Source organism: Cyanobium usitatum str. Tous, assembly GCF_963920485.1.
Classification (GTDB): Bacteria; Cyanobacteriota; Cyanobacteriia; order PCC-6307; family Cyanobiaceae; genus Cyanobium_A; species Cyanobium_A usitatum_A.
The window spans coordinates 1,938,293-2,047,570 of the sequence record NZ_OY986431.1; the positions used below are offsets into that span (position 1 = coordinate 1,938,293).

A 109,278-nucleotide genomic window follows, 5' to 3' on the forward strand; every position below is an offset into this window, starting at 1 on the left:
AAAGATCGGCCACCAGGGTGCGGTAGCTGGCCTTATCCACCACCCCCTTAAGGAAGCAGCTCACGAAGCCGGTGTTCTCCGCCATCGTGTGGGCCTTTTTGGTGCCTTCACGCAGTTGGGAGGCGAGCGCAACAGCCATAGGTGCCGGTCTGAGGAACAGGTATATCGGCAGCAACTTAGAGGGGGCACCCTGGATTGGTTTGCCCCTTTGCGAAGAGTTCACGTCAGGGGTAATGGCCAGCAATGAGCGTTAGTACTGCGGCTGGCTCTCACTTATTAAGGGCCGGGCACTGGCAACATCACTTGGAGCCCGCGTCTCGCGACAGCACCCATGGCCGACGACGACGCCAGCCCCCCCCAGGCAGGCGAACCCATTAGTGAGCAGGAAGCCCTGCGCCGGCTCCGCCAGAGCGAAGACTCCTCCCAGCAGTACTACGGAGCCTGGTGGCTGGGCCGAATGCGCAGCCAGCACCCAGAGGCAGTGCCCCTATTGCAACAAGCCCTGCGTCGACGCCGGCCCAGGGATAGCGGGGCCGGCGTCGAGGAGAACGCAGTAGCCCGCAATGCCGCCCGCGCCCTCGGCAAACTGGCTCCAGCAGCACAAGCGGCCATCCCCGACCTGCTCGACACCCTGCAGGACGGCGACGACGGACTACGGGAAGCGGCAGCCCGGGCCCTGGGCCAACTCGGGGCCAGCGAAGCCATTGAGGCCCTCTGCGAGAGGCTAGCCAGCGGCCCCGCCGTGGCTGGCGTCCAGCAGGCCAACAGCCACCGCCTGATGGAACCCTGCGAAGCTCTGCTGGAGGCCTTGGGCGACATCGGTGTCAACGAGCCGCGGGTGCTGGCCGTGGTGAAACCCTTCCTCGGCCACGAGAGCCCCCTGATCCGCAGCGCTGCTGCCCGCACCCTGCTGCAACTGAGCGGTGAGGCGCGCTGGGGGGAACTGCTTGTGGACCTACTTGACCATCCCCAGCTGCAGGTGCGTCATGCAGCCCTGATGGATCTAGGTGCCGCCGGCTGGCGGCCCGGATTTAAAGCCATTGCCGCCACCCTTGCCGAGAACAGTCTGAAATTGATTGCCCTGCGGGGGCTGGTGGAACAGGGCAGCGGCGACCCCGGCGACGAGGCCCTGCTGGCCTACATGGACACCTTGCTATGAGCCAGGTTTCACTGGTGGCAGCCCGGATTGCAGCCCTGCAACAGGCCGGCAGTGCCCTCGCCCTGCTGCAAGCCACCCAGGAGCTGGCCAGCTGCGCCGATGCCAGCGCCGCTCCGGTGCTGGTGGAGGTGTTGGGCTTCAACAACCCCGGTGCGGCGGTAGCCGCCGTGAAGGGGCTGATCAGCCTGGGGCCAGCGGCCGTGGAAGCCCTGTTGCAGCTCGACCCAGTGAATTACGGGGCTAGGGCCTGGGCCGTGCGCGCCCTCGCCGGCATCGGTGATGTGCGTGGGCTAGAGCTGCTGCTCGATGCCCTCGGCAGCGACGTAGCTGCCAGCGTGCGCCGGGCTGCCGCAAAGGGGCTCGGCCAACTGCAACTGGACGAGCTCCCCCCTGACCAACAGCAAGCTGTGCGGCGTCAGTGCCTAGGAGCCCTGCTGGCCGCCACTAGCGACGGCGAGTGGGTGGTGCGCTACGCGGTGGCAGTGGGGTTGGAGTTGCTGGCAGCTGGCCTGCCCGCGGCAGGACCGGAGAGGCAGCTGGCCCAACAGGGCCTGCTCACACTCCAGGAAGCGGCTGATGGCAGTCCTCCGGTGGTGCAGAGGCGCGCCAAGTTGGCCCTTTCACGGCTGGGGCTGCAATGAAGAAACGGGTGCTGTTTGTCTGCCTGGGCAACATCTGCCGCTCCCCAGCCGCTGAAGGGGTGTTTTTGCACCTGCTGGAGCAATCTCAGGCTGGTGAGCGCTTTGTGGTTGATTCGGCTGGCACCGGGGGCTGGCATGTGGGCAAGGCTGCCGATGCCCGCATGCGCGCAGCGGCCAGCCGCCGCGGCATCCACCTAGCGAGCAAGGCGCGCCAGTTGGAGCTGGCCGACCTCAACCGCTTCAACCACATCCTCACCATGGACGCCAGCAACCTGAGCCAGGTGCAGGCCCTAGTCCAGGAGGCTGGCGGCAGCAGCGTCGCCCGCATCGAGCCCCTGCTCAGCTATCGCAGCCGGTTTGATCTCAGCGAAGTGCCGGATCCCTACTACGGGGGAGACGAGGGGTTTGAGCACGTGCTCGACCTGCTGGAAGACGCCTGCAGCGGCCTGCTGCAGGCCTTAGACGATTAGTTCTCACCAGCGCCCGGCCAGGCCTCCTCCGGAACCCTCTGGCGGAACAGGTCCACCAGAGCCTGAATCACAGCCTCAATGGCCATACCGTCCGTAACCAGCTCCACCGCATCCTCTGCCTGGCACAGCGGCGCCACCTCCCGGCTGGAGTCCTGCTGATCACGGGCAGTTATCTGGGCCTCCAGCTCAGCCAGCGGAGGCACCGCAAAGCCCCGGCTCTCGAGGTCTTGGGCGCGGCGGCGGGCCCGCTCCGCCGCCGTGGCCGTGAGAAAAACCTTGAGCTCAGCGTCGGGGAAAACGGCGGTGCCGATGTCGCGGCCCTCGGCCACCAGCCCCCCCTTGAGCCCCATGGCCTGCTGCTGGGCCGTGAGGGCCTGGCGCACACAGCCGTGGGCAGCCACCAGGGAGACCTGGGCCGTTACCTCCGGGCTGCGAATCGCCTCGGTCACGTCGAAGCCATTGATGCTCACCAGCTGCTCGCCGGCGCCGCCAGCACTGAGCTGCAGATCCAGGCCCAGCAGAAGGGGTTCCACAGCCGCCGCAGCGGCAGGGTCGGCTCCCTGGCGCAGCACCCACCAGGTGAGGGCCCGGTACATGGCGCCGGTGTCTAGATAAACCAGGCCCATCTGGCGGGCAAAGGCACGGGTGACGGTGCTCTTGCCCGCTCCCGCTGGTCCATCAATGGCAACGATCGGCAGACGAGACATCAGAAAACAATGGTCGATCAGGCGGCTTGAACCGCAGTGCACCGCAGCGGCGAGCAGGGCCAGGCCTTGCACTTGCTGCAATGGCTCCAAGCTATGGGGAGCCACAAGCTCCACATAATCCACCCTCAGGCCCGCCGCTTCCAGCTGCTGGGCCAGCTGGGAGGTCAGCGCTGGGGCCTGGAAGAGGCCACCACGCACTTGGGCAGCCGCAGCCGCCAAAGCAGCGGGCAGCGCCGCGGCCTGCTGGCGCTGGGAGGGGGAAAGGCGACGGTTGCGGGAGCTGCAGGCGAGCCCATCGGCCTCTCGCACTGTGGGACAGCCCTTAATGCGCAGAGGCAAGCCCAGATCCGCCACCACCCGCCTCAGGATCACCAGCTGCTGCCAATCCTTTTCGCCAAGCAGCAGGAGATCAGGGCGCACCAGGGTTAACAGGCGAATCACCACGGTGGCCACCCCCTCAAAGTGCTGGGGCCGGTGGCGGCCACAGAGCCCCTGGCGCAAAAGCAAAGGCGGCGCCACCCGGGTCAAGCCCGCCTCGCCCCGGGGGTAGATCTCCGCCACGCTGGGAGCAAACAGGGCCGTGGCACCGGCGGCGGCGGCTAGATCAATGTCGGAGCGGAGGTCCCGGGGATAGGACTCGAGATCTTCCCCAGGACCGAACTGGAGGGGATTGACAAACACACTCAGCAACACGGAGGGGAGCTGGCCTGACCCTTGCCTCAGTGCCGCTGCCCGGCGAATCAGCTGCTGATGACCCTCGTGCAGGGCCCCCATCGTGGGCACGAAATGCAGGGGGCCCTGCTGCTGCTGCCGCCAGGCGGCTAGGTCTTGGCAAGTTTCGAGCAGGTCCAAGGAAAGAGCGGCGGCAGCCAACAAAAAACCCACCCGCCAGATTGGCGGATGGGCTGATCAAGGGAGCAGGCTGGGCTCAGCTCACTGGAGCACTTCGAGGCGCACTTGAGCTACGCCACTGGCGGTGAGGCCTAGGGATTGGGCAGCTCCATGGGCAATGTCAATGACGCGATTGCCGTGGAAAGGGCCCCGGTCGTTGATGCGCACAACGGCGGTGCGGCCGTTCCCAAGATTGGTCACACGAACCTTGGTGCCGAAAGGCAGGGTGCGGTGGGCCGCCGTGAGGGTGCCAGGACGAAAGACTTCGCCATTGGCCGTGCGGTTTCCAAAGAAGCCGGGGCCGTACCAACTGGCCTCACCCTTGGAGCTGTGCACCACACGGGGCGCTGGCTTGGGGGCAGGAGCGATACGGGTCGGAGGGGCCTGCTTGATCTGGGTGTCAATTGGTGACAGCTCCAAATCGACCTCGCGGATGGCGACTGCAGGCGTTGGGCCTTGGGGCTCAGGGCTGGAAACAGCCATCGCTACAGCATCATTGCTGGTTGCGGCGAGGCTGGACTCGGCGATGGCGGGAACCAAAGCACTGCCGGAGAGAAGCAGGGCGAGGGCCCCAAGGGAGAAGGTGCTGCGCATAACAAACGAAACTCGCCGCTATTGCGGCAATCACCAGCCAGAGGCAATTAGTGATTCGTCAGCGTTGGATTCGCTCTCAAACTGAATGGAGTTGAGATACGAATTCGCCTTCGGGGTTCCTATCGGGAATTGACGACAGGGCAAAGTTAACTGCTTCAGCTGGCCGTTTCGGTCAAAAACGACACCTACAAGATTGATCAGCAATTGTCATCCAAGCGGCCAGGGCAGGCGCCTACAGGGCTGAGCGGGGGTCGGCAAGGCCAGCAGGGATCAGCGACCCGAATGACAATCATCAGCGCAGCTAATCACCTGAGGCGCCAATCTGGCAATTGGCCCCGAATTTGGGCAGGTGGCATCAGAGGATCGGAGCTGCAGATGGGTTCGCACGGGATGGACTACCGCACAGCCGGGGTGGATGTGGTCGCAGGCCGGGAGTTTGTGGAGCGGATCCGATCCAGTGTTGAAGCCACCCGGCGCCCTGAGGTTGTGGGCGGGCTCGGAGGCTTCGGGGGCCTATGCCGACTGCCCGCCGGGCTGCGGGATCCCCTGCTGGTCTCCGGCACCGACGGGGTTGGCACCAAGCTTGAGCTGGCTCAGGCCTACGGCCGCCACCACGATGTGGGCATCGACTTGGTGGCGATGTGCGTCAACGACGTCATCACCAGCGGGGCGGAGCCGCTTTTCTTCCTTGACTACATCGCCACAGGCAAGCTCAGCCCGGAGGCCATGGCTGAGGTGGTGGAGGGCATCGCCGACGGCTGCCGCCAAAGCGGCTGCGCCCTGCTTGGCGGCGAAACGGCCGAAATGCCTGGCTTCTATGCCCCGGGCCGCTACGACCTGGCCGGTTTCTGCGTGGCCGTGGTCGAGGCAAGCGCCCTGATCGATGGACGGGCGGTTAGCGCAGGGGATCGCATCCTGGCGGTGGCCAGCAGTGGGGTCCATAGCAATGGCTTCAGCCTGGTGCGCCGCATTCTTGAGAGCCAGGCGGTCGATGAACTCACGACCCTGCCCAACAGCAACCAAAACCTGATAGACGCCCTGCTCGCCCCAACCCGTCTCTATGGAACCTTGGTTAAAGCCTTGCTTGCCAGCAAGGTGCCCATAAACGGCATGGCCCACATCACTGGCGGCGGCCTGCCTGAAAACCTGCCCCGCTGCCTGCCCTCTGGAGTGCACGGCGTGATCGACCCAACTAGCTGGCAGCGTCCAGCTCTGTTCCACTGGCTGCAGCAAGCCGGCGAGGTGCCGGAGGCCGATCTCTGGAACACCTTCAATTTGGGGGTGGGTTACTGCCTGGTGGTGCCAGCAGCTGCAGCGGATCAAGCTCTCGCAATCTGCCAAGACACTGGCTACGAGGCCTGGGAGCTGGGCGCGGTGGCCAATGGCAGTGCTGGCGAGCAACCGCTGGCAGGACTTCCCTTCAAGGCTTGATCAGCCCGGCTGCCAATGGCCAATTGCATCAGAGTGGGCTGCTGGCCCGGTCGGAAGCCGCTCTCCTGCCTAGGGTGCTGACCTCGAAGTTGATCAACACCTATCGCCCCGGTTCCTGAGCCAGGGCGATGTTCGAGCCATACGTAGTTGTATTAGGAGTGGCGTCATGACGCAATCAATAGGTTCAACTCAGCGAATAGCGGCCCCAAGCCCCTTGGGCACCTCCGCTGCACCTCCCCTCGGCAGCGGTCAACGCATCACCCGCCGCCGCAGCTCGGCCGGCCCCGTAGCCCCAACCCGGCCGCAGCGCCCCAGAGAGCTTCAGGCAGCGCCCCAGCGGGGGGGAGTGAGGCCCACCTTCCTCACCCTGCGAGATCACGGCAAGGTCTATGTAGCCGACCTGCCCCGACTCTCAGACGGCCAACTGGCCCACGTGACCAAGGAAGCGCGGGAGGTGCTTGAAAGCCTGGGCCGCCGGCTTGAAGAGCTTGAGGCTCAGCCTTTCCTATCCCAGGCCGAACAGGACACCAGGATCCGGGCTTCTACCAAGCGGGATGTCACGGAGCGCTTCCTGCGCTCAATTGATGACGAGCTGCAGCTTCGCCATAACAACCCCGCCCTGAGGGCAGCGGCTGGTGAGTCTCTGGCTCGAGCCTTCCTGGAGCTGGCACGCCACCGGCTGCCTGGAGCCACCTTCGATTCCCTGCTGCAGGAAGCCCTGGCAGCCTGCGGCCCCGAAGCGGCCGCCGAAGCTGAAAGCCTCGGCGACCACGGTCCCAGCCCTGTGGTGCCCCTGGTACGCCACCAGGCCATGCCGGTGGTGCTCACCCTCGATCCAGCCCCCCAGGCCGGCTAGTCGCTCAGGAAGGGATTGGCAGGCATGCCCACCTGCAATCCCAGCGCCAGATCATCTAAACGGCGGCGCTCCTGCTCAGACAGGTTCCAGGCCAGGGCCGCCGCGGCCTGCTCCACCTGCTCCGGACGGCGCAAGCCGGGAATCGGCAAAGCGCCGTGGGCCCGGCACCAGTTGAGGGCCACCGCCGCCAGGCTGGCGTCGCGATTGGCGCCGATTCGGGCCATCTCAGCCTGGAGCTCAACCAAGGCGGGGGCTAGCCGGCGGAACAAAGCCCCCCTTGGCCCCCTCGGCAAAGGCCCAGCCGCCATTGATCTGGCCAGCAGCCCCAGGGCCAGGGGGCTGTAGGCGATCAAACGGATACCCAGCTCACGGCAGACCTCCGCCACACCGCCCGGCTGGATCGGATCGGGTGCCAGCAGCGATAGCTGTACCTGGAGGCTGCTGAGCTCCAGTCCCCGCTCGGCCAAGCGCCGGTGCACCGCCCGCAGGCGACGGGGCCCCATATTTGAAACGCCAAGGGCCGCCACCTCCCCCTGCTGCACCAGATCAGCCAGACCCTCCAGGAGGGGCCCCTCCTGCCAGGGGGCGTAGCGAGACGTGCTCCAGTGCAACTGCACCAAATCAATTCGACCGGCAAGGCGCCGTTTCGAAGCCGCAAAAGCCCGTTCATAGCCGCGGCGCCCCAGTCGCCAGGGGAAGGGGGCGAGCTTGGTAGCCACCAGCAGCTGGTCGCGCTGGGCCGCCGGTAGGGCCGCCGCAAAGCTGCCCAAAAGGGCCTCACTGCGGCCGTTAAACCTGCCAGTGCCGTAGGAATCCGCCGTATCAAAGGTGTGCAGGCCGCAGGCCACAGCCCGCCGGAAGGTGGCTTCAAGCACCGGATCCTGGCTCGGGTCGTAGCCCCAAAGAAATTGATTTCCCCAGGCCCAAGTGCCAACGCCGATGCCGGGCTGACCCACTGGATGCGCCATCGTGGAGTTAGGTGCCAAAGCGGATACCTCCCAAAATGCCCGATTCCCCCCCAACCGGCTGCGCCAGCTTGCCTAAGGCAGCCAGCTTGGCTAAGAACACCAGCGAGCCGCAGCCCCCCCTCGAGCCGGTTCTTTGCCAACACTGCGGACGCACCGCCAGCAATGGCATCAGCTGCCAGGGCAGCTGCGTTGCCGACTCGGGCTACTGAGCGCTCCTATGGCGCGAATGTTCAGCCTGGGGCTGATGCTGCTGGCCTGGGCCAGCGCCGCCCAAGCAGGGGGTTTCGGCCGCTGGGAGATCGGGCTAAGGGGCTGCTCCCTGAGCCAGGGCCAGATGGGGCAACCCCAGCTATTGCGCGAACTGGAGCAGAACTGCGTCCGGTTGCGGCTTGAACAAAACATGGAGGGGCTGCTGAGTGTGCGCCTGATCACTCCCTCCGCCAACCAACTATTCGGCAGCAGAAGCCTGGTCTTCGCCGGTGTGCTCGCCCCCGGGCAAAAGCCGATGCGCTGCGGCGCCGATGGCGAATGCAAACCGCAATGGCCTATCCGGCTGGATGTGTCCACCGTCGCCACCAACGTGGAATTAGACGGATCTGCAGCGCCCACCTTGCCCCGGGCCCTGCTGGCCAAGGGAAGATGCCTGCTGGAACGCCATCGCCTGAGGTGCGAGGCCAGTGATTCCAGCGGCCAGCTATGGGAAGCTCAGGCCCGCCTTTGAAATGAGGCGAAGCTTCAAGCCGAAGCTGTTAATAAAGGCGGCACCCAGATTCGAACTGGGGGTAAAGGATTTGCAATCCTCTGCCTTACCACTTGGCCATGCCGCCGGCCAGGGAGCAAACTCCCTGCAGCGGATCGTATCAGCCACGGCATGTCCTCCCGTCTGCTGGTTCTGAGCAACGGCCACGGTGAGGATCTGATCGCCCAACGGGTTCTGCAGGCCCTCCGGGCACGGCGGCCCAACCTGGAAATCCAGGTGCTGCCCCTGGTGGGGCTCGGCGAGGCCTTCAGCGCCGACGTTGCTGCCGGTCACCTGCAGCGGATCGGCCCCCAGCTGCAGCTGCCTAGTGGTGGCTTCAGCAACCAGAGCTTGCGCGGCCTGGCCCGCGACCTCGGGGCGGGCCTGCCCCTGCTGAGCTGGCGCCAACTGCAACTGGTGCGCCACTGGGCCCGTCAAGGCAGCCCGGTGCTGGCAATTGGCGACCTGCTGCCCCTACTGCTTGCCTGGAGCGGCGGCGGCAGCTTCGGCTTCATCGGCACCCCTAAAAGCGACCACACCTGGGCCTCGCCAGCACCAGCGGGCTGGGCGGCCACACCGCTCGCTGATGCTTACCACCGCTGCAAGGGCAGCGAATGGGATCCGTGGGAATGGGCGTTGATGGGCAGCCGGCGCTGCCGGCTCGTGGCCGTGCGCGACCAGCTCACCGCCCAAGGGCTGCGGCGCCACAAGGTGGCAGCCCTGGCTCCTGGCAACCCAATGATGGATGGCTTCCGCCACACCCCTCTGCCGGCCGGGCTGGCAAGCCAGCGGCGCCTAATCCTGCTGGCCGGCAGCCGCCTGCCCGAAGCCCTCGGCAATGCCCGCCGGCTGCTGGGCTGCCTCAGCCTGCAGCAGCCGCGGCAGCCAACCACCGTGCTGGTGGCCTCTGGATCGGCGCCTACGGCCGCCGCCTGGGCCGAGTTGTTGGAGCAAGCGGGCTTTACGCCCCTAGCGCCTGCGGCAGCTAGCGCCGCCAGCGGAGCAATTAGCAGCTGGCAGCTGGGCCGCTGGACCCTGCTGCTTGGCCAAAACCGCTTCGCCACCTGGGCCGGCTGGGCCGAGCTGGGCCTGGCCACTGCGGGCACTGCCACGGAGCAACTAGCGGGGCTAGGGGTGCCCTGCCTGTCGCTGCCGGGCCCGGGGCCCCAGTTCAAGCCAAGCTTTGCTCGCCGCCAGAGCCGGCTGCTGGGGGGAGCCGTGGTGCCCTGCCATTCCCAACAAGAGCTAGCCCTAAAACTGCACCAACTCCTCGCCGATCCCAGCGAATGCGCCCGGCGGGGCGCCCTGGGCCGGGGGCGGATGGGGCCCGCCGGTGGCAGCGCCCAGCTAGCCGAGCTGGTGGAGCAACAGCTGCTGGGATGATGCGGCCACCCCCGCAGCTACGTCGCCCATGGCCGGCATCCCCGATCGGGCCTACAACGCCGCCTGCGGCATGTTGGCCAGCCAATTGAGCATCAGCCTGGCGGCCGCCCGGCGCAAGGTCGACGTGCGCAGCTCCCAGGAGGGACTGAAAGAAACCGCAGCCAAGCTCGCCCTGGCCCAGCAGATGCTTGCTGAAGCCCAGGCCAGCGGTGAAAACCACCATGAGTTGCTCAGCTCCCAGCTGGAGGCCGTCGGCAGCGACGAGAACTTCATGGTGGAGGACTGAGCTGGCCGGGGCCCTTCAGCGGTTGCCGCCGGTGGAGTGCTCAAAGAGCAGGTGAAAGCGCTGGCGATCCAGATCGGCCAACACCGGGATGCAGCCAAAGCAACGCTCAGCCAGCTGCCAGCGCTCCTCCCGCTTCAGCATGGTTTCCAACCGATCGCGAGCGGGAAGCAGATAGCGCACATCGCCGGCGGCGTAGGCCAGCTGGACCTCAGAGAGATCTTCCACCCGGCCCCAATCGGAACTCTGGGCCTGCTTGTCGAGCTCAATGCCCACCAGCTCCTGCACCACTTCCTTGAGGCCGTGGCGGGGGCTGTAGGTGCGGCCCAGCCGGCTGGCCACCTTGGTGCAAAAGATCGGATCGACCGCAATTGCCAAGTTTTCAGCCAGGGCCGCCACGTCAAAGCGGGCGAAGTGGAAAACTTTTTCAATCGCCGGGTTTTCCATCAAGACCTGGAGCCGGGGTGCCGAGCTCTGGCCGCGGTGGAGGCGGATGCAGCAAACGTTGTCGTGGTCGTCGCAGATCTGCACCAGGCAGAGCCGGTCGCGGCCGTGAATCAGACCCATCGCCTCGGTATCCACCGCCAGCGCCCTAGCCCCGGCGTAAAGGGCTGCCCACTCGGCATCAAGATCACCGTCAAACACGGCGAAGCGGGCAGGAGCCGGCAGATTGCTGGGAGCAGGCGAAGCGGTCACACGGAAAGGGCGAATGCCTTGCCATGCTGACAAGCCATGCCCCCAAGGGGCGGCGTCACAATGGGATGGATGGCCAACCTCAGCTCCACCCTGCTGCTCACCCTGCTGCTGGCCGTAGGCCTGGTTTTTTTCTTGCGCGCCGCCAGCAAGGACCGCACCACCACAGTCGAGGTGCGCTCATCGCGCCCGCCTCTGGAGGTATTGAGCCAGCTGAGCGAATGGCTGCTGCAACGCGGTTGGCGCGCCGAATCCACTGACCCCGAGCGCCGCCACCTCTGCTTCCGCGCCGAGGTGGCGGCAAGTCCCTGGTTGGCGGTGCTGCTCTCGGTGCTCGGAGCGGTGGGGGCCGCCTGCCTGGGGCTGGTGCTGCGCCAGCTGCTGCCCCAGCTGGGCTGGTGGCCCCTGCTGCTGGCCTTGCTGGGGCCGGCGGCTGGGCTGATTTATCGCAATCGGGCGATGCGGGCCGAAACCCTGGAGCTGCGCCTGATCAGCCATGACAGCGCCACGGGCAGCGCCTTGCGGCTGCGGGCCCACCGCGATGAGCTAATCGCGCTCGAATTGGAAATGGGTCCCAAGCTGGGCCTATTCAGCGACGGCAAGCTGCTCAGCTCCCCCATCTGACCCTCGCCTGGCAGTCATGCAACGATTCCCGCCCCTGGCTTTCGTCTTGACCGCAGTGCTTGCCATAGCTGGGGGCGCTGCAGCCCAAGCGCCGCCGCTGGCCAACTTCGATCCGCTCACAGGGCCCCGCAGCCGGCTGAGCAAAAACTGGCGAGGCCTGGCTGAGCTGCCCAGCAGCACCGAAATCCTGGTGCTAGCGGGTCATGCCGATTCCCAGGGGATTGGCGGGGCCGGCACGGGGGGAGCGGCCGTCGATCTCGGCGCAGCCGCGCCGATGCAGCCGGGCATGCGCGACGAGCTCTATTGGAACCTGCTCACCGCCCAGGCGGTGGTGGCCCTGGGCCAGCAGCGGGGTCTGGCCATCCGCTTCTATGACCCACCGCTGCGCAGCATTGCTGACGGCGACGATCCCCGCACCAATTGGAGCGTGGGCAAAGCCCATGCCCAAGCCGGTGGATATGCCCTGGAAATCCACTACGACGCCTATGGACCGGATGGTGTTGGTTCGGGCCTGATTCCACCCCTACATCGCCCCCCAACCCGCCTAGACGAAAGCCTGGCGCTGGCCTTTGGCCCCTATCCCCTGCTCTTCCGCGACGGCCTGGGCGCCCCCAAGCGTGGCATCGCCATTCTTGAGATCGGCAAACTCGAGGGCCAGCTAGAGGCATCCCTGCGGGATCCCCGCAGCCGCAATGGCGCTATCGAAGCGATCGCTGAGCGGGTGGTTTCAGCTTTGCAACGGGGTCTGGAGCAAGGCTTGAAAGCAGCCCCAGCAATTCCTGGACTGGCCGCCACCCCACCAGCGACCAGCAACCCATCACCTAATTCACCGCCTGATGGGGGGCGCAGCGGTCCGCAAGCGAACCGTCCGCAAGCCAATCCTGGGGACGAGTAAACAGGTCTGTGAGCAGGGCCTCGCGGCTGCCAGCCTCCGGCTGATAGCCGTATTCCCAGCGCACCAAGGGCGGCAGAGACATCAGGATCGACTCGGTGCGTCCGTTGGTCTGCAAGCCGAAAATCGTGCCCCTGTCAAACACCAAATTGAACTCCACATAGCGGCCCCGCCTGTAGAGCTGAAACTGGCGCTCCCGCTCGCCATAGGGGGTGTGCTGTCGCTTCTCAGCGATCGGCAAGTAGCTGGGCAGGAAGGCGTTGCCGCAGGCACTGGCTAGGGCAAACAGCTGCTCCCAACTCTGCGGCACCGGGGCTAGTCGGTTGCTCACAGCCGCCGCAGGCCCATCGGGGTCCTGGCCCTTGTAAAGCACACCGCGGGGATCCTGGTAGTCGTAAAAGATGCCGCCCACGCCGCGGGTCTCGTCCCTGTGCTTGAGGAAGAAGTACTCGTCGCACCAGGGTTTAAACACCTGATAAAAAGCGGGATTAACGCTGTCGCAGGCTCCTTTGAGCGTGCGGTGGAAATGCTGGGCGTCTTGCAGGAACGGGTAATAGGGAGTGAGATCGGCGCCGCCGCCAAACCACCACACCGGGCCCGCTTCGAAGTAGCGGTAGTTGAGGTGAACGGTGGGGATGTAGGGGTTGCGGGGGTGCAGCACCATCGAGGTGCCGGTGGCAAACCAGCGGTGCCCCTTGGCTTCCGGCCGCTGGCTGAGGATCGAGGGGGGCAGCTCCGAGCCCTCTACCTCTGAGAAATTGACGCCGCCCTGCTCGAAGACACGGCCGCCCTTCATCACCCGGGAGCGACCGCCGCCGCCCTCCGGACGCTCCCAGCTCTCCTCGGCGAAGCAACCTTCGGCATCAAATTCTTCTAAACCGGCGCAAATGGAGTCCTGCAAGCCCATTAGCAGGGCCTTAGCCCTGGAGCGGGAGTCGGCCGGTGGAGCTTCCAGCAGGGCCTTAGGCATCGACGCTGCGCCACATGGACGCTGGAAAGGTCTAACCATTTCAGCCCAGCCTCCCCCCAGACAAGTAATCGAGAGGGTCTGTCACGGCCATGGTGACGGTCAAAGGCAGCGGCAGGGCCCCTAGGATCGCAGTCTCTGATTGGATTTCCGATGGCCTCTGTGGAGCAGGCTCAGGCCGCCCTCAACGCCGTTCAGGATGCCGGCAGCGGGCGCAGCCTGATCGAGCTGGGCTGGATCCAGCAGACGCGACTGGTGGACGATCGGGCCGTATTTCGGCTTGCCCTACCTGGCTTTGCCCAGAGCCAGCGGGATCGCATCGCCGCCGAAGCCAAGGCGGCCCTGCTCTCCCTTGAAGGCATCAACGACGTTCAAATTGAATTGGACCAGCCCAGCGGCGGCGCTCCAATCGGTGCCGCAGGTCATGGTCAAGGGCCGGAACGGGGTCAACTGCCAGAGCGCCAGCCCATCCCTGGGGTGCGCCAGGTCATCGCCGTCAGCAGTGGCAAGGGCGGAGTCGGCAAGAGCACGGTTGCGGTGAACCTGGCCTGTGCCCTGGCGGCTTCAGGCCTGAAGGTGGGCTTGCTCGATGCGGACATCTACGGGCCGAATGCCCCCACCATGCTGGGAGTGGCTGATCGCACGCCTGAAGTGAGCGGCGAAGGCGCCCAGCAAGTGATGAAACCGATCGAAACCTGTGGCATCGCCATGGTGTCGATGGGCCTGCTGATCCAGGAAAACCAGCCCGTGATCTGGCGGGGGCCGATGCTCAACGGCATCATTCGCCAGTTTCTTTACCAAGTCGACTGGGGCGAAAGGGATGTGCTGATCGTCGACCTGCCTCCTGGCACCGGTGATGCCCAGCTCACCATCGCCCAGGCGGTACCGATGGCCGGGGCGATCATCGTCACCACTCCCCAGCTGGTTTCCCTAGCTGATGCCCGCCGGGGCCTGGCGATGTTTCTGCAGATGGGGGTGGACGTGCTGGGTGTGGTGGAAAACATGAGCGTCTTCATTCCCCCTGATGCTCCAGACAAGCGTTATGCCCTATTCGGCAGCGGCGGCGGCTCTCGCCTGGCTGAAGAGGCCGGAGTGCCCCTACTAGCCGAACTCCCCCTGGAGATGCCCGTGCGGGAGGGAGGGGATGCCGGACGCCCCGTAGTGCTCAGCCACCCCGATTCGATCAGCGCCCGGGGCTTTTTGGCTTTGGCCCGCCAGCTCAGCGCCGCCCATCTGGTGCCAGCCTGAAGCCCATGCTGAGCCAGTTGGGGCGGCGAAACCCGCGATTTTTTAGTGGCCGCAGCAGCCGGCGCAGCCCCCTGGCCGACGTGGACCTGATCCTCTGGGGGGTACCGCTGGCAATGGTGGCGATCGCCGGGATCCTGATTGCCAGCACCCAGCGCCAAGCGAATTACGCCGATTGGTACCAGCACTGGGTAACGGCGGCGGTGGGCATGGTGGTGGCCCTACTGCTGGCGCGAATGCCATTGGATCGGCTGATCCCATTTAAGTGGCCGATTTACATCGCCATGGTCGCCAGCCTGGTGGCCGTACGAGTTGTCGGCACCAGCGCCCTAGGGGCCCAGAGCTGGATCAACATTGGCGGCTTTTATGTGCAGCCCTCGGAATTCGCCAAGGTGGGCGCCATCTTGCTGCTCGCTGGGGTTCTAGCCAGACACCCGGTTGATCGTCCTGTTGACCTGATCCGTCCAGTGGGCCTGATCGCCCTGCCCTGGCTGCTGGTTTTTGTGCAACCCGACCTAGGCAGCTCGCTTGTGTTTGGCGCCGTACTGCTGGTGATGCTGTTTTGGGCTGGCATGCCTGGGGCCTGGGTGGTGCTGCTGCTCTCCCCTCTTGTGGCGGCGATCGTGGCAGGCACCCTGCCCTGGCTGCTACTGGGCTGGGTGCCCCTGATGGGCTGGCTGGCCTGGAAGAGCCTGCCCTGGAAGCGGGTGGCCCTGGCGATCAGCCTTGCGGTGCAGGGGATTTTCGCAATAGCCACCCCCTGGCTCTGGGAGCACGGCCTGCGCCCCCACCAGCGCGACAGGCTCACCCTGTTTCTTGATCCCGCCCAGGATCCCCTCGGCGGCGGCTACCACCTGCTGCAGAGCACTGTGGGCATCGGCTCGGGGCAGATCTGGGGCACCGGCTTGATGCAAGGCTCCCTCACGAAGCTGCGGTTTATCCCCGAGCAACACACCGACTTCATCTTCAGCGCCCTTGGCGAGGAAACCGGTTTTCTCGGCTCGGTGCTGGTGGTAGCCGGCTTCGCCCTGCTGATGGCGCGCCTACTGCAGATCGCAGGACGGGCCCGCAGCGACTACGAGGCCCTGGTGGTGGTGGGAATTGGGGCGATGCTGATGTTCCAGGTGGTGGTGAACATCAACATGACCATTGGACTCGGTCCCATCACCGGCATCCCCTTGCCCTGGCTCAGTTATGGAAGATCAGCCATGTTGGTGAACTTCATCTCCCTTGGGCTGTGCGCCTCAGCCGCCCGCCGGGGCCGCACGAGCCAGGGCCGCTGGTGAGCCTGGCCGACCTGCGACGTTGTTTGGCTGAAGGGGTGCCAACCGGAGTTGGCAACGAGGACTGCGCGCGGCGGCAGTGGTGGGCAGCCCTGGCCACCCTGCAAGAGGATTTCCTGCTGCCCCGCCAACCCCTCCAGGGCCTATGGCTGGCCGCGCCACTGCCCGCCCTCTATGAACCCGCCCTGTTGCAGCAGCTGCAGGGCTGGGTGTGGGCCCCAAGCGATCTAGATGGCCTGCTGCCCAGCCCGGCACCCCTGCTGCCAGGAGCCGGCAAGCCAGCTCCATGCGGCAGCTTTCAGCGGCTAGCCCTGGCGGAGGAGGACGGCACCGACCCCCTCCTGATGGTGATCACTCCCCAGCTACAGGTAGCCCTTTGCCTCGATGGCCCGGCTGAAGCCCGGCGCCTGATTGTGCGCTTTGACCCAGAGGCCCTGTCCGAGGCCTTAGGCCTTATTCATGGCCGCCTACTGAGCCAGGATCCCGCTGCCTCGGCAGACCTGCGCAGCGCCCTAGAGCGACTGGGGCCCCTGCGCAGCGACGACCAACTGGGCTTGCGCTTCTGGCCGCGGCTGGGGGAACGGCTAGCCGCCATGGCCCCCAGCCTCACCCTGCAGCCCCTGGTGCATGGCGGCAGCGTTCGCCCAGCCCAGGCCCAGGAGCGCCAGGCCGGCGACACCCCCCGAGCGGTGAGCAGCGAACTAGCCCTGCTCGAGGCCCTCACCCACGAGGTCCGCACACCGTTGGCCACGATCCGCACCCTGATCCGCTCCTTGCTGCGGCGCAGCGACCTGCCGCCGGTAGTGCGCCAGCGCCTCGAGCAGATCGACGGCGAATGCAGTGAGCAAATCGATCGCTTCGGCCTGATCTTCCTGGCGGCCGAGCTGCAACGCCAACCAGGCTGCGAACAGCCCCTTGAAAGCCACGACCTGGCCCGCACCGACCTCAGCGCGGTGCTGCACCAGCAGCAAGAGCTGTGGCAGCGGCAACTGGCGCGCCGCGGCCTGGAACTGGAGCTGGCGGTAGCCGCTGGCTTGTCGCCGGTGCTGAGCGATCCGGCCCGGCTCGAAACCATGCTGGGCGGACTGATCGACCGCTTCAGCCGCGGCCTGCCCAGCGGCAGCCGCGTGACCGTGAGCCTGCTGCCGGCCGGCAGCAGGCTGAAGCTGCAGCTCAACAGCGAGGGCCACGACCCCAGCGAGAACGATGGGATGGGGAACGGCGAGCAGCGGGAGCTGGTGGGGCCAGTGCTGAGCTGGAACCCCACCACCGGCAGCCTGCAGCTGAGCCGTCAAGCCACCCAGCGGCTGTTCCATCGCCTCGGCGGCCGCCTCACCGAGCGCAACGGCAGCGGCTTGACCGTGTTTTTCCCGGTTTGCTGAAGGGCCGGTTTGTTGACGGGTGTGAAGAGTGCGGCAGAAGCCCCGATCCGGTCAAAAACACGGTGCTAGTTTCCGGCTGAAACGTTCCAAAGCCATGGCAGCGACGGTGCTCAGCGGTCAACTCCCGAAGTACATCGGCAGCACCGGCGGCCTGCTGAACTCTGCTGAAACTGAAGAGAAATACGCCATTACCTGGAGCAGCCCGAAAGAGCAAGTCTTCGAGCTGCCCACCGGTGGCGCCGCCCACATGAATGCGGGCGAAAATCTGATGTACTTCGCCCGCAAGGAGCAGTGCCTCGCCCTAGGCACCCAGCTGCGCACCAAGTTCAAGCCCCGGATCGAGGACTACAAGATCTACCGCATCTTCCCTGGCGGTGACACCGAGTTCCTGCACCCCAAGGACGGCGTTTTCCCCGAGAAGGTCAACGAGGGACGCCCCATGGTTGGTCACAACCCCCGCCGCATCGGCGCCAACCAGAACCCCGCCAATCTCAAGTTCACTGGCAAGAACACCTTCGACGCCTAACTAGTCCCACTGATCAACGCACTCCTGCAACGCATCAAAATTGGCCGGGTAGGGCTCATGCCTCCCCGGCCTTTGCATGGCAGACATGGCCTGGCGATCGCCTTGGTGGTGCGCAATGAGGAGCGTCACATCGGGGAATGGGCCCGCTTTCATCGGCTCGCCGGTGTGCGCCACTTGTTCGCCTATGACGACGCCAGCAGCGACAGCACGGTGGCGGAGCTTAGGCGCCACATGCCAGCGGAGCGGCTCACCGTGATTCCGTGGGGACAGCGGCTAAGCGACCGCAGCCTCGGCCGCCCGATCCACAACCAGGTGCTGGCTTACGCCCATGCCGCCGCTAACTTCGGCGGTGCTTTCCGCTGGCTGGCCTGCATTGACGCAGACGAGTTTTTGGTACCTGTCCAGGCAAGCAGCATCGACACAGCCCTGGAGCACCTAGGGCCCGAAGTAGTGAATGTGTCCCTGCCCTGGCACATGTTCGGCCGCTGCGGCCACCAGGATTCCCCTGCCGGGGGTGTGGTGACCAACTACCTGCAAAGAGCACGGAACCCTATGCAGGCGGTCAATTTCAAGTGCATTGTTGACCCTTGCCAGCTCAGGGGTGTGCGCGTTCACACCATGGACACCGGCCGACCCGCGCTCACCTGGAATGACCGTGGCGAGGCTTTCCCCGTAAAGCAACGGCACAAGTCTGTGTTCTATTCAGCCGAGCACCTGCAACTCAATCACTACTACACGCGCTCAAAGGAAGAGCTGGAGCAGAAAATTAGTCGCGGTCCCAACCTCGAGGCGAAGCGGCAGGATTATCGCCGCAAGGTGATGCGGACAGCAACCCGGATCGAAGCTCACATCCGGGAGGACCGGCAGGCGATCAATTTCCTGGAGCGAGCGGCGGCTATGAACTCAGTTCAAAACTGATAACCGAACTGGTCGATCTCGGAAGCATAGAGGCGTCCAATTAGAACTTCTAGCTCTGGTGTGTAGTGGTTCCGGTATCCCCCGGGGGCACCAGCCGGTCGATGCCCTCCCTTGGAGCGGGGCAGCCAACCGTCCCAATCCAGCCCAGCATCCTGAAAAAATAACTGCAGATCCTGCTGGAGCTGCTCAAAGCGCACCACCCGATCAGCCACCACCTGATCGTTAATGGTGTACATCGGCCAGTTGTCGTGGAAGGCAAGGGGCACGATGCCGCCGAGGTCATGGCCAGCGGCCAAGGCCTCCACATAGGCGGCAAAACTGGGAGGAGTCCTTTGACGCTGAATGCGCCAGTAGTAGTCAGACACCGTTTTGTCCCAGGGGTTGCGAATGATCGCCAACTTGCGAAAGCTGGCCCACTCCTGCGGGAGGTCGCCGCAACGCAAGCAGCGGGGGCATGGGGAGGCTTGCGGCCGAGCAGGGGCCTGTAGGCATGATCCACAGCGCGTGTGAGGGCTCGGCGATAGACACGGGGTCCGAGCAGGCGAAACAGGGGGAGCAGTCCGCGACTCTGACGCCAAGCGATGCGGCGCACCCGTTGGCTGAGCGGGATGCCCAGGGCCATGGTTTCGGCCAAGGCACTGATCTGCAGATCTTCAGGTCCAAGCAATCGGGCCAACGAGACACACAGCGAGCTGCCCGCCGCTTTGCGGCAGTGCAACACGATCAGCTGGTGGCGCTTACTAATAATCATCAGACTTCAGCGCTGGGCCCGTGGGCGGTGGTGGGCCAACCAACTTTTGGCAGCTTGCAGCCAGGTAGGCAGTTGGCGGCCTCGGCTGCGGCCGATATCGCCGTAGTGCTCAGGGCGCAGGCCATAGGCGGGAAAGCGGGCGATCAAGGCCTCAATCGGATCACTATCAATGTTGAATTCCACCAGCTGCTCCGGCCGATCCCCCATAAAGCTGCGTACCGCAGCCAGGTGGGCATCCCACTCAGCGCGCCAAGCATCCAACAGCTCTCTTTGGCTAACAAGTTTCCGCACCTTTTGTTCGCGCATGGCAAACTCACCGTGGCCATGTAGCAAGCGAGATCTTATCCAATCCTCACGATCTCTGAAGTTGAGCAGCAAAATTGTATTGGGGTAGTCGCGCAGGATTTCCCGAAACAAGCAATTGGCATCGAAGCTGCCGGTATAACTGCTATCAATCAGATCGCCGTAGAAAATAAATTGTTCTATTCCGGCGAATACGGGCATGCCTGCCTCGACATTGGCCCTCATGATGCCGCCAATCTTGCGGCGACGACGCAAGCGACTTGGCAACTTTTGGTGAACTGCGGGATGACCCGAGAGAGCGAACAACTGGGAGATACTGCGAGTTGCACACTTATTGAAGCCGATTGCCACAACCCTTGGGAGAGATAGTGGCTGGATAACAAGCCCTGCCAGAATATTTCAGCAACTCCCTCAATAGTACTTGATATTTCTCGCAAGCACCAGCACAGTTTCTAGGATTGTCTTGCCCAATTGGCCGGAACCATGCCCGGGATGGGGCTACTTAGATCCAGCAGCCATATTGGCATCAGGCTATTTTCAAGCTTGATCCTCGGGGTGCCTATTCGCCGCTTGAGCCATTTTTTTACAACCGTGTACCTAAAGCGGCGAACACCTCCATAACCCAAACCTTCTTCACCCACAGTGCCTATAGCCCTCGACTGGCCCGACGTGATAATCCAAAATACAAGTTCCAAAGACCCATCTTTCTCTCTATAAATCAAGCACACAAGCTCGAACACGAAGCTTTTAAATTCACTTTTGTACGCAATTCCTATAGCCGAGCTAGCCAGCCAGCTTTCTGGGATTTTGCCGCTATCTCGATTCAGGCGGACTTTTTTTGGACATGCACTGGGCTCCACAAGTAGAGATTCTTTGCTTACCACTCGAATGCTTTGATTTTATTGGGCGAATAGAATCAATCGATCGAGATCTCAACCAAGTTCTACAGAGGGTCTTCAAGGTGCAATTGGAAAGCCCACTACCGCAAACAGGCCGACATCACACACAAGCCAATCAAAAGCTCAAAGAGGCCTATGGGATGGAGGAACGGCAAATTGTTAATCGTCTCTATGTCACTGACTTCTTAAAGCTTGGCTACCCCCAAGACTTATAAAGGCTTCATCGCACCACAGGTTCGATGTCCAAATCCGAGGATCAGGCCTTCCGCGACCAAGTGGCAGCCGGCCACAACTTCATCCCCCTCTGGAAGCGCTGGCCTGCTGATCTGGAAACCCCGCTCACCGCCTGGCTGAAGGCCGGAGCGGCCAGCAGTCATGGCGTGCTGCTGGAGTCTGTGGAGGGTGGTGAGCGCATCGGCCGCTGGAGCTTTGTGGTGTCTGATCCGCTCTGGACCCTCACCAGCCGCGGCGACCAAAGTGTGCGCCAATGGCGAACCGGCTCCGAGGAGCGGCTGCAGGGCAACCCCTTCGAGCTGCTGCGCCATTGCCTAGAGCCCCTATCCAGCCCGCCGATCCCCGGTCTGCCACCGGTGGGCCAGCTGTTTGGTTTCTGGGGCTACGAGCTGATCCGCTGGATCGAACCCAGCGTGCCGGTGCATCCGGCCGCCGAGGGTGCTCCTCCTGATGGCTGCTGGATGCTGGCCGACAGCCTGCTGGTGTTCGACCAGGTGAAGCGCCAGATCACCGCGGTGGCCTACGCCGATTTGAGTGGCGGCCAGGATCCGCAGGCTGCCTACGCCGCGGCCGCAGCCCGCATCCAGGCCCTGGAGAAGCGCATGCACGGCCCCCTGCCCGGAGCCGGCTCCCCCCTGAACTGGCACGACGCCACTGCCGCTGACATCGCTGCCAATTTGCGGACCACCAGCAACGTCGGACAGGAGGCCTTCGAGACCGCCGTGAGCCGCGGAGAAGGGCACATCGAAGCTGGCGACGTGTTCCAGCTGGTGCTCAGCCAGCGGCTGGAAACCCGCATCGATCGCGATCCCTTCGAGCTTTACCGCAGCCTGCGGATGGTGAATCCTTCGCCCTACATGGCGTTTTTCAACTTCGGCGGCTGGTATCTGATCGGCTCCAGTCCGGAGGTGATGGTGAAGGCAGAGCCCACGGCCGCAGGGGGAATTAAGGCTTCCTTGCGGCCAATCGCAGGCACGCGCCCCCGGGGCGCCGATGAGGCTGAAGACCTGGCTCTGGAGGCGGAGCTGCTGGCTGATCCCAAGGAGCGGGCCGAGCACGTGATGCTGGTGGATCTGGGCCGCAACGACCTGGGCCGCGTCTGCCAGCCGGGCACCGTCAAGGTGAGCGAGCTGATGGTGATCGAGCGCTACTCCCACGTGATGCACATCGTGAGCCAGGTGGAGGGTCTGCTGGCCGAGGGCCAAACGGTGTGGGACCTGCTGATGGCCTCCTTCCCCGCCGGTACGGTCAGTGGCGCTCCCAAGATTCGGGCTATGCAGCTGATCCACGCCCTGGAGCCCGACGCCCGAGGCCCATACTCCGGGGTGTACGGCGGGGTCGACCTGGCCGGCGCACTCAACACCGCCATCACCATCCGCACGATGGTGGTGCTGCCCCACGCCGAAGGGGGCTGGCGCGTGCAGGTTCAAGCCGGCGCTGGAGTAGTAGCCGACTCCAAGCCCGAGCTCGAATACCAGGAAACCTTGAACAAAGCCCGCGGCATGCTCAAAGCCCTGGCCTGTCTGCTGCCGGCCCAGCCATGAGCGCCCCTCTGTTGCTTAAGGGTTTTGAGGTGGAGCTCTACACCGGCCGTGCCGATGGCACGGTGGTGGGCTGCAGCGCCGAGGCTGCGGCCGCCCTCGATGGGTTCGTAACCGAGCCTGATTGCCGCAACCTCGAATACATCACTCCCCCAGATGCCGACTACTCCCGGCAACTGCAACTGCTGCTCGAGCCCCGCCAGCGGCTGCGCCGCTGGCTCGCTAACCGCAATCTCACCCTGCTGCCCGGCAGCACCCTGAGCCTGGGGGACAGCCAGCGTTTTGAGCGCTCAGATCCGGCCAATCCGTATCACGGCTACATCGAGGCCACCTACGGCACCAAGGTGGTTACAGCCAGCGTGCACATCAATCTGGGGCTCACCGCAGACCACGGCCTCGAGCCAATGACCAGCCTGTTTGCAGGCCTGCGCCTGATGCGCTGCGAAGCGTCCCTGCTCCTGGCCCTCAGCGCCAGCTCGCCCTTTCTCGATGGGCTTGTAACCGCTGCCCATTCCCAACGCTGGCTGCAGTTTCCCCTGACGCCAGCGGAGGTGCCCCTATTCCTGGATCACCAGCACTACATCAGCTGGATGGGCGAGCAACTGGCCTTGGGCACCATGCAAAACGTGCGCCATCTCTGGACATCGGTGCGGCCCAATGGCGACAACCGGCCCCACGACCTCAACCGACTAGAGATTCGCATCTGCGATCTGGTCACCGATCCACTCGTGCTCTTGGCGATTACGGCCTTCGCCGAGTTGCGCCTGCAACAGTTGCTGCGAGAACCGGAGCGCTACGACCCCCTCCACGCCAGCAGCCTGAGCCCATCCCAGCTAGCCACCCTCGCCGATGCCAACGACCGGGCCGCAGCCCGCTCCAGCCTGGATGCCACCGTGATGCACTGGCGCAATGGGGCCCCGATCCTGGTCCGAGACTGGCTGGCTCAGGAGCTGGCCGATCTGGCTCCACTTGCCGAAGAGCTGGGGCTGAGCCGGGTGCTGGCCCCCCTGCAGGGCGTCCTTGACCAGGGCAACCAGGCCATGGGCTGGCTAGCCGGTCACCAGGCTGGCCTGTCGATCCCAACCCTGCTCAACCAGACCGTCGAGGCGATGGCTAGCCAGGAGGCGGAGCTACTTGAGGCAATCGCCACAGACGGGGTGCCTGGCCCTTTGGGATGATCGAAAATCACTCCGCCGCCAATTCAGCTCCCATGCGGCAGTCCATGCCCACTCCCGCTACAGCCATCGAGGCCATACCGGCTTCCCAGCGGGTCACCCGGCTGCTGGGCGAGCGTCTCGAATTGGTCGAGGATCTCTGGGAGACGGTGCTGCGCAGCGAGTGCCCCCCCGAGCAGGCCGAGCGGCTGCTGCGCCTTAAGCAGCTGAGTGACCCAAACGAGGCTGATGTCGCTGAGGCGATCGTGCAGCTAATCCGCGAGATGGATCTAGCCGAGGCAATCGCCGCGGCCCGGGCCTTCTCGCTTTATTTCCAGCTGGTCAACATCCTTGAGCAACACATCGAGGAGGACAGCTACCTCAACAGCCTCAAAAACCAGGAAAACGGCCCCAGCGATCCCTTCCTGCCGGCCCTGGCCAACCAGACCGACCCTGCCACCTTTCGCCAGCTGTTCGCCCGCCTGCGCAGCCTGAATGTGCCCCCAGCCCAGCTGGAGAAGTTGCTGCGCACCCTCGATCTGCGGCTGGTGTTCACCGCCCACCCCACCGAAATTGTGCGCCACACGGTGCGGCACAAGCAGCGGCGTGTGGCCACCTTGATCCAGAAACTGGAGCAGGGCAGCGGCCTCAATGGCCTTGAGCGCCAAGGCCTGCGACTCCAGCTGGAGGAGGAGATCCGGCTGTGGTGGCGCACCGACGAGCTGCACCAGTTCAAGCCGACGGTGCTCGACGAGGTCGACTACGCCCTGCACTACTTCCAGCAGGTGCTCTTCGACGCCATGCCCCAGCTGCGCGATCGCATTCGCGCCGCCCTGAAGCTGAGCTATCCAGACGTGGAGCCGCCACGGGATTCGTTCTGCACCTTCGGCTCCTGGGTGGGCTCAGACCGGGACGGCAACCCTTCGGTGACACCGGACATCACCTGGCGCACCGCCTGCTACCAACGCCAGCTGATGCTGGAGCGCTATCTGAAGGCGGTGACGGAGCTCAGTGACCAGCTCAGCATCTCGATGCAGTGGAGCCAGGTAAGCCCGGCCCTACTGGAATCGCTGGAAATGGACCGGCTGCGCTTCCCCGAGATCTACGAGGAGCGGGCTGCCCGCTACCGCCTCGAGCCCTACCGGCTCAAGCTCTGTTACACCATGGAGCGGCTGCGGCTCACCCACCAACGCAACCAGCAACTAGCCGATGCCGGCTGGGAGTCTCCCTGCGATGGCAGCGCTCCACCACCGCCGATGGGGGGCAGCCTGGCCCCCGCTCCCACCCAGGAGTTGCACTACAGCACGGTTGATGAATTCCGCTACGACCTGGAGCTGATCCAAGACAGCCTCGAGCGCACTGGCCTTAGCTGCGAATCGCTGCAGCACCTGATCAGCCAGGCCCAGATCTTCGCCTTCTGCCTGGCCAGCCTGGACATCCGCCAGGAGAGCACCCGCCACAGCGATGCCCTCGACGAACTCAGCCGCTACCTACAGCTAGCCGTGCCCTACGGCGAGATGGATGAGGCCCAGCGGGTCGAGTGGCTGCTCAGCGAAATCCAAACCCGCCGGCCCCTGCTGCCGCCCACGGCCAAATGGAGCGCCGCCACAGCCGAAACCTTTGCCGTGTTCCGGATGCTGCAGCGGCTGCAGCAGGAATTCGGATCGCGCATCTGCCGCACCTACGTGATCTCCATGAGTCACACGGTCTCCGATTTGCTGGAGGTGCTGCTGCTGGCCAAGGAGGCCGGGCTGGTAGACCCAATTGCCCAGCGCGCCGGCCTGCTGGTGGTGCCGCTGTTTGAAACGGTGGAGGACCTCCAGGGGGCGCCAGCGGTGATGGGCACCCTGTTCCGCCATCCCTTCTACCTAGCCCTGCTGGGCAGTGATGGTGGCCAGCCGCTCCAGGAAGTGATGCTGGGCTACTCCGACAGCAACAAAGACTCCGGCTTTCTCTCCAGCAACTGGGAAATCCACAAGGCCCAGATTGCCCTGCAGCGGCTGGCCATCGAACACGGCATCGCCCTGCGCATCTTCCACGGCCGGGGCGGCTCGGTGGGCCGCGGCGGTGGTCCCGCTTATCAGGCGATCCTGGCCCAGCCCAGCGGCACCCTCAGCGGCCGCATCAAGATCACCGAGCAGGGGGAGGTGCTGGCCTCCAAATACTCCCTGCCGGAGTTAGCGCTCTACAACCTGGAAACGGTCACCACCGCCGTGCTGCAGAACAGCCTGGTGAGCAGCCCCGTCGACGAAACCCCCAGCTGGAACGAGCTGATAGGCCGGCTGGCGGCCCGCTCCCGCGACCACTACCGGGCCCTGGTGCACGACAACCCCGACCTGGTGGCCTTCTTCCAGCAGGTGACCCCGATCGAAGAGATCAGCAAGCTGCAGATCTCCAGCCGCCCGGCCCGCCGCAAGAGTGGCGCCAAGGACCTCTCAAGCCTGCGGGCCATCCCCTGGGTGTTCGGCTGGACCCAGAGCCGCTTCCTGTTGCCCAGCTGGTTTGGGGTGGGAGCTGCCCTGCAGGAGGAGCTCGACCAGGATCCTGGCCAGCTGGAGCTACTGCGCCTGCTCTACCAGCGCTGGCCGTTCTTCCGCATGCTGATTTCCAAGGTGGAGATGACCCTCTCCAAGGTGGATCTCGACCTGGCCCACCACTACGTCCAGGCCCTGGGCCGCAGCGAAAACCGCGAGGCCTTTGAAGCAATCTTCCAGTCGATCGCTGCCGAATTTGGCCTTACCCGCGATCTGGTGCTGGCGATCACCGGCCACAGCCGATTGCTGGATGGCGATCCTGCCTTGCAGCTCTCGGTGGATCTACGCAACCGCACGATCATTCCGCTCGGCTTCCTGCAGGTGGCCCTGCTCAGACGCCTGCGCGACCAAAACCGCCAACCACCGATGAGTGAAACGAGCGCCAGCAGCAGCGACGATGGACGCACCTACAGCCGCAGTGAACTACTGCGGGGCGCCCTACTCACCATCAACGGCATCGCAGCCGGCATGCGCAACACCGGCTAAACCCAGCTCTGGACTCCCTCTTGATCCCGTTCCGCAGCCAGCCCCAAGCCCCACGACTGAGGGAGGGCTATCACCTACTGGCCGATGGCCTGCTGCCCAGTGCCGAGGCGCTCAACCGGCTGCTGGTTGCAGCGGGTGATCAGCCCCGGCAGCCCGAGCGCTGGCAGCGAGTGCTGGAGCTGAGCGTCTGGCACTTGGGCGTGGCGGGCCCCGATGGCCGGCTGGTGGGTTTTGTCAGGGCTACCAGCGACCTCGCCCTCAATGCCAACCTCTGGGACCTTTGCGCCGATCCTGCCGATCCAGCTGAAGCAGAGATCCTGGCGGTGCTCGTCCATGCCGCCCTGGGCCGGCTGCGCCGGGAGCTGGCGGGGTGCAGCATCTCTCTTTCAGCCCCGCCCCAGGCCCTTGCTGCCCTGAAGCGCTACGGGTTTGCAGTGGATCCGGGGGGCATCCGCGCCATGGGGCTCAAGCTGGAGAGTTGATCTCAAGCTGGGGCTTGGCCAGCAAACCACGATCCAAAAGCGACCCCCCCCCGCCGCCTGGGCCTTGACTGCCTCGGCGGTGGGGAGAGTTGGGGCGGGGAGCGCTGGGGTGACGAGCATGGAGGGACTCGAACCCCCGACCCTCAGAACCGGAATCTGATGCTCTATCCAACTGAGCTACATGCCCATAACGGCACCCCGCCTGGCCTACCTTAACCGCTCACCGCATCAGACCTATCCGGCTGCATCGCCTGGAGCTGCTGCGTTTCCGCAATATCAGCCGGCTGGAGCTGAGCCTGGAGGCTCCCCGGCTGCTGGTGGTCGGGGCCAATGGCGAGGGCAAATCCAACCTGCTGGAAGCGGTGGAATTACTTGGCTGCCTGCGCTCCCACCGCACCAGTAGCGATCGTGATTTGATCCAGCACGGCGAGGCCAGCAGCCAGGTGCGCGCCCTCACCAGCGGCGGCGACCAGCTGCAGCTGGAGCTGCGCCGAAGTGCCGGCAGGCAGGCCCAGCGCAACGGCAAGCAGCTGGAGCGCCAGCTCGACCTGCTGGGTTCGCTGCGCTGCGTGGGCTTCAGCGCCCTCGACCTCGAGCTGGTGCGGGGCGAACCGGCCGGCCGGCGTCAATGGCTCGACCGGGTGGTGCTGCAGCTCGAGCCTCTCTACGGCGACCTGCTGAGTCGCTACGGCCGACTGCTACGCCAGCGCAGCCAGTTGCTGCGGCGCGGCCTGGGGGGGGCCAGCCTGCTGGCCCTACTCGACACCTTTGATCTGCAAATGGCCGTGATCGGCACCCGCTTGCACCGGCGCCGCTTCCGGGCGATCCGGCGCCTCGAGCCCCTGGCCGCAGCCTGGCAGGAGCGGCTCAGCGGCGGCCGGGAACAGCTGCAACTGAATTACCAAAGCGGCACCGTCTTGGCGGGAGAGGAGGCTGAGGAGCCTTGGCGTCAATCCCTGCTTGAGCAGCTACAGCTGCAACGCCAGGAGGAACTGCGGCTGGGCCAATGCACGGTGGGGCCCCACCGGGACGAACTAGAGCTGGCCCTAGCCGGCCAACCGGCCCGCCGCTATGGCTCGGCTGGCCAGCAGCGCACATTGGTACTGGCTCTCAAGCTGGCTGAGCTCGAGCTTGTGGGCTCCGTCCTGGGGGAGCCACCCCTGCTGCTCCTCGACGACGTGCTCGCCGAGCTAGATCCGGAGCGGCAACAATTGCTGCTCGAAGCGGTGGGCGAAGGTCACCAGTGCCTGGTGAGTGCCACCCACCTGGGAGCCTTCAGTGGGGGCTGGCAGGCCGAAAGCCAGGTGGTGCGGATGCGCGCCGGCCAGCTCGATCCGAAGATGCCAACTGACTTGGTCGGCTAGGCCTAGCCACTTAGTTGACAGCGTATGGTTGGAAGCTTGTTTGGTCGGATTCGATGACCCAGACCCTGCCCTGCCTCCACCCGAACCCGGGATGGACCGAGGCCCCTGCTGCTACCACCGCAGCCTCTCCCCTGCCTCACCAGATTTCCGAAACGGTCGGGAAACACTGCATCCTTGAGCTTTATGGCTGCGATAGCGCCAAGCTCGACGACGAAGTCTTCCTGAGGGACACCATCACCGCAGCAGCGAAGCGTGCCGGTGCCACCCTCCTCAACCTGATCACCCACCGATTCGAACCCCAAGGGGTTACGGGATTGGCCCTGCTGGCCGAATCCCATATCTCGATTCACACCTGGCCGGAATCGGGCTACGCGGCGGTTGATGTGTTCACCTGCGGTGATCACACGATGCCGGAAAAAGCCTGTGCGGTGCTCGCCGCCGAGCTTTCAGCCAACGACCACAAGCTCACCAGCTTCCGCCGCGAGACGCCGCCGTCGATTGCTGAGAGCCCGCGTGATCCGTTGCAGGAGCAGGGGTTCACCGCCGCGGTGACCCTCTGATCTCGGCCGGCTAATCACCGCTTGGCTGAGCCCAGTTCCCGGTTGAGCTTGCCGCTCACCAGCCCCTCCAGATCCAGCCCCACGGCGCTAAAACCCATCTCCAGGAAGGCGGCCACCAGCGCCTGCCTGGTTTCGGGCTTGGCCCACAAACCCAGGGCGCGATCCAATTGGGCGGCAGGCAGTTCAATCCGAGCTGTCTGCCCCTGGGAGCGCACGCGCACCTGGGGCCAGCCCCGTGCCAACAACCAGGCTTCCGCTGCAGCCACGCGCTGCAGCCGCTCTGCCGTGATCGGTTCGCCGTAGGGAAAGCGCGAGGCCAGACAGGGCTGGGCCGGCTTGTCCCACCAGGGCAACCCCAGGGCCCGAGAAAGCTGGCGTACGCCGGCCTTGTCGAGGCCCACCTCCGCCAGGGGCGAGCGCACACCGAATTCCTTTGCGGCCCGAATGCCGGGCCGATGATCACCCAGATCCTCGGCATTGACGCCATCGAGCACGGTCGCCCCTGCCGCCGCGGCCGCGATCGGCGCCAGCAGCCGGTGCAGCTCCCGCTTGCAGGCGTAGCAGCGCTGCTCAGGGTTACTGGCGTAGGCCGGATCTGCCAGCTCCGCCGTAGCGATCTCCCGGTGGGCGATCCGCAGCCAGCGAGCCTGCTCCGCCGCCTCCGCCCGCAGGTGGGGGGCTAGCGCCGGCGACACACCCGTAATCGCCAAAGCTGCCTCGCCGCGTTGCTCTACGGCGAGGGCAGCCACCAGGGCGCTATCTACCCCACCGGAATAGGCCAACACCAACCGATCTAGGCACGCCAACTGCTGACGCAACGAAGCCAGCGCCAGCTCCAGCGGCGGCGGCAACGGCTCCAACAGGGAAAACAACATCGCCACCAAACTCCTGCCCAGATCTTGGCAACCCCTACCCCAATGACGCCGGTAACATCCCCATATGAGCAGCACCCAGACGCCGCAAAGGGGAACGGGCCGGGGCATCGGCATCCGTACGGCGGCCGGCAGCGATGAGCGCGCCCACGGCCAGCTGCACGTCTATGACGGCGATGGCAAGGGCAAAAGCCAGGCGGCCCTAGGGGTGGTTCTGCGCACCATCGGCCTGGGTATCTGCGAGCAAAAACGCACCCGGGTGCTGCTGCTGCGCTTTCTCAAGGGGCCCGGCCGGGCCTACGACGAAGACGCCGCCATAGAAGCCCTGCAACAGGGCTTCCCCCACCTGATCGACCAGGTGCGCACCGGCAGGGGAGACTTTTTCAGCGCCGAGGAAGCCACCCGTTTCGACCGACAGGAGGCCCAACGGGGCTGGGACATCGCCAAAGGGGCCATCGCCAGCGACCTTTACTCGGTGGTGGTGCTCGACGAGCTCAACCCGGTGCTGGATCTGGGCCTGCTTGATGTCGAAGATGTGGCCCGCACCCTGGCGGCCAAACCCGACGGCATGGAGGTGATCTGCACAGGTCGCGGTGCGCCCCGCCAGCTGGTGCAACTGGCCGACCTGCACTCGGAAATGCGCGCCCACCAGGGCCCCGGCGGCCTGGAAGGCGTCGAGATTTACACCGGTGAAGGCAAGGGGAAATCCACCAGCGCCCTGGGTAAGGGGCTGCAGGCGATCGGCCGTGGCATCAGCCAGGACAAAAGCCACCGGGTGCTGATCCTGCAGTGGCTCAAAGGTGGCGCTGGCTATACCGAAGATGCCGCCATCGCCGCTCTGCGCGAGAGCTATCCCCACTTAGTTGATCACCTGCGCTCCGGGCGCGATGCAATCGTGTGGCGCGGCCAGCAGCAACCGATCGACTACGTGGAAGCTGAGCGGGCCTGGGAGATCGCCCGGGCCGCCATCTCTAGCGGCCTCTACAAAACGGTCATCCTCGATGAAATCAACCCGACAGTTGATCTGGAGCTACTGCCGGTGGAGCCGATCGTGCAAACCCTGCTGCGCAAGCCCGCTGAAACGGAAGTAATCCTCACCGGCCGCTGTAAAAACCGCCCTGCCTATTTCGACCTGGCTTCGGTGCACTCCGAGATGGTGTGCCACAAGCATTACGCCGAGCGCGGCGTCGATCTCAAGCGGGGCGTGGATTATTGAGGCTGGATTACTTACTGAAACCAAGCCTCAGTAGCGCATCACACTCGGATCAACTTCCTGGCTCCAGGCGTCAATGCCTCCGGCCACGTTGATTCCCTCGATGCCGTGGCGTTTCAGAGCGATCAGGGCCTTGGCACTGCGGCCACCCAGCTTGCAGTGGACGTAAAGGGTTTTGCCGGCCACCAGCTGCTGGATGCGTTCGACGGCCGTGCCGTTCTCGATCTGATCGAGAGGGATCAAAACGGCGCCAGGAATCACGGCGATCTCCGCCTCGGGGGGGTTGCGCACGTCGATCAGCACCAGGCCACTGGTGTCACCATCCAGCAGCACTTTGAGCTCGCCCACGCCGATGCTCTCCACAGCTCCGGATTCTTCCTGGCCCGGGGCGGTGCCGCCAACGCCGCAAAACTCCTGGTAGTCAATAAGTTTGTCGATCACGGGGCGCTCCGGGTTCGGCCGCAGCTTCAGCTCGCGGAACTTCATCGCCAGGGCATCGAAAAGCAGCAGCCGGCCGCTGAGGGTGGTGCCTATGCCGGTGATGATCTTCACCGCCTCGGTGGCCTGGATCACACCGATGATTCCGGGCAGCACCCCCACCACTCCGCCCTCGGCGCAGGAGGGCACCATGCCCGGCGGCGGCGGCTCAGGGAAAAGGTCCCGGTAGTTAGGGCTGGCTGCATCCAGGTTGAACACCGTGGCCTGACCTTCAAAGCGGAAGATCGAGCCGTAGACATTTGGCTTACCCAGCAGCACGCAGGCGTCGTTCACCAGGTAGCGGGTGGGGAAGTTGTCTGTGCCGTCGCAGACCAGGTCGTAGCCGGAGATGATCTCCAGGGCATTTTCGCTGGTGAGGGCCGTCTCGTAGAGATCCACCTGGCAGTGGGGATTGAGCTCCAGGATGCGGGCCTTGGCAGATTCGATCTTGGGCTTGCCAACCCAGCTGGTGCCATGGATCACCTGGCGCTGGAGGTTGGAGTGGTCGACCACGTCGAAATCGACGATGCCGAGCCGGCCTACGCCGGCAGCCGCTAGATAAAGAAGCAAGGGCGAGCCCAGCCCACCGGTGCCCACGCACAGAACAGAAGCAGCCTTGAGCCGCTTTTGCCCCTCCATACCCACCTCTGGCAGGATCAGGTGCCGGGCAAAGCGAGCCACCTCATCGGGGCTGAGCTGGACGCCGCTGGTGTCGGGAGGAAGCATGGCCTCTTGGATCAGGCCCCCATTCTCCATGGCAGGCGCAGGGGCGGAGCCGGAGCTTCCGGCAGCCACCAGGCAACCAACTCCCCACCAAGGTTTTGGGCCCCGAGAATCACCATCAAAGTGGATACCCCACAGAGACTGCGATCGGTGTCAGAAGGCACGGCCCCACTGGTGGGGTGGCTGTGGGCCGAGCCCAGCAGCTCCAGCCCCTGCTCCCTGCCCCACTTCTGCGCCTGCAGCTGCTCCCTTGGGTCAATCGCAAATCGACGGCAGCGCTGCTGAGGCTGGGGCCAGACGTTGCAACACGGCCAGATCAGGCGCAGTTGCCAGTCGTAGTCCAAGCGTTCACCCAGCAGCAGGGCACAGCCCTCCTCCGGTTCGGCGCTGGCCAGGATGGGGCGCAAAACGGTGAGCAGGTGCAGATCTGCCCTGATTTGCTCTGGCGCTTGGGAGAACACACCGATACCTTATGAATCATTCCAAACATTCGCCTTCCAACCGGTCCATGAGCGATACCACCACCGACGCGGTTGAGCAGGGCACTGCCACTGAAGTGGAGACTGACGCCACCTCCGGTGCCGCCGAAGTCAGCTTCAGTGAGCGTTACAGCGACATACTTGCCAAGGTGAACGGCACCCTGGACCAGGTGGACTGGAGCCAGATGGGCCGGATCGGCAAAGCCAGCGGCGTAATTCTGGCTGTGATCGTCGCTCAGATCCTGATCAAAGGAGTGCTCGACGCAATCAACCTGCTGCCCGTGGTTCCCGGCCTGCTGGAGCTGCTCGGCTTGGTGATTGTCGGCCAGTGGAGTTGGCACAACCTCACCACCAGCGAAAAGCGTGGTGCCGTGGTGGCCAAGGTCCAAAACCTCCGCAAGGAATATCTGGGCTAATCAGCAGCTATTAAGAAGCAGCTGATCAATTGTGGTTTGAGCCTGGCGTCCCCAGCCGCCGCCAAACAAGTTGGCGTGATTCAAAAGGTGATACAGGTTGTAGAGGGCGACCCGACCCTTAGCCCCAGGCTCCAGCGGCCATCCATTTTCGTAGCCGCTAAAAAAAGCCTTCGGAAACCCGCCGAATAGCTGGGCCATCGCCAGATCCACTTCCCGATCTCCCCAGAAACAGGCGGGATCGAAAATTGTGCTGCAGCCATTGCTCAGCAGGCCCGCATTGCCGCACCAGAGATCCCCGTGCACTAGCGCCGGCTCACAGTGATGGCCGCTCAGCCATCGGGGCACCAGCTCCAGCAGCTCCCGTGCTCCCCGCAGCGGCTCTCCCCGGCTAGCGGCCCAGGCCAGCTGGGGCGCCAAGCGGCACTCCGCAAAAAACACCCCCCAATCGGAGCGCCAGCCGTTGGGCTGGGGGGCTGATCCAATGAAGTTGTCTGCTGCAGCGCCGTAGCCCTGGGCTGGTGCCGAGCCGGCACTGCTGCGGTGCAGCTGGGCCAAGGCCTGGCCGCATTGAAACCAACCACTTTCAGCTGCGGCGCCAAGTGAGCCTGCCAACTGAAGCCAGCTGAGCAGCAGCACGGCGCGATCGCCGGCCACTCCCCAGGCCAGGGGCTCTGGAATCACCAGAGCGGCGGGCGCATGGTGGGCCAACTGCTGCAGGCCGTTTAGCTCCGCCTCAAACATGGCCAGGGCGGCGGCCGCATTGGTCTTGGCAAACACGCTGCGACCATCGGCCAACTCCAGCCGCCAGGCCTGGTGGATACAACCACCCCCCAGCGGCGCCTGGGCCACCACGGCGCAGCCGAGCTGCTGCTCTACCCAGGCCTGCATCGCGCGCCCGCGCACTTGGTTGCCAGCATGGCGCCATGGAGAAGCGCCTCGATGTGGTGGTGGTGGGCGCCGGCATCGCCGGCCTCACCGCCGCAGCCCTACTGGCCCGGGAGGGACTAACGGTGGAACTGCTGGAAGCCCACCAGCAGAGCGGCGGCTGCGCCGGCACCTTCCGCCGCGGCCCTTACACCTTTGATGTGGGCGCCACCCAGGTGGCAGGCCTGGAACCGGGCGGCAGCCACCAGCGCCTGCTGGCCCACTTCGGTCTGCCCCTACCGCAGGCCACCCCCCTGGATCCAGCCTGCGTGGTGGATCTGGCCGATGGCCGGCCACCGGTGCGGATCTGGCGCGATCCAGCTCGCTGGAAGGCCGAGCGGGAGCAGCAGTTTCCCGGCAGCGGCCGCTTCTGGCAGCTCTGCGCCACCCTGCATGGTGCCAACTGGGCTTTTGCAAGCCGCGATCCGGTGCTGCCGCCGCGCAGCCTCTGGGACCTGGGCCAGCTGCTGCCGGCCCTAAGGCCCGCCAACCTGGCCAGTGGCCTACTCGCTGCCGCCAGCGTGGCTGATCTGCTCACGCTCACGGGCTGTGGCGGGGATCCACGCCTGCGCCGCTTCCTGGATCTGCAGCTACGCCTGTACTCCCAGGAGCCAGCAGAGCGCACCGCCGCCCTCTATGGCGCCACCGTGCTGGCCATGGGCCAGGCACCGCTTGGGCTCTGGCACCTGCAGGGCTCCATGCAGGTGCTCAGCCAGCAGCTGGAGCAGGCCCTGGCTGCCGGCGGCGGCCAGCTGCGACTGCGTCACCGGGTGAGCGGCCTGGAGCGCAGCAACGAGCCTGGAGGCGGGGCGGGCTGGCGGGTACGGGGCGAGCGCTTCGAACGGCAGGCCGCCGATGTGGTGCTGGCGCTGCCGGTGCAGAGCCTGCCCGCTCTGCTGGGCGAGCAGCTACCCGCGGGCTACCGGCAACGGCTGGCCCAGCTCCCCGATCCCTCCGGCGCGTTGGTGTTCTATGGCGCAGTGGAGCGAGCCCTGCTGCCTGCCAACTGCCCCGCCCACCTACAACTCGATTGGGCCGATCCGGGCACCTTGTTTGTGTCGGTGAGCCACGAGGGCGACGGCCGGGCGCCGGCGGGCCTGGCCACGGTGATCGCCAGCGTGTTCACAGCAGCGAAGCCCTGGTTTGGCCTCGAAGCCACCGCCTACGACCAAGCCAAGGCAGAAGCGCTGGCCGCCATGCAGAGGGGGTTGGAGTCGCTGCTGGGCATCAACTCAGAACAGTGGCGCCACGCTGAGCTGGCCACACCCCGGGGTTTTGAGCGCTGGACAGGGCGGCCCTTTGGCTTTGTGGGCGGCCTGGGACAGCACCCCAGCCGCTTCGGGCCCTTCGGCCTGGCCAGCCGCACCCCCCTGCCGGGCCTGTGGCTGTGCGGCGATTCGATCCACCCCGGCGAGGGCACCGCCGCCGTTGGCCTCTCAGCCCTGATGGCCTGCCGGCAGCTGCTGGCAGAGCGGGGCCAAACCCTGAACCTCAACACTTAGCCGTGTCTGGGGGATCAGAGAAACTGCGGCCGCAACTCCTGGCTGCGATCGAGCTCCTGCCGCAAGCCCTGCCAGTCCCCCTGGCTCACCTGCTGCTCGAGGGCTTCCAACTGCTGCCGGTAGAGCGCCAGCGCCACTAACAGCGCCTCGCGGTTGCAGCGGGCCATCAGGGTGCCCAACTCCGGATTGCCGCCGCCCACCCGGCTGGTGTCGGCAAAGCCGCTCGAAGCCAGGGCGCGCACTAGGCCAGCTAGATCCCCGGCGCCCGCAGCGCCCGCCCGATCAGCCGTCTGCAGCAGGGCGGCACCCACCAACACAGGCAGGTGGGAGATCAGCGCCACCGCTTGGTCGTGCTCAGCGGCGCCGCAACAGAGCCAGTGGGCCCCCACAGCCTGGGCCAAGCCCTGAACCAACGCCAGCGCCTGCGGATCGGTGGCGGCAGAGGGGGTCGCCACCCAAGGGCGCCCGCGAAACAACCCCTGCTGCCCCGCCTCCACGCCCGCCTCAGCCGTACCAGCCATCGGATGACTGGCGACAAAACGGGGATGCAAGCCCTGCCAGAGCTGCAGCACCGGCGCCTTCACCGAACCCACATCGGTGATCACCGCCTGGGGTGGCAACGCCGCCAGCAACTCCGGCGGCGGCTCCAGCAGCCGGTCTAGGGGCAGGGCCAACACCACCAGGCTGCAGCCGGCCAGCACGGCAGGATTGGTATCCACCTCGGTGGCCAGGAGCCGCTGCCGGGCTCGCTCGGCGGTGGCCTCACGGTGCACTAAGGCACGCACCTCCACGCCTTGGTGCTGCAAATCCAGGCCCAGGGAGCCACCAATCAATCCCAAGCCCACGATCCCCACGGGCCCCTGCCGCCACGGATTGACGGTGCTGCGAGCACGAGCCTGGGGGCTGGGCAAGGAATCGGGAGTCATCGGGGGGCAGGAGCCATGCCGCCAGCTTCCTACGCTTTTGATCTGTTGGCTGGCTGGGAATGCTCGAAGCCCGCGCCCATCAGCAACTCAAAGCCCTGTTGCACCAGGAGGGCAGTGCTCCCTGGCCCCACCACCTCAGCCTCAGCCGCTTGGTGGCCCGCAGCCTGCGCCGCGGCGACCACACCCTGGTGCGAATAGCACCAGGCAGCGAGCCCAGCTGGTGGATCAGCCTGCTGGTACCCCTGGCCCTGAGCGAGTGCCCCCTGGCCATAGTGGTGGGCGAGGCCCAACGCCAACGGCTGCTGCAGGTGGAGCTGCCCAGGCTGGCAAAGGCCGAACCAAGCATGGCCCTGGCCTGCTTCGAGGGCGACCAAGCACCAGAAGCTGCCCGCGTCTGGCTGCTTAGCCATCAGCAGCTGGTGGCGGCCTGGCAACAGGGGTGGCTGGGGGAGCGCCAACTGGTGATCCCGGAGGCTGAACAGCTCGACGCCCTGCTGCGCCAAGCGTTGGAGGTGGTGGTCACACCCCAGCACTGGGACCAACTGCGGCGGGCCCAGCCCGCGGCCGAGTCCAGCCTGCTGAGCCTGCACCAACGGCTCAATCGCCGGGTGCTCAGCGCCCCCCGCCGTCCCAACCAGCTGGTGGCCTTGGCCCCAGACGACGAAGCTCCCCTGCGCCATCTACTGCAGCTGCTAAGCCCCCTACCCGCGCCATGGCCCGACTGGCTGGCCGCCAAGGGCGACGGCTGGACCAGCTGGGCCCAGCTGAATCCCCAACTGCTGCAATGGCAACTGCACCGCCACCCCCTCGAGCCCTTGGCGGTGCTGCGCGGTCTGCTGGAGGGGCGGGGTGCGGTGCTGCTGGGCCAACTTGCGCCGGGTAGTGAATTGGGGCTGCAGCCGGTTGTGGACCTAAATCTCGGCGATGCGCCCCTTGCCGACCCCCTGCCCCTATTTGCGCCGCTGCGCCAACCGCTGCCGAATAGCCCGAACTACGGACAGCACCTGCTCGAGCAAAGCCGGCGCCTGATCCTTGGCCAAGCAGGGCTAACAATCGTGCTGATCGATGACGACGCCCTGCGATTGGGACTTACCAGTGGGCTGGCAGCGGAATTCGGCAGTCGCGTAGGGCACGAGAGCACCGCGCCCGAGGCTAATGGGGTGATTTGTGGCCGCTGGTGCTGGTGGCTCCAGCAGCAGGCCCGGTTGCCGCTGCCAAGCCAGATCGTGATCGCCCTGCTGCCGATCGCCAGCCTCGAAGATCCACTCACCGCTGCGCGAGTAATGGCCCTGCGCCAGGAGGGCCGCGATTGGTTCCGAGAGGGCCTGCTGCCAGATGCCCTAACCCGTTTGCAGCTCGGTGTAGCGGGGCTTAGGCGCGAGGGCGCTGGCCGACTGGCCGTACTGGATGGGCGGCTGCGGGGGCGGAGCTGGGGCCGCCAGGTGCTCGCAGCCCTGGAACCCTGGATCAACCTCACCCGCCTACTGCCTCACTGACGTGGGATCCTGACTTCACCATTCAAGTAGCGGAGGCCATGGGGGAAGCCAAACGTCGCAGCATTCAGGGTCTGCCACCCAAGCTGGTTAAGCCGAAACGGCCCAAGGAAATTGACACCTCCCCCCGCATCGCAGCCTGGCTGCCTCTGACGCGCAACCAGGCTGATCGCTTCGTCACCCTCTCCACCAAAGGGGCCTGGATAGGCATCGGCGCCCTGGTGCTGTTCTGGCTGACGGTGCGTTTTGTCGGCCCCGCCGCCGGCTGGTGGAACCTGTCCGACGGCTAACCCGCCAAATCCTGAAGAAAAGATTAGAATCTTCTTGAATCCGCCGGGTCGTCGTGTTCCCACGCTTAGCCGAGCAGTACAGATCTGTGGTTCACGACCTGGTGATGAGTCTTCAGGCTCTCGCCAAAAGCCTTCAAGGCCGAGGCATTGCAGCCACTTGCTATGTGTGCGGTGATGGCCGGGATGGTCACGGGGCCTCTTTCGTCGCCAACCTCGACGCGAATCACATGGTTAGGTTTTTGGTTTCCGATTTCGGCATCAGCTGGGTGGAATCCCGCGATGGCCACGAACTGGTGAAACTGGAAGGAGCCGAAGCCATCCAGGAGCTGCAGCGAGTCGCTCAGGTGCTCCAAAGCCCCGTGGCAGCACAAGGATCGCGAACTCCATCTTCAGCCAACCTGCCTAACCCCAACCAGCTCAAGGGAGCATTCACTCTCCCTTGAGCTGGGGCCAGCCGCTCAGCTAGCCACCGACAACTCTTCGAGGCCATCGCCCGCTTCAGCGAGCCCTGATGCTGCAACAGCCGCCTTAGCAGCCGCGGCGAGGGGCTTCATGGAATTGGCGGTGACCTCTGAGCCCTCCTTCAGCTTTTGCCGAGTGAGCTGTTCAATCACCTCAGCCTGGGCTGGGTTTTGCTCCAGCCAGGTGATCGTGTTATCCCGACCCTGACCAATGTTGTCGCCCTCATAGCTGTACCAGGCACCTTTGCGGACCACCACACCGGTCTCCTCGGCCAGATCCAGCAAACAGCCCAGGGTGCTGATGCCACGGCCAAACAAGATGTCGAATTCAGCGATCCGGAAGGGCGGGGCGACTTTGTTTTTAGCCACCTTCACCTTGGCGCGGATGCCGTACTCCTCGGTGCCCCGCTTAAGGGTCTGAATCCGGCGAATATCTAAGCGCACCGATGCATAGAACTTGAGGGCATTACCACCAGTGGTGGTTTCCGGATTGCCATAGGTGACACCGATCTTCTGGCGCAGCTGGTTGAGGAATATCACGGTGCAGCCGGATTTACCGATGTTGCCGGTGATCTTGCGCATGGCCTGGCTCATCAGGCGAGCCTGGGCACCCACCGCCAGGTCCCCCATTTCGCCTTCAATTTCAGCGCGGGGGGTCAAGGCCGCCACCGAGTCGATCACCACGATGTCCACGGCGGCTGAACGCACCAGCTGGTCGACGATCTCCAAGGCCATCTCACCGGTATCCGGTTGGGAGACCAGCAGATTTTCAATGTCAACGCCAAGGGCCGCTGCATAGACGGGGTCGAGGGCATGCTCCGCATCCACAAAAGCAGCCACACCACCTCGCTTTTGCACCTCGGCAATGGCATGCAGCGTGAGGGTGGTCTTACCGGAACTCTCCGGCCCATAGACCTCCACTACGCGGCCCTTGGGATAGCCCCCACCCAGGGCCAGATCCAGGGTGAGGGCGCCGGTGCCTATGGTTTCCACCCGCATGCGGGACGCATCCCCCAGGCGCATGATCGAACCCTTGCCGAAATTGCGCTCGATCTGATTCAAGACAAGCCCCAAGGCCTTGTCGCGCTCGGCCGCTGCCCGACTATCGGCAGTGGAACTATTAGCTGAAGAGGCAGAAGCCAAAGAATTAGTAGCTGAAGAGGTGGTAGCAGCAGAAGTGGCAGAAGCCGAAGCAGAACTGGCTGAGGCGCGGGAAGCAGGGGGCACGGAAGAGCTGGAGGGGGAGTTAGGGGTAGCGGGCATAACAGCAATCAAATGCGAAGGAACAGGCCGCAAAGACGAAAAGCAGGGCGGGAGCGAGCCGTAAATCGGCATGACCCGCAGGTACGGCCTCCAGGCAAACCCGAAGACGGCCATCCTGCGACCTCTAAACAGCAAGTGCCCCCAAAGCGGGCCGGCGTATCAATTGCTTGTAGTACGAGCGTACTCTAGCTCACTGGGGCCATTGCGCCAGGGGGGCAGCAAATTGCTCCGGCGTCAGCCAGGCGATGTCAGCCGGCAAAGCCTCAGCGTCCTGGGGACCCAAATACCCCCAACTCACCAAAAAACAACGCACCGCTGCCAAGCGGGAATCAGCTCGCACCGTTGCCAGCGTGGGGCGTCGGTCTTCGACAAACCAGAGCGGTCGCCCCTGATCCAGCAGCTGGTGCAGCACCTCGGGCTTGCTGCCGTGCTCGTGGCCATAGAGGGCGCAAGGCTCTAGAGCCGCAGCCGCCAACAGCCTGGCCGCAAAAGCGGCGCCCTTGGTGGTGAGCACCACCCAGTCGGCCCCTTCCTGCCCCAAGCGCAGTAATCGCTCCTTCACCCCCGGGTAAAGCCTGTGGCGGGAAAGCCAGGCAGTAGGCGCTTCAGCGATGGCGGCATTGCGGACCTGCTCGAGCTGGCGCTGCAGCCGCTCCGGCTGCCACCCCCAACGGGCCAGAGCGGCAGGTAAGGCCCCGTCGTAATCGGCCAGCAACCCCTCCAGATTGAGCTCCGGGCGGCCCAGCTCCGCCGCCATCAGCACCATCTCCCAACCCTTGTGAATCAGGGGCCGCAAGCGGACGAAACCTGCCGGTGCCTGCTCGGGAAGCGCCAGCTCTGGAGCCAGCTGCAGGGCCGCCGCCCGGGCCGACCACCAGTATTCGGGCATGCCATCCATCAGCACCCCGTCGAAATCAAAGACGATCAGGGGGCCAGATCTAGCCCAAAAGCCAGTCGCAGCAGGAGGAGCGAAAGACATTGATCAAAACTGGGTCGCTAGGATTCGAACCTAGGAATGGCGGTACCAAAAACCGCTGCCTTACCGCTTGGCGACGACCCAATGGCGCTCTGGAAGAGCTTGAACCAAACCTAATGGATGGGCTCAACCGGAATTTCCGGTACCCAGATAGTTACCCATAGAGCCCGGTCCTTCGTCAACCGCAGCAGCCACCGGCTCCAAGCTCAAGCAGGAAATAGCCGCAGCCGCTGCTCCACACCGCGGCCAAATACGGCGGTACGTAGCCGATAGCGATCAGCTAATTCCGCCTGCATCAGCCGCACCCTCTCGCTGCGGGGCAGCAGCTCTACGGGCTGGCCGTGGGGCAACACCACCTGTTCAACCGCCAGCCGGCATTCCTCCAGCCCGGCGAGCGCGTCATCGGCCTGGGCGCTGCAGGCAGCCACTGCGACTGGATCCTTTTGCGCCTGGCCCTCACGATGACGCTGGAGCAGCCGCTCTAGGGCGCGCTGCAGCTGGGGCGGGGCCGCCGACTTCAGGACCAAAATCGGCAGGCCCAGTTCCTGAGCCAGACGGCGCACCTGGGGATCACGGCCGAGATGTTGGCGCAGGCTGAGTACCGCGTCAGCCAGCTCGACACTGCCCACCAGCTCCACGGGCAACTGACGGGCCCGCACCACCTGCTCCAGCGGCCCCAGGCTGAGGCCCGCTCCGTACACCCGCAACATCGCTGCAGCGGCTTCAACCGCTGGGCGCTCTGACGCCCCGTCAGCATCCTCCAACTCGGGCAGGGGTGCGGCCGCCAGCCGTGGTCGCCCATGGGGCCGCGGCGCCACCGCCTCCCTGGTGGCTGGGGCAGGCGCTGACTCCTGTTGCCGCTGCAGCTGCCCATCAGCGCCGAGCTCCCGAATCTCGGGGCGCCCCCCCTGGCCCCGCAACAGCATGTCCACCGTGCGGGCCACATCCCTGTGCACGTGCCAACGATGGCGGCTGTGCATCTCCACCGCCATGGCGAAAGTGGGCTCGGCAGCCCTCTCCAACACAGTTTTCTGCGTGCGGCGGCGGCGGGCCTCCTCATCGCCGAGCGTCACCGCCTGAATACCACCCACCAGATCGGAGAGGGTGGGGTTTTTGATCAAGTTTTCAATGGCATTGCCATGGGCCGTGGCCACGAGCATTACGCCACGCTCGGCAATGGTGCGAGCCGCCTGGGCCTCCAGCTCGGTGCCGATCTCGTCAATAACGATTACCTCGGGCATGTGGTTTTCCACGGCCTCGATCATCACCTGGTGCTGAAGCTCCGGCCTGGCTACCTGCATGCGCCGGGCCCCGCCGATGGCGGGATGGGGAATGTCGCCATCCCCGGCGATTTCATTGCTGGTGTCAATCACCACCACCCGCTTGCCCAGGTCGTCGGCCAGCACCCGGGCGATCTCTCGCAGGGCCGTGGTCTTGCCCACACCAGGGCGCCCCATCAACAGCAGCGACTCGCCGGCGTCGAGCAGATCGCGCACCATGGCCACCGTGCCAAACACTGCCCTGCCCACCCGGCAGGTGAGTCCCACGACCGTGCCACTGCGATTGCGGATCGCACTGATGCGATGCAGGGTGCGCTCAATGCCGGCACGGTTGTCGCCGCCGAAGCTGCCGAGTCGCTCCACCACTGCAGCCAGGTCGGCGCGCTCCAGGGGCTGATTGCCCAGGGCGCTTACCTGGCCCGGGTAACGGGCCTCAGGCACCCGGCCCAGGTCCAGCACAACCTCAAGCAACTGCTCACGCGACTCGGCGGTCGCCAGGGCCGCCTGCACCAGCTCAGGCAGTAGGGCCAGCAGGCGATCGAGGTCGTCGGTGACGCGCTGGGTGGCGATCAAAGCAGGGCTGGACACCGAATCGCATGGCACTACGTACGTTCTAGCCAGGGATTAACAAGCTCCCGAGCCAGCCCCAGGGCCAGGGGGAAAAGCTCGGCATCGGCCAGCAAAGAGCGTCCCCGCCCCTGGGCCTCAAGTAGCAGGGGCTGCAACAGCCGGCGAGCCACGCCACCAAAGGCGACGCCAGCGATTCGATGCTGCAAGGGATAGCTCCTCAACTGCGGCAGCGTGTGGCCGTTGGTGCCCCCAGCGAGCTGCACCGGGCCGGGGGGAGCCTGGGGGAGCAAGGCCGCAACCAACTTGACGGCGGCACGGGCCGTACCCGCCCCCAGATCACCACTCATCGGCCGGCCATCGAGCTGCCAGAGGGGACGAAAGCCGGCGCCGCGCAGCAGGATGAAGCGCTGCCATAGCTCCGCCACCAGCGCAGGGGGCGACTGGGCTGTGCCCTCAAGACCCGCACTCACCGCCAGCCGCCGCAGCTGCACGCCACTGGCCCGCAGCTGGCCAACCCGCTCCGCAAAGGCCACGCCGCGACCGGGGTGGGTGTGCAGTTCCACCGCATCAGGGCGCAACTGGGCAAGCAGGGGAGGCACATCAGCCCCTGCCAGCACCTGACTCCGCTCCTCAATTAGGCCGTGGGGGCAGGCCGGCAGGCAGCGGCCACAGCCGTAGCAGCGCTCCGCCAAGACTCCTGGAGCGCCAGTAGCGGCCAAGCCAATGGCCAAGGCCGGACAAACCCGCTCACAGGGGCGGGGGCAGGCCGGCGGGCAGCAAGCGGGGTCGAACCAAGCCTTGCGGAAATGGGGATCGTCGCCATCGCTGAGGCTCAACATCAGCCAGGGGCGGCTGGCTCCACGGGCTTCGGCCCAATCAATCCCGCGGCGGATCGCGGCCACCACAGCCGCATCTACCGCGCCATCTATACAGTGCACCCCGGCAAGAGAAAAGATGCCGCAGAGGTCTTCGATCGCAGCCAGATCCTGGTTGCTAGCCCCGCAGATCAACTTGACCCAGCGCCCCGAGGCGAGAGCCTCCTCAGGCGTCAAGCAGCTGCTCAAGGGGCTGCCAGCGCAGTTCCCGGGAACCGCCCATCTCCACCACAAGCTTGAGCCGGGGCTCACGCTGGCAGAGGGCAATCAGGGAGCCCAATTCAGCTTGAGATAGGACCTGCCCCTCCAACAACCAAAGCAGGATCGGCTGCGTGCCCTCGAGCAAAGCCCCCAATTGGGGCATCACCCGCTGCACCTCGCCCACGGCTGCACCCCTGCCCACGCTCTGGTGACCCAGGTGGGGCGGACGTACACCGTGCAACTGCAAAAGAAAGGCCTCAGGATCACCAAGCCCCCGCGCCGAGGTGAGCTGGGCGCGATAACCAACGGCCCGCATCCGTCGCATCAAGCGAGTCTCTGCGCCGCCCTCAAGGGGTGCAAATAGGGCCAGAGCACCAGCGCGCTCAAGGTCCTGGCGGAAACCGCGACCGGAGAGCAGCAGGGGCATTACGGGTAATTGCTAGCTAGACACCACTTTGACAGCCCAGGACCGGTTAGGTGGTGGGGTATGTTCATCAACTGTGCCATTGATATGTGCCCGACCGCTAGCCGGGCCTCCAGATCACGGCACACGATCACCAGTGGTGGTGATCGTCCTCGGCCAACACGGTTCCAGCAGCTTTAAAAGGTTGCAGGTGCCGTCGGGAAACTGCCAGAACGCACTGCTCTCACATCTGTTGAGTCCAGTCCGGTTCCGATAAGTCCCAGCCGCGCTGATCCGAATCAGATCAGCCTCGCTAGCCCTTGGAAATCGCAATCCGTTGCTGGAAGCCCATGCTTCCGCGGCGAAGAGCGGCCCCTCGGCCGAGCCAGGCAACATCCTGACCGCTTCAGCTTCACCGTCCTGCATGAGCTCCCTGCTCATTGCGCTCGGTGGTCCAGCTGGCGTTGTTTCCCCTCCTATGTCTATCGGCATTCTTGGGAAGAAATTGGGCATGTCCCAGTTCTTCAACGACGAGGGCAAGTCCATCCCGGTCACCTTGATCGAGGCGGGTCCTTGCCGCATCACCCAACTCAAAAGCACCAGCACCGACGGCTACAACGCCGTTCAGCTTGGTTTTGGCGACATTCGCGAAAAACTCGTGAACAAGCCAGCCAAGGGGCACCTAGCCAAATCTGGTGATGAGGTCCTGCGCCACCTGAAGGAATATCGGGTCGACAGCGTGGATGGCCTTGAGCTGGGTGGCTCCATCTCCGTGACGGCCTTTGAGCCTGGTCAAAAGGTTGATGTGAGCGGCGACACCATGGGCCGTGGCTTTTCCGGCCTCCAAAAGCGCCACGGCTTCAGCCGGGGCCCCATGACCCACGGTTCCAAGAACCACCGAGAGCCTGGCTCGATCGGCGCCGGCACCACGCCGGGCCGCGTCTACCCCGGCAAGCGCATGGCGGGCCGCTACGGCGGCAAACAAATCACCACCCGCGGCCTCGTCATCCTCAAAGTGGATGTAGAGCGCAACTTGCTGGTAGTGAAGGGTTCGGTGCCCGGCAAGCCTGGCGCCCTGCTCAACATCCGCCCGGCGAACCGGGTGGGCGCCAAAGCCGGGAACTGAGGAGAAAACCAATGGCTAATTGTGTAATTCGCGACTGGCAAGGCAAGGAGGCCGGCAAGGCTGCCCTTGAGCTCAAAGTCGCTAAGGAATCGTCTGCCACAGACTTGGTGCATCGCGCCGTGGTGCGTCAGTTGGCCAATGCCCGTCAGGGCACAGCCAGCACGCTTACCCGCGCTGAAGTAGCCGGTGGCGGCCGCAAGCCCTACAAGCAAAAGGGCACAGGTCGGGCTCGCCAAGGCTCGATTCGAACCCCGCTCCGCCCCGGCGGTGGTGTGGTGTTTGGTCCCAAGCCCCGCAGCTACACCGTGGCGATGAACCGCAAGGAGCGTCGCCTGGCCCTGCGCACCGCCCTGATGAGTCGCATCGACGACATCACCGTGGTCAAGGGCTTTGGCGTTGGGCTCGATACCCCCAAAACCAAGGAAATCACCGCCGGCCTGGGCCGGCTTGGTATCGAAGCCGGCACCAAGGTGCTGGTGGTGCTCGACGGAGCCTCCGAGGCCGTGCGCCGCTCGGTGCGCAACCTCGAGAAGGTCAAGCTGATCGCTGCGGATCAGCTCAACGTGTTTGATTTGCTCCACGCCAACAAGTTGGTGGTGAGCGAGGAAGCACTCGCGAAGATTCAGGAGGTCTACGGCGATGGCTGAACGTTTTTCGAGCCGGCTTGCGGATGTGATCCGTCGGCCGCTGATCACCGAGAAGGCCACCCGGGCCCTCGAGCAGAACCAGTACACCTTTGAGGTGGACCCTCGGGCTGCAAAACCCGACATCAAGGCTGCCGTTGAACAGCTGTTCGACGTCAAAGTCATCGGCATCAGCACCATGAATCCCCCTCGCCGCTCCAGGCGGGTGGGCCGCTTCGCCGGCAAACGTGCCCAAGTGAAGAAAGCAGTGGTGCGCCTCGCCGAAGGCAATGCCATCCAGCTGTTCCCTGAGTCCTGAGGGGTCTGAAAAGTAATGGCTATCCGTAAATACCGACCCATCACCCCCGGCACCCGTACTCGTGTCGCCAGTGACTTCTCCGAAGTAACTGGCCGCGAACGGGAGCGAGGCTTGGTGGTCGCCAAACACCGCCGCAAAGGCCGCAACAACCGTGGCGTGATCACCTGCCGCCACCGCGGCGGTGGTCACAAGCGCCTCTACCGCATCGTCGACTTCCGCCGCGACAAGCTCGGAGTCGTCGCCAAAGTGGCGGCCATTCACTACGACCCGCACCGCAACGCCCGCCTGGCTCTGCTCTTCTACGTCGATGGCGAGAAGCGCTACATCCTGGCTCCGGCTGGCATTGAGATCGGCCAACAGGTGATCTCCGGACCCGAGTCGCCGATTGAGACGGGCAATGCCCTGCCTCTATCTGCCATTCCCCTCGGCTCCAGCGTCCACAACGTTGAGCTCTATGCCGGGCGGGGCGGCCAGATGGTCCGCACCGCTGGTGCCAGTGCCCAGGTGGTTGCAAAAGAGGGCGACTACGTAGCCCTCAAGCTGCCTTCCACCGAGGTGCGCCTGGTGCGCCGCGAGTGCTACGCCACCCTTGGTGAAGTTGGCAACTCCGAAGTGCGCAACACCAGCTTGGGCAAGGCTGGTCGCAAGCGCTGGCTTGGTCGCCGGCCTGAAGTACGCGGCTCGGTGATGAACCCCTGCGACCACCCTCACGGTGGTGGTGAGGGCCGCGCCCCGATCGGCCGCGCCGGTCCGGTCACCCCCTGGGGCAAGCCAGCCCTTGGCTACAAAACCCGTAAGCGGAACAAACCCAGCAATCGGTTTGTGCTCCGGAAACGTCGCCGTACCTCCAAACGGAGCCGTGGCGGACGCGATTCCTGATGATCAACACCGCTTTGCTGTTCGCTTAATCAACCATGGGACGTTCGCTCAAAAAAGGACCGTTTGTTGCCGACAGCCTGCTTCGCAAGGTTGAAAAGCAAAACGGCGCAGATGACAAGTCCGTGATCAAAACCTGGTCACGCGCTTCCACCATCCTGCCGATGATGATCGGCCACACCATTGCTGTTCACAACGGCAAATCCCATGTTCCCGTCTACGTGACGGAACAGATGGTGGGCCACAAACTCGGGGAATTTGCCCCCACCCGCACCTTCCGGGGCCACATCAAGGATAAGAAAGGAGGCCGCTGACGCTATGGCAAACACACCTTCCAACCAGGCTCTCGCCCACGGCCGCTTCATCCGCGGTTCCGTATCCAAGGTGCGAAGAGTTCTCGACCAGATCCGTGGCCGCAGCTATCGCGAGGCCCTGATCATGCTCGAGTTCATGCCTTACCGCTCCACCGGCCCCATCACCAAGGTGTTGCGCTCGGCTGTTGCTAACGCCGAGAACAATCTCGGCCTGGACCCCTCGACCTTGGTGATCGCTTCAGCGATCGCCGACATGGGTCCCTGCCTGAAGCGCTTCCGCCCCCGCGCCCAGGGTCGTGCCTTCGCGATCAAAAAGCAAACCTGCCACATCAGCATTGCTGTGGCTCCTTCCACCTAACCCCCGAGGACACCGAAAGATGGGACACAAGATCCATCCAACCGGCCTGCGCCTGGGGATTACCCAGGAACACCGCTCGCGTTGGTACGCCCCCAGTAAGACCTATCCAATCCTGCTTCAGGAAGACGACCGCATTCGCAAGTTCATCCACAAGAAGTACGGCGCCGCAGGCATCAGCGATGTGCTGATTGCCCGCAAGGCCGATCAACTGGAAGTTGAACTCAAGACCGCTCGTCCCGGCGTGCTTGTTGGCCGTCAGGGCAGCGGCATTGAAGAGCTGCGCACCGGTATTCAGAAAACCCTCGGCGATGCCAACCGTCAGGTGCGCATCAACGTGGTGGAGGTCGAGCGGGTCGATGCCGACTCGTTCCTGCTGGCCGAGTACATCGCTCAGCAACTGGAGAAGCGCGTTGCCTTCCGCCGCGTCATCCGCATGGCCGTGCAACGGGCCCAGCGGGCTGGAGTGCTCGGCCTGAAAATCATGGTGGCCGGCCGCCTCAACGGCGCCGAGATCGCCCGGACCGAATGGACCCGGGAAGGTCGAGTGCCCCTACACACCCTGCGTGCCGACATCGACTACGCAACCAAGCTGGCCAGCACCACCTACGGAGTGCTGGGAATCAAGGTGTGGATTTTCAAAGGCGAGGTGCTACCTGGCCAGAAAGAGCAGCTGCCCGTGGGTGCTGCGCCCCGCCGCCGGACCAGCCGGCAGCCGCAACAGTTTGAAGACCGCTCTAACAAAGAGTGATCCGGAGCCCTGAACCATGCTGAGTCCAAGACGCGTCAAATTCCGCAAACAACAGCGAGGCCGCATGCGCGGTGTCGCTACCCGGGGCAACACGATTGCCTTCGGGGAGTTTGCACTGCAGGCCCAGGAATGTGGCTGGATCACCTCCCGCCAGATTGAAGCCAGCCGCCGAGCCATGACCCGCCACGTCAAACGCGGCGGCAAGATCTGGATCCGGATCTTCCCTGACAAACCAGTCACCATGCGCGCCGCCGAAACCCGTATGGGTTCCGGTAAGGGCAACCCGGAATTCTGGGTGGCCGTTATCAAACCGGGGCGCATTCTGTTTGAGATGGGTGGTGCTGAAATCACCCCCGAGATCGCCAAGGAAGCCATGCGCCTGGCGCAGTTCAAGCTTCCTCTCAAGACCAAATTCCTGAGCCTGGCGGATCAGGAAACTGCAGCCCCAGTGGAGGCCTGACCGATGGCAAAACCAAACATCGCCGATGCGCGCAAGCTCACCGGTGAACAGATCAACGAACAGGTCAACGCCACCCGGCGTGAACTGTTTGAGTTGCGCTTCCAGCAAGCCACCCGCCGGCTGGAAAATACTCACCGCTTCAAGGAGGCTCGCATCAAGCTGGCCCACCTGATGACGGTGCAGCAGGAGCAGCAACGCTCCGCCGCCACGGCTGCTTCAGCCTCCTGATACCCCCTCGATCCCCATGGCACTCAAGGAAAGGGTCGGCACCGTCGTCAGCGACAAGATGGACAAAACGGTGGTGGTGGCGGTGGAAAACCGCTTCCCCCATCCCATCTATCAAAAGACGGTCAGCCGCACCACCCGATACAAAGCCCACGATGAAGCGAACAGCTGCAAAGTGGGTGACCGGGTTCGCATCACCGAGACCCGCCCGCTCAGTCGCACCAAGCGCTGGACCGTGGCCGAAGTTCTCACCAACAGCACCGCCGGTTGAGGAGAACTCCTAAATGATCCAACAAGAAACCTATTTAAACGTCGCTGATAACAGCGGCGCCAAGCGCATCCAATGCATCCGGGTGCTCGGCACCAACCGTCGCTACGCCCACGTGGGCGACGTGATCGTGGCAGCCGTCAAGGATGCCATGCCCAACATGGGTGTCAAAAAATCGGATGTGGTCAAGGCCGTAGTGGTGCGCACCAAAGCCACCCTGCGCCGTGACACCGGCAATTCAATCCGGTTTGACGACAACGCAGCCGTGATCTTGGGTAACGACAACAACCCCAAGGGAACCCGAGTCTTCGGCCCGGTTGCCCGTGAACTGCGCGAGCGCAACTTCACCAAGATCGTTTCCCTCGCTCCGGAGGTCATCTGAAATGGCGACCGCAACTCCCAAGGCAAAACCCGCTGAGCGCATCAAGATGCGCCTCAAAAAGGGTGACACCGTCCAGCTGATCTCCGGCAAGGACAAGGGCAAAACCGGAGAGGTGCTACGCACCCTTCCCTATGAAAATCGTGTCGTAGTGCAGGGAATCAACCTGCGCACCCGCCACGTCAAGCCCACCCAGGAAGGCGAGAGTGGCCGCATCGTCACCGAGGAAGCCTCTGTGCATGCCTCGAATGTGATGCTCTACTCCAGCTCAAAACAGGTGGCAAGCCGCGTCGAAATCGTGGTGGAGAAAGACGGCACTAAAAAGCGTCGCCTCAAGAAGACAGGAGAAATCCTCGATTGAGCTCCAGAAGCGTGCCTCGCGATCACTCGCCCAGGCCCCGCCAACTTCAACTCCAGTCCCTGTCAGCCTTCTGACCCAGACCAGAAGCGCACCCTCCTCTCCCCGTCATGTCACTGAAAAAGCGCTACCGGGAGTCGATTCAGCCCAAACTCCTCAAGGACCTGAATCTCTCCAATATTCACGAAGTTCCCAAGGTGGTGAAAGTCACCATCAACAGGGGCCTCGGTGAAGCCGCCCAGAATGCCAAAGCCCTCGAGGCCTCAATCACCGAACTGGCCACAATCACTGGCCAAAAAGTGGTGGTGACTCGAGCCAAAAAGGCAATCGCCGGCTTCAAAATTCGCCAGGGGATGCCAATCGGTGTCGCCGTCACCCTGCGTGGTGAGCGGATGTATGCCTTCCTGGAGCGCCTGATCAATCTTGCTCTGCCCCGCATCCGCGACTTCCGCGGTGTGAGCCCCAAGAGCTTTGACGGCCGGGGGAATTACACCCTGGGGATCCGCGAACAAATCATTTTCCCTGAGATCTCCTTCGACAAAATCGATGCGATCCGGGGGATGGACGTCACGATTGTGACCAACGCCCGTAACGACGAAGAGGGCAGGGCCCTCCTCCGCGAGATGGGAATGCCGTTCCGCAGCAACTGAGCCCTCTTCGGACCCGACCATGGCCAATCACGACCCAATTTCAGACATGCTCACCCGCATTCGCAATGCGAGTGAGAAGCGCCACGAGACCACCAAGATTCCTGCATCCCGACTGGTGCGTAACGTCGCCAATGTGCTGCAGCAGGAAGGCTTCATTGCCGCAATCACCGAAGAAGGTGAAGGCGTCATGAAGCACTTGGTGCTTGAGCTCAAGTACAGCGGCAAGCATCGCCAGCCCACGATTCGCTCTGTCCAGCGAGTCAGCAAGCCAGGCCTGCGCATTTACAAGAACAACCGCCAGCTGCCCAAAGTTTTGGGCGGCCTGGGAGTTGCCATCATCTCTACGTCGAAAGGGGTGATGAGCGACCGCGATGCCCGTAAGCAGGGCGTCGGTGGCGAAGTGCTTTGCTACGTCTACTGAATCTGGGAGATTGATCCATGTCTCGTATTGGTAAAGCGCCGATTCCCCTCCCCGACAAGGTGAGTGTCAGCCTTAATGGCTTGGCGGTCACCGTGAAGGGTCCTAAAGGCGAACTCAGCCGCACCCTGCCCGAAGGGGTGCAGATCTCCCAGGACGGCAACACCCTGGTGGTGAGCCCCAGCAGCGAAAACCGTCGCTCCCGCGAGCGCCACGGTCTCTGCCGCACGCTTGTCGCCAACATGGTGGAAGGCGTCAGCCAGGGATACACCCGCAAGCTGGAAATCATTGGCGTGGGCTACCGCGCCGCCGTCCAAGGCACAAAGCTTGTGGTCTCAGCTGGCTACAGCCACCAAGTGGAGATGGTGCCCCCCGAGGGCGTCACCTTCGCCGTAGAGGGAAACACCACCGTGTTTGTCTCCGGTGCCAACAAGGAATTGGTGGGCAACGAAGCTGCCAAGGTGCGTGCCATTCGTCCGCCTGAGCCTTACAAGGGCAAGGGCATCAAGTACGAGGGTGAGCGCATCCTGCGCAAGGCCGGTAAGACCGGTAAGAAATGAGGTCTGCCTGAGCGTCGTTACCCTGTATCGCAATGTCATCCATCTCCCGCAAACAGCAGACCCAGAAGCGTCACCGCCGCCTGCGTCGTCAGCTCACTGGCACGTCCTCCCGTCCCCGGTTGGCCGTGTTCCGCTCCAACAACCACATCTACGCCCAAGTCATCGACGACGACGCCCAGAACACCCTCTGTGCGGCTTCGACCCTCGACAAGGACCTGCGCACCAACCTCGACGCCAGCTCTACCTGTGATGCCTCCGTGGCGGTAGGCGAGCTGGTAGCCAAACGGGCACTCGCCCAGGGCATCCAGCAGGTGGTCTTCGATCGAGGCGGCAACCTGTACCACGGCCGGGTCAAGGCCCTGGCTGACGCCGCCCGGGAAGCGGGCCTTCAGTTCTGATCCCTGCTCTCACCATGACCGAAACCAACGATCAAGTTCAGTCCAACGACATCCCGGCCGCGTCGGATGTACCTGCTGCTGCCGAAGGCCAGCAGGATCGCCGCGCTGGTCGGGCTGAAGGCCGAGGCGGCGATAGCCGTCGCGGTGGCGGCCGCGGGCGCGACAACCGTCGCGGCCAGGAGCGCGACTCCGAATGGCAGGAGCGGGTGGTGCAAATCCGCCGCGTCTCCAAGACCGTTAAAGGCGGCAAGAAGATGAGCTTCCGGGCCATCGTTGTCGTTGGCAACGAGAAGGGCCAAGTAGGTGTGGGCGTCGGCAAGGCCGGCGACGTGATCGGCGCAGTCCGCAAGGGCGTAGCCGATGGCAAGAAGCACCTGGTCAAGGTGCCCCTGACCCGTCACAGCTCCATCCCTACCCTCAGCAACGGCCGCGACGGTGCCGCCAGCGTGCTGATCCGCCCGGCAGCGCCCGGAACCGGGGTGATTGCGGGCGGCTCGATCCGCACGGTGCTCGAACTGGCCGGCATCAAAAATGTGCTGGCCAAGCGCCTCGGATCCAAGACCCCCCTCAACAACGCCCGCGCTGCGATGGAGGCTTTGGCCGGCCTTCGCACCCACAAGGAGACCGCCAAGGAGCGGGGCATCTCCCTAGAGCAGATCTACTCCTAAGGCCTCGCCATGACGTTCAATCTCCAGTCCCTCAAACCCAACCCTGGCGCCCGGCGCCGCAAGCTCCGCAAGGGTCGCGGCATTGCTGCAGGCCAGGGAGCCAGCTGCGGTTTCGGCATGCGCGGCCAGAAGTCCCGCTCGGGTCGCCCGACCCGTCCTGGCTTCGAGGGTGGCCAAATGCCTCTCTACCGCCGCATCCCCAAGCTCAAGCACTTTGAGCTGGTCAACCAGAAGGAGTTCACGATCATCAACGTGGCCAAGCTCGCCGACTGCAAAGCCGGCAGCACTATCAGCCTCGATTCCCTGGTGAAGGAAGGTCTCGTGACCAGCCCCAAGCATCCCCTCAAGGTGCTTGGCAACGGTGAACTCTCCGTCAAGCTGACCGTGCAGGCCGCCGCATTTACTGCCAGCGCTCGCACCAAGATCGAAGCTGCCGGTGGCAGCTGCGAAGTCATCTGATCGCCTTGCGGGCCTCCGCCCTAAGGTCTGAGCCGTCCAGTCGAGCCCCGGGCACGCCGCGGGTCTTGATGGGCGGTTTTTTCATGTCCATCACACGCCGCCATGCTTGTTAGCCGGGGTCGCAACCCAAGTGCCGGGGAAATCCTCAGCCAACTGATCCAGTCGAAGGGGCTGCGCGACCGGGTGCTAACCACCCTCGGCCTGCTGCTGCTGGTCCGGCTGGGCATCTACATCCCGATGCCAGGCATCGACCGGGTGGCCTTTCAGCAGTTCCTCTCCCAGGGCGGTCAGCTGATCGGGTTCCTTGACATCTTCACCGGGGGCGGCCTATCCACCCTCGGCGTTTTTGCTCTGGGCATCCTGCCGTTTATCAACGCCTCGATCATCATTCAGCTGCTAACCGCAGCCCTGCCCCAACTGGAGGACCTCCAGAAGAATGAGGGCGAGGCAGGCCGGCGCAAGATCGCCCAGATCACCCGCTACGTGGCTCTGGGCTGGGGCATCCTGCAGAGCCTGGTCTTTGCCCTGATCCTGCGGCAATACGCCACAGAGGGCCTTTCGGAGCCCGTGTTTGTAATCCAGACGGCCCTCGCCCTGGTGACCGGCTCCATGGTGGTGATGTGGATCAGCGAGGTGATCACCGAGCGGGGCATCGGTCAAGGCGCGTCCCTGGTGATCTTCGTCAACATCGTGGCCACCCTGCCCAAGGCCCTGGGATCAACGATCGAGCTGGCCCAGAGCGGGGACCGCAGCACAGTTGGCGGCATCGTCGTGCTGGTGCTGGTTTTCCTGCTGACGATCGTGGGGATCATCTTTGTGCAGGAGGGCAACCGCCGCATCCCAATTGTGAGCGCCAAGCGCCAAGTGGGAGGCGCTGGGGTGCTTGCGGCACGGCAGAGCTACCTGCCGCTGAAGCTCAACGCCGGCGGCGTGATGCCAATCATTTTTGCCTCGGCCGTGGTGTTTCTGCCGCTCACCATTGCCAACCTCACCCGCAACCCTTGGCTGATCAAGTTGGCGGGATACCTCAACCCCAACAGCAGCACTCCCTGGCTGTATGCGTTGGTGTTCTTCGGCCTGATCTGCGGCTTCGGCTTCTTCTACGCCTCACTCACCGTGAATCCGGTGGACATCGCCACCAATCTCAAGCGCAGCGGCGTGGCCATCCCCGGCGTGCGCCCCGGCTCAGCCACTGCCAACTACCTCAGCGGCGTGCAAAACCGGCTCACCCTGCTGGGTGGTGTGTTCCTCGGCGCCGTGGCGATCATTCCCTCGGCCGTGGAAGGCGCCACCCAGGTGCGCACCTTCCAGGGGCTGGGGGCCACCTCCCTGCTGATTCTGGTGGGCGTTGCGATCGACACAGCCAAACAGGTGCAGACCTACGTGATCTCCCAGCGCTACGAGGGCATGGTGCGCCAGTGACCACCTGCCCCTTGCTGCGGCCCTCGCAGCAACCCCTTCCTCCAACTCGCAAGTTCAGCGATGAAGCAACGTCTCCTCTTCCTTGGCCCCCCAGGAGCTGGTAAGGGCACCCAAGCCCAGCAACTGGCCGCCGATCGCCAGCTGCTGCACCTCTCTACGGGAGACCTACTGAGGGCGGAGGTTGCTGCTGGCAGCGATCTCGGCAAGGAAGCCGAGGCCGTGATGGCCCGTGGTGAGCTGGTGAGCGATGCGCTGGTGTTGGCGATCGTGAGGGGCCGGCTGGAAGCACTGGCCGCCAGCGGCGGCGGCGGCTGGTTACTGGACGGCTTCCCCCGCAACCTCGTTCAAGCCGAGGCTCTGGGGCTGCTGCTCGATGAGCTGCAGCAACCGATCGAGCTGGTGGTGCTGATGGAGCTCGACGACGCCGTCTTGATCCAAAGGCTCCTAAGCCGGGGGCGCTCTGACGACAACGAAAGCGTGATTCGCCACCGGCTGGAGGTCTACCGGGAACAGACCGCACCGCTGATTCACCATTATCAGCAGCTTGGCTTGCTGCAGGCCATTGAGGCCAATGGCAGCGTCGAGGCGATCGCCGAACGGATCGACGCCCTGCTCGGTTGAATCACCAGAGGGTGTTGACCCGTGTGGTAGCTTGTCGGTTTGCAAATTAGGAGAGCACAACTCCCATGAAGGTGCGTGCCTCGGTCAAGAGAATGTGCGACAAATGCCGGGTGATTCGTCGCCACGGCCGGGTGATGGTGATCTGCACCAACCCCAAGCACAAACAGCGCCAAGGCTGACCAGCCTTAGCCAGCCCCCCTGGGGGCCAGCTGTGCATCATTTCCCCGCTCCGCTCAGGCGGAGCCCCTTGCCCCCTCATCGAATTCCTACGTGGCTCGGATTGCCGGCGTTGATATCCCACGCGAAAAGCGCGTCGAGATTGCCCTCACCTACGTGTATGGCATCGGTCTTACCCGTGCCCAGAAGATTCTGGCCAAATCCGGTGTCAGCCCAGACATCCGGGTAAAAGACCTCAGCGACGCCGACGTCCAGAAGTTGCGCGGTGCGGCCGAAACCTTCACCCTCGAAGGCGACCTGCGCCGTCAAGAGGGCATGGCCCTCAAGCGCCTCCAAGACATCGGCTGCGTTCGCGGTCGCCGCCATCGCATGGGTCTGCCCGTGCGTGGCCAGCGCACACGCACCAATGCGCGCACCCGTCGTGGTGCACGCAAAACCGTGGCCGGCAAGAAGAAGTAAGGCCCCGCCTTCCTTCACCTGCTCCCACCCTGCCGCCAACTGCGCAAGCGACCGGCGTCACCAGGGTGCCCCCCGACGTTCCCCTGATCACCTCCTGCACCAGCAGGCCTTTCCGCCATGGCAAAGCCAGCCAAAAAATCCGGCGCCAAGAAAACGAAGCGCAACGTCCCCAACGGCGTTGCCCACATTCAGAGCACCTTCAACAACACGATCGTGTCAATCACTGACACGGCCGGAGAGGTGATCTCCTGGAGTTCGGCCGGCGCCAGCGGCTTCAAAGGAGCCCGTAAAGGCACACCCTTTGCCGCCCAAACCGCAGCTGAAGCAGCCGCCCGACGCGCCCTCGAGCAGGGCATGCGCCAGATCGAAGTCCTGGTACGGGGTCCTGGTTCAGGCCGCGAAACCGCAATCCGAGCCCTGCAGGTGGCCGGCCTTGAAATCACCCTGATCCGCGACGTGACTCCCCTGCCCCACAACGGTTGCCGTCGCTCCAAGCGCCGTCGCGTCTGAGTCGTCGTTTCGTTCCTGCCCCCTGGGCTTTCTCCAACCTTTCGACCCTTCAGAACGTGTTGCATTACCAAATCGATCGCATTGAGCATCAGGTCGCCGAAGACCGATCCCAGACCGGCACCTTCCTGATCGGCCCGCTCGATCGCGGCCAGGCCACCACGCTTGGCAATGCCCTGCGACGCGTCCTGATCGGCAGCCTCGAAGGCAGTGCCATTACCGCAGTTCGCATCTCCGGGGTCAACCACGAGTACGCCACCGTGCCCGGGGTTCGTGAAGATGTGCTCGACATACTGCTCAACTGCAAGCAGATCTCCGTTAGCAGCCGCAACCGCGAGCTGGAGATCGGCCGCCTAGTGGTGAACGGTCCCGCGACGGTTACCGCCGCCGATCTGCAGTTCTCCTCCCAGGTGCAGGTAATCGATTCAGATCGCCTGATCGCGACCGTGGCTGAAGGCCACAGCCTCGAAATGGAGGTACACGTTGAGCGTGGTGTCGGCTACCGGCCCGTCAATCGCCATAGCGAAGACACCAGCGCCATCGACCTGCTGCAGATCGATGCCGTGTTCAAGCCCGTGCGCCGGGTCAACTACACGGTGGATGAAACCGCCGTTGGCGAAGGTGGCTCCGCTCGCGAAAGACTGCGCCTAGAGATCGAAACCAATGGCAGCGTCACACCAGACGACGCCATGGCCCAATCAGCCAACCAGCTGATCGGTCTGTTCCAGCCCCTGGCCAGCTTGACCATGGTGGAAGAGCCCGGCCTTGAGCCCGAGCCCTCCGCCGAGGCTCAAATTCCCCTCGAAGAACTCAACCTCTCCGTGCGGGCCTACAACTGCCTGAAGCGCGCCCAGGTCAACTCCGTGTCCGACCTGATGGGCTTCAGCTACGAAGATCTGCTAGAGATCAAAAACTTCGGCTCCAAATCTGCCGACGAGGTGATCGAAGCGCTGGAGCGCATCGGCATCACCCTGCCCCAGAGCCGCACTAGCGCCTGATCGGCGGCCCCTTTTACCGACAGCCTTCTCACCTGAGTCAGCCCAATGAGACACCAGTGCCGAGTCCCCATGTTGGGACGCCCCGCCGACCAACGCAAAGCCATGCTGCGGGGTCTCACCACCCAGCTGATCCGCGAGGGTCGGGTTACCACGACTAAAGCCCGTGCCAAAGCTTTGCGCGATGAAGCTGAGCGCATGATCAGCCTGGCCAAGGACGGCAGCCTGTCTGCCCGTCGCCGCGCCATCGGCTACATCTATGACAAGCAGTTGGTTCATGCCCTGTTTGACAAAGCCCAAGACCGCTACGGCGAGCGCCAAGGTGGCTACACCCGCATCATCCGCACCGTTCCCCGCCGCGGCGATAACGCCGAGATGGCCATCATCGAACTGGTCTAAACCTCTCCCCGTCTGGCGAGATCCCAAACTGCCGCGGTGGCGTAAGCCCACCGCGGTTTTTTAATGGCTGCATGGTGCCCTTGCTGACTCCCGCCCCCGCCGCCCTGCGCCGCATCGCTCTTTGCCTGCAATACGACGGCTCCGCCTACTGCGGCTGGCAGCGGCAACGCAATGCCCACAGCGTGCAGCAGACCCTGGAGCAAGCGATAGCTGGGCTTGACCCCCAGGGACCCAACCGCACCATGGCTGCTGGCCGCACCGATACGGGCGTGCATGCTGCTGCCCAGGTGGCACACTTCGAAGCGGCTGGACCAATTCCACCGGAGCGCTGGGCCAAGGCCCTCAATGGTCGGCTACCAGCCACGATCCGCATCCGGGCGGCTGTTGAGGTCGACCCCAGCTGGCACGCCCGCTTCAGCGCTAGCTACCGGCGGTACCGCTACACGATCTACAACGCCCGCACCCCCAACCTGTTCCTGGCCCCCTGGAGCTGGCACCGCTATCAGCGCCGGCTCGATGAACAAGCCATGGGCCAGGCCCTGGAGGCCATGCTGGGCGAACACGACTTTTCTGCCTTTCAACGAGCCGGCAGCCGCCGCGCCCACGGCCGCACCACCCTTCAGGAGGTGCGTTTGGAGCGCCAAGGTGACCTGATCAGCGTCGAGTTGCAAGCCAGCGGTTTTCTGTACGGCATGGTGCGTCTGGTGCTGAGCCAACTCGTGGCGGTTGGCGAGGGGCGGCTCAGCGGCGCCGACTTCGAGCGCCGCTGGCGCGAGTGCCAGCGCCTGGAAGTGAAAGAGGCAGCACCACCTCAGGGCCTCTGCCTGCTGCGGGTGGGCTACCCCAAGCCGGTATTCCCCCGAGCCGCCTGGTATGATTGCCAACCGCGGTTTCAGCTCGAGATTTCCGATTCTCCGGATCTCCAGCCTGGTTCAGCCCAGCCTTTCGTCAGTTCAGCGCAGCTACCTCCTGGGGGCGCGCCGACCAGGCGGTAAGGTCACTGAACCCGGTCGTTGGGTTTCCAACGACCAGCTGTCCTGCCCCACTTCCGGCCTGCCGGTGCCTGATCAGGCGAAATGAACAAGACCCCCCTGCCCTCCATTGATTCCCTCGACCGCCAGTGGTATCTGGTGGACGCAGAGAATCAGACCCTCGGTCGCCTAGCGAGCGAAGTGGCCCAAGTGCTGCGTGGCAAGAACAAGCCCTGCTACACCCCCCACCTCGACACAGGCGATTTCGTCATCGTCATCAACGCCGACAAGGTGAAGGTGAGCGGTAACAAGTCGACCCAGAAGATTTACCGCCGCCACTCCGGCCGGCCCGGTGGCATGAAGACCGAGACCTTCGCCCACCTGCAAGCCCGGATCCCTGAGCGGATCGTGGAGAAAGCCATCAAAGGCATGCTTCCCCACAACGCCCTGGGCCGTCAGCTGTTCCGCAAGCTGAAGGTTTACAAGGGTACTGAGCATCCCCACGCTGCCCAACAACCCCAAGCCCTAGCCCTCGATCCCGCCACTGCCTCCCGATGAGCACTAACAAAGTCGTCTATTGGGGTACGGGTCGTCGTAAGACGGCAGTTGCCCGAGTGCGTGTGGTTCCCGGGACCGGCACCGTAACCATCAACGGTCGCCCTGGCGACAACTACCTCAACTACAACCCCGTTTATCTCGCAGCGGTCAAAGCTCCTCTGCAGACTCTCGGCTTGGCAACCGACTATGACCTGCTTGTGAATGTGCGTGGTGGTGGTCTTACCGGCCAGGCCGACGCCATCAAGCAGGGTGCAGCTCGTGCCCTGTGTGAATTGTCCCCGGACAACCGCAAGCCCCTTAAAACCGAAGGCCACCTCAGCCGCGACCCTCGCGCCAAGGAGCGTCGCAAGTACGGCCTGAAGAAAGCCCGTAAGGCACCTCAGTTCTCCAAGCGCTGATTTCTTCTCCCCGCCATCAGCCCCTTTCCCGTCATGCCCAAGGCCGAAATTCATCCCACCTGGTATCCCGATGCCAAGGTGATTTGCAACGGAGAGGTGGTTATGACCACCGGTTCCACCTCCCCCGAACTCCACGTCGATGTGTGGAGTGGCAACCACCCCTTCTATACCGGCACCCAAAAGATCCTCGACACCGAGGGCCGTGTAGACCGCTTTATGCGCAAGTACGGCATGGGTGGAGCCGATTCCCTCTCCAACGCCGCTGCCAAGCAGGAGCCCCAGGTTGAGGCCTCGGCTGAAGCTGCAAGCCAAGTTGAGACCGAGGCCCCCGCTGTGGCCGAAGCCTGATCTCTGCAGGCCTGATTGAACCCCCCAGCCGGGTGCTTACGGGCACCCGGCTTTGTGTTGTCTGGTGCCCATGCGGGCTCCTCCTACCTCGCTGATGGATCCTTCCCTACTGCATGAGCGCCTGGAGACGGCCCGCCGCACTTTCGAGACCCTGGAACGCCAGCTGGCAGATCCAGCCGTGGCGGCTAATCCCAGCCAGATGCAGGCCATCGCCCGCGAGAGAGCTCGCCTCGAGCCCCTGGTGCAAGACCACCTGAGCCTGCAGAAACTGCAGCAGGAAGAACGCGAAGCTCGCGCCCTGCTGAAAGAACATCGGGGCGACCTCGCCATGGAGGAGCTGGTAACCGAGGAGCTGGCAACCCTGGCGGAAGCCACGGCCAGCCTGCTCGACAAGCTCACGGTGGCCCTGCTGCCCCGAGACCCCCGCGATGAGCGCAGCGTGATGCTGGAGATCCGCGCCGGCGCCGGTGGCGATGAAGCGGCGATCTGGGCCGGCGATCTAGCCCGCATGTATGAGCGCTACGCCCAAGGGGTGGGCTGGCGGGTGGAACCTGTCAGCGCCTCCGAAGCCGAGCTGGGGGGCTACAAAGAACTAATCCTCGCCATCAAGGGTGATGGGGTTTTCAGCCAGCTGAAGTTCGAGGCCGGCGTGCATCGGGTGCAACGGGTGCCGGCCACCGAGTCCCAGGGCCGGGTGCACACCTCAACCGCCACGGTCGCCGTGATGCCGGAGGCCGATCCCGTGGAGGTTCAGATCGAACCCGGCGATATCGAAATCAGTACCGCCCGCTCCGGTGGCGCCGGCGGCCAAAACGTCAACAAAGTGGAAACGGCCGTAGACCTGCTGCACAAGCCCACCGGCATTCGGGTGTTCTGCACCCAGCAGCGCTCCCAGCTGCAGAACCGCGAGCGCGCCATGGAAATCCTGCGGGCCAAGCTCTATGAGCGCCAGCTGGCAGAAGCCAACGCCCAGGAGCGTTCCACCAGGCTGGCCCAGGTAGGCAGCGGCGACCGCAGCGAGAAAATCCGGACCTACAACTTCAAAGACAACCGCACCACCGACCACCGCCTCGGCCGCAACTTCGCGCTTGAGCCGGTGCTCAACGGCCAGCTCCACGACCTGATCAGTGCCTCAATAGCCGCCGATCAGAGCCGCCAGCTCGAAGAGCTGGCCCAGCAGGTAGCCAGCTGAGGGTTCTCAGGACCCAATCACATATTTGGCCCACTCACCATGCTGACCAGCGGAGATCTGGCGACTGGCTTCAAAGCTGAAGCTGCCCAGGGGCCGATGGGGTGGCCGCAGCAGGGGCATGGCCGCCTCCCGCGGCGTGCGGTTGCCCTTGCGGACATTGCAGGGCAGACAGGCTGTGGTGACGTTTTCCCAGGTATCGAGGCCACCGCGGCTGCGGGGCACCACATGGTCGACAGAGAGCTGCTCAGCGCTGGCACCGCAGTACTGGCAGCGATGGCCATCGCGGTGAAACAGGTTGCGGCGGGTCAGGGGCAACGGCTTATAGGGCACCCGCACGAAATGACGCAGGCGGATCACTGTGGGTAGCAGGGTGTCCTCGCGAATTCTGCGGTCCGGGTCATGCTCAAGCCCCTCCGCCTTCCCCTTCAGCACCATCACCACCGCACGACGCCAGGTGGTGATGTTGAGGGGCTCGTAGGACGCGTTTAGAACGAGAACGTGGCCCATGCCAGCACCCGTGATCGGCGGCATGCTAGTGGCAATCTTCGCTGTAATCCGTGACCCAAGCGACCGAGACCAGCTGGAGTGCCCCGGCCCATGAGGCCAGCCTGGCTCGGCAACGGGCCTGGGTAGAGGTGAATACCGGTGCCATAAGTGCCAACGCCCGCAGCCTGAAACGCTGCATAGGCAATGGCACCGAGCTGATGGCTGTGGTCAAGGCCGACGGCTATGGCCATGGATCGATCCCCGTGGCCCGGGCCGCCCTCGCTGGTGGAGCCAGTCAGTGCGGTGTCGCCACCCTGAGCGAAGGCATCGAGCTGCGCAGGGCCGGCATCGAAGCGCCAATCCTGGTACTCGGCAACCTCACCCAGGTAGAGGAGCTGCGCAGCTGTCTGCACTGGCAGCTCATGCCAACCATCAGCGGCATGCGCGAAGCCCTGCTCTGCCAAAACCTCGCCAGCGGCCAAGGCCGCCCGATGGCTCTGCAGCTCAAACTCGACACTGGCATGGCTCGGCTCGGGGCCGATTGGCAGGAGGGGCCCAGACTCGTGGCCGCGATCACGGAACTGGAAGCCGTGCAGTTGGCCGGTCTCTATTCCCATCTCGCTAGTGCCGATGCATCAGCGGACGCCGATGACGGGCTCACCGATCAACAGCAGCGACTGTTCGAGACGGTGCTTCAGGCCCTAGAGCAGCAGCGCCTGCAGGCTGGCATCAGCCACCTGGCCAACTCGGCCGGCACCCTGCGCAGCCCAGGGTTGCACTACGACCTAGTGCGAGTCGGCCTGGCGCTTTACGGCCACAGCCCGGCAGCCCACCTGGCGTCTGTCACACCCCTGCAGGGAGCGATGACCCTGCACGCCCGCGTCAGCCTGATTCGCGAGGTGGGCAGCGGGGTGGGGGTGAGCTACGGCCATCGCTTCCGCACCAGCCGCCCCAGCCGTCTGGCCGTTGTTGGCATTGGCTACGCCGATGGAGTGCCCCGCCAGCTCTCCAACCAGCTGGAAGTGCTGTTTGCAGGCCAACGTCTGGCCCAAGTGGGAGCCATCACCATGGACCAACTGGTGCTCGATGCCACCGACTGCCCGGAACTGGAGGTGGGGTCGGTGGTGACCCTGCTAGGCCAGGAGGGAAGCGAACAAATCACCCCCACCGACTGGAGCGATCGCTGCCAGACCATCCCCTGGGAAATCCTCTGCGGCTTTAAGCACCGCCTGCCGCGACTCACCGCCGCCCAGGCCGCCTGGGAGGCCCCAGGCGATAGGGCTCACTGATAAAGTCAGCAAGCCCCTGGAGAGGTGGCTGAGTGGTTGAAAGCGGCTCCCTGCTAAGGAGTTACAGGAGGCAACTCTTGTCGAGGGTTCGAATCCCTCCCTCTCCGTTGATAAGTCCGGATGCTTAGTTACGGCTGGCTGCAGCCAGCCGGCTAGCTATCTCGGCTAGGAGCTTGGGATCTTGGGCGCAGGCTTGGCCCTCGGAAAAAATCACCAGCAGGAAGGGTGCCGCTTTTGGCATTGAGCCCTCAGCTGGCAGCTCCACGTAGGCAGCATCGTGCCGGGCCTGGCTCATCCAGCCCGCCTTGCTCCAGAGGCGAGAGCCCAGAGGCAAACCCTCACCAATGAAGCCATCCACCTGGTTTTCTGGATCCGCAAGCCTCAGGGCCGGATCCAGGCTGCGCGCCAGCAGAGCTGTCATCCGGGCACAAGCCGGTGGCGAGACCAGGGCCGCCGCCAGCACGGCCTGCAACAGACGGGCTACCGCATCGGTACTGAGGCGATTGCGGTTTTCAAGCTCACTGCCGTAGAAGTCCCGCTCCCGCCCGTAGGGACCATCTCCCCAGGTTTTCTGGCAAGCGTTACAGCCATGCAGCTCCGGCCAGCCAAGCTCGCTCAGCCAACGATTCACAAGCTGACGCTGCTCCAGCCAGTGGGCCATGCGCTCGGGGGGCAGAGCAGGGCCGCTGGTGGTGCCACTCAACAAATCCACCACCAGGGAGGTGGCGTCGTTGCTGGAGTCGCGGATCATGTCTGAAAGGGCCCGCCGCAGCTCGGGCGTATCCGCAAGCAAATCAGCCTGGCGCCAGGCCTCGGCCGCCACCAGGTACACCAGCTTCACCACGCTGGCTGGGTAGCGGGGCCGATCCCCAGCCCAGCTCGCCCCCTGCACCGGCTGGGCCCAGAACTGAGCGGGATCGAGATCGGCAGCTCGGCCAAGCAAGGGCTGGTCGTAGCGGAGCCAGGTAATGGAGATGTGCTGGGCCAAACCAGGCCGCCCCTCCAGCTCTAAAGCCCGCACCAGATCGGCCAGGATCTGAGCCATGGCTGGATCGGGGCTGTAAAAAGCCATCACCGCCGGCCAACGTATTGGCGAGATTAGCTGTGCTGACAGTGGACACCATCAACCCTGCCCAGCTGGCTGCCGGCACCCCAGCCGCGCCGGAATGGCTCCTCGCCGGCACAAACTGGCAGCTCACTGGCAGCGCCGACCTCTACAGCCAGGCCCGCGGTGAGGGGCTAGCCAGCCAGGCCTGGCCTGGCCGCCACCTGCAAATCCTGACAAGTCCTGCAGCTAAAGGGCCAGGAATGCGCCTGCGGGTACGACTGCTCGACGATGGCTACCCAGGCTGGCTTGAGCCCGATGCCCTGCTGGGGCGAGCAGTGGCCTGCTCCCCGCCCCAGCCCCAACTCCTGCAGCGCTGCAGCATTGCCCGCAGGCTTGAGCAGGTGCTGAGCTTCGCGCAGGCCGCCCAGCGCCTAGCCAACACCTACCTCTGGGGCGGCAGCCTGGGCCCCAACTACGACTGCTCCGGGCTAGTGCAGCGGGCCTATGCCAGCGCCGGCATCTGGATTCCGCGCGATGCCTACCTACAGGAGCGGTTCTGTCAGCCAGTGGCGGTGCGCCCTGGCCAGGTGCAGTTGCTGGAGCCTGGCGACCTGATCTTTTTTGGCACACCCCAGCGCTGCAGCCACGTGGGGCTGCACCTAGGTGGGGGCCACTATCTACATAGCTCCGGCGTCGCCCACGGCCGCAACGGCATCGGCCTCGACAACCTGGCGCCCCAAAATCCCGACCCGGTGGCGCGCCACTACCGACTGGAACTGCGGGGAGCGGGGCGGGTAATGCACAGCCATAACGGCAGTCCCCTACCCACCTAGGGTCGATGCCAAGGGCTGACAAAGACATGCAGCAAACGGGGGAAGGCCAAGCCGAGCTTTCCGTAGTGGTGCCCCTCTACAACGAGGAGGAGAGCCTGCCCCAGTTGGTGGAGCAGTTGCTGGCGGCACTGCGACCGCTGCAGCTGGGCTTTGAGTTGGTGCTTGTAGACGACGGATCTAAGGACGGCACAGCGAAGGTGCTCAGCCAGCTGGCCGCCACGGTTCCGGAGCTGGTGGCCGTGCTGCTGCGCCGCAACTACGGCCAGACGGCGGCCATGGCGGCCGGCTTTGACGCCAGCGGCGGGGCGGTGATCGTGACCCTCGATGGCGATCTGCAGAACGACCCAGCTGATATCCCCCTACTCCTGGCCGAGCTCGAGCAAGGCTTCGACCTGGTGAGCGGCTGGCGCCACCAGCGCCAGGATGCGGCCATACAACGGCTGCTGCCCAGCCGCATCGCCAACAGCCTGATTGCCCGGGTAACTGGGGTGCGCCTCCACGACTACGGCTGCTCCCTCAAGGCTTATCGGCGCGAGGTGGTGAGTGACCTCAACCTCTACGGCGAACTACACCGCTTCCTGCCTGCCCTGGCCTTCATCGAAGGTGCCCGGATCAGCGAGGTGAAAGTAAACCACCATCCCCGTCGTTATGGGGAGAGCAAATACGGACTCGACCGCACCTTCCGGGTGTTGATGGACCTGCTGACGGTCTGGTTCATGAAGCGCTTTCTAACCAGGCCGATGCACGTCTTCGGCTTCGGCGGCCTGGCCGCCATGGGCGCAGGCCTGCTGATCGGACTCTGGCTCGTAGGCGAAAAACTACTGCTTGGCGCCGACATCGGCGATCGCCCCCTGCTGCTGATGGCCCTACTGAGCTTCCTGACGGGGGTGCAGCTCTTCTGCTTTGGCCTGCTGGCCGAACTGCAGATGCGCACGTACCACGAAAGTCAGGGACGACCTATCTACCGGGTGCGGGGCATCGTGCGCGGATCCGGCGGCTGAGAGCCGGGGCAAGGGGATTGAATTTTTATGTCGCCCTAGCCGGCCCCGCAGGCTGCCTCGGGAGGCCTTCGTACAGTATTAACGGTTGCTATTGGCCCGCGCCATGACTGGAGAATTTGCTGCCGCTTGGTTGCCCTCGGTGTTAGTCCCACTTGTTGGAATCCTCGGCCCAGCCGTGGCCATGGCCCTGCTTTTCAACGTAATCGAAGCCCGCGACTGAGCCCGACCCAAGCCGTCGCTCAGCCTCACCGCCTACCCCCGCCACCATGACCGTGACCCCCGTGGCCGACCCCTGCGTCGGCAATCTGGCAACCCCCGTCAACAGCAGCTATTTCAGCCGGGCCTTCATAAACGCCCTGCCCGCCTACCGCCCCTCCCTATCTCCGAACCGTCGTGGTTTGGAAGTGGGCATGGCCCATGGCTTCTTTCTTTACGGACCCTTCGCCGTCTGTGGGCCCCTGCGGCTCACCGAGTACGCCAGCACCGCTGGTTTACTCGCCAGCATTGGACTGGTGTCGATCTTGACCGTATGTCTCTCGATCTACGGCACCGCTGGCAACGGACCCAACATCCAGCCGGCTGACGCCACCATCGACAACCCGCCCGCAGACCTGTTCACCAAGGCTGGCTGGGCAGAATTTGCCAGTGGTTTCTGGCTGGGTGGCTGCGGTGGCGCCGCCTTTGCCTGGTTCCTGGCCGGCACCGCGATCGTTGCCCCACTGGTCAACATCGCCGGCGGCGTCTGGAGCGTCAACTAAATCTCAAGCGGTTTTCCAAACCCCCTTCAAGCTCCGCCCAGGCGGGGCTTTTTTATTGGCTTGATATGCCCCAAAGGGCAGCTCAGATAGCCAATGCCTGCTGGGCCACGAGCCAAGCTCTCGGGAGCAGCGCTAATGCCCTAGGGGGAAAGAGCCGGTGCTGGGCAATGGTAGGCAGTGATGATGGGCAAGATAAACAACTACTAATGGGCAATAAAAAACCCCAGCTTGCGCCGGGGTTAATTCGTCCCTCGAGGGAACAAGTAGGCAGAGATTAGCCGAACTTGCCCGAGGTAGAAGCAATCAGGAAGGCTGCATACGTGAGTATGTAGCCAATCGTGAAGTGAGCAAGACCCACAACACGAGCCTGGACGATCGAAAGAGCGACAGGCTTATCGCGCCAGCCAACGAGGTTGGCGAGCGGGGTGCGCTGATGAGCCCAGACGATGGTCTCGATCAGTTCCTGCCAGTAGCCGCGCCAAGAGATCAGGAACATGAAACCGGTGGCCCAAACCAGGTGACCGAAGAGGAACATCCAAGACCAGACGGCCAGGTTGTTGCTGCCAAACGGGTTGTAACCGTTGATCAGCTGGGAGGAGTTAAGCCACAGGTAGTCGCGGAACCAACCCATTAGATAGGTGCTGGATTCGTTGAACTGAGCCACGTTGCCCTGCCAAATGGCGAGGTGCTTCCAGTGCCAGTAGAAGGTGACCCAACCGACGGTATTCAGGGCCCAGAAGACACTCAGATAGAAAGAGTCCCAGGCACTGATATCGCAGGTACCACCACGGCCGGGGCCGTCGCAGGGGAAGGAATAGCCGAAGTCCTTTTTGTCAGGCATCAGCTTGGAACCCCGGGCATCCAGGGCACCCTTCACCAGGATCAGAGTCGTGGTGTGCAGACCAAGCGCAATGGCGTGGTGAACAAGGAAGTCACCAGGACCGATCTGCAGGAAGAGGTCGTTGCCACCATTGATGGCGTCGATCCAACCGGGCAGATAAACCGCACTGGCGGTGCTAGCTGCGGATGCGGAATTTGATAGCAGCACATCCATGCCGTACATCGCCTTGCCGGAAGCGGCCTGGACGAATTGGGCAAAGACGGGCTCCACCAAGATCTGCTTCTCGGGAGTACCAAAGGCCACGACCACATCGTTGTGGACGTAGAGACCCAGGGTGTGGAAGCCAAGGAACAGGGAGACCCAGCTCAGGTGGCTGATTAGGGCTTCCTTGTGCTCGAGCATCCGGGCCAACACGTTGTCTTTGTTGGCTTCCGGGTCGTAGTCGCGGATGAAGAAGATCGCACCGTGGGCGAACGCACCGCACATCAGGAAGATGGCGATGTACTGGTGGTGGGTATAAAGCGCAGCCTGCGTTGTGTAGTCCTTAGCGATAAACGCGTAGGACGGCATCGCATACATGTGCTGGGCCACCAGGCTGGTGGCCACACCCAGAGCTGCCAAGGCCAGACCAAGCTGGAAGTGGAGCGAGTTGTTGATCGTGTCGTAGAGGCCCTTGTGGCCAGCGCCGAGGTCACCAGGGGTGCCCTTGGGCGGGTTGTGGGCTTCCAGAATCTCGCGAATCGAGTGGCCGATACCGAAGTTTGTCCGGTACATGTGGCCAGCGATCACAAAGATGCAACCGATCGCCAGGTGGTGGTGGGCAATATCCGTGAGCCAAAGAGCTTCCGTTTGGGGGTGGAAGCCACCCAGGAAGGTAAGGATTGCGGTGCCAGAACCTTCAGCAGTACCGAACTGTTGATAGACGGTGTCGGGGTTCTGGGCGTACACGCCCCAGTTGCCTGTGAAGAACGGAGCCAAACCAGCGGGGTGAGGCAGCACGGAGAGGAAGTTGTCCCACCCAACGTGCTGACCACGGGCCTCAGGGATAGCCACGTGAACCAGGTGACCGGTCCAAGCAATCGAGCTGAAACCAAACAGAACCGCCAGGTGGTGGTTTAGGCGGGATTCAGCATTCTTGAACCAGGCCAGGGAAGGCCGGAACTTGGGCTGAAGGTGGAGCCAGCCTGCGAACAGCGCCCAAGCAGACAGGATCATCATGAAGATGGAACCCTGATAAAGCTCAGCGTTGGTGGTCATCCCGATCGTGTACCACCAGTGGTACAGACCCGAATAAGCAATGTTCACAGGGGAGGTAGCACCAGCCTGGGTGAAGGCGGCGATAGCTCCCTGGCCAAAGTGGGGATCCCAGATCGCGTGAGCGATGGGACGTACATGCAGAGGATCGGCGACCCACTGCTCAAAGTTGCCCTGCCAGGCGATATGGAACAGGTTGCCCGAAACCCAGAGGCCAATGATGGCCAGGTGACCGAAATGGGTGGAGAACAGCTTTTGGTAAAGCCGCTCCTCGGTCATGCCGTCGTGGCTCTCGAAATCGTGAGCCGTGGCAATGCCGTACCAAATCCGGCGGGTTGTCGGGTCCTGTGCCAGACCCTGGCTGAACGAAGGAAATTTCGTTGCCATTGGGAGAGGTCAGAAAAGGTCAGCCGACCGCGACGATGCGGGCCAGGAAGAATGCCCAGGTTGTTGCAATACCGCCCAGCAAATAGTGAGCGACACCGACAGCACGGCCCTGGGTAATGGAAAGCGCCCGCGGTTGGATGGCGGGTGCAACCCTCAGCTTGTTGTGAGCCCAGACGATGGACTCGATCAGCTCTTGCCAGTAGCCGCGGCCACTGAACAGGAACATCAGGCTGAAGGCCCAGATGAAGTGGGCTCCAAGGAACATCAAGCCATAAGCACTGGAACTCGAGCCGTAGCTGTTGATCACCTGTGCGGCTTGGGCCCAGAGGAAGTCCCGCAGCCAACCATTAATGGTGATGGCGCTTTGGGCAAAGTTGCCGTTGGTGATGTGCTGGACGCTGCCATCAGCGTTGACGGTGCCCCACACGTCGCTCTGCATCTTCCAGGAGAAGTGGAAAATTACGATCGACAGGGAGTTGTACATCCAGAACAGGCCAAGGAACACGTGGTCCCAAGCCGACACCTGGCAGGTACCACCACGGCCAGGCCCGTCGCAGGGGAAGCGGAAGCCCAGATTCGCCTTGTCAGGAACGAGGCGGGAGCTACGCGCATACAACACACCCTTCAGCAGGATCAGCACGGTGACGTGGATCGTGAAGGCGTGGATGTGGTGGACCATGAAGTCGGCCGTTCCCAAAGGAATCGGACCGGCAGCCACCTTGCCGCCCACCGCTACAACGGTGCCGTTGAACACTTCGCTCACACCCGCGAGGGCGTTGGGCGCAGTGCTACCTGCAGCGGCAGCGTGCAGACCCTGAATCCACTGCGCGAAGACAGGCTTCAGGGCAATGGCGGAGTCGCTGAACATGTCTTGGGGACGCCCCAAGGCACGCATCGTGTCGTTGTGGATGTATAGGCCAAAGCTGTGGAAGCCAAGCCAGATGCACACCCAGTTGAGGTGGCTGATCAGGGCATCACGAGCTTTAAGTACCCGGTCCAGCACGTTATCGACGTGCTTGGCGGGGTCGTAATCGCGAATCATCGCGATAGCGGCGTGCGCACCAGCACCCACAACTAAGAAACCACCGATCCACATGTGGTGGGTGAAGATCGACAGCTGGGTGGGGTAATCAATCCCGATATAGGGATAGGGAGGCATCGCATACATGTGCTGGGCCACGATGATGCTCAGCGAGCCGAGCATCGCCAGGTTCACAGCCAGTTGGGCGTGCCAGCTGGTGGTCATGAACTCGAAGAGTCCGTCATGACCATTGGGAGCGGGGAACAGCAGGGGATCACCCTTCTGGCCCTGGAGAATCTCCTTGATGCTGTGACCAATGCCCCAGTTGGTGCGATACATGTGGCCAGCCACGATGAACAACACCGCGATAGCCAAGTGGTGATGGGCGATGTCGGTCATCCAGAGGCTGCCGGTCACAGGATTCAACCCACCTTTAAAGGTGAGGAAATCGCTGTAAGCGGCCCAGTTGCCCGTGAAGAAGGCTGAAACGCCAGCCCCGAAACCGGGGAATATCTGGGCGATCACGTCCTGGTTCAGGAACTCGTGGGGCAGAGGAATGTCGGCGTAAGTGGCGATGGTTTTGCCATTGAGCGCCAGCGGCTGGCCGGCGTCGATGGCCTCCATCAGCGCATTGGTGGGCAGGGACACATGAAGCAGGTGTCCTGTCCAGGAGAGAGATCCCAGACCGAGCAGGCCGGCCAGATGGTGGTTGAGCATCGACTCAACGTTCTGGAACCACTCGAGCTTGGGAGCCGCCTTGTGGTAGTGGAAGACGCCGGCATTGAGCATCAAGCCGGCCATCACCAACGCACCGATGGCAAGAGCCATCAGCTGGGTTTCATTGGTGATGCCCCAGGCCCTCCACACATGGAAGAGGCCGGAGGTGATCTGAATGCCGTGGAACCCGGCACCCATGTCTCCATTGAGAATTTCCTGGCCGAAAATGGGCCACACCACCTGCGCCGAAGGCTTGACGTGCAGGGGATCGGTCAACCAACCGGCGTAGTTGGAGAAGCGCGCTCCATGGAAGAAGGCGCCACTCAGCCAGATGAAGATGACGGCCAAATGGCCGAAGTGAGCTGAAAAGATCTTGCGAGAGACCTCTTCAAGGTCACTCGTGTGACTGTCGAAATCGTGAGCATTGGCGTGGAGGTTCCAAACCCAGGTGGTGGTTTTGGGACCTTTGGCAAGGCTGCGATCGAAATGGCCGGGCTTGCCGAACAGTTCGAAGGTGGCCGGAACTGGGTTCCGGTCGACCATGGCCTTCGCCTTTTCCCCACGCTCTGGTGGGCTGATGGTCATCGAGACGTTCCTCGAGGGACGGGATCGAGGTGGTGGGTCCACCCCTGCAGCAGGCCGGAGAGCCTGCCGTTGGGCCCCATGAACGACCGGCGGCCGAGACCTCCAAGCGTTCATGGGCACCAGCCGGGAAGGGGGGCCGCGAAAACGCGAAACCACTTGCCGCAACTGGGGCTTTGGGCCCCAATTAGGGGACCGCTCGCCGAAGTATAGGGGTCGTTTCCGAGAGGTTTTGGCTTGCAGTTACAAAGGTTCAATCCCGGCGCTTCCCAGGCCAGCACAGGGCTTTACAGAACAGAAAGAATCATCAACTTCAGCCATCTTGCAGGCGGTTTTTTATTACTTAGAGAGCATCAAAGCCAGCCGTCTGCCGCATCCGTTTACCCGGGGTGGCACCGGCCAGCAGAATGCATCCACTACAAGCTGAGCAACCCAGCGTGGGCGCAGGCAGCGCAACCCATCCGGCTCTTCCGTCTCGCCCCCTGCGATGGCGGCAGAGATTGCTAGCGGTCCTGCTAGTGGCAGCGTTGATGTTGTTGGCAGGCTGCAATCAAGTAGGCACCAGCCGCAGCAGCGGCCCAGCCCCAGCACCTCTTCCAGTCCAGGGGCCCAGTGGCCGCTTGCAGGAAGTTGCGCCACCTGCCGCCGTACAACAAATTCAAGCGGCCCTGGCCGAGCGCCAGCCCCAGGTATCGATCCAGATCCCGCGAGATGGCAGCGATCTGCCAGCCGGGCCGGTCAAGTTGCAAGTGCAGGTTCGTGATTGGCCCTTGGTTGATGCGGGAGTGCTCGGGCTGGGGCCTCACCTCGTGGTGCAGGTTGACGACCTAGCCCCCCAACGCCTCACCACCTCACGCTCTGGGCAATTCCCAACTCGTCTGGACGCCGAACTACCGCCCCTGGGCCCGGGCAGCCATCGCCTTACCGCCTATGCGGCCAAACCCTGGGGGGAAGTGGTGAAAAGTCCAGGAGCCTGGGACCAGGTGCGGGTAAACCGGGTGGCTGCCAATCCCCTGGCCACTCCCCAGCTGGGCACACCCCAGTTGATCGGCGTAGGCACAGCAGATCTGGCCGGTCGCGAACCGGTGCTGCTCGACTGGCTGTTAATAGACGCTCCCCTTCAGGGCCTGCGCGACAACGACGGCAGCTGGCGCCTGCGGGTGACGGTCAACGGGGACAGTTTTTTGGTGGATCAGAACTCGCCTCTATGGCTCAAGGGCTGGCACAGCGGCAGCAACAGCGTGCTGATGGAGCTGCTTGATGGCCGCGGCGCCCCCCTTAACCCCCCTTTCAACACCTTGGTGAGCGAGGTGACGATTAATAGTTCCTCGCCCACGCCCAGTTGGCAGCGGGGGCACCTGGATGCCAGCGAGTTAGCCCAGCTGCTGGGAGAGGAGCCTGCAACTCCGGCGGCTCCAGAACCAGAACCAGAACCTGAACCAGAAGCTGAACCAGTTCCAGAGGCACCAGTAGAAGCAATAGAAATCAATCCGACGCCGGCCAGCGAGCCCCAATCCCCACTTGAACCGGAATCTTCGCCGGAACCAGAATCGCCAGCCGAACCCGAGCCCCTACCTGACCCGGAACAACTGCCTGAGCTGGAGCCCGCTGTTGAAGCTGAGTTAGCCGAACCTGCGCAGCAAGATGCCCCACCAGCAGAGTCCGCCCCTACTACGGCTCCCACTGATCGGCTCAGCGCCTCCACCAGCCTGGAAGGATCGGCACGCAGCCAGCTGAATCCAGATGGTTCCCTGCTCAAGCCCAAGGCGCCGGGCCCCCTGGCCGGGCTGCGTCAGAAGCTAGGAACGTGACTTCACCAAACAACCGCCCCGAGCAGGACGCGCCGCGCGCCCGCCGCTGGGGACTGGGCTTCAGCCCTGCCAGCACCCCGGTGCTGAACCAGCTCCTTCAGTCCGGCCTGATCGACTCCCAGGCGGGGCCTGACGACCAGATCGCCGCAGGAGACTGCTTAGTTGAACAGTGGTCAACGGCCAGCGGCTTTGTAGTCGTTGGTGCCTGTGGCCTTGTGACCAGGCTGATTGCGCCGCTGCTCGTGAATAAAGAGCGCGATCCCGCCGTGGTGGTGGTGGATCCCCAGGGTCGGTTCGCCATTCCCCTGCTAGGCGGGCACGCGGCCGGGGCCGAGCGACTGAGCCACCAGATTGCCGCCTGCCTGGGCGGCCAGGCCGTGCTCACCGGGGCAACGGCTGCAGCAGGGTTACTAAGCCTCGACAGCTTCGGCAAAGACTGGGGTTGGCAGCGGGGAAAGGGCGATTGGAGCGCTCTGATGCGTAAGGCAACCCATGTGGATCAACCGCTGCGGCTGGAAGCTCACCACGGCAGCCGCCGCTGGCTGGAGCTCGAGGCCGCAACCTGCCTGCTAGAGCGCGCTGGTGGCTCTGGCGAGAACCCAGAGGCGGATCTGGTCGTAGATATCCACACCGGCGCTGGCTGCCGCTGGCATCCGCCGAGCCTTTGGCTTGGTATGGGCTGTGAACGCAACACCAGCCTGAGCCTGCTAGAGCGCTTGCTGGAACAGACCCTGGGCGACCAGCAATTGGCACCTGAATCCGTAGCTGGTTTGGCGAGCGTCGACCGCAAGGCCGATGAGCCGGCCCTGCTTGCTCTGGCAGCTAAAAGAGGCTGGCCAGTGCGCTGGTTTGGGGCCGATTCCCTAGCGGCAGTACCAGTACCCACCCCATCGGCGGCCGTGGCCCAGGAGATGGGCACCGCAAGCGTGGCCGAGGCCGCAGCCCTGCTGGCAGCTGGCCCCGCAGCCCAATTGCTGCAAACCAAGCGCATCGAGCATGCCAACCCAGGCGAGCTCGGGGCAGCTACCCTGGCGCTAGCGCTGGCCGAGAGTCAATGGGCTCCCGAGCGGGGCCAGCTGCACCTGGTGGGCAGTGGCCCAGGCAGCCTGGAGCTGCTTACTGCGGATGCCCGCCGCGCCCTATCGGAAGCCACGGTGTGGGTGGGGTACGGCCTCTACCTCGACCTGCTTGAACCGCTGCGGCGAACTGATCAGCTGCGCTGGAACGGCCAACTCACCGAGGAGCGGGCCCGCTGCGCCCTGGCCCTGGAGCTGGCGAGCCAGGGGCTGAATGTGGCCCTGGTCTCCTCTGGCGACAGCGGCATCTACGCCATGGCCGGCCTGGCCCTGGAGCTTTGGCTGGCCAGCCCAGCCGATGGCCGGCCCAGCTTCAGCGTGCATCCGGGCATCTCGGCCCTGCAACTCGCCGCTGCCAGGGCCGGAGCTCCCTTGATGCACGATTTCTGCACCATCAGCCTCAGCGACCGACTCACCCCTTGGGGAGTGATCGAAAAGCGGCTGCAAGCAGCGGCTGCGGGAGACTTTGTAGTAGCCCTCTACAACCCCCGCTCCCTGGGCCGCGACTGGCAACTGGCCCGAGCCAGGGAGCTGCTGCTGGAGGGCCGGCCGGCCTCAACACCGGTAGCCCTGGCCCGCCAACTGGGGCGAGCCGATGAGGCCGTCAGCCTGCACAGCCTGGGCGAATTACCGGTGGAGCAAGTGGACATGCTGACCCTGGTGCTGATTGGCAATAGCAGCAGCTACGCCAAAGACGGATGCATGGTGACTCCCAGGGGTTACCCGGGAGCCGAGCTCAGCTGAAAAAATCGGGATGACAGGATTCGAACCTGCGGCCCCTTCGTCCCGAACGAAGTGCGCTACCAAGCTGCGCCACATCCCGATGCGGCGAGTTTAGGGGATCAACTCGGCTGTAGGCCTTGGCCTGCCGCTGGCTTCCTAAAGTTGGACCTAGCCCTTCTTCTGGCCCCCCGGGGCCCTACTGGCGCCTTGCTCAAACCCGACTGGCTGCGCGTCAAGGCCCCCCAGCGGGAGCGGATCGGCGAAGTGGCAGACCTGCTGCAAGATCTCAAGCTCAACACCGTCTGCCAGGAAGCCAGCTGCCCCAACATCGGCGAGTGCTTTGCCGGCGGCACGGCCACCTTTTTGATCATGGGGCCCGGCTGCACCCGCGCCTGCCCCTACTGCGACATCGACTTCGACAAGAGCGTGCGGGAGCTCGACCCCAGCGAACCTGAACGGCTGGGGGAAGCGGTGGCGCGCCTGGGCCTGAGCCACGTGGTGATCACCTCGGTCAACCGCGACGACCTGGCCGATGGCGGCGCCAGACAGTTTGTGGCCTGCATTGAGCAGGTGCGCCAGCGCTCACCACTCACCACGATCGAGCTGCTGATCCCGGATTTCTGCGGCAACTGGGACGCCCTGGCCGCCGTTATGGAAGGCGCCCCTGAGGTGCTCAACCACAACATCGAGACCGTGCCCAGGCTCTACAAAAAAGCCAGGCCCCAGGGCATCTACGAACGCTCCCTGGAGCTGCTGCAGCGGGTGCGTAGCGGCTGGCCGCGCACCTACACCAAATCAGGCCTGATGACTGGACTGGGGGAGAGCGACGTTGAGGTGAAAGAGGTAATGGCCGATCTACGCAGCCACCAGGTGGACATCGTGACAATCGGCCAGTACCTCTCGCCAGGCCCCAAACACCTGCCGGTGGATCGCTTCGTGACCCCGGAGCAATTCCAGGCCTTCCGGGCCATGGGGGAGCAGGAGCTGGGCTTCCTGCAAGTGGTGAGCAGCCCGCTCACCCGCAGCAGTTACCACGCCGGCGAGGTGCAGCGGCTGATTCGGGAGTATCCGCGCTAAGCCGCCACGGCCTGCCGTTCCGCCAGACCCACGCTGGCCTTCTCGCTGGGGGGCACCAGCAGCTTGAAACGGCCCCTCCAGCCATCCCAATCGGCCAGGATTTCAGCCGCCTTGGCGCTGCCGGTGGCCTGGAGGTGCGCCTCCAGCAGCGGCTTGAGCAGGGCATCCTGCTCTGGGGTTGTGAGCTCGCAAATGGCCACAATTTCAGGGTTTACCCGCTCCGCCAAGCCGCCGCTCTCGTCAAGGATGAAGGCCACACCACCGGTCATGCCGGCGGCCACATTGCGACCGGTGCTGCCCAGCACCACTACCACCCCACCGGTCATGTATTCGCAGCAGTGATCGCCGGCGCCCTCCACCACGGTTTTGGCCCCGCTGTTGCGCACGCCAAAGCGCTCACCGGCGCGGCCTAGGGCAAACAGCTCTCCACCGGTGGCGCCATAAAGACAGGTGTTGCCCAGGATCACCTGGTTACCAGGGTCGTTGACGCCGGCAGGGGGCACCACGGTGAGGCGTCCGCCATTAAGGCCCTTGCCCACGTAGTCGTTGGCCTCACCCACCAGGCGCACGTTCATGCCCTGGAGCACGAAGGCCCCGAAGCTCTGGCCGGCGGCCCCTTCGTAGGTGAGGTCAAGCTGGCCACCGAAGCCGGTGTTGCCATGGCGGGCGGCGATCTCGCCGGAGAGGCGGGCGCCCACGCTGCGGTCGGTGTTCACGATCGCCAGGGTGCGGGCCACGCGGCCGTGGCCCTCAATCGCGGCCATCACCTCGGCATCGGCAAGCAGCTGGTCTTCCAGGATCGGGCCATTGCCATGGGCCTGGGCGTCGTGCTGCAGCCAGGCGCGATCGGAGGCGGCTGGGATTGGATCGATCAGACAGGAGAGATCGAGGGCCTGGGTTTTGGCCAGGGCCACGGCGCGGGGCTGCAGCAGCTCACTGCGACCGATCAGATCCTCGAGACGGGCAACACCGAGCACGCTCAGCAGCTGGCGCACCTCCTCGGCCACAAACAGGAAGAAGTTCACCACGTGCTCGGGCACGCCGGGGAAGCGCTTGCGCAGGTTCTCCTTCTGGGTAGCCACCCCCACCGGGCAGTTATTGGTGTGGCAAACGCGGGCCATGATGCAGCCCTCGGCGATCATCGCCACCGAGCCGAAGCCGTATTCCTCAGCGCCCAGCAGGGCGGCGATGATCACGTCCCAGCCGGTTTTGAGGCCGCCATCGGCCCGCAGCAGCACCCGATCGCGCAGGCCGTTCTCGAGCAGGGACCGGTGCACCTCAGTGAGGCCCAGCTCCCAGGGACTGCCGGCATGTTTGATCGAGCTGAGCGGTGAAGCGCCCGTGCCGCCGTCGTGGCCGGAGATCTGAATCACATCGGCGTTGGCCTTGGCCACACCGGCGGCGATGGTGCCGATGCCGATTTCCGCCACCAGCTTCACGCTCACCTTGGCGGCGGGGTGCACCTGGTGCAGGTCGTGGATCAGCTGGGCTAAATCCTCGATCGAATAGATGTCGTGGTGGGGAGGCGGCGAAATCAGCGCCACGCCGGCCTTGCTGTTGCGCAGCCAGGCGATGTAGGGGTCGACCTTCGGACCGGGCAGCTGGCCTCCCTCCCCCGGCTTAGCCCCCTGGGCCACCTTGATCTCCAGCTGGCGGCCACTGCGCAGATATTCGGGGGTCACACCGAAGCGCCCTGAGGCGATCTGCTTGATGGCGGAGCAGGCGGTATCACCGTTGCGCAGGCCATTGAGGCTGGGCAGGGTCGGCGAATGACCGTCGCCGTCCACATCGCTGAGCAGCCCGAAGCGGGCCGGATCTTCACCGCCCTCACCGCTATTGCTCTTGCCGCCGATGCGGTTCATGGCGATGGCTAACACCTCGTGGGCCTCGCGCGAAAGGGCACCGAGGCTCATGCCTCCGGTGCAAAAGCGGCTGCAGATGCTCTCCACGCTCTCCACCTGCTCGATCGGCAGTGGGGCGGGAGCGGGCTTGAGTTCCAGCAGGTCCCGCAGGGCCGTGACTGGCCGGTGCTCCAGCAGGGTTTTGTAGGTGGAGAAGTGGTCGTAGCCGGGGCCCGCCTTGACGGCGGCATGCAGGGCTTTAGCCATCTCCGGGCTATTGAGGTGATACTCGCCGCCAGTGCGGTATTGCACGAAGCCCATGAACTCGAGCTTGGTGCGGTTGAGCTCGGGGAAGGCCTTGGCATGGAAGCTGAGGGTTTCGCTGGCCAGCTCGCCCAAGCTCAGGCCAGCCACCCGGCTGGTGGTGCCACTGAAGGCAAGCTGGATCAGATCGGCGCCAAGGCCGATGGCTTCGAAGATCTGGGCGCCGTGATAGCTGGCCAGCAGGGAGATGCCTATCTTGGAGAGGATCTTGCGCAGGCCGTCTTCTAGGGCCTTGCGCACATTTGCCTGCACCTGATCGGGGCTGAGCGCCGGCAGCTTGCCGGTTTCGATCAGCTTCTGCACCCGGGGGTGGGCTAGCCAGTGGCGGCTGGTTTCCCAGGTGAGCCAGGGGCAAACGGCACTGGCGCCATAACCGATCAGGCAGGCCAGGTGGTGAGTGCTCCAGCACTGGGCCGTTTCCACCACCAGGGAAGCCTGCAGCCGCAAGCCCAGGTTGAGCAGGTGGTGATGCACCGCGCCGACGGCCAGCAGCGGTGGAATGGTGGCCGTGGTGGCATTGATCCCACCAGCCTCGCCGCCCCGATCGCTGAGCACCAGGATCTGGCTGCCGGCGCGCACGGCCGCCTCGGCAGCGCTGCGCAGGCGCTGCACCGCAACCTCGAGACCTCCGGGCCCGTCGGTGACGGCCATCAGCGTGGAAAGGGTGGTGGTGAGCAGGCCCTGCTGGCTCACCGCCGCCAGCTCCGCCTCATTGAGGATCGGGCTGGCCAGGTGCAGCACCGCCGCCGAGGCAGCTTCGGGGCGCAGCGGCGAGCCCCGCTTGCCCAGGTGCATCTCCAGGCTCATCACCAGCTTTTCCCGCAGCGGATCGATCGGCGGGTTGGTGACTTGGGCGAAGCGCTGCTTGAAGTAGTCGTAGAGGAGGTGGGGCTTGTCTGAGAGCACCGCCAGGGGGATGTCATCGCCCATGCAGTAGGTGGGCTCCTTGGCCGCGCCGGCCATGTCCTCGATCACCAGCTCGAAGTCTTCGGCGGTGAAGCCAAAGGCCGTTTGCTGTTGCAGCAGCTCCAGATCTCCCAGCTGACGCTCCTGGGTCCAGGGCTGGGGGACAAGGTTGCGGCGATGCTGCGCCAGCCAGTCACCGTAGGGATGGCGGGCGGCCACCTCGGCCTTCACCTCCCAATTGCGTAGCAGGCGGCCCTGCTCCAGATCCACTGCCAGCATCTGGCCAGGGCCGAGGCGACCCTTTTCGATGATGCGGCTCTCCTCAAGCTCGACCACACCGGTTTCTGAGCCCATCACCACGAAACCATCGCTGGTAATGCAGTAGCGGGCTGGGCGCAGGCCGTTGCGATCCAGGGTCGCTCCCACGCAGCGACCATCGGCGAACACCAGCAGGGCCGGACCATCCCAGGGCTCCTGGGTGCAGGCGGAATACTCGTAAAAAGACTGGATATCGGGCTTATCTGCCAGCTCGGGCTGGTCGCGGAAAGCTTCTGGCACCAGGGTGAGCAGGCTCTCGGTGATCGGCCTGCCGCTGCGCACCAGCAGTTCAAGGGTGGCGTCGAGGTTGGCGGAATCGCTGAAGGCGGGGTTCACCACTGGCTTCAGTTCTGCAGCCGCCTCCCCCCATACCGCATCGAGATTGGCTTCCGAAGCCCTTGCCCAGTTGAGGTTGCCCAACAAGGTGTTGATCTCGCCGTTGTGACCGAGCAGCCGCATGGGCTGGGCCAGGGGCCAGCGGGGCAGGGTGTTGGTACTGAAACGGCGGTGGTACACCGCAAAGCTCACGGCAAAGCGTGCATCGCGCAGGTCGCCATAGAAAGCAGACAGCACCGCTGAACGCACCATGCCCTTGTAGACAACAGTTCGGCTGCTCAGGGAGGCGAAATAGAGCTCACCTGGCCCTGGCCCCCAAACGGCGCGGGCCCGATCGCCGCAACGGCGGCGCAGCCGAAACAGCAGCGCTTCCAGGTCATCACCGGCTTGGTCAGCGGCAAGCAGCCACTGCTCAATGGCCGGAGCGGTCTGGCGGGCCAGGGGGCCGAGAACAGATGCATCCAGAGGGACTGCACGCCAACCCAGACTGACCAGCCCCAGCTTGGCGGCCTCATCATCACAAAAAAGTTTTGCCTGCTCGCGCTTTGCAGCATCGGCTGGCAGGAAAACCATGCCCAGCCCGCGAGCCGCTCCCTTGGCTGCCGCCGCCTCGGGCCATACCTCTTCTAGATAGCTCCAGGGGATGCCGCAGAGCACCCCGGCCCCATCGCCGGAATCACCATCGCCACCGCAACCACCGCGGTGTTCCATGCAGTCGAGGCCGCGCAGGGCCTGCTGCAGCACCCAGTGGCTGGCTTCGCCCTGAAGATTTGCCAGAAAGCCCACACCACAGGCGTCCTTTTCGCCAGCGACCGCGGCCGGAGCAGCGCTATCGCAATGGGGCCAAACAGGGCGAGAGAAGTGAGGCATAACCCGAGACGGTCCGGCAGGTGATCTGTCAGGGCAGCGCCGCTAACACCAATAGGTGCTGGCAACAGCAGAGCTGCTGATCCTAGGGATGCACATCCCCAAACCAGGGCGCCCCAACTCATAAAGAGGGCTAGCTTTCATGGCTGTCGGCCTGGCTGGCCCATGGCCTCTACTGCATTCCTGGCTGGCTGGCTCCTGGTTCTGTGCCTGCCAGGGGTCGGCCGGGCCATGCCGATTACGCCGCCGCCGCCACCGCCGCTGGTCCCAATCGGTGCGGCCGCCGCAACTGAGCGCCGGGGCAGCAGTATCCGCATCAACGGCCGGCTCCAGAGCGCCCGCTGGCTCTGGATTGGGGGCTTGGGCAACACGCCCCAACAACTGTGGATACCCCTAGAGGTGCTCGAGAACCAGCTCGGGGTCACCAGCCGCAGCCGCAGCGATGGCGCTCTGGAGCTGGAGTGGTTTGGCCAGGAACTCAAGGTTCCCGCCAGCGCCCAACGCAGCCTTGAAGACGAGGTAGCGGTAGAGGTGAGCAGCCTGTTCGGCCGCATCGGCGTGGGCCTACGCCGGGAGGGCAGCCTGCTCAGCCTGGAGCTGGCCAGGCCCCAGCTACTCCAGGTGCGCAGCTCAAACCCTGGCCCCGTCAAGCGAATCGTGCTCGATCTGGGCGGCCCGGCGACCATTGGTAGAGACGACGCCGGACTGGTGGTCGACCTGCTCAGCCGCAGCGACCAACAGACCCTGCTGGGGAGCCTGGGCCTCCAGGCCCAGCAGGGCAGCACCGGGCTAAGGCTCAAACCCTCCGCAGCCAAATTGACGCGGGTATTCAGCCTGGGCGAACCCAACCGGGTGGTGATCGAGTGGCCGGACCAGGGGGCCGCTAGCCGCCCCGACAGTCCAGCCCCGATCGATCCGCGCCTGCAGGCCCTGCTTGGCAAAGAACTTCACTGGGATCGCCTGGTGCGCCAGGGGGTGCGCATTAACGCGATCCGCATTGATCCACTTAACGCCTCATTGCAGCTGCGGCCCCTGGCTAGGCCTGGAGCCATGGAGGGCCTCAGCTCCCTGGTGCAGCTTGCCAACCAGCAGCAGGCCTGGGTAGCGATCAATGGGGGTTACTTCAACCGGGTAAAGCGCCTGCCCTTGGGGGCTCTAAAACAAGACGGCCGCTGGCTTTCCGGGCCAATTTTGAACCGGGGAGTCGCCGCCTGGGACGAGCGAACCATGCCCCGCTTTGGCCGGCTACAGCTTTCAGAATGGGTTGTGGGTCCAGGAGCTCTGCGTCTACCGGTCGCCGTTGTCAACAGTGGCTACGTGCAGCGAGGCATCAGCCGCTATACCGCCGATTGGGGGCCCAACTACCGAGCCCTCAGTGGCTCTGAGACTGGCTTATTAATCCAAGGAGGCCTGGTGCGGCAGCAGTTTGGCCCCTCCGAACTGGATGCGGGTGTGCCGCTACGGGGCGATGACCTGCTGCTGGTGGGAAGGGGCGGCAGTGAGCTGCCCTGGGGCTTAGGCGATCGGCTCCAGATCGAAAGCCGCCCCAGCAGCAACCTCGGCCTCGCAACACACGTGATCGGCGGGGGGCCATTGCTTTTGCAGGCTGGCCGCATCGTGCTCAATGGCGCCGCTGAAAACTTCAGTTCCGCCTTCCTCAACCAAGGAGCACCCCGCACCGTGCTGGCCAGAGACGACCGCCAGATTTGGCTGATCACCCTGGAAGGGATCCAGGACAGCGGCCCCTCCCTGGGGGAAACCGCCGCCCTGCTGCAACAGCTAGGCCTGCAAGACGCCCTGAATCTCGATGGCGGCAGCTCCACCGGCCTGGTGCTGGGGGGGTCCCTGCAGGTAAAAGGGCGAGGTGTGGCCGGATCGGTTCACAACGGTGTCGGCCTGGTGCCGTGAGCAGGCTGCCAAAGTGGGCTTAGATATGCAGCCCCCCCATCCTCATGGCCAAGGCGCACAGCCTGCGCGTGACCGCCGCCGCCGCCGCCGAGCTGGGCCGGCACGCAGCTGTGGCGGGCACCCCCGGGATGATGCATCTGGATCTAGTAGATGGGCGCTGTGAGCGCTGGGCGATTCGCTTGCGCCCCGGCCACCTGGCGGGCACGCCGATTGCCCGCGCCGATGGCATCACCCTTTATGCGCCAGCAGAGCAGCTGAACCTGCTGAGCGGCCTGAGCCTGGACTACCGGGGTGACATCAGCGGCGGCGGCTTTTTGGTACGTCCAGGCGAAGGCACGGTGACTTGCGCCTGCGGCACTGCCTTCAGTCGCTCAGGAGGAGGGCGACAGGCGACCCAGTAAGGTGACGGATTGTCGAAATCGGTCGGACGTCCGACCAATATTCTCCGACCAGACCCCGGTCCTCGATGCCCACCATTCAGCAGCTAATCCGTACTGAGCGCCAGAGTCTTTCCCGGAAGACCAAGTCGCCCGCCCTGCGCGCTTGCCCCGAGCGCCGCGGTGTGTGCACACGCGTGTACACCTCCACCCCCAAGAAGCCGAATTCGGCCCTGCGCAAGGTGGCTCGGGTGCGTCTCACCTCTGGCTTTGAGGTGACCGCCTACATCCCCGGCATTGGGCACAACCTTCAGGAGCACTCCGTGGTTCTGATCCGGGGTGGACGCGTCAAGGATCTGCCTGGCGTCCGCTACCACATCATCCGCGGCACCTTGGACACCGCGGGCGTTAAGGACCGTCGCCAGTCCCGCTCCAAGTACGGCGCCAAGACCCCAAAGAGCTGAAGCCGCCTAGATCAGCGTAACCAGCCGCTGACCAGCAACTTCAGCAAAGGGCGTCACCGATGCCCGCTCCTTTCCCATCCCCTAGTTCTCCCCGCTCCGGTCGACCATGTCTCGCCGCAATGCCGCCGAGAAGCGCCCAGTGCTTCCCGACCCCCAGTTCAACAGCCGCCTGGCCTCCATGATCGTGGCCCGGCTCATGAAGCACGGCAAAAAGTCGACAGCACAGCGCATCCTTTCGGATGCCTTCTCCTTGATCAACGACCGCACCGGTACTGATCCCCTGGAGCTGTTTGAAACAGCTGTACGCAATGCCACTCCGTTGGTTGAGGTTCGTGCCCGCCGGGTTGGCGGTGCCACTTACCAGGTGCCGATGGAAGTTCGCCAGGAGCGCGGTACAGCCATGGCCCTGCGCTGGCTGGTGAATTTCTCCCGCGCCCGCAACGGTCGCAGCATGGCCCAGAAATTGGCCGGTGAGCTGATGGATGCAGCCAATGAAGCCGGTAGCGCGGTTCGCAAGCGGGAAGAGACCCACAAGATGGCTGAAGCCAACAAGGCTTTCGCCCACTACCGCTACTGATCCTGCCTGAAATTGCTGAAGCCCAGGGCGACTTCAGCTTCTACAGACCCGGTCTGTAGAGTGACGCCCACGTTTTGTTGACCTTTCGGAGACCTCCCCCGTGGCCCGCGCCTTTCCACTGGAACGCGTAAGAAATATTGGTATTGCCGCCCACATCGATGCGGGCAAAACCACGACGACTGAACGGATTCTGTTCTATTCAGGCGTTGTCCACAAGATGGGCGAGGTGCACGACGGTGCAGCGGTCACCGACTGGATGGACCAGGAGCGGGAGCGTGGAATCACGATCACAGCAGCTGCCATTTCCACCACCTGGAAAGACAACCGCATCAACATCATCGACACCCCCGGGCACGTCGACTTCACCATCGAGGTGGAGCGTTCGATGCGGGTCCTGGACGGAGTGGTCGCTGTCTTCTGCGCCGTTGGTGGCGTTCAGCCCCAGTCAGAAACCGTTTGGCGTCAGGCTGACCGCTACAACGTGCCTCGGATCGTGTTCGTCAACAAGATGGACCGGACCGGTGCCGACTTCCTCAAGGTCTACGAGCAAATCAAGGATCGGCTCAAAGCCAATGCAGCCCCGATCCAGCTGCCGATCGGAGCTGAGGGCGAACTAAAAGGAATCATCGACCTTGTACACAACAAGGCGATTATTTACACCAATGATCTCGGCACCGACATCATTGAAAGTGAAATTCCTGAAAATATGGTTGAAGAGGCTAAAAAGTGGCGCCTCAAGTTGATGGAAACAGTCGCTGAGTCCGTTGAAGACTTAATCGATCCCTTCCTGGAAAATGGCGAGCTCACCGAAGAGCAGTTGATCAAAGGCATCCGCCAGGCCACCATCCATCATGGCTTGGTGCCAATTGTTTGTGGCTCAGCCTTTAAAAATAAGGGCGTCCAGCTGGTGCTAGACGCGGTGGTCGACTACCTGCCAGCACCAGTTGATCTACCTCCCATCACTGGCCTCATGCCAGATGGCAGTGAGTCAAACCGCCCCTGTGACGACAGCGCCCCCTTCAGCGCCCTGGCCTTCAAAGTGATGGCTGATCCCTACGGCAAGCTCACTTTTGTGCGCATCTATTCCGGGGTGCTGAACAAAGGCAGCTACGTACTCAACTCCACCAAGGACAAGAAGGAGCGCATTTCCCGCTTGATCCTGCTCAAGGCTATTGACCGCGAAGAGGTGGACGAGCTCCGTGCAGGTGATCTTGGTGCAGTCTTGGGCCTTAAAGACACCACCACTGGAGACACACTTTGCGTCGAATCTGACCCGATCATCCTCGAATCGCTCTTCATCCCAGAGCCAGTGATCTCGGTGGCTGTCGAGCCGAAAACCAAGGGTGATATGGAGAAGCTTTCCAAAGCTCTTCAGTCACTTTCAGAAGAAGACCCCACTTTCAGGGTCTCCACCGATCCAGAAACCAGCCAGACAGTTATTGCTGGCATGGGAGAGCTCCACCTTGAAATCTTGGTGGATCGGATGCTGCGCGAATTTAATGTTCAAGCAAATATCGGCGCTCCGCAGGTTTCCTATCGCGAAACCATTCGCACCAGCTCCAAGGGGGAAGGAAAATATGCTCGTCAGACTGGTGGCAAAGGTCAATACGGCCACGTAGTGATCGAAATGGAGCCAGGCGAGCCAGGCACAGGATTCGAATTCGTCAATAAAATTATTGGTGGCATCGTTCCCAAGGAGTACATCGGTCCTGCAGAAGCCGGCATGAAGGAGACCTGCCAATCCGGTGTGATTGCTGGTTTCCCGATGATCGACGTCAGGGCAACCATGGTTGACGGCTCTTACCACGACGTCGACTCCTCGGAGATGGCGTTTAAAATCGCCGGATCCATGGCCTTCAAAGACGCCGTCAAGAAGTGCAATCCCGTACTCCTTGAGCCAATGATGAAGGTGGAAGTCGAGATCCCCGAGGATTACCTTGGGTCGGTCATCGGCGACCTTTCATCCCGTCGAGGCCAGGTCGAAGGGCAGTCCATTGACAAAGGTCAGTCCAAAGTCCAAACAAAAGTGCCCCTGGCCGAAATGTTCGGCTACGCCACCCAGCTCCGATCCATGACCCAGGGTCGGGGTATTTTCTCGATGGAGTTCAGCCATTACGAGGAAGTTCCTCGCAATGTGGCTGAGGCCATCATCTCCAAGAATCAGGGCAATTCCTGATCTCTCCTCTACCCACTAACCCCCCGATTCTTTCTACTCATGGCACGCGAGAAGTTCGAAAGGAACAAACCCCACGTCAACATTGGCACTATCGGCCACGTTGACCACGGCAAAACCACCCTCACGGCTGCCATCACCAACGTGTTGGCGTCCCAGGGCATGGCCAAGGCCCAGGCCTACGACGAAATCGATGGTGCTCCTGAGGAGAAAGAGCGGGGCATCACTATCAACACGGCCCACGTCGAGTACGAGACAGTCAAGCGTCACTACGCTCACGTGGACTGCCCCGGCCACGCTGACTACGTCAAGAACATGATCACCGGTGCCGCCCAGATGGACGGCGCGATCCTGGTAGTAGCAGCGACCGACGGGCCGATGGCCCAGACCAAGGAACACATCCTCCTTGCCAAGCAGGTGGGCGTTCCCGCCCTAGTGGTGTTCCTCAATAAGAAGGACATGGTCGACGACGAGGAAATCCTCGAGCTCGTCGAACTGGAAATGCGCGAGCTGCTCAGCAGCTACGACTTCCCTGGCGATGACATCCCCGTGGTGGCAGGTTCAGCCCTGAAGGCCCTCGAATTTATCCAAGCTGGCAACAAGGCCGAGCGCGGTGCCAATGAGTGGGTTGACAAGATTCTCGACCTAATGGATGCCGTCGACGAGTCGATTCCCGAGCCCGAGCGCGAGGTCGACAAGCCCTTCTTGATGGCAATCGAGGACGTTTTCTCGATCACCGGTCGTGGCACCGTGGCAACTGGCCGTATCGAACGCGGCAAGGTCAAGGTTGGCGAAACCGTCCAGATCGTCGGCATCCGCGACACCCGCGAGACCACTGTCACCGGCGTGGAAATGTTCCGCAAGCTGCTCGAAGAGGGCTTGGCTGGCGACAACTGTGGACTACTGCTGCGCGGTATCCAGAAGGAGGACATCGAGCGCGGCATGGTGCTGGTGAAGCCCAACTCCATCAAGCCCCACACCAAATTTGAAGGTGAGGTGTATGTGCTTAAGAAGGAAGAAGGCGGCCGCCACACCCCCTTCTTTGCTGGCTATCGCCCCCAGTTCTACATCCGTACAACTGACGTAACTGGCCAGATCACCGCCTTCACCTCTGACGACGGTGCCAACGTCGAGATGGTGATGCCCGGCGACCGCATCAAGATGACCGGCGAGCTCATCTGCCCCGTGGCCATTGAGCAGGGCATGCGCTTTGCTATTCGCGAAGGTGGCCGCACCATCGGTGCTGGCGTGGTCTCCAAGATCATCGCCTGATCCTGAGGTAGGTTTTTGGGGTGGGACCTCTTGGGTCTCCACCCCACCTGCCGCTCCTCGACAATCCAGCTCCACCAGCCACCAGGGCGTTTCGCCCAGGAGCTTCCTGACGCCTGATCCGACATGTCCACCGCCATTGCCCAGCAGAAGATCCGCATTCGCCTCAAGGCGTTTGATCGCCGGATGCTTGATCTCTCCTGCGAAAAAATCATCGAAACTGCCGACCACACTGCCGCCACGGCGATCGGCCCCATTCCGCTACCCACCAAGCGCAAGATCTACTGCGTGCTGCGCTCGCCCCACGTCGACAAAGACTCCCGCGAGCACTTCGAAACCCGCACCCATCGGCGCATCATCGATATCTACAGCCCTTCGGCAAAGACGATCGACGCCCTGATGAAGCTTGACCTGCCCAGCGGCGTTGATATTGAAGTCAAGCTCTGATCTGAGCCCAATCTCAGATAATCCTGCCTGGCCAGTCGCTGACCCCAGAATGCCCCTGTCACGCCAACGCGTGGCTGGGGCTTTTTTTCTAGGATGGATTCGCATCTCCTGTTCAAGCCATGGGCGAGCTGGCCGTAAGGGAGCTGCCGCTGTTTCCCTTGCCCGACGTGGTGCTCTTCCCCCAGGAAGTACTGCCACTTCATATTTTTGAGCCCCGCTACCGGATGCTGCTGCGCACGGTGATGGCCGGAGACCAGCGCTTCGGAGTTGTGCGTTGGGACCCCCAAAACCAGACCATGGCCGATGTGGGCTGCTGTGCCGAGATCCTGCACTGTCAGACCCAGGACGACGATCACAGCAACATTGTGACCATGGGGCAACAGCGTTTTCGCGTACTGGACATCGTGCGTGAGGCGCCCTTTCGGGTGGGAATGGTGAGCTGGATCGAAGATGAACCCGAGACAAGCCATGCTGATCTCGCTGCTTTGGCGGGCGATGTTGGCCAAGCCCTACGGGATGTGGTGGAACTCACCGGCAAGCTGATTGGCAAACCGGCCAGCCTGCCAAACGACCTGCCCGACCTGCCCCGGGAGCTGTCGTTCTGGATCGGAGCCCACCTAGGTGGCCCGGTGGCCGACCACCAGCAGGCCCTGCTGGAAATCACTGACACCAGCGAGCGCCTGCGCCAGGAATACGAACTGCTGGACCAGACCAGGAGGCAGTTGGCTGCGCGCACCGTGCTCAAAGACACCTTCCAGCCCCAATAACTCCTGCCATGACCGTCCTGAGCTGGCCCCTGGCCGCCACCATCGGGGCCGGAGCCCTTGGCTGCCTTGCCGTCGCCCTATCAGCGCGTCTCTGGCTGAAACGCCGGCGACGATATGAATCCTCAGCAAGCGTGGCGGACGCCTACGACCGCTGGACCAATGACCAGCTGCTGGAGCGGCTCTGGGGGGACCATATCCACCTGGGCTACTACCGCCAGAGTGGTAGCGGCAGGTCGCGCCACCAGGATTTCCGAGTTGCCAAGGAAACCTTCGTCCATGAACTGGCCCGCTGGAGCGGCCTCGACCAACTGCCCCCCGGCTCCACCGTGCTCGATGTGGGCTGCGGCATTGGCGGCAGCGCCCGCATCCTGGCGAGGAACTACGGACTGAACGTCCTGGGTATCAGCATCAGCCCGGCCCAGATCGCCCGGGCCACAGCCCTCACTCCAGCCGGCCTCAGCTGCCGCTTTGCGGTGATGGATGCCCTGGCCCTGGAAATTGCCGACGCCAGCGTTGACGCCGTCTGGAGTGTGGAGGCCTGTCCCCATATGCCCGACAAGCAGCGCTACGCCGATGAGTTGTTGCGGGTGCTCAAACCAGGCGGCCTGCTGGCTGTAGCTGACTGGAACCGGCGCGATCCGGCCGCTGGCGCCATGGACCGGCGCGAGCGCTGGGTGATGCGTCAGTTGCTTGAACAGTGGGCCCACCCTGAATTCGCCAGTATCCGCGGGCTGCAAAAGCACCTCGAACAAAGTCAGCAGGCTGGTGGCATGACAATCGAAACCGGCGACTGGACCAGCGCCACCCTGCCCTCCTGGATCGAATCGATCTTTGAGGGCGTACGCCGGCCCGGCGCCATCCTGGGCCTGGGTCCCGCCGCAGTTTTGCAAGGCCTGCGCGAAACGCCCACGATCCTGCTGATGCGTTGGGCCTTCGCCACCGGGCTGATGCAATTTGGCGTCTTTCGCGGCCGCAAGCCCAGCCAGGCCTAAGCGACGGCTAAGCGAGGTTGGTGACCGGATAGGCCCCAAATAGGGCTAGGTGCTCGCAAAGGGGCGCCAGCTCAGCAAGGGCTGCCTCCAGGGGGGTTGATCCGTCGGGAAGCTCCAGATCAACAAAAAATATGTACTCACCCATCTCCCGCTTTGATGGGCGCGACTCGATCCGGCCCATGTTGAGCCCGCGCTGGGCAAAGCAGCCCAGGGCTTCGAGCAGGGCCCCTGGCTGGTTGGAGTGCAGGGAAAAGGCGAGGCTTGCCATCGGGCCCTGCGATGAGCGGGGGCCCCGCCGCAGCAACAGGAAGCGGGTGCAGTTGCCCGCCACATCATTGATCGGGTAGGCCAGCTCCAGCAGGCCATGCTCCGTGCCGGCCTGCTGGGAGGCGATCGCCGCCCGGAAGCGACTGCCCGCCACCATGCGGGCCGCCTCCGCCGTCGAGCTGGTGGGCAGCTGCAAGGCCTGGGGCAGGTGTTCCGAAAGCCACTGGCTGCACTGGGCCAGGGCCTGGGGATGGGAGAGCACCTCACTCACGCCCGTAATCGGGCCGCTGCCAAGCAGGGCATGGCGGATCGGCAGCACTAGGGCCCGGGCGACGCTGAGATCCGGATGCTCCCAAAGAGCGTCCAGGCAGGCAGTCACCCCCCCCTCCACTGAATTCTCGACAGGCACCACTGCCGCATCACAGGTGCCCTGGGCCAGGGCTTGAACAACGGCCCGAATACCTAGCTGAGGCACCAATTCAGGATTGGCGACACCTTCCAACTCGGCCAGTTGCCGGGTGGCCTGCTCGCCGTAGGTGCCGGCCGGCCCGAGGAAGGCAAAACGCATCGTTTCCGAAACCGAGGACAGGCCATCGAGTGGTGACCGATAGGATCATGCCGCGCCGGCCCGCAGGCCATGCCCCTGGCCTTCTGCGCCAGTCAGCAACTGCAACTTGACGTGAGCCACCAGCCCGAACGGCTGGCCGCCTACTTGAGCGATCAGGATCGGGTGGTCAAAGCCCTGCTGGATCCCAACCAGCTCGAGCCCCTTGGCCCAGGTCGCTATCGCTACGCGGTGACCCATCTGCAGGTATTTCAACTGCAGATTCAGCCAGTGGTAGATCTGCGCATCCGTCTTGCCCAAGAACGGCTGGTACTGGAAGCCACCGAGTGTGAACTGGAGGGTTTGGGGCTAGTGGATGATTTCCAGCTCACCCTGGGATCCTGGTTGGCAGCGGGTGCCAACGGGCTGGAAGGGGAAGCCAGCTTGGCCGTGACGGTGAGCCAGCCATCGCTGCTCAAACTGATTCCAGCCAAGGTGCTGGAGGCCACCGGCCGCTCTCTGCTGGCGGGCATCTTGCTGGGCATCAAGGGCCGGGTGGGGCAGCAGCTACTCAGCGACTATCGCCTCTGGTGCCAGGAGCACTGAGCTCCAGCCGCCCCAAAAAACTATGACGATGCAGCGGCGTTGTGCCGAGGTTTTGGAGGGCGGCGCGATGCAAGGCCGTGCCATAACCAGCGTGTCGCTCCAGCCCATAGCCCGGATAGCGCTGCGCCAGGGCGGTGATCAAGGCGTCCCGGGCCTGCTTAGCCAGCACGCTGGCGGCCGCAATCGCCAGGCAGTGGCTATCGCCTCGCACCATTGTGATCTGGTCGCCGTGCCAGCCCCGCAGGGGCAGCACCCCATCCACCAGCAGCAGCTCAAACGGACACGACAGTTTTTGCAGGGCGCGGGCCATGGCCAGCTCGGTTGCTAGCCGGATGCCGCCGCGATCGATTTCTGCCGCTGAGGCCTGGCCGAGGGCCCAGGAAGCAGCCAGACGCTGGATAACGGGTACCAAGGCCGCCCTGCGCCGGGCGGTGAGCTTTTTGCTATCGGTGAGCCCCAGACCAGCCAAGGGCGGTAGCGCTGCGGCCGGCAGCACTACCGCAGCGGCAAACACAGGGCCGAACAGACAGCCACGACCTACCTCATCAACGCCGGCGCACTCGCCCGGATCCCGGCCCTGCCAGGGATCCGGCTCCGGCCGGCCCACTCAGCTGGAGGCCGAGGAGCGCCGGCGGCGGCGGCGCGGTTCGCCTGACTCATCAAGCTCTGGCTCAGCAACTGCCACCGCGGTGTCAGTTTGGGAGGTTGGGGCTTGGGGGGTTGTGGCCTGAGAAGTTTGGGTTTTCGCTGCAGGGGTTTTGGCCGCAGAACTGCGGGTGCGACCGCGGCGAGCTGGAATCTCGACTTCAGGAGGAGCGATGCTGGCAGTGGTCGGCACCGACACCGTGACCACAGTCTCGGGCTCGCTGCGCTCTGGCAGGGGCGTTATTTCCACCAGCGCCGGCATATCTCCATTGCCGTACTGAGCGTCAGCGGCGACCGCGGTACCGCCACGACCACCTCGTCCACGGCGACGACGGGAACCGGCAGCGGCCAGCTGCTGCCTGGCTTGCTCCAGCACTTCTTCCGCCTCCATGCCGGGGCGAACCACCCTGACCACGACGTTGTCGTTGCTGGGGGGCTGCTCGAGCAGCAGGGCGGGATTGAGGCCCATCCAGCCAAACACCAATTCCTGGTCCGCATCCATCGGCACGGCCACCAGCTCCTGATCAAAGCGGCGGGGGGCCGGCTCCATGCTGGCGCTGCTGCTTGAGACAGGGGCCTCAATCGGGACGATCTCGACCCCATCAGCGGCCTGGGTGCCAGGCGCATCGAGGAACTCACTGCCATTGCGCCCGCCTCGACCGCCTCGGCGGCGGCGACCGGTAGCGGCCTCGGGGATGGCGGGGCTGAGTACCTCAGCGCGAGCCGATGCGGCGGAGCGCACCAGGCCGGTGAGGGTTGCCAGGGGCTGCAGCGTGTCTTTGCCAGGGAGAACGGCCACATGACCCAGGCCCCCACAGCTGGGACAAGCTCGCCCAAACAATTCGTAGATGTTCTGACCCTGGCGCTTGCGGGTGAGCTCCACTAGGCCGAGCTCGGTGAGCTGGGCTATCTGGGGACGGGCGGCATCGTCTCGAACCGCCTGGGTGAAATGCTCGAGCAGCTGCAGCTGATCACGACGGGACTCCATATCAATGAAGTCGATGATCACCACCCCACCGATATTGCGCAGCTTCAGCTGGCGGCCGATCTCCACCGCCGCTTCGCAGTTGGTCCAGAGCACCGTCTCGCGGGAGTTGGCCGAGCGGGTAAAGGAGCCGGAGTTGACATCAATGACAGTGAGCGCCTCGGTGGGCTCGATAATCACGTAGCCGCCAGAAGGCAGATCAACTCGCGGCTTCAAGGCATCGCGAATGGCGGCATTGACCTTGAAGTGCTCGAGAATCTCAGCCGACTCGGTGTGAGCTTCCACCAGCACCGTGGTGTGATCAGAGCCCAAAAAGGCATTGGCCCGGGCAACCGCTTCCGGGGTATCAACCACCACCCGCACCAGCTCTGGGCTGTAGAGATCGCGCAAGACGCGATGCACAAAGTCTTCGTCGCGGTTGAGCAGCACCGGTGGGCTGGCGCTTTCGGCGGCGGTTTGGATGCCCTCCCACTGGCGCAGCAGGGCTTCAAGGTCGTCGATCAGCAGCTCTTCGCTAACAGCTTCTGCCTCGGTGCGGATCAACAGGCCGGCGCCTGGTGGCTTGATCAGCACACCGAGGGCCCGCAGCCGGTTGCGCTCGTTCTCACCGTTGATGCGGCGGGAGATGTTCACTCCCTGGCCGTGGGGCTGCAGCACCAAAAACCGCCCCGGCAAGGCCAGGTTGCCGGTGAGGCGAGGCCCCTTGGTGCCCGTGGGCTCCTTCATCACCTGCACCAACACCTTCTGGCGCGGCTCCAGTAGCTCGGTAATGCCGGCAGCTCCCTTGCGCAGCCGCAGGGGACCCAGATCGGTGACGTGAATAAAGCCGTTCTTTTCGCTTTCGCCGATATTTACAAAAGCGGCATCGATGCCAGGCAACACATTTTCAACGGTGCCTAGATAGACGTCTCCGATCTGATAGCGGCCTTGGGCTACAACCAGTTCATCAACACGTTCGTCGTTGAGAACTGCGGCGATTCGCAGTTGCTCGGCTATGACGATCTGCTGGGGCATGGGGAATGGGATGGGCCCGACGGGCCCGGCCAGGGATAAGACGATGGATATGGGCGGACTTGAAGGCTGAAACCTGGTGCAAGCCCTACGGGGCCAGGCCAGACAAACATCAACAAGCCAAAAAAACTTGGACTATTGGAAGCCCAGAAAGTGATCGGAACGCCGGCAAATCCGGAACGTTCTGGCGGCAATACTGCAACAAATGCTGTTCTGAATCTTTCGCGCATCGAGTGCCGCGAAACTGCTTTCAAGAATCGAGCTTCCTGAAGGCGGTGGGGCGAAGACTGGGACAGGGGTGTCCTGGGGCGGTTAAACCAGCGAACCTGGCTACCGGCAACCGCTGGAACTCGATCAATAAACCGAGCCCAATCGGCTATTCGCCTTGGTAGGAAATTAGCACGGCTTCAGCACCAAGTCTTTCCGCCGCAAGCCACTCAGGGCAAGGGATTGACCGAGCCGTTCAGCGAGCCAGTGCTGCACCTGCTCAGGGCGGAGACTGCGGCCAGCAGCATCGATCGCAGCCCATAGGGTGCACAGCAAGGAACCATCCGACTGCGGCTCCGCCCATTGCAAATCGAGCAGAAACGGCCGGCAATCGCGGCTGCGGGGGCGACCTTTTTTATCTGTGTCGTTCCAGGTCAGCGTCTCAGCGGCGAGCAGGCTGGCGCGGGCCTGCTGCCACTGCTCCGGGGTCGGCGGCGCCCCGGCTTGGGGCTGCAAAACAAACTGCCAATGGGCAGAAGCCAGCTCTTGGGAAAGGCTGACGCCAAACACCTCAACCCGAATAGCCGAGAGCAACTGGAAGCCAGCTGGAAGCTCAGGCTGCAACCGAGAGCGAACCAGGCCTGGATCCACCTGTTCGGTGAACTCCAAATCCAGCCACTCTCCGCTGCCCTCTACCCCTAAGGGCAGCGGCAGGGCTAGCTGCAGGCGAGGCAGAGGATGGAAGCCACCGGTGAAACTCACCGGCAAGCCAGAGCGGCGCAGGGCCCGCTCCAGCATTCGCAAGGTGTCTAGGTGGCTGATCAAAGCCAGGGAGCCAGTTTTGGCAAAGCCAATGCGGAGCCGGTCGACCCGCTCGCTGGCAGGGGCCCGCTGGGGAAGGGCCGCCGGAATGGCAGGCGGCGGAATTACCACGTTGTGGCCAAGCTCCGGGCCGCACACGCCACAGCTGCTGCAGCCATCAAAGGAGCAATCGGGCACCACGGTGGCGGCTAGGGCACGCTGCAGGTCCTCAGCCAGCCAGCGCTTATCCAGGCCGGAATCGATGTGGTCCCAGGGAAGGCTCTGTTCGCAAAAGGTCTCCAGGTCAGCAGCATCCATCGCCTCCACCGCGCTCCAGGCGCCTAGCTCCAGCTGGCGGTAGCGGCCGCCTAGACCCGCCGCCTCGATTGCACCAGTCCAGGCGGCGTAGCTGCGCTCGGCCGACTCAAACCAGGCATCCAAGCCCGCCCCAGCCCGCCAGGCCGCCTCAATCACCGCTGAGAGGCGGCGGTCGCCGCGGCCAACAAAGTCTTCCACCGCGGAAAGGCGCACATCGCTGAAATTAGTTTTGAGGCCCCGCAACTGGCGCAGGGCGCGGCGCAACAGCTCCTGACGCCGCCGAAATTCATCGGTGCTGACGCTGTGCCACTGGAAAGGCGTGTGGGGCTTGGGCGTGAAATTACTGATCGTGAGGTTGAGCTCCAGCCGGCCCAGATCTGAGCACTGCTGCTGCAGGGCCTGGCACGTATCGGCGATGCCAAGCACATCGGCATCGGTTTCACCCGGCAGGCCGATCATGAAATAGAGCTTCAATTTGCGATAGCCGTTCTCCATCGCCGTACGCACGCCGGCCAGCAGCTCCGCATCGGTGAGCCCCTTATTGACGATGTCGCGCAGACGCTGGCTGCCGGCCTCCGGCGCAAAGGTGAGGCCCGCCTTGCGGGTACCGCCCAGGATGTGGGCGATGTTTTGATCGAAACGATCCACCCGCTGGCTAGGCAGGGTGAGGGATACGTTTTTGTCAGCCAGGCGGTTGCGCAGCTCCACCCCCACCGCAGGCAGAGCCAGGTAATCCGAGCAGCTCAGGGACAGCAGCGAGAAATCGCTGTAGCCGGTGCGGCCCATGCCCTCCTCAACAGCCTCAATGACCGCTTCTGGCTCCACATCGCGGGCAGGGCGGGTCAGCATCCCCGGCTGACAGAAGCGGCAACCGCGGGTGCAGCCGCGCCGAATTTCCACCGTGAGCCTGTCGTGCACGGTTTCGATATGGGGCACCAACCCCATGGCGTAGTGGGGCATGGGCGTGGCGGTGCGCCGCTGAATCCGGGCCGGGGCGCCTGGTTCGAGCGGCTCGATGCTCACCCCATCGGCGCCGGGGCCATACAGCGAGGGCACGTACACGCCAGGCACTTGGGCCAGATCGCGCAGCAGCTGCCGGCGCGTATGGCCGGCAGCGCGAGCCTCAGCCACCACCAGGCCGATCTCCGGCAGCAGCTCCTCGCCATCGCCGAGGGCCACAAAATCAAAGAAGGCGGCAAAGGGCTCCGGGTTGCTGGTGGCGGTGGGGCCGCCGGCAAAGATCAGCGGTGGCGCATCCGGGTGAGCCAGGGGCAGGTCGCCGCGATCGGCCGCCCGGATCGGGATGCCGGCTAGCTCCAGCATCTCGAGGATGTTGGTGCCGCCCAGTTCGTAGCTGAGCGAGAAGCCCAGGATGTCGAAGGCGGCTAGGGGCCGCCGGCTCTCGACCGCAAACAGGGGCGCGCCGCGCTCGCGCAGGCGGGCGGCCAGATCCGGCGCCGGCAGGTAGCTGCGGTCGCACAGCTGGCCGGGAACGGCGTTGATAATTGAATAGAGAATGATGTGGCCGCTGTTGCTTGCCCCCACCTCGTAGACCTCGGGGTAGGTGAGCGCCCAGCGCACCCCTACTTGCTTCCAATCGGCCTCCCAGTCGCGCGGCTTCACCCCCAGCTCATTGCCCAGGTAGCGGGCGGGCTTGCTGATGCCCAGATCAATCAGGGCGTCGAAGTCGACCGGCGCATCAGCCGAGGTGGCAACGGTCACAGGTGCCGACGGCAGGCAAGAGCTCAATCGTATGCATGCCCGCAACACCGGCAATAACCGTGCAATTTGGCACCTATGCTGCAGAAATGCACGGTTATCTGCCCAGGCAAGCCCAGCTGGCGCTCAGCAAGGCCCTGAACCGGGCGCCGGCGGCCCTGCTGCTGGGACCCCGGCAGTGCGGCAAATCAACGCTGGCGCGCCAACTATTGGCCGAGCGCGGTGATGCCGTATTGCTCGACTTGCAGGACCGGAGCGATCGAGCCCGCCTGCAGGAGCCGGAGCTGTTCTTCGAGGCCCACCGCCACGACCTGGTGTGCCTCGACGAAATCCAGCTACTGCCAGATTTTTTCAATCTGCTGCGCGCCGAGATCGACCGGGATCGCCGGCCCGGCCGGTTCCTACTGCTGGGCTCGGCCTCCGGCCCGCTGCTGCACCAGAGCCAGGAAAGCCTGGCCGGCCGCATCGCCCAGGTGGAGCTCACCCCGTTTCTGCTGAGCGAAGTGGCCCCCGCCATCCGCTGGCAGCAGCTGTGGCTGCGCGGCGGCTTCCCCGAGAGCCTGCTGGCTAGTGCAGACGACGACAGCATCGACTGGCGCGAGGATTTCATCCGCACCTTCCTGGGCCGCGACATCGCCGCCCTGGAGCTCGGGCTGCCGCTGCCATTGATGGAGCGGCTGTGGCGGTTGCTGGCCCACCTCCAGGGTCAAACCCTCAATGCCAGCCGGCTAGCGGGCCTGCTGGATCTCAGCAGCGCCCGGTTGCAGAAGCTGCTGGCGGCGCTGGAGCACACCTTCATGCTGCGGCGTCTACCGCCCCTGGAGGCCAACCTGAGCAAGAGACTGGTGCACTCCCCCAAGCTCTACCTGCGCGACAGCGGCCTGCTGCACAACCTGCTCGGCATCGAGAGCTACGACGATCTGCTGGCCCACCCGCAGGCCGGTGAGAGCTGGGAGGGTTTCGTGATTGAGCAGCTGATCGCCGCCCATCCGCGCTGGCGTCCCCATTTCCTGCGCACCAGCCACGGCGCCGAACTCGACCTGGTGCTGGAGCGGGGCCAGCGCCGGCGGGTCTATGAAATCAAGCTCTCCAAAGCACCGAAGCTCTCCCGCGGCTTCCATGAGCTGGTGGAGCAGCTCCAACCGGAGCAGGCCTCACTGATCGCCCCGGTGGAAACGAGCTTCGAGATCCGCCCGGGCATCTGGGTGCAACCGCCCCTGGAGGTGGGCCAGCAACCCGCATAGGACAATCGCCCCATCACTCACCGGGCCCGGCGGCGGCCCACACCGCGCACCATGGCCCAGGTCAACGGCAACTACCTCAAGCTCAAGGCTGGCTACCTGTTTCCAGAGATCGCCCGGCGGGTGAAGGCCTTCAGCGAGGCCAACCCTGAGGCGCCGATCATCCGCCTCGGCATCGGCGACGTCACCGAGCCGCTGCCAGAAGCCTGCCGCAACGCCATGAAAGCGGCCATCGATGAGATGGGCAGCCGCGAGGGCTTCCACGGCTACGGCCCCGAGCAGGGCTACCTGTGGCTGCGCGAGAAGATCGCGGCGCAGGATTTTCAGGCCCGCGGCTGCCAGATCAGCGCAGAGGAGATCTTCGTCTCCGACGGCTCAAAGTGCGACAGCGCCAACATCCTCGACATCCTCGGCGAGGGCAACCGCATCGCCGTGACAGACCCGGTTTACCCGGTTTATGTAGACAGCAATGTGATGGCAGGCCGCACCGGCGACGCCGATGACGTTGGGCGCTACGGCGGCCTCACCTACCTGCCGATCACCGCTGCCAACGGCTTCACCGCCGAGATCCCCAGCGAGAAGGTGGATCTGATCTACCTGTGCTTCCCCAACAACCCCACCGGCGCTGTAGCCACCAAGGCGCAGCTGCAGGCCTGGGTCGATTACGCCCGCGCCAACGATGCCCTGATCCTGTTTGACGCCGCCTACGAGGCCTTCATCCAGGACCCCGAGCTACCCCACTCGATCTACGAAATCGCAGGCGCCCGGGAGTGCGCCATTGAGTTTCGCTCCTTTTCCAAGAACGCCGGCTTCACAGGCACCCGCTGCGCCCTCACCGTGGTGCCCCGCGGCCTAATGGGCACTGCCGCCAATGGCGAACGGGTGGAGCTGTGGGCCCTGTGGAACAGGCGCCAGTGCACCAAATTCAACGGCGTCAGCTACATCGTGCAGCGGGGCGCCGAAGCTGTGTATGCACCTGAAGGCCAGGCCCAAGTGAAAGCCCTGGTGGCCTTTTACATGGAGAACGCGGCGATCATCCGGCGCGAGCTCAGCGCCGCGGGCATCCAGGTGTATGGCGGCGAGCAGGCCCCCTACGTGTGGCTGAAAACCCCCGAAAACTTGGATTCCTGGGGCTTCTTCGACCACCTGCTTAGCAATGCCCACGTGGTGGGCACCCCCGGCAGCGGCTTCGGCGCCGCCGGTGAGGGCTACTTCCGCCTTTCGGCCTTCAACAGCCGGGAGAACGTGGAGGAAGCCATGGGGCGCATCCGGGCCCTTTAATAGGGCAAACGTCATGTCTGTTGCCATGACTCCTATGCCAATCGCCACCCAGAGTCCCGGCCGCGAGAGCGGCGGGGCAGCCGTGATGGAGAAGGCCCCGGAGCGGGTGCGAAAACCATCGCCTCGCTACAAGGTGCTGCTGCACAACGATCCCGTCAACTCGATGGAATACGTGGTGACCACCTTGCGCCAAGTAGTGCCCTCGCTCAGCGAGCAGGACGCCATTGCCGTAATGCTGGAAGCCCACAACACCGGCGTAGGCCTAGTGATCGTCTGCGATCTAGAGCCCGCTGAGTTTTATTGCGAAACCCTGAAGGGCAAGGGCCTGAGCAGCAGCCTCGAGCCCGAAAGCTGATGGAGCCGCCTGCTGCGGCAGCCAACGCGGCAGTGCGGCCGCACTGGTGGGGCACCTTGTTTTACGTGCCCTTGCTCTACCTAGCCGGCTGGTTGGTGGCCAGGCCGCTTGCCCTGCTAGCCCCCAATTGGCGCTCCGACCAGGTGGATCTGGCGGGTCTGGTCGTGGCCTTAATTTTGTTGCTTGCAAGTCTGCCTTTGAGGCTGAGGCGGGTCTGGCAGGAGCCCAATCCCTGGCGGCGCCTGGGCTTGGCTGTGCCAGCTGCCCTTGCCCTACGCAGCGGCGTGCGGGGGCTGCTGAAGGCGCTGCTGTTGCTTGCTCTAGTAGCCACGGGCTTAATGCTCGCGGGCCAAGCCCAATGGCTTGGGGAGCTCAATGGAGCCCTGCTGCTCAACGGCCTGCTGCTGCTAGCCGGGGTGGGATTTGCCGAAGAGCTGCTATTTCGCGGCTGGCTATGGGGCGAACTTGAGCTCCAGCTGGGGGCCCGCCGGGCGCTGGTGCTGCAGGCGCTGATCTTTGCCCTGCTGCACCCTTGGTATCGGGCCCCTGGGCTCGAGGCCTTGGGGCTGCTGGGGGGCCTATTTCTGTTGGGTCTGGTGCTGGCTCTTCAGCGGCGAGCCGACGCGGGCTCCCTATGGGGAGCAATAGGCCTGCATGGCGGCCTGGTGGGGGGTTGGTTTTTGGTGCAGAAGGGCCTGCTGCAGATTTCCCCAGCAGCGCCTGGCTGGCTGGTAGGGCCCGGTGGCGCCGACATCAATCCGATCGGCGGACTGATTGGCTGGATAGGCCTAGGCGCCCTGCTCTGGGTTCGCCGCCGCTGGTGGAGCAAGGACGGGGCTAGCGCGTCGCCGTAGCCAGGGCTTTGCGCCCCTCCACCGGAGCATGCAGGGCCTCCTCCAGTGGGGCGAGGCCGTAATCACGCTCAAGGAGGTCCATCACGGTGCGACCGAAATCCCCGGGGTTGCGCTCGAAAGCCTCTAGACAGATGCGGCCGAAGGTGCTGCCCATCGGCTCGGGGTTCCAGAGCAGCTGGCGAGCCGTCCAAGGCAGCATGCTCATCGGGTTGTAGCCGGGCTTGATCAGGCCCTGATCAAAGCCGTACTGCTCCAGGTGGGTGTGGGGCTGCAGGCCGATGAAAAAGATCGCCGGCTCCACCTTGTCGGCACCGAAGATGCGCTCCAGCTCGCGGTGGTAGGCCACGGTCTGGCGGATGGTTTCGGGCCGCTCGTCGATCACGTTGAACGAGTAATTCACCGACACGTGCTCGCGGAAACCTGCCCGGGCCAGCAAGCGGCAGTTTTCGAGCACGGTGCGCAGGTTGTAGCCCATGCGCATCTTGCGCACGAGCTCCTGGGAGCCGGAGGTGATGCCGATCTCGAAGTAATCCATGCCGGTGGCCACCATCAGCTCAGCCAGCTCGGCGTCGAGGTTGTCGGCGCGGATGTAGGCGGCCCAGCGGATATCGCTCCAACCCTGGGCCTGAATCGCCCGCAGCAGCTCCTTGGCATCATCGATGTAGCGCCGGGCCGGGATGAACTGGGCATCGGTGAACCAAAACCCCCGCACGCCCTTGGCGTAGAGCTGGCCCATCTCGGCGATCACCTCCGCCACCGGGTTGACCCGCACCTGCTTCCCTTCCACCACGGTGTACACGCAGTAGCAGCAGTTGTGGGGACAGCCACGCTTGGTCTGGACGCCCACGTAGAAGTCGCCGCCGTCGAGATACCAGTCGAGCTGGGGCCAAATCTCACCGATATAGGCGTAGTTGCAGGCGGTTTTCTCCATGCCGCCGGGCTGCTCATGGATCAGGCCGGGTCGGGGCTCGTCGCCGGCGATGAAGCAGCGCTCCGCCGCCAGGGATTCGCCACGGATCAGCTTTTCCAGCAGGGGCTCCCCTTCTCCCACCGACACCACGGTGCCCTTGGGCAGCTTGCGGCCCAGCTGCTCATAAAACACACTCACCGCGCCCCCTCCCAGCACAGCGGTGGCCTGGGGCTCGAAGCGGCGGGCCCGGCGCAGGCCGCGGCGTACCAGCCGCAAATTGCGCCATAGCTCACCGTAAAAGGAAGCCATCAACCCCAGACCACCCAAGGCACCGCGCAGGCGCCGCAGGGGATTGCGGGCATAAAACACCTCAAAAGAGTTCTGCAGTGGATTGCCGCCACGACCATCCACGGGCGCATAAATCTGGATGTCGCGCCAGGAGAACACCAGCAGGGTGGGCCGAAATGCCTCAACTGCCTGCAGCAGCACCTGCTCCACATCAAGCAGGGGCACTGCCGCCAGATCAAGAATCCGCTGAGGCAGCTGCGGGAACTGCTTATGCAGGTGATCAGCCAGGTAGATCGGGCCGATCGGAAAAATTGGATTGCAGGGAAGCCGCACTAGCAGCACCCTTTGGTCGCTCGCGGCGCTCACGGCCATGGACTCCTGAGTCCGGAAGATTTGGACGCTAACAACCTTGATTCGGCGCGGAGAGCCTGGCGCCGCATGGCCAGCGGCAAACAGCGGCGCCAGGCTTGATGGACGCACAGCCGGGGGGTCAGCTCGTAGCCAGCCTGGGCAAGCACTTCCGCCAACTGGCTTGGCGTGGGCTGGGGATAGGCGCGGTTGATCACGTCACTGCTATCGATGCCGCCGAGATCATCGATGCCCGCCGCCAGGGCAGCAGGCAGCTCTTGCAAGGGCCAAAGATTTGGTGGCAACTGCAAGTGCACTTCCGGCGGCAGGATTGTCCGGGCAGCGGCAATGGTGCCAAGCAGGTCGGCCTGCTCAGTGGCATTGAGCAACTGCGCAGAAGTGGCATCCGGGCGAAAGGGCTGCAGGATCACCTCCTGCAAGTGACCCCAGCGGCGCTGCAGCTGGGCCAGCAGCTCCAGGGCCGCGAACCTGTCGCCCAGAGACTCCCCCACGCCCAGCAACAACCCCGTGGTGAAGGGGATCCCCAAACGACCGGCCTGCTCCAATTGGCCCAGTCGCACCGCCAAGCTTTTGCTCGGAGATTGGCGATGCAGGGCGTCGTAGGCCGGGCCGAGCCCTTCCAGCATCAGCCCCATGGAGCCATTAAGCCGGCCCAAGGCGGCCATTTCAGCGATGGAGAGGGGGCCCGCGTTTGTGTGCGGCAGCCGGCCTTCTATCCAGGCCAGACGACTAAGGGCCAGTAGCCGGCCGAACCAGGCGCGGCGCTGGGGAGAGCCAGGCGACACCTCGCCGCTGAGCAACAGCACCTCCGCAGCCCAAGGGCGCCGCCTCAATGCCGCTTGCGCCTCGGCATCACTGAGCCCATCAGCTAAAGGATCTAGGCCATCTGGGGGGCGCCGAAAGCTGCAATAGCCGCAGGAGTTGAAACAGAAGCGGGTGGGCACCAGGGTGACGCTGGGGCTCCAGGTGATCCGCCGCACCCCGACATCAGCGCCGCTGATGGGATGCATCAGCAGGGCTTTGGCGCCGCCCGGCCAGTCTTCTCACCAACGCTGCAATCTTCCGTTACAGTTGTGTTGCGCAATGTTCTTGCGCTCGACGGGATTCCGTCTGGTGGCTTGCCACCTTCCATACCCGTTCCTCTGGAACACCCTCTTCTCGTTCTCATGACAACCACTATTCAGCAGCGCCAAGGCGCTTCTGCGTGGAACCAGTTTTGCGACTGGGTCACCTCCACCAACAACCGCCTCTACGTGGGCTGGTTCGGTGTGCTGATGATCCCCTGCCTGCTGGCTGCCACCATCTGCTTCATCGTGGCCTTCATCGCCGCACCCCCTGTCGACATCGACGGCATCCGTGAGCCCGTAGCTGGCTCCCTGATGTACGGCAACAACATCATCTCCGGTGCTGTTGTTCCTTCCAGCAACGCCATCGGCCTGCACTTCTACCCAATCTGGGAAGCCGCCAGCCTCGATGAGTGGCTCTACAACGGTGGTCCTTTCCAGCTGGTGGTCTTCCACTTCCTGATCGGCATCTACGCCTACATGGGCCGCGAGTGGGAGCTTTCCTACCGCTTGGGCATGCGCCCCTGGATCTGCGTTGCCTACAGCGCTCCTGTGGCCGCAGCATCTGCCGTGTTCCTGGTGTATCCCTTCGGTCAAGGCTCCTTCTCGGACGCCATGCCCCTGGGCATCTCCGGCACCTTCAACTACATGTTGGTGTTCCAGGCTGAGCACAACATCTTGATGCACCCCTTCCACATGCTGGGAGTGGCTGGCGTCTTCGGTGGCAGCCTGTTCTCCGCCATGCACGGTTCACTCGTTACCAGCAGCCTGGTGCGTGAGACCACCGAGAGCGAGAGCCAGAACTACGGCTACAAGTTTGGCCAAGAAGAGGAGACCTACAACATCGTGGCTGCTCACGGCTACTTCGGTCGCCTGATCTTCCAATACGCCTCCTTCAACAACAGCCGCAGCCTCCACTTCTTCCTGGCTGCCTGGCCCGTGGTTGGCATCTGGTTCACCGCCCTGGGCGTGAGCACGATGGCCTTCAACCTGAACGGTTTCAACTTCAACCAGTCGATCCTCGACGGCCAAGGCCGTGTGGTGAACACCTGGGCCGACGTTCTGAACCGCGCTGGTCTCGGTATGGAAGTGATGCACGAGCGCAATGCTCACAACTTCCCGCTTGACCTGGCTGCTGCTACTGCCACACCCGTGGCACTGACCGCACCTGCAATCGGTTGATAGTCAACAGCCCAGCTACGGCTGGGAAACAACGGAATCCCCAAAAGCTCCCTGTAATAAGGGGGCTTTTTTATTGGCTGGGGGTTGTTGCACACGCTGTAAATCAGGGCTTACGCCAGATCACAGCAGTGCGCCGGCGGGGATAGAGCTCCCGGCACAGCGGGCAGATGGTGCCATCACAACCCCGGGCCGTGCAGAATTCGCGCCCATAAAAAATGATCTGCAGGTGCAAGCGATTCCAGGCTTCCTTCGGAAACAAGGTCTTGAGATCATGCTCCGTTTGCACAACGCTCTTGCCACTGCTCAGACCCCAACGCTGCGCCAATCGGTGGATGTGGGTGTCTACGGGGAAGGCGGGCACACCGAAGGCCTGGGCCATCACCACGCTTGCGGTTTTATGACCAACCCCAGGCAGGTCCTCAAGCTGTTCAAAGCTGCGGGGCACCATGCCGCGATGGCGCTCAAGCAAGAGCTCGGCAAGGCGCTTGACATTGCGAGCCTTGGTGCGAGCCAGGCCAAGCTGGCGGATATGGGCCAGGATCGTCTCCTCACTCAGGGCTGCCATCGCGGCAGGGTCCTGGCCAGCCGCAAACAGGGCCGGGGTGACCTCGTTGACCTTCTTATCTGTGCATTGGGCGCTCAGTAGAACCGCCACCAGCAGCGTGAAGGGATCGCTGTGGTCGAGAGGTACAGGGGTTTCGGGGTAGTGCTGCTGCAGCCGCTCCATGATCAGGGCGGCACGCTCCTGCCTCTTCAAGATTGGACTATGCCAAAGGTGAAGCCCAGTTTGTAGGCTCGCCCCAACGCAGATGGTCAATGGGCAGCAGCTTCGGAGATCTCTTTCGGATCAGCACCTTCGGCGAATCCCATGGCGGCGGGGTTGGCGTAATCATCGACGGCTGCCCGCCCAGGCTGGAGCTGGATCTTGAAGCGATCCAGGCCGAACTCGACCGCCGCAAGCCAGGCCAGAGCAAGATCACCACCCCCCGCAAGGAGGATGACCAGGTCGAAATTCTCAGTGGCCTGCTCGATGGCGTGACCCTCGGCACACCGATCGCGATGGTGGTGCGCAACAAAGATCAACGCCCGCAGGACTACAGGGAGATGGAAGTGGCCTTCCGTCCCTCCCACGCCGATGCCACCTACCAAGCGAAGTACGGCATACAAGCCCGCAGCGGCGGTGGCCGGGCTTCAGCCCGTGAAACCATCGGCCGAGTAGCTGCCGGGGCGATCGCCAAACAGCTGCTGGCCAAGGCCCACGGCACCGAAGTGATCGCCTGGGTGGAGCGCATCCACAACCTTGAGGCTTCGATCGACCCAGAACAGGTGACCCTGGCGGCTGTGGAAGCAAATATCGTGCGCTGCCCAGACCAAGCCATGGCCGGCCAGATGATCGAGCGCATTGAGGCAATCGGCCGGGAGGGCGATTCCTGCGGCGGCGTGATCACCTGCCTGGTGCGCCAGGCGCCAATGGGCCTTGGCATGCCCGTATTTGACAAGCTCGAAGCGGACCTGGCCAAGGCGGTGATGTCGCTGCCGGCCACCAAGGGGTTTGAAATCGGCTCGGGCTTCGCAGGCACCTTGCTCAAGGGCAGCGAGCACAACGATGCCTTCCTGCCCACAGGCGATGGCTCCCTGCACACAGCCACCAACAATTCCGGTGGCATCCAGGGGGGCATCAGCAACGGCGAGCAAATCGTGATTCGGGTGGCCTTCAAGCCCACCGCCACGATCCGCAAGGCCCAGCAGACGATCAATGACCGCGGTGAGGCCACCACCCTGGAGGCCAAGGGCCGGCACGACCCTTGTGTACTGCCGCGGGCCGTGCCGATGGTGGAAGCGATGGTGGCCTTAGTGCTCGCCGATCACTTGCTACGCCAAAAGGGCCAGTGCGGCCTGTGGTAGCTAGGGCCTCAGGCGCTCGACAAGCCTGGCCAACGACTCCCAATCGGCGGGGTTGACCAGCGAACCACCCAAGGCGACCGCATCAACTCCGGCAGCCAGCCAGGGCTCCACATCAGCAGGGCCAAGTCCACCTGCCGCAATGCAGAAGGGCAAGCCAGCAGCGCCAGCCAGAGGAGCTGCGAGTCGTTGCCAATAGGAGCGACCCAGCGCGGCGGCGGGGAAGAGCTTGACGATCGAGCATCCCCACAAACGGGCTAGATGCACCTCTGATGGAGACATCACGCCTGGCACGAACTGCAAACGCAAAGCCATTGCAGCCTCAATCAAGCCACGATCCAGCACCGGTGAAACCGCATAGCCCAGGCCAGCGGCAGCAGCAGCTTCAAGGCCAGCCAAGTCGACTACCGAAGCCGCACCCAAGCGCAAATGGGCGAAGCGCTGACGAAGCTCACTCGCCTGGGCAACCCAACGGGGATGAGTGCTCCAAGCAAGCTCTACATGCTGAACACCCAGCCCCTGCAAACGCTCTAAACGGGGCAGCAGCTCAAGCAGGTCATAAGCACGAAGCACCACCAGCAAGGGCTGGTGGTGCAAAGCGTCTAGCAGCTTTGGCGGTTCAGACGTATTCCGCCACCTTCACATCGCTGCGGATCAGCAGCTCCTGCAGATCATCGGCGTCGACTGTCTCCTTCTCTACCAGCATCTCGGCGAGCTCATCAAGCACCGAACGATTGTCAACGAGAACGGAAGTGGCGCGCTTGTAGGCCACCGCCACCAGGTCGCTCACTTCCTCATCGATTGCGGCAGCGGTGTCTTCAGAGAAATCACGCTCGGCAGCGATATCACGACCAAGGAACATGCCCCCCTGGCTGCGACCCAAGGCCACTGGGCCAAGGCGATCGCTCATGCCGAATCGGGTAACCATCTGACGGGCAACGCGGGCTACCTGCTGGAGGTCGTTTGAAGCACCGGTGGTGACTTCGTCTTCGCCATATACGATCTCTTCGGCAACCCGACCACCTAGTGCAACTGCCATCTGGTTCTGCAGATAGGCGCGGGAATAGAGACCCGATTCCATCCTCTCCTCAGAGGGGGTGAAGAAGGTGAGGCCGCCTGCATTACCCCGAGGAATGATCGAAATCTTCTGTACCGGGTCGTAATCGGGCATCAGGGCACCAACCAGGGCGTGGCCAGCTTCGTGATACGCAACAAGCCGCTTGCGCTTCTCACTCATCACCCGATCCTTCTTCTCGGGTCCAGCCATGACGCGCTCGATGGCGTCATTGACCTCGTCCATCGCTACTTCGGTGAGTTGACGGCGGGCAGCGAGAATGGCCGCCTCATTGAGGAGGTTGGCCAGATCAGCGCCGGTGTAGCCAGGGGTGCGGCGAGCAATCTTGTCGAGGTCGACATCCTTGGCCAAGGTCTTGCCTCGGGCGTGGACGCCAAGGATCTGCAGGCGGCCGGCATAGTCGGGACGATCTACAACCACCTGGCGATCAAAACGGCCCGGACGCATTAAGGCTGCGTCCAACACGTCTGGCCGGTTGGTTGCAGCCACAATGATGACGCCGGCATTGCCCTCAAAGCCGTCCATCTCTGTGAGCAGCTGGTTGAGGGTCTGCTCGCGCTCATCGTTACCACCGCCGAGACCAGCACCGCGCTGGCGGCCTACGGCGTCGATTTCGTCAATAAAAACGATGCAAGGAGCGCTCTTTTTGGCCTGCTCAAAAAGATCACGCACCCGGCTGGCGCCAACACCTACAAACATCTCGACGAATTCCGAACCGGAAATCGAGAAGAAGGGCACGCCGGCTTCACCTGCCACAGCCTTGGCGAGCAGGGTTTTACCGGTTCCTGGCGGGCCTACCAGCAGCACCCCTTTGGGAATTTTGGCGCCAACAGCGGTGAAGCGATCTGGATTCTTGAGGAAGTCAACGACTTCAGTGAGCTCGAGCTTGGCTCCCTCGATACCGGCCACATCGCCGAAAGTCACCTGGGTTTGGGGCTCCATTTGAAGCCGCGCCTTGCTTTTACCGAAATTCATTGCCTGATTGCCGCCACCACCCTGGGCGCGCCGCAACAGGAAAAACAGGCCGCCAAGCAGCAGTAGCGGGAAAATCAGACTGCCTACCGCCTGCTGCCATGCCGCGGGCTCGCGGCTGGGCTGGACGGCGATATCGACGTTGTGGTCGGTGAGCAGCTTGAGCAGGTCCTTGTCGGGGGCAAGGTTGACGACCGCACGGCGTCCGTCGTTTTCGACCACCTGGGCCGTGCCCCGGTCTGGGGAAATCAGCACCCGGGAGACTTCGTTGTCCTGAACGGCCTCTACGAAGTCGCTGTAGCGGAGGGTGCGCGGCGCATTGGCCGGGTCTGGCCTGTCGAGGAAGGCCGTACCCACGGCGATCATCACGATGACCAAAAGGACATAGAGCCCCGCATTGCGCCAGCGCTTCTTCAAGAACCTTGCCTCAGCTGAGAAGTCAGTTACGGAATGTTAACCGGCTGCGGCCCGCAGCACTTCAACCACACTACGGAAGGCGAACCACTCTGGGATTTCTTCGCCCCCACGCAGCATCTGACGGAATTGGGTGCCGCTGAGCTTGCGGATGTGTAGGCCTCTGGCCTCGGCATGTTCAGCGGTCACGTAGCCCTCCTCCTCCGTGTAGACGAGGTTGAGCGAGGGCACGGTCTCCAT

General features: G+C 63.9%; 118 protein-coding genes and 5 tRNA genes (2 of these 123 only partly in view). 86 read left to right on the forward strand and 37 right to left on the reverse strand.

From position 1 onward, the window contains the following. Window positions 1-139, reverse strand: partial view of a biliverdin-producing heme oxygenase gene (locus tag U9970_RS10525; protein WP_322764182.1) — the 5' portion only. Its footprint begins 575 nt before the window's first position; only the first 139 of its 714 coding nucleotides appear in the window; the start codon lies at window positions 137-139; its stop codon lies beyond the left edge, outside the window. A 192-nt stretch (window positions 140-331) separates the two neighbouring features. Here U9970_RS10525 and U9970_RS10530 point away from each other — a divergent pair, with 192 nt between their 5' ends. The 3 genes from U9970_RS10530 to U9970_RS10540 are packed head-to-tail and all read left to right on the forward strand — an operon-like array spanning window position 332 to window position 2,270. Continuing rightward, a complete protein-coding gene (locus tag U9970_RS10530) occupies window positions 332-1,159 on the forward strand; it encodes a HEAT repeat domain-containing protein (protein WP_322764183.1) in 828 nt (275 codons plus the stop codon). Next, complete coding sequence (locus tag U9970_RS10535; protein WP_322764184.1) at window positions 1,156-1,800, forward strand: HEAT repeat domain-containing protein; 645 nt, start codon at window positions 1,156-1,158, stop codon at window positions 1,798-1,800. The genes U9970_RS10530 and U9970_RS10535 overlap by 4 nt, the downstream gene beginning before the upstream one ends. Further along, on the forward strand, window positions 1,797-2,270 hold the full coding sequence (locus U9970_RS10540) for a low molecular weight protein-tyrosine-phosphatase (protein WP_322764185.1): 474 nt from the start codon (window positions 1,797-1,799) through the stop codon (window positions 2,268-2,270). Before U9970_RS10535 ends, U9970_RS10540 begins: the two co-directional genes overlap by 4 nt. On the opposite strand, the gene U9970_RS10545 is transcribed toward U9970_RS10540, so the two are convergent. Further along, on the reverse strand, window positions 2,267-3,850 hold the full coding sequence (locus tag U9970_RS10545; RefSeq protein ID WP_407653035.1) for a bifunctional pantoate--beta-alanine ligase/(d)CMP kinase: 1,584 nt from the start codon (window positions 3,848-3,850) through the stop codon (window positions 2,267-2,269). The two genes, U9970_RS10540 and U9970_RS10545, sit on opposite strands and share 4 nt — an antisense overlap. Window positions 3,851-3,910: 60 nt before the next feature. Beyond that, window positions 3,911-4,462: a septal ring lytic transglycosylase RlpA family protein gene (locus U9970_RS10550; protein WP_322764186.1), complete on the reverse strand. Its 552-nt coding sequence runs from the start codon at window positions 4,460-4,462 to the stop codon at window positions 3,911-3,913. A 390-nt stretch (window positions 4,463-4,852) separates the two neighbouring features. Between U9970_RS10550 and purM the strand changes: the two genes are divergently transcribed. Both purM and U9970_RS10560 read left to right on the forward strand, forming a co-directional pair. Continuing rightward, complete coding sequence (purM, locus tag U9970_RS10555; protein ID WP_322764187.1) at window positions 4,853-5,893, forward strand: phosphoribosylformylglycinamidine cyclo-ligase; 1,041 nt, start codon at window positions 4,853-4,855, stop codon at window positions 5,891-5,893. 214 nt (window positions 5,894-6,107) lie between these two features. Next, a complete protein-coding gene (locus U9970_RS10560) occupies window positions 6,108-6,749 on the forward strand; it encodes a hypothetical protein (protein ID WP_322764188.1) in 642 nt (213 codons plus the stop codon). Here the strand turns inward: U9970_RS10560 and U9970_RS10565 are convergent. Beyond that, window positions 6,746-7,717 carry an aldo/keto reductase gene (locus U9970_RS10565; RefSeq protein WP_322764189.1) on the reverse strand — a complete coding sequence of 324 codons (972 nt, stop codon included), beginning with the start codon at window positions 7,715-7,717 and terminating at the stop codon, window positions 6,746-6,748. The two genes, U9970_RS10560 and U9970_RS10565, sit on opposite strands and share 4 nt — an antisense overlap. Window positions 7,718-7,752: 35 nt before the next feature. On the opposite strand from U9970_RS10565, the gene U9970_RS10570 reads away from it, so the two are divergent. Next, window positions 7,753-7,926 carry a hypothetical protein gene (locus U9970_RS10570; protein WP_322764190.1) on the forward strand — a complete coding sequence of 58 codons (174 nt, stop codon included), beginning with the start codon at window positions 7,753-7,755 and terminating at the stop codon, window positions 7,924-7,926. Window positions 7,927-7,934: 8 nt separating this feature from the next. Beyond that, on the forward strand, window positions 7,935-8,438 hold the full coding sequence (locus U9970_RS10575) for a hypothetical protein (protein WP_322764191.1): 504 nt from the start codon (window positions 7,935-7,937) through the stop codon (window positions 8,436-8,438). Between the two features lie 35 nt (window positions 8,439-8,473). Here the strand turns inward: U9970_RS10575 and U9970_RS10580 are convergent. After that, window positions 8,474-8,544 (reverse strand) — tRNA-Cys (locus U9970_RS10580). 44 nt (window positions 8,545-8,588) lie between these two features. Here U9970_RS10580 and U9970_RS10585 point away from each other — a divergent pair. Then, complete coding sequence (locus U9970_RS10585; protein WP_322764192.1) at window positions 8,589-9,839, forward strand: lipid-A-disaccharide synthase-related protein; 1,251 nt, start codon at window positions 8,589-8,591, stop codon at window positions 9,837-9,839. Window positions 9,840-9,867: 28 nt separating this feature from the next. Beyond that, the gene (locus U9970_RS10590) at window positions 9,868-10,125 is read left to right on the forward strand and encodes a hypothetical protein (RefSeq protein WP_255024082.1); all 258 of its coding nucleotides are present in this window, start codon (window positions 9,868-9,870) and stop codon (window positions 10,123-10,125) included. 15 nt (window positions 10,126-10,140) lie between these two features. Here U9970_RS10590 and U9970_RS10595 read toward each other — a convergent pair whose 3' ends face one another. Next, window positions 10,141-10,818, reverse strand: coding sequence for a ribonuclease D (locus tag U9970_RS10595; protein WP_322764193.1), 678 nt, complete (start codon window positions 10,816-10,818; stop codon window positions 10,141-10,143). A 36-nt stretch (window positions 10,819-10,854) separates the two neighbouring features. On the opposite strand from U9970_RS10595, the gene U9970_RS10600 reads away from it, so the two are divergent. Beyond that, window positions 10,855-11,439 carry a cofactor assembly of complex C subunit B gene (locus tag U9970_RS10600; RefSeq protein ID WP_407653036.1) on the forward strand — a complete coding sequence of 195 codons (585 nt, stop codon included), beginning with the start codon at window positions 10,855-10,857 and terminating at the stop codon, window positions 11,437-11,439. Between the two features lie 55 nt (window positions 11,440-11,494). Beyond that, entirely contained in the window at window positions 11,495-12,334 is an 840-nt protein-coding gene (locus U9970_RS10605) for a dehydrogenase (RefSeq protein WP_407653116.1), read from the forward strand. Here the strand turns inward: U9970_RS10605 and hemF are convergent. Further along, window positions 12,261-13,340 (reverse strand): oxygen-dependent coproporphyrinogen oxidase, encoded by a 1,080-nt coding sequence (gene hemF, locus U9970_RS10610; protein ID WP_322764195.1) that lies wholly within the window; start codon window positions 13,338-13,340, stop codon window positions 12,261-12,263. The genes U9970_RS10605 and hemF overlap by 74 nt on opposite strands. A 111-nt stretch (window positions 13,341-13,451) precedes the next feature. On the opposite strand from hemF, the gene U9970_RS10615 reads away from it, so the two are divergent. From U9970_RS10615 to U9970_RS10635, 5 genes are all read left to right on the forward strand, one after another. Further along, entirely contained in the window at window positions 13,452-14,546 is a 1,095-nt protein-coding gene (locus tag U9970_RS10615) for an Mrp/NBP35 family ATP-binding protein (protein ID WP_322764196.1), read from the forward strand. Window positions 14,547-14,551: 5 nt separating this feature from the next. Next, window positions 14,552-15,829, forward strand: coding sequence for a rod shape-determining protein RodA (rodA, locus tag U9970_RS10620; RefSeq protein ID WP_322764197.1), 1,278 nt, complete (start codon window positions 14,552-14,554; stop codon window positions 15,827-15,829). Then, window positions 15,781-17,208, forward strand: coding sequence for a sensor histidine kinase (locus tag U9970_RS10625; protein WP_407653037.1), 1,428 nt, complete (start codon window positions 15,781-15,783; stop codon window positions 17,206-17,208). Before rodA ends, U9970_RS10625 begins: the two co-directional genes overlap by 49 nt. 94 nt (window positions 17,209-17,302) lie before the next feature. Then, window positions 17,303-17,734 carry a photosystem I reaction center subunit II PsaD gene (gene psaD, locus U9970_RS10630; RefSeq protein WP_255024088.1) on the forward strand — a complete coding sequence of 144 codons (432 nt, stop codon included), beginning with the start codon at window positions 17,303-17,305 and terminating at the stop codon, window positions 17,732-17,734. A 57-nt stretch (window positions 17,735-17,791) separates the two neighbouring features. Then, window positions 17,792-18,652 (forward strand): glycosyltransferase family 92 protein, encoded by an 861-nt coding sequence (locus U9970_RS10635; protein WP_322764199.1) that lies wholly within the window; start codon window positions 17,792-17,794, stop codon window positions 18,650-18,652. On the opposite strand, the gene U9970_RS10640 is transcribed toward U9970_RS10635, so the two are convergent. Together U9970_RS10640 and U9970_RS10645 are read right to left on the reverse strand one after the other, a co-directional pair. Further along, window positions 18,643-19,095: a hypothetical protein gene (locus U9970_RS10640; RefSeq protein WP_322764200.1), complete on the reverse strand. Its 453-nt coding sequence runs from the start codon at window positions 19,093-19,095 to the stop codon at window positions 18,643-18,645. The genes U9970_RS10635 and U9970_RS10640 overlap by 10 nt on opposite strands. Window positions 19,096-19,409: 314 nt before the next feature. Continuing rightward, window positions 19,410-20,057, reverse strand: a complete 648-nt coding sequence (locus tag U9970_RS10645) for a sulfotransferase family protein (protein ID WP_322764201.1) — start codon at window positions 20,055-20,057, stop codon at window positions 19,410-19,412. A gap of 266 nt (window positions 20,058-20,323) precedes the next feature. On the opposite strand from U9970_RS10645, the gene U9970_RS14285 reads away from it, so the two are divergent. Genes U9970_RS14285 through U9970_RS10665 form a run of 6 tightly spaced genes read left to right on the forward strand, consistent with a single transcriptional unit; the run spans window position 20,324 to window position 27,036 of the window. Further along, window positions 20,324-20,572, forward strand: a complete 249-nt coding sequence (locus U9970_RS14285; protein ID WP_407653117.1) for a hypothetical protein — start codon at window positions 20,324-20,326, stop codon at window positions 20,570-20,572. Beyond that, a complete protein-coding gene (locus U9970_RS14290) occupies window positions 20,551-20,820 on the forward strand; it encodes a sulfotransferase family 2 domain-containing protein (RefSeq protein ID WP_407653118.1) in 270 nt (89 codons plus the stop codon). The genes U9970_RS14285 and U9970_RS14290 overlap by 22 nt, the downstream gene beginning before the upstream one ends. A 24-nt stretch (window positions 20,821-20,844) precedes the next feature. Then, window positions 20,845-22,383 (forward strand): anthranilate synthase component I family protein, encoded by a 1,539-nt coding sequence (locus U9970_RS10650; protein ID WP_322764202.1) that lies wholly within the window; start codon window positions 20,845-20,847, stop codon window positions 22,381-22,383. Beyond that, window positions 22,380-23,558: a glutamate--cysteine ligase gene (gene gshA, locus U9970_RS10655; RefSeq protein ID WP_322764203.1), complete on the forward strand. Its 1,179-nt coding sequence runs from the start codon at window positions 22,380-22,382 to the stop codon at window positions 23,556-23,558. The genes U9970_RS10650 and gshA overlap by 4 nt, the downstream gene beginning before the upstream one ends. Window positions 23,559-23,602: 44 nt before the next feature. Beyond that, window positions 23,603-26,554, forward strand: coding sequence for a phosphoenolpyruvate carboxylase (ppc, locus tag U9970_RS10660; RefSeq protein WP_322764204.1), 2,952 nt, complete (start codon window positions 23,603-23,605; stop codon window positions 26,552-26,554). Between the two features lie 20 nt (window positions 26,555-26,574). Further along, the gene (locus U9970_RS10665; RefSeq protein ID WP_322764205.1) at window positions 26,575-27,036 is read left to right on the forward strand and encodes an N-acetyltransferase; all 462 of its coding nucleotides are present in this window, start codon (window positions 26,575-26,577) and stop codon (window positions 27,034-27,036) included. A gap of 113 nt (window positions 27,037-27,149) precedes the next feature. On the opposite strand, the gene U9970_RS10670 is transcribed toward U9970_RS10665, so the two are convergent. Next, window positions 27,150-27,223: transfer RNA gene (locus tag U9970_RS10670), tRNA-Arg, on the reverse strand. 64 nt (window positions 27,224-27,287) lie between these two features. Here U9970_RS10670 and recF point away from each other — a divergent pair. Together recF and speD are read left to right on the forward strand one after the other, a co-directional pair. Beyond that, window positions 27,288-28,400 carry a DNA replication/repair protein RecF gene (gene recF / locus U9970_RS10675; protein WP_322766110.1) on the forward strand — a complete coding sequence of 371 codons (1,113 nt, stop codon included), beginning with the start codon at window positions 27,288-27,290 and terminating at the stop codon, window positions 28,398-28,400. A 53-nt stretch (window positions 28,401-28,453) separates the two neighbouring features. After that, on the forward strand, window positions 28,454-28,960 hold the full coding sequence (gene speD / locus U9970_RS10680) for an adenosylmethionine decarboxylase (RefSeq protein ID WP_322764206.1): 507 nt from the start codon (window positions 28,454-28,456) through the stop codon (window positions 28,958-28,960). A gap of 14 nt (window positions 28,961-28,974) precedes the next feature. Here the strand turns inward: speD and larE are convergent, their stop codons facing one another. Beyond that, window positions 28,975-29,835 carry an ATP-dependent sacrificial sulfur transferase LarE gene (gene larE / locus U9970_RS10685; protein WP_322764207.1) on the reverse strand — a complete coding sequence of 287 codons (861 nt, stop codon included), beginning with the start codon at window positions 29,833-29,835 and terminating at the stop codon, window positions 28,975-28,977. A 64-nt stretch (window positions 29,836-29,899) separates the two neighbouring features. Between larE and U9970_RS10690 the strand changes: the two genes are divergently transcribed. Next, window positions 29,900-31,048 (forward strand): cob(I)yrinic acid a,c-diamide adenosyltransferase, encoded by a 1,149-nt coding sequence (locus U9970_RS10690; protein WP_254937611.1) that lies wholly within the window; start codon window positions 29,900-29,902, stop codon window positions 31,046-31,048. 27 nt (window positions 31,049-31,075) lie between these two features. On the opposite strand, the gene moeB is transcribed toward U9970_RS10690, so the two are convergent. Both moeB and U9970_RS10700 read right to left on the reverse strand, forming a co-directional pair. Beyond that, entirely contained in the window at window positions 31,076-32,248 is a 1,173-nt protein-coding gene (moeB, locus tag U9970_RS10695) for a molybdopterin-synthase adenylyltransferase MoeB (RefSeq protein ID WP_322764208.1), read from the reverse strand. Window positions 32,249-32,259: 11 nt separating this feature from the next. After that, window positions 32,260-32,706: a M67 family metallopeptidase gene (locus U9970_RS10700; RefSeq protein WP_322764209.1), complete on the reverse strand. Its 447-nt coding sequence runs from the start codon at window positions 32,704-32,706 to the stop codon at window positions 32,260-32,262. A gap of 47 nt (window positions 32,707-32,753) precedes the next feature. Between U9970_RS10700 and U9970_RS10705 the strand changes: the two genes are divergently transcribed. Beyond that, the gene (locus U9970_RS10705) at window positions 32,754-33,140 is read left to right on the forward strand and encodes a CAAD domain-containing protein (RefSeq protein WP_322764210.1); all 387 of its coding nucleotides are present in this window, start codon (window positions 32,754-32,756) and stop codon (window positions 33,138-33,140) included. Here U9970_RS10705 and U9970_RS10710 read toward each other — a convergent pair whose 3' ends face one another. Further along, window positions 33,141-34,028, reverse strand: a complete 888-nt coding sequence (locus U9970_RS10710; RefSeq protein ID WP_322764211.1) for a fructosamine kinase family protein — start codon at window positions 34,026-34,028, stop codon at window positions 33,141-33,143. Window positions 34,029-34,063: 35 nt separating this feature from the next. Between U9970_RS10710 and crtD the strand changes: the two genes are divergently transcribed. After that, on the forward strand, window positions 34,064-35,566 hold the full coding sequence (gene crtD, locus U9970_RS10715; protein ID WP_322764212.1) for a C-3',4' desaturase CrtD: 1,503 nt from the start codon (window positions 34,064-34,066) through the stop codon (window positions 35,564-35,566). Between the two features lie 14 nt (window positions 35,567-35,580). Here crtD and U9970_RS10720 read toward each other — a convergent pair whose 3' ends face one another. Then, window positions 35,581-36,492 carry a prephenate/arogenate dehydrogenase gene (locus tag U9970_RS10720; RefSeq protein ID WP_322764213.1) on the reverse strand — a complete coding sequence of 304 codons (912 nt, stop codon included), beginning with the start codon at window positions 36,490-36,492 and terminating at the stop codon, window positions 35,581-35,583. A 59-nt stretch (window positions 36,493-36,551) separates the two neighbouring features. Between U9970_RS10720 and U9970_RS10725 the strand changes: the two genes are divergently transcribed. The 3 genes from U9970_RS10725 to U9970_RS10735 are packed head-to-tail and all read left to right on the forward strand — an operon-like array spanning window position 36,552 to window position 38,718. Beyond that, complete coding sequence (locus U9970_RS10725) at window positions 36,552-37,988, forward strand: helicase (RefSeq protein ID WP_322764214.1); 1,437 nt, start codon at window positions 36,552-36,554, stop codon at window positions 37,986-37,988. Between the two features lie 38 nt (window positions 37,989-38,026). Further along, on the forward strand, window positions 38,027-38,275 hold the full coding sequence (locus U9970_RS10730; protein WP_255024101.1) for a DUF2839 domain-containing protein: 249 nt from the start codon (window positions 38,027-38,029) through the stop codon (window positions 38,273-38,275). A gap of 53 nt (window positions 38,276-38,328) precedes the next feature. Continuing rightward, window positions 38,329-38,718: a DUF1815 family protein gene (locus U9970_RS10735; RefSeq protein ID WP_255024102.1), complete on the forward strand. Its 390-nt coding sequence runs from the start codon at window positions 38,329-38,331 to the stop codon at window positions 38,716-38,718. Between the two features lie 15 nt (window positions 38,719-38,733). Here U9970_RS10735 and recA read toward each other — a convergent pair whose 3' ends face one another. After that, window positions 38,734-39,879, reverse strand: a complete 1,146-nt coding sequence (recA, locus tag U9970_RS10740) for a recombinase RecA (RefSeq protein WP_322766111.1) — start codon at window positions 39,877-39,879, stop codon at window positions 38,734-38,736. Between recA and U9970_RS10745 the strand changes: the two genes are divergently transcribed. Then, entirely contained in the window at window positions 39,815-40,063 is a 249-nt protein-coding gene (locus tag U9970_RS10745) for a hypothetical protein (RefSeq protein ID WP_322766160.1), read from the forward strand. The two genes, recA and U9970_RS10745, sit on opposite strands and share 65 nt — an antisense overlap. Window positions 40,064-40,189: 126 nt before the next feature. Here the strand turns inward: U9970_RS10745 and U9970_RS10750 are convergent, their stop codons facing one another. From U9970_RS10750 to U9970_RS10770, 5 genes are all read right to left on the reverse strand, one after another. Then, window positions 40,190-40,978 (reverse strand): HAD family hydrolase, encoded by a 789-nt coding sequence (locus U9970_RS10750; RefSeq protein WP_322764215.1) that lies wholly within the window; start codon window positions 40,976-40,978, stop codon window positions 40,190-40,192. A 9-nt stretch (window positions 40,979-40,987) separates the two neighbouring features. Then, window positions 40,988-41,059: transfer RNA gene (locus U9970_RS10755), tRNA-Gln, on the reverse strand. Between the two features lie 122 nt (window positions 41,060-41,181). After that, a complete protein-coding gene (locus tag U9970_RS10760) occupies window positions 41,182-42,825 on the reverse strand; it encodes an AAA family ATPase (protein ID WP_322766112.1) in 1,644 nt (547 codons plus the stop codon). Between the two features lie 32 nt (window positions 42,826-42,857). After that, entirely contained in the window at window positions 42,858-43,877 is a 1,020-nt protein-coding gene (locus tag U9970_RS10765) for a Light dependent period protein LdpA domain-containing protein (protein ID WP_322764216.1), read from the reverse strand. Then, window positions 43,867-44,328, reverse strand: coding sequence for an NAD(P)H-quinone oxidoreductase subunit N (locus U9970_RS10770; protein WP_255021739.1), 462 nt, complete (start codon window positions 44,326-44,328; stop codon window positions 43,867-43,869). The genes U9970_RS10765 and U9970_RS10770 overlap by 11 nt, the downstream gene beginning before the upstream one ends. A gap of 454 nt (window positions 44,329-44,782) precedes the next feature. Here U9970_RS10770 and rplC point away from each other — a divergent pair, with 454 nt between their 5' ends. The 30 genes from rplC (at window position 44,783) to prfA (ending at window position 61,558) form a co-directional block, all read left to right on the forward strand. Next, window positions 44,783-45,430, forward strand: coding sequence for a 50S ribosomal protein L3 (gene rplC, locus U9970_RS10775; RefSeq protein ID WP_106632380.1), 648 nt, complete (start codon window positions 44,783-44,785; stop codon window positions 45,428-45,430). Between the two features lie 11 nt (window positions 45,431-45,441). Continuing rightward, the gene (gene rplD, locus U9970_RS10780; protein ID WP_322764217.1) at window positions 45,442-46,077 is read left to right on the forward strand and encodes a 50S ribosomal protein L4; all 636 of its coding nucleotides are present in this window, start codon (window positions 45,442-45,444) and stop codon (window positions 46,075-46,077) included. After that, window positions 46,070-46,372: a 50S ribosomal protein L23 gene (locus U9970_RS10785; protein WP_322764218.1), complete on the forward strand. Its 303-nt coding sequence runs from the start codon at window positions 46,070-46,072 to the stop codon at window positions 46,370-46,372. The genes rplD and U9970_RS10785 overlap by 8 nt, the downstream gene beginning before the upstream one ends. Before the next feature lie 15 nt (window positions 46,373-46,387). Next, window positions 46,388-47,251 (forward strand): 50S ribosomal protein L2, encoded by an 864-nt coding sequence (gene rplB, locus U9970_RS10790; RefSeq protein ID WP_255019278.1) that lies wholly within the window; start codon window positions 46,388-46,390, stop codon window positions 47,249-47,251. Between the two features lie 35 nt (window positions 47,252-47,286). Then, on the forward strand, window positions 47,287-47,562 hold the full coding sequence (gene rpsS / locus U9970_RS10795; protein ID WP_106632383.1) for a 30S ribosomal protein S19: 276 nt from the start codon (window positions 47,287-47,289) through the stop codon (window positions 47,560-47,562). Between the two features lie 4 nt (window positions 47,563-47,566). Further along, window positions 47,567-47,920, forward strand: coding sequence for a 50S ribosomal protein L22 (gene rplV, locus U9970_RS10800; protein WP_255023802.1), 354 nt, complete (start codon window positions 47,567-47,569; stop codon window positions 47,918-47,920). Between the two features lie 19 nt (window positions 47,921-47,939). After that, window positions 47,940-48,668, forward strand: a complete 729-nt coding sequence (gene rpsC / locus U9970_RS10805; protein ID WP_255023803.1) for a 30S ribosomal protein S3 — start codon at window positions 47,940-47,942, stop codon at window positions 48,666-48,668. A 16-nt stretch (window positions 48,669-48,684) separates the two neighbouring features. Further along, a complete protein-coding gene (gene rplP, locus U9970_RS10810) occupies window positions 48,685-49,128 on the forward strand; it encodes a 50S ribosomal protein L16 (protein ID WP_322764219.1) in 444 nt (147 codons plus the stop codon). Window positions 49,129-49,131: 3 nt separating this feature from the next. After that, a complete protein-coding gene (gene rpmC, locus U9970_RS10815) occupies window positions 49,132-49,356 on the forward strand; it encodes a 50S ribosomal protein L29 (protein ID WP_322764220.1) in 225 nt (74 codons plus the stop codon). 16 nt (window positions 49,357-49,372) lie between these two features. Beyond that, window positions 49,373-49,624, forward strand: coding sequence for a 30S ribosomal protein S17 (gene rpsQ / locus U9970_RS10820; RefSeq protein ID WP_094560052.1), 252 nt, complete (start codon window positions 49,373-49,375; stop codon window positions 49,622-49,624). A 13-nt stretch (window positions 49,625-49,637) separates the two neighbouring features. After that, window positions 49,638-50,003 (forward strand): 50S ribosomal protein L14, encoded by a 366-nt coding sequence (rplN, locus tag U9970_RS10825; protein WP_106632388.1) that lies wholly within the window; start codon window positions 49,638-49,640, stop codon window positions 50,001-50,003. Between the two features lies 1 nt (window position 50,004). Beyond that, on the forward strand, window positions 50,005-50,361 hold the full coding sequence (rplX, locus tag U9970_RS10830; protein WP_254941847.1) for a 50S ribosomal protein L24: 357 nt from the start codon (window positions 50,005-50,007) through the stop codon (window positions 50,359-50,361). 107 nt (window positions 50,362-50,468) lie between these two features. After that, on the forward strand, window positions 50,469-51,008 hold the full coding sequence (rplE, locus tag U9970_RS10835) for a 50S ribosomal protein L5 (protein WP_254941848.1): 540 nt from the start codon (window positions 50,469-50,471) through the stop codon (window positions 51,006-51,008). Window positions 51,009-51,027: 19 nt separating this feature from the next. Beyond that, window positions 51,028-51,429: a 30S ribosomal protein S8 gene (rpsH, locus tag U9970_RS10840; protein ID WP_254937629.1), complete on the forward strand. Its 402-nt coding sequence runs from the start codon at window positions 51,028-51,030 to the stop codon at window positions 51,427-51,429. Window positions 51,430-51,446: 17 nt separating this feature from the next. Next, on the forward strand, window positions 51,447-51,986 hold the full coding sequence (gene rplF, locus U9970_RS10845; protein WP_254960503.1) for a 50S ribosomal protein L6: 540 nt from the start codon (window positions 51,447-51,449) through the stop codon (window positions 51,984-51,986). A 32-nt stretch (window positions 51,987-52,018) separates the two neighbouring features. Then, complete coding sequence (gene rplR, locus U9970_RS10850; protein ID WP_254937631.1) at window positions 52,019-52,384, forward strand: 50S ribosomal protein L18; 366 nt, start codon at window positions 52,019-52,021, stop codon at window positions 52,382-52,384. A 14-nt stretch (window positions 52,385-52,398) separates the two neighbouring features. Then, window positions 52,399-53,052 (forward strand): 30S ribosomal protein S5, encoded by a 654-nt coding sequence (gene rpsE, locus U9970_RS10855; RefSeq protein ID WP_322764221.1) that lies wholly within the window; start codon window positions 52,399-52,401, stop codon window positions 53,050-53,052. Window positions 53,053-53,061: 9 nt separating this feature from the next. Beyond that, window positions 53,062-53,511, forward strand: coding sequence for a 50S ribosomal protein L15 (gene rplO, locus U9970_RS10860; protein WP_322764222.1), 450 nt, complete (start codon window positions 53,062-53,064; stop codon window positions 53,509-53,511). Window positions 53,512-53,613: 102 nt separating this feature from the next. Continuing rightward, entirely contained in the window at window positions 53,614-54,933 is a 1,320-nt protein-coding gene (gene secY, locus U9970_RS10865; RefSeq protein WP_255023805.1) for a preprotein translocase subunit SecY, read from the forward strand. A 60-nt stretch (window positions 54,934-54,993) separates the two neighbouring features. Continuing rightward, window positions 54,994-55,554 (forward strand): adenylate kinase, encoded by a 561-nt coding sequence (locus U9970_RS10870; protein ID WP_322764223.1) that lies wholly within the window; start codon window positions 54,994-54,996, stop codon window positions 55,552-55,554. Window positions 55,555-55,619: 65 nt separating this feature from the next. Continuing rightward, complete coding sequence (gene rpmJ / locus U9970_RS10875; protein ID WP_048018126.1) at window positions 55,620-55,733, forward strand: 50S ribosomal protein L36; 114 nt, start codon at window positions 55,620-55,622, stop codon at window positions 55,731-55,733. 91 nt (window positions 55,734-55,824) lie between these two features. Beyond that, window positions 55,825-56,190: a 30S ribosomal protein S13 gene (gene rpsM, locus U9970_RS10880; protein WP_106632398.1), complete on the forward strand. Its 366-nt coding sequence runs from the start codon at window positions 55,825-55,827 to the stop codon at window positions 56,188-56,190. Between the two features lie 117 nt (window positions 56,191-56,307). Beyond that, window positions 56,308-56,700: a 30S ribosomal protein S11 gene (gene rpsK, locus U9970_RS10885; RefSeq protein ID WP_010311626.1), complete on the forward strand. Its 393-nt coding sequence runs from the start codon at window positions 56,308-56,310 to the stop codon at window positions 56,698-56,700. Window positions 56,701-56,756: 56 nt separating this feature from the next. Next, entirely contained in the window at window positions 56,757-57,695 is a 939-nt protein-coding gene (locus U9970_RS10890; protein WP_255023834.1) for a DNA-directed RNA polymerase subunit alpha, read from the forward strand. A gap of 45 nt (window positions 57,696-57,740) precedes the next feature. Further along, the gene (gene rplQ, locus U9970_RS10895; RefSeq protein ID WP_106632400.1) at window positions 57,741-58,091 is read left to right on the forward strand and encodes a 50S ribosomal protein L17; all 351 of its coding nucleotides are present in this window, start codon (window positions 57,741-57,743) and stop codon (window positions 58,089-58,091) included. Window positions 58,092-58,162: 71 nt separating this feature from the next. Next, complete coding sequence (gene truA / locus U9970_RS10900) at window positions 58,163-59,086, forward strand: tRNA pseudouridine(38-40) synthase TruA (RefSeq protein WP_322764224.1); 924 nt, start codon at window positions 58,163-58,165, stop codon at window positions 59,084-59,086. An 81-nt stretch (window positions 59,087-59,167) separates the two neighbouring features. Continuing rightward, on the forward strand, window positions 59,168-59,620 hold the full coding sequence (gene rplM, locus U9970_RS10905) for a 50S ribosomal protein L13 (RefSeq protein ID WP_322764225.1): 453 nt from the start codon (window positions 59,168-59,170) through the stop codon (window positions 59,618-59,620). Then, window positions 59,617-60,018 carry a 30S ribosomal protein S9 gene (gene rpsI, locus U9970_RS10910; protein WP_254960512.1) on the forward strand — a complete coding sequence of 134 codons (402 nt, stop codon included), beginning with the start codon at window positions 59,617-59,619 and terminating at the stop codon, window positions 60,016-60,018. The genes rplM and rpsI overlap by 4 nt, the downstream gene beginning before the upstream one ends. 33 nt (window positions 60,019-60,051) lie before the next feature. Next, window positions 60,052-60,366 (forward strand): 50S ribosomal protein L31, encoded by a 315-nt coding sequence (gene rpmE / locus U9970_RS10915; RefSeq protein ID WP_322764226.1) that lies wholly within the window; start codon window positions 60,052-60,054, stop codon window positions 60,364-60,366. A gap of 94 nt (window positions 60,367-60,460) precedes the next feature. Next, window positions 60,461-61,558 (forward strand): peptide chain release factor 1, encoded by a 1,098-nt coding sequence (gene prfA / locus U9970_RS10920; RefSeq protein WP_254937675.1) that lies wholly within the window; start codon window positions 60,461-60,463, stop codon window positions 61,556-61,558. Window positions 61,559-61,564: 6 nt separating this feature from the next. Here the strand turns inward: prfA and U9970_RS10925 are convergent, their stop codons facing one another. Beyond that, on the reverse strand, window positions 61,565-62,065 hold the full coding sequence (locus tag U9970_RS10925) for an HNH endonuclease (protein ID WP_255023836.1): 501 nt from the start codon (window positions 62,063-62,065) through the stop codon (window positions 61,565-61,567). 50 nt (window positions 62,066-62,115) lie between these two features. Here U9970_RS10925 and alr point away from each other — a divergent pair, with 50 nt between their 5' ends. Both alr and U9970_RS10935 read left to right on the forward strand, forming a co-directional pair. Beyond that, window positions 62,116-63,333, forward strand: a complete 1,218-nt coding sequence (gene alr / locus U9970_RS10930) for an alanine racemase (RefSeq protein WP_322764227.1) — start codon at window positions 62,116-62,118, stop codon at window positions 63,331-63,333. 18 nt (window positions 63,334-63,351) lie between these two features. Then, window positions 63,352-63,440 (forward strand) — tRNA-Ser (locus U9970_RS10935). Window positions 63,441-63,457: 17 nt separating this feature from the next. Here the strand turns inward: U9970_RS10935 and U9970_RS10940 are convergent. Then, window positions 63,458-64,405 carry a serine hydrolase gene (locus U9970_RS10940; RefSeq protein WP_322764228.1) on the reverse strand — a complete coding sequence of 316 codons (948 nt, stop codon included), beginning with the start codon at window positions 64,403-64,405 and terminating at the stop codon, window positions 63,458-63,460. 41 nt (window positions 64,406-64,446) lie between these two features. Between U9970_RS10940 and U9970_RS10945 the strand changes: the two genes are divergently transcribed. The 4 genes from U9970_RS10945 to U9970_RS10960 all read left to right on the forward strand — a co-directional run bounded on the left by U9970_RS10945 (window position 64,447) and on the right by U9970_RS10960 (window position 66,973). Beyond that, window positions 64,447-65,214: a C40 family peptidase gene (locus U9970_RS10945; RefSeq protein WP_322764229.1), complete on the forward strand. Its 768-nt coding sequence runs from the start codon at window positions 64,447-64,449 to the stop codon at window positions 65,212-65,214. A 26-nt stretch (window positions 65,215-65,240) separates the two neighbouring features. Continuing rightward, a complete protein-coding gene (locus U9970_RS10950) occupies window positions 65,241-66,215 on the forward strand; it encodes a glycosyltransferase family 2 protein (RefSeq protein ID WP_322764230.1) in 975 nt (324 codons plus the stop codon). A 103-nt stretch (window positions 66,216-66,318) separates the two neighbouring features. Further along, window positions 66,319-66,435 carry a photosystem I reaction center subunit VIII gene (locus U9970_RS10955; protein WP_106632445.1) on the forward strand — a complete coding sequence of 39 codons (117 nt, stop codon included), beginning with the start codon at window positions 66,319-66,321 and terminating at the stop codon, window positions 66,433-66,435. 46 nt (window positions 66,436-66,481) lie between these two features. Beyond that, window positions 66,482-66,973 (forward strand): photosystem I reaction center subunit XI, encoded by a 492-nt coding sequence (locus tag U9970_RS10960; protein ID WP_254937643.1) that lies wholly within the window; start codon window positions 66,482-66,484, stop codon window positions 66,971-66,973. 274 nt (window positions 66,974-67,247) lie between these two features. On the opposite strand, the gene psaB is transcribed toward U9970_RS10960, so the two are convergent. Beyond that, window positions 67,248-69,455 carry a photosystem I core protein PsaB gene (gene psaB, locus U9970_RS10965; RefSeq protein WP_322764231.1) on the reverse strand — a complete coding sequence of 736 codons (2,208 nt, stop codon included), beginning with the start codon at window positions 69,453-69,455 and terminating at the stop codon, window positions 67,248-67,250. A 19-nt stretch (window positions 69,456-69,474) separates the two neighbouring features. After that, window positions 69,475-71,778 carry a photosystem I core protein PsaA gene (gene psaA / locus U9970_RS10970; RefSeq protein WP_322764232.1) on the reverse strand — a complete coding sequence of 768 codons (2,304 nt, stop codon included), beginning with the start codon at window positions 71,776-71,778 and terminating at the stop codon, window positions 69,475-69,477. Between the two features lie 434 nt (window positions 71,779-72,212). On the opposite strand from psaA, the gene U9970_RS10975 reads away from it, so the two are divergent. Beyond that, on the forward strand, window positions 72,213-73,586 hold the full coding sequence (locus tag U9970_RS10975; RefSeq protein ID WP_322764233.1) for a hypothetical protein: 1,374 nt from the start codon (window positions 72,213-72,215) through the stop codon (window positions 73,584-73,586). Continuing rightward, on the forward strand, window positions 73,583-75,406 hold the full coding sequence (gene cobJ / locus U9970_RS10980; protein ID WP_322764234.1) for a precorrin-3B C(17)-methyltransferase: 1,824 nt from the start codon (window positions 73,583-73,585) through the stop codon (window positions 75,404-75,406). The genes U9970_RS10975 and cobJ overlap by 4 nt, the downstream gene beginning before the upstream one ends. Before the next feature lie 5 nt (window positions 75,407-75,411). Here the strand turns inward: cobJ and U9970_RS10985 are convergent. Then, a tRNA-Pro gene (locus U9970_RS10985) sits at window positions 75,412-75,485 on the reverse strand. 107 nt (window positions 75,486-75,592) lie between these two features. Between U9970_RS10985 and lipA the strand changes: the two genes are divergently transcribed. Continuing rightward, the gene (gene lipA / locus U9970_RS10990; RefSeq protein ID WP_322764235.1) at window positions 75,593-76,462 is read left to right on the forward strand and encodes a lipoyl synthase; all 870 of its coding nucleotides are present in this window, start codon (window positions 75,593-75,595) and stop codon (window positions 76,460-76,462) included. Here lipA and U9970_RS10995 read toward each other — a convergent pair. Continuing rightward, entirely contained in the window at window positions 76,459-81,057 is a 4,599-nt protein-coding gene (locus U9970_RS10995) for a glutamate synthase-related protein (RefSeq protein WP_322764236.1), read from the reverse strand. The genes lipA and U9970_RS10995 overlap by 4 nt on opposite strands. Before the next feature lie 162 nt (window positions 81,058-81,219). On the opposite strand from U9970_RS10995, the gene U9970_RS11000 reads away from it, so the two are divergent. The 9 genes from U9970_RS11000 (at window position 81,220) to U9970_RS11040 (ending at window position 90,028) form a co-directional block, all read left to right on the forward strand. Continuing rightward, window positions 81,220-82,962: a phosphodiester glycosidase family protein gene (locus U9970_RS11000; protein WP_322764237.1), complete on the forward strand. Its 1,743-nt coding sequence runs from the start codon at window positions 81,220-81,222 to the stop codon at window positions 82,960-82,962. A 44-nt stretch (window positions 82,963-83,006) separates the two neighbouring features. Then, window positions 83,007-83,363 carry an AIR synthase gene (locus tag U9970_RS11005; RefSeq protein WP_322764238.1) on the forward strand — a complete coding sequence of 119 codons (357 nt, stop codon included), beginning with the start codon at window positions 83,007-83,009 and terminating at the stop codon, window positions 83,361-83,363. Window positions 83,364-83,428: 65 nt separating this feature from the next. Continuing rightward, window positions 83,429-83,803 (forward strand): 30S ribosomal protein S12, encoded by a 375-nt coding sequence (gene rpsL / locus U9970_RS11010; protein WP_106632417.1) that lies wholly within the window; start codon window positions 83,429-83,431, stop codon window positions 83,801-83,803. A gap of 106 nt (window positions 83,804-83,909) precedes the next feature. Beyond that, window positions 83,910-84,380: a 30S ribosomal protein S7 gene (gene rpsG, locus U9970_RS11015; protein WP_106632418.1), complete on the forward strand. Its 471-nt coding sequence runs from the start codon at window positions 83,910-83,912 to the stop codon at window positions 84,378-84,380. A 100-nt stretch (window positions 84,381-84,480) separates the two neighbouring features. Continuing rightward, the gene (gene fusA, locus U9970_RS11020) at window positions 84,481-86,556 is read left to right on the forward strand and encodes an elongation factor G (protein ID WP_322764239.1); all 2,076 of its coding nucleotides are present in this window, start codon (window positions 84,481-84,483) and stop codon (window positions 86,554-86,556) included. 39 nt (window positions 86,557-86,595) lie between these two features. Then, window positions 86,596-87,825: an elongation factor Tu gene (gene tuf / locus U9970_RS11025; protein ID WP_322764240.1), complete on the forward strand. Its 1,230-nt coding sequence runs from the start codon at window positions 86,596-86,598 to the stop codon at window positions 87,823-87,825. Between the two features lie 123 nt (window positions 87,826-87,948). Next, a complete protein-coding gene (rpsJ, locus tag U9970_RS11030) occupies window positions 87,949-88,269 on the forward strand; it encodes a 30S ribosomal protein S10 (RefSeq protein WP_006910513.1) in 321 nt (106 codons plus the stop codon). A gap of 119 nt (window positions 88,270-88,388) precedes the next feature. After that, a complete protein-coding gene (locus U9970_RS11035; RefSeq protein ID WP_322764241.1) occupies window positions 88,389-89,036 on the forward strand; it encodes an LON peptidase substrate-binding domain-containing protein in 648 nt (215 codons plus the stop codon). Window positions 89,037-89,044: 8 nt separating this feature from the next. After that, window positions 89,045-90,028, forward strand: a complete 984-nt coding sequence (locus tag U9970_RS11040) for a methyltransferase domain-containing protein (RefSeq protein WP_322764242.1) — start codon at window positions 89,045-89,047, stop codon at window positions 90,026-90,028. A gap of 7 nt (window positions 90,029-90,035) precedes the next feature. Here the strand turns inward: U9970_RS11040 and pheA are convergent, their stop codons facing one another. After that, window positions 90,036-90,863, reverse strand: a complete 828-nt coding sequence (gene pheA / locus U9970_RS11045) for a prephenate dehydratase (protein WP_255023819.1) — start codon at window positions 90,861-90,863, stop codon at window positions 90,036-90,038. 69 nt (window positions 90,864-90,932) lie between these two features. On the opposite strand from pheA, the gene U9970_RS11050 reads away from it, so the two are divergent. Next, window positions 90,933-91,445, forward strand: a complete 513-nt coding sequence (locus tag U9970_RS11050) for a DUF1997 domain-containing protein (RefSeq protein WP_255023820.1) — start codon at window positions 90,933-90,935, stop codon at window positions 91,443-91,445. Here U9970_RS11050 and U9970_RS11055 read toward each other — a convergent pair. From U9970_RS11055 to U9970_RS11065, 3 genes are all read right to left on the reverse strand, one after another. After that, on the reverse strand, window positions 91,411-92,052 hold the full coding sequence (locus tag U9970_RS11055) for a ribonuclease HII (protein WP_322764243.1): 642 nt from the start codon (window positions 92,050-92,052) through the stop codon (window positions 91,411-91,413). The genes U9970_RS11050 and U9970_RS11055 overlap by 35 nt on opposite strands. Then, window positions 92,053-94,089, reverse strand: coding sequence for an Rne/Rng family ribonuclease (locus U9970_RS11060; protein ID WP_322764244.1), 2,037 nt, complete (start codon window positions 94,087-94,089; stop codon window positions 92,053-92,055). Window positions 94,090-94,482: 393 nt separating this feature from the next. Continuing rightward, entirely contained in the window at window positions 94,483-97,134 is a 2,652-nt protein-coding gene (locus U9970_RS11065) for a TIGR03960 family B12-binding radical SAM protein (RefSeq protein WP_322764245.1), read from the reverse strand. Window positions 97,135-97,169: 35 nt separating this feature from the next. Between U9970_RS11065 and U9970_RS11070 the strand changes: the two genes are divergently transcribed. From U9970_RS11070 to U9970_RS11085, 4 genes are read left to right on the forward strand one after another with little or no spacing between them, the layout of a single operon-like run. Continuing rightward, window positions 97,170-98,375 (forward strand): ATP-binding protein, encoded by a 1,206-nt coding sequence (locus U9970_RS11070; protein WP_322764246.1) that lies wholly within the window; start codon window positions 97,170-97,172, stop codon window positions 98,373-98,375. Between the two features lie 51 nt (window positions 98,376-98,426). Beyond that, window positions 98,427-99,653, forward strand: coding sequence for an LL-diaminopimelate aminotransferase (locus U9970_RS11075; RefSeq protein ID WP_322764247.1), 1,227 nt, complete (start codon window positions 98,427-98,429; stop codon window positions 99,651-99,653). A gap of 34 nt (window positions 99,654-99,687) precedes the next feature. Further along, window positions 99,688-100,008, forward strand: coding sequence for an ATP-dependent Clp protease adapter ClpS (clpS, locus tag U9970_RS11080; RefSeq protein WP_254937677.1), 321 nt, complete (start codon window positions 99,688-99,690; stop codon window positions 100,006-100,008). Continuing rightward, window positions 100,008-100,862 (forward strand): CPBP family intramembrane glutamic endopeptidase, encoded by an 855-nt coding sequence (locus U9970_RS11085; RefSeq protein WP_322764248.1) that lies wholly within the window; start codon window positions 100,008-100,010, stop codon window positions 100,860-100,862. The genes clpS and U9970_RS11085 overlap by 1 nt, the downstream gene beginning before the upstream one ends. Here the strand turns inward: U9970_RS11085 and U9970_RS11090 are convergent. Further along, window positions 100,846-102,432 carry a photosystem II high light acclimation radical SAM protein gene (locus U9970_RS11090; RefSeq protein ID WP_322764249.1) on the reverse strand — a complete coding sequence of 529 codons (1,587 nt, stop codon included), beginning with the start codon at window positions 102,430-102,432 and terminating at the stop codon, window positions 100,846-100,848. The two genes, U9970_RS11085 and U9970_RS11090, sit on opposite strands and share 17 nt — an antisense overlap. Beyond that, window positions 102,423-103,439 carry a 7,8-didemethyl-8-hydroxy-5-deazariboflavin synthase subunit CofG gene (cofG, locus tag U9970_RS11095; RefSeq protein WP_322764250.1) on the reverse strand — a complete coding sequence of 339 codons (1,017 nt, stop codon included), beginning with the start codon at window positions 103,437-103,439 and terminating at the stop codon, window positions 102,423-102,425. Before cofG ends, U9970_RS11090 begins: the two co-directional genes overlap by 10 nt. 156 nt (window positions 103,440-103,595) lie before the next feature. On the opposite strand from cofG, the gene psbA reads away from it, so the two are divergent. Beyond that, window positions 103,596-104,675, forward strand: coding sequence for a photosystem II q(b) protein (gene psbA / locus U9970_RS11100; protein ID WP_197147936.1), 1,080 nt, complete (start codon window positions 103,596-103,598; stop codon window positions 104,673-104,675). 103 nt (window positions 104,676-104,778) lie between these two features. On the opposite strand, the gene nth is transcribed toward psbA, so the two are convergent. Beyond that, a complete protein-coding gene (gene nth / locus U9970_RS11105) occupies window positions 104,779-105,432 on the reverse strand; it encodes an endonuclease III (protein WP_322764251.1) in 654 nt (217 codons plus the stop codon). 59 nt (window positions 105,433-105,491) lie between these two features. Between nth and aroC the strand changes: the two genes are divergently transcribed. Continuing rightward, entirely contained in the window at window positions 105,492-106,580 is a 1,089-nt protein-coding gene (gene aroC / locus U9970_RS11110) for a chorismate synthase (RefSeq protein WP_322764252.1), read from the forward strand. On the opposite strand, the gene U9970_RS11115 is transcribed toward aroC, so the two are convergent. The 3 genes in view from U9970_RS11115 to sat are tightly spaced (at most 43 nt apart) and all read right to left on the reverse strand, a layout consistent with a single transcriptional unit that may run on beyond the window. Then, window positions 106,581-107,153, reverse strand: coding sequence for a bifunctional 4-hydroxy-2-oxoglutarate aldolase/2-dehydro-3-deoxy-phosphogluconate aldolase (locus U9970_RS11115; RefSeq protein WP_322764253.1), 573 nt, complete (start codon window positions 107,151-107,153; stop codon window positions 106,581-106,583). A gap of 43 nt (window positions 107,154-107,196) precedes the next feature. Further along, entirely contained in the window at window positions 107,197-109,041 is a 1,845-nt protein-coding gene (gene ftsH3, locus U9970_RS11120) for an ATP-dependent zinc metalloprotease FtsH3 (RefSeq protein ID WP_255023833.1), read from the reverse strand. Between the two features lie 36 nt (window positions 109,042-109,077). Then, window positions 109,078-109,278: the final stretch of a sulfate adenylyltransferase gene (gene sat, locus U9970_RS11125; protein WP_322764254.1), read on the reverse strand. 963 nt of this gene lie beyond the right edge of the window; only the last 201 of its 1,164 coding nucleotides appear in the window; the start codon falls outside the window, past its right edge — the gene reads right to left on this strand; the stop codon is at window positions 109,078-109,080.

Excerpts from the sequence above, each read along its gene's own strand:
- gshA (WP_322764203.1), top strand. The coding sequence starts at position 22,380 with ATGAGCGCCCCTCTGTTGCTTAAGGGTTTTGAGGTGGAGCTCTACACC.
- U9970_RS10590 (WP_255024082.1), top strand. The coding sequence starts at position 9,868 with ATGGCCGGCATCCCCGATCGGGCCTACAACGCCGCCTGCGGCATGTTG.
- U9970_RS10615 (WP_322764196.1), top strand. The coding sequence starts at position 13,452 with ATGGCCTCTGTGGAGCAGGCTCAGGCCGCCCTCAACGCCGTTCAGGAT.
- rplR (WP_254937631.1), top strand. The coding sequence starts at position 52,019 with ATGTCATCCATCTCCCGCAAACAGCAGACCCAGAAGCGTCACCGCCGC.
- prfA (WP_254937675.1), top strand. The coding sequence starts at position 60,461 with ATGGATCCTTCCCTACTGCATGAGCGCCTGGAGACGGCCCGCCGCACT.
- rpmC (WP_322764220.1), top strand. The coding sequence starts at position 49,132 with ATGGCAAAACCAAACATCGCCGATGCGCGCAAGCTCACCGGTGAACAG.
- U9970_RS11040 (WP_322764242.1), top strand. The coding sequence starts at position 89,045 with ATGACCGTCCTGAGCTGGCCCCTGGCCGCCACCATCGGGGCCGGAGCC.
- rplF (WP_254960503.1), top strand. The coding sequence starts at position 51,447 with ATGTCTCGTATTGGTAAAGCGCCGATTCCCCTCCCCGACAAGGTGAGT.
- crtD (WP_322764212.1), top strand. The coding sequence starts at position 34,064 with ATGGAGAAGCGCCTCGATGTGGTGGTGGTGGGCGCCGGCATCGCCGGC.
- U9970_RS10635 (WP_322764199.1), top strand. The coding sequence starts at position 17,792 with ATGCCTCCCCGGCCTTTGCATGGCAGACATGGCCTGGCGATCGCCTTG.
- U9970_RS10750 (WP_322764215.1), bottom strand. The coding sequence starts at position 40,978 with ATGTCTTTCGCTCCTCCTGCTGCGACTGGCTTTTGGGCTAGATCTGGC.
- purM (WP_322764187.1), top strand. The coding sequence starts at position 4,853 with ATGGACTACCGCACAGCCGGGGTGGATGTGGTCGCAGGCCGGGAGTTT.
- rpmJ (WP_048018126.1), top strand. The coding sequence starts at position 55,620 with ATGAAGGTGCGTGCCTCGGTCAAGAGAATGTGCGACAAATGCCGGGTG.
- psaD (WP_255024088.1), top strand. The coding sequence starts at position 17,303 with ATGGCAGCGACGGTGCTCAGCGGTCAACTCCCGAAGTACATCGGCAGC.
- rplC (WP_106632380.1), top strand. The coding sequence starts at position 44,783 with ATGTCTATCGGCATTCTTGGGAAGAAATTGGGCATGTCCCAGTTCTTC.
- U9970_RS10940 (WP_322764228.1), bottom strand. The coding sequence starts at position 64,405 with ATGGCTTTTTACAGCCCCGATCCAGCCATGGCTCAGATCCTGGCCGAT.
- rplV (WP_255023802.1), top strand. The coding sequence starts at position 47,567 with ATGGCAAACACACCTTCCAACCAGGCTCTCGCCCACGGCCGCTTCATC.
- speD (WP_322764206.1), top strand. The coding sequence starts at position 28,454 with ATGACCCAGACCCTGCCCTGCCTCCACCCGAACCCGGGATGGACCGAG.
- U9970_RS10785 (WP_322764218.1), top strand. The coding sequence starts at position 46,070 with ATGGCTGAACGTTTTTCGAGCCGGCTTGCGGATGTGATCCGTCGGCCG.
- U9970_RS11085 (WP_322764248.1), top strand. The coding sequence starts at position 100,008 with ATGGAGCCGCCTGCTGCGGCAGCCAACGCGGCAGTGCGGCCGCACTGG.
- U9970_RS10550 (WP_322764186.1), bottom strand. The coding sequence starts at position 4,462 with ATGCGCAGCACCTTCTCCCTTGGGGCCCTCGCCCTGCTTCTCTCCGGC.
- psaA (WP_322764232.1), bottom strand. The coding sequence starts at position 71,778 with ATGACCATCAGCCCACCAGAGCGTGGGGAAAAGGCGAAGGCCATGGTC.
- rplB (WP_255019278.1), top strand. The coding sequence starts at position 46,388 with ATGGCTATCCGTAAATACCGACCCATCACCCCCGGCACCCGTACTCGT.
- U9970_RS11070 (WP_322764246.1), top strand. The coding sequence starts at position 97,170 with ATGCCCGCAACACCGGCAATAACCGTGCAATTTGGCACCTATGCTGCA.
- rpsL (WP_106632417.1), top strand. The coding sequence starts at position 83,429 with ATGCCCACCATTCAGCAGCTAATCCGTACTGAGCGCCAGAGTCTTTCC.
- psbA (WP_197147936.1), top strand. The coding sequence starts at position 103,596 with ATGACAACCACTATTCAGCAGCGCCAAGGCGCTTCTGCGTGGAACCAG.
- rpmE (WP_322764226.1), top strand. The coding sequence starts at position 60,052 with ATGCCCAAGGCCGAAATTCATCCCACCTGGTATCCCGATGCCAAGGTG.
- U9970_RS10710 (WP_322764211.1), bottom strand. The coding sequence starts at position 34,028 with ATGCAGGCCTGGGTAGAGCAGCAGCTCGGCTGCGCCGTGGTGGCCCAG.
- rpsJ (WP_006910513.1), top strand. The coding sequence starts at position 87,949 with ATGTCCACCGCCATTGCCCAGCAGAAGATCCGCATTCGCCTCAAGGCG.
- rpsG (WP_106632418.1), top strand. The coding sequence starts at position 83,910 with ATGTCTCGCCGCAATGCCGCCGAGAAGCGCCCAGTGCTTCCCGACCCC.
- U9970_RS10600 (WP_407653036.1), top strand. The coding sequence starts at position 10,855 with ATGCCCCCAAGGGGCGGCGTCACAATGGGATGGATGGCCAACCTCAGC.
- rplN (WP_106632388.1), top strand. The coding sequence starts at position 49,638 with ATGATCCAACAAGAAACCTATTTAAACGTCGCTGATAACAGCGGCGCC.
- U9970_RS10540 (WP_322764185.1), top strand. The coding sequence starts at position 1,797 with ATGAAGAAACGGGTGCTGTTTGTCTGCCTGGGCAACATCTGCCGCTCC.
- larE (WP_322764207.1), bottom strand. The coding sequence starts at position 29,835 with ATGTTGTTTTCCCTGTTGGAGCCGTTGCCGCCGCCGCTGGAGCTGGCG.
- psaB (WP_322764231.1), bottom strand. The coding sequence starts at position 69,455 with ATGGCAACGAAATTTCCTTCGTTCAGCCAGGGTCTGGCACAGGACCCG.
- U9970_RS10955 (WP_106632445.1), top strand. The coding sequence starts at position 66,319 with ATGACTGGAGAATTTGCTGCCGCTTGGTTGCCCTCGGTGTTAGTCCCA.
- rpsK (WP_010311626.1), top strand. The coding sequence starts at position 56,308 with ATGGCAAAGCCAGCCAAAAAATCCGGCGCCAAGAAAACGAAGCGCAAC.
- rplQ (WP_106632400.1), top strand. The coding sequence starts at position 57,741 with ATGAGACACCAGTGCCGAGTCCCCATGTTGGGACGCCCCGCCGACCAA.
- rpsI (WP_254960512.1), top strand. The coding sequence starts at position 59,617 with ATGAGCACTAACAAAGTCGTCTATTGGGGTACGGGTCGTCGTAAGACG.
- rplX (WP_254941847.1), top strand. The coding sequence starts at position 50,005 with ATGGCGACCGCAACTCCCAAGGCAAAACCCGCTGAGCGCATCAAGATG.
- rplD (WP_322764217.1), top strand. The coding sequence starts at position 45,442 with ATGGCTAATTGTGTAATTCGCGACTGGCAAGGCAAGGAGGCCGGCAAG.
- rpsE (WP_322764221.1), top strand. The coding sequence starts at position 52,399 with ATGACCGAAACCAACGATCAAGTTCAGTCCAACGACATCCCGGCCGCG.
- moeB (WP_322764208.1), bottom strand. The coding sequence starts at position 32,248 with ATGCTTCCTCCCGACACCAGCGGCGTCCAGCTCAGCCCCGATGAGGTG.
- U9970_RS10720 (WP_322764213.1), bottom strand. The coding sequence starts at position 36,492 with ATGACTCCCGATTCCTTGCCCAGCCCCCAGGCTCGTGCTCGCAGCACC.
- U9970_RS10960 (WP_254937643.1), top strand. The coding sequence starts at position 66,482 with ATGACCGTGACCCCCGTGGCCGACCCCTGCGTCGGCAATCTGGCAACC.
- U9970_RS11005 (WP_322764238.1), top strand. The coding sequence starts at position 83,007 with ATGGCCAAGGCGCACAGCCTGCGCGTGACCGCCGCCGCCGCCGCCGAG.
- U9970_RS10950 (WP_322764230.1), top strand. The coding sequence starts at position 65,241 with ATGCAGCAAACGGGGGAAGGCCAAGCCGAGCTTTCCGTAGTGGTGCCC.
- aroC (WP_322764252.1), top strand. The coding sequence starts at position 105,492 with ATGGGCAGCAGCTTCGGAGATCTCTTTCGGATCAGCACCTTCGGCGAA.
- U9970_RS10770 (WP_255021739.1), bottom strand. The coding sequence starts at position 44,328 with ATGCCCCTGCTGCTCTCCGGTCGCGGTTTCCGCCAGGACCTTGAGCGC.
- U9970_RS10650 (WP_322764202.1), top strand. The coding sequence starts at position 20,845 with ATGTCCAAATCCGAGGATCAGGCCTTCCGCGACCAAGTGGCAGCCGGC.
- pheA (WP_255023819.1), bottom strand. The coding sequence starts at position 90,863 with ATGCGTTTTGCCTTCCTCGGGCCGGCCGGCACCTACGGCGAGCAGGCC.
- U9970_RS11090 (WP_322764249.1), bottom strand. The coding sequence starts at position 102,432 with ATGGCCGTGAGCGCCGCGAGCGACCAAAGGGTGCTGCTAGTGCGGCTT.
- U9970_RS10995 (WP_322764236.1), bottom strand. The coding sequence starts at position 81,057 with ATGCCTCACTTCTCTCGCCCTGTTTGGCCCCATTGCGATAGCGCTGCT.
- tuf (WP_322764240.1), top strand. The coding sequence starts at position 86,596 with ATGGCACGCGAGAAGTTCGAAAGGAACAAACCCCACGTCAACATTGGC.
- rplP (WP_322764219.1), top strand. The coding sequence starts at position 48,685 with ATGCTGAGTCCAAGACGCGTCAAATTCCGCAAACAACAGCGAGGCCGC.
- secY (WP_255023805.1), top strand. The coding sequence starts at position 53,614 with ATGCTTGTTAGCCGGGGTCGCAACCCAAGTGCCGGGGAAATCCTCAGC.
- U9970_RS10725 (WP_322764214.1), top strand. The coding sequence starts at position 36,552 with ATGCTCGAAGCCCGCGCCCATCAGCAACTCAAAGCCCTGTTGCACCAG.
- U9970_RS11075 (WP_322764247.1), top strand. The coding sequence starts at position 98,427 with ATGGCCCAGGTCAACGGCAACTACCTCAAGCTCAAGGCTGGCTACCTG.
- U9970_RS10690 (WP_254937611.1), top strand. The coding sequence starts at position 29,900 with ATGAGCAGCACCCAGACGCCGCAAAGGGGAACGGGCCGGGGCATCGGC.
- ppc (WP_322764204.1), top strand. The coding sequence starts at position 23,603 with ATGCCCACTCCCGCTACAGCCATCGAGGCCATACCGGCTTCCCAGCGG.
- U9970_RS11050 (WP_255023820.1), top strand. The coding sequence starts at position 90,933 with ATGCCCCTGGCCTTCTGCGCCAGTCAGCAACTGCAACTTGACGTGAGC.
- U9970_RS10585 (WP_322764192.1), top strand. The coding sequence starts at position 8,589 with ATGTCCTCCCGTCTGCTGGTTCTGAGCAACGGCCACGGTGAGGATCTG.
- rplM (WP_322764225.1), top strand. The coding sequence starts at position 59,168 with ATGAACAAGACCCCCCTGCCCTCCATTGATTCCCTCGACCGCCAGTGG.
- U9970_RS10565 (WP_322764189.1), bottom strand. The coding sequence starts at position 7,717 with ATGGCGCATCCAGTGGGTCAGCCCGGCATCGGCGTTGGCACTTGGGCC.
- U9970_RS10705 (WP_322764210.1), top strand. The coding sequence starts at position 32,754 with ATGAGCGATACCACCACCGACGCGGTTGAGCAGGGCACTGCCACTGAA.
- U9970_RS10530 (WP_322764183.1), top strand. The coding sequence starts at position 332 with ATGGCCGACGACGACGCCAGCCCCCCCCAGGCAGGCGAACCCATTAGT.
- U9970_RS11000 (WP_322764237.1), top strand. The coding sequence starts at position 81,220 with ATGGCCTCTACTGCATTCCTGGCTGGCTGGCTCCTGGTTCTGTGCCTG.
- U9970_RS11035 (WP_322764241.1), top strand. The coding sequence starts at position 88,389 with ATGGGCGAGCTGGCCGTAAGGGAGCTGCCGCTGTTTCCCTTGCCCGAC.
- hemF (WP_322764195.1), bottom strand. The coding sequence starts at position 13,340 with ATGGTTAGACCTTTCCAGCGTCCATGTGGCGCAGCGTCGATGCCTAAG.
- truA (WP_322764224.1), top strand. The coding sequence starts at position 58,163 with ATGGTGCCCTTGCTGACTCCCGCCCCCGCCGCCCTGCGCCGCATCGCT.
- rpsQ (WP_094560052.1), top strand. The coding sequence starts at position 49,373 with ATGGCACTCAAGGAAAGGGTCGGCACCGTCGTCAGCGACAAGATGGAC.
- rpsS (WP_106632383.1), top strand. The coding sequence starts at position 47,287 with ATGGGACGTTCGCTCAAAAAAGGACCGTTTGTTGCCGACAGCCTGCTT.
- rodA (WP_322764197.1), top strand. The coding sequence starts at position 14,552 with ATGCTGAGCCAGTTGGGGCGGCGAAACCCGCGATTTTTTAGTGGCCGC.
- U9970_RS10535 (WP_322764184.1), top strand. The coding sequence starts at position 1,156 with ATGAGCCAGGTTTCACTGGTGGCAGCCCGGATTGCAGCCCTGCAACAG.
- U9970_RS14290 (WP_407653118.1), top strand. The coding sequence starts at position 20,551 with ATGCACTGGGCTCCACAAGTAGAGATTCTTTGCTTACCACTCGAATGC.
- rplO (WP_322764222.1), top strand. The coding sequence starts at position 53,062 with ATGACGTTCAATCTCCAGTCCCTCAAACCCAACCCTGGCGCCCGGCGC.
- U9970_RS10575 (WP_322764191.1), top strand. The coding sequence starts at position 7,935 with ATGGCGCGAATGTTCAGCCTGGGGCTGATGCTGCTGGCCTGGGCCAGC.
- rplE (WP_254941848.1), top strand. The coding sequence starts at position 50,469 with ATGTCACTGAAAAAGCGCTACCGGGAGTCGATTCAGCCCAAACTCCTC.
- U9970_RS10925 (WP_255023836.1), bottom strand. The coding sequence starts at position 62,065 with ATGGGCCACGTTCTCGTTCTAAACGCGTCCTACGAGCCCCTCAACATC.
- clpS (WP_254937677.1), top strand. The coding sequence starts at position 99,688 with ATGCCAATCGCCACCCAGAGTCCCGGCCGCGAGAGCGGCGGGGCAGCC.
- U9970_RS10730 (WP_255024101.1), top strand. The coding sequence starts at position 38,027 with ATGGGGGAAGCCAAACGTCGCAGCATTCAGGGTCTGCCACCCAAGCTG.
- U9970_RS11060 (WP_322764244.1), bottom strand. The coding sequence starts at position 94,089 with ATGCCCCAGCAGATCGTCATAGCCGAGCAACTGCGAATCGCCGCAGTT.
- U9970_RS10570 (WP_322764190.1), top strand. The coding sequence starts at position 7,753 with ATGCCCGATTCCCCCCCAACCGGCTGCGCCAGCTTGCCTAAGGCAGCC.
- rpsH (WP_254937629.1), top strand. The coding sequence starts at position 51,028 with ATGGCCAATCACGACCCAATTTCAGACATGCTCACCCGCATTCGCAAT.
- U9970_RS10870 (WP_322764223.1), top strand. The coding sequence starts at position 54,994 with ATGAAGCAACGTCTCCTCTTCCTTGGCCCCCCAGGAGCTGGTAAGGGC.
- rpsC (WP_255023803.1), top strand. The coding sequence starts at position 47,940 with ATGGGACACAAGATCCATCCAACCGGCCTGCGCCTGGGGATTACCCAG.
- cofG (WP_322764250.1), bottom strand. The coding sequence starts at position 103,439 with ATGCATCCCATCAGCGGCGCTGATGTCGGGGTGCGGCGGATCACCTGG.